Genomic DNA, 88,808 nt, shown 5'->3' on the forward strand with positions numbered 1-88,808 from the left:
GGCCGTCTGAAACCTTGTTTTCAGACGGCCTTGCGTTATCCTTTCTTTTTATTCCCCAGCATATCCAGCAAGCCTGCTAAGTTACTTTTTCCTTCTTCCTTGCTCACAATCGGATCGCCGCCTTTGCGGCCTAAAATCTTGATGTCCTCCTGCGGCATTTCGTCTATGAAGCGGCTTGGCTCGGGGAACTGCCATGTACCTTGCTTTTTGCGTTTGAGGCAGTGGGTCAGTGTAAGCTGGCGTTTGGCGCGGGTGATGCCGACATACATCAGGCGGCGCTCTTCTTCGACATTGTCTTCTTCGATGCTGTCGTTGTGCGGCAAGATACCTTCTTCGCAACCGACAAGGAAAACGTAGGGGTATTCCAAGCCTTTGGAGGCGTGCAGGGTGGAGAGTTTGACGGCATCGACTTCTTCTTCGCCTTTACCTTCCAAAAGCGTCATCAGAGCGATGGTTTGGGCAAGCTCGATGATGTTTTTGCCGTCTTGCTCACCTTTGCGTTCCAGCCAGCCGGTCAGGTCGGTAACGTTGTGCCATTTGATTTCGCCTGCTTTGCCTTCTTCGTTAGCCAACAGGTGGTTTTCGTAGTCGATTTCTTTCAGCAGGTTATGAATAAGCTCGCCTGCTTCGCTGGTTTCAGCTTTGGCGCGGTAGCTTTCCATCATGTCCATGAAAGCTTGCAGGTGTTGGCGGTTAGTATGGTTCAACAGGGCAAGCGCTTCTTCAGTTTGCGCGGCTTCATACAGGCTGCATTCGTGTTCGTGCGCGTAGGTGTTGAGCTTGCCCAGCGTTACATCGCCGATGCCGCGTTTGGGTGTAGTTACGGCGCGCAGGAAGGCGGGATCGTCATTGGGATTGGCAAGCAGGCGCAAGTAGGACAAAACGTCTTTGATTTCGGCTTTGTCGAAAAAACTCTGTCCGCCGGAGAGTTGGTAGGGAACACGCGCGCTGCGCAAGGCTTCTTCAAAAATCCGCGCCTGATGGTTGCCGCGGTATAACACGGCGAAATCGGCGTATTGGGTTTTGTCACCGCCGACCAGTTTCTGCTTGACGATTTGGCTGACGACCCAGTCGGCTTCGTGCTGCTCGCTTTGGCAGGCGACGACTTTGACGATTTCACCTTCGCCAAACTGCGACCAAAGTTTTTTCGTGAACAGCTTGGGGTTGTTTTCAATCACTTTGTTGGCGATTTTGAGAATCCGCGCGGTGGAGCGGTAATTCTGCTCCAGCTTGATGACTTTCATCTGCGGATAGTCTTCCTGCATTTTGCGCAGGTTTTCCATGTTTGCACCGCGCCATGCGTAGATGGACTGGTCGTCGTCGCCGACGGCGGTAAACATGCCTTCCGCGCCGGTCAGAAGCTTCATCAGCGTAAATTGGCAGGTATTGGTGTCCTGACATTCGTCAACCAACAGATAACGCAGCCGCCGCTGCCATTTGTTGCGCACTTCGCTGTTTTGCTGCAACAGCACGGCGGGCAGACGGATTAAGTCGTCGAAATCCACCGCCTGATAGCTTTGCAGGGTTTCCTGATAACTCGCATAGATGCGCGCTGTTTGCTGTTCCCACACATTGGAGGCCGTCTGAACAAACTCTTCGGGCGTTTTTAAATCGTTTTTCCAAAGGGAAATTTGGTGTTGCGCTTTGAATATGGCTTCTTTGCCCGTACCGCCCAAGAGTTCGCCGATGATTTTCGCGCTGTCGGTAGAGTCGAGGATGGAAAAGTTTTTTTTGTAACCGATTTGGTTCGCCTCTTCGCGCAGAATCTTCATGCCCAAAGAGTGGAACGTGCAAATCGTCAGCCCGCGCATTTGCGATTTGGGCAGCATTTTGGCAACGCGTTCCTGCATTTCCGTAGCGGCTTTGTTGGTAAAGGTAATCGCGGCGACGGTATGCGGCAGATAGCCGACATTGACAATCAAATGCTTGATTTTTTGCGTAATCACGCCGGTTTTTCCGCTGCCTGCACCGGCAAGGACGAGCAGGGGGCCGCCAAGATATTGGACTGCGGCTTGCTGTTGGGGGTTGAGTTTCATTGAAGGGGGAAGACGGGTAATGTGGGGAATAATTATACAACAAGGCCGTCTGAAATTTTCAGACGGCCTTGGGCGTTTTTAGCGTAAACCTTATGCCAAATATTTCAATTTACCTTTGAAGTCTTCCAGTTTTTCGTAGCCTTTTTGCGCCATGATGGCTTTTAATTCAAGGGAAATCCGTTCGAAAATGCCTACGCCTTGCTGGTGTAGCGCCGTGCCGATCTGCACCATGCTTGCGCCGCACAAGATGTGTTCAAACGCATCCCGGCCGCTGTAAACGCCGCCTGTTCCAATGACTTGGATAGACGGATCCAGTCTTTGATAGAACGCGTGGACATTGGCAAGAGCGGTCGGTTTGATGTATTGGCCGCCTATGCCGCCGAAGCCGTTTTTCGGGCGGATGACGACGGATTCGTCTTCGATATACATGCCGTTGCCGATGGAGTTGACACAGTTGACGAATTTTAGGGGATGACGGTTGAACACTTCCGCCGCTTGATCGAAATGGACGATATCGAAATATGGCGGCAATTTTATGCCCAAAGGCTTGTCGAAGTAGCTGAAGGCTTCGCTCAAAATCCGCTCGGTGGTTTCAAAATCATAGGCGATTTGCGGCTTGCCGGGGACGTTTGGGCAGGAAAGATTGAGTTCGTTAATACCGTTGAACCCGCTGTTTTGCACTTTTTTTAACAATATATGCGTTTCATCGGGCGACATACCGACCAGCGAGAGGAAAAAAGCCCTTTTGGGATGAGATTCTTGAAGGGTAAGCAGGTAATCCAGATAGTAATCAATGCCTTGGTTTGGCAAGCCCATCGAATTGATGCTGCCGAGAGGAACATCATGATAGCGCGGTTCGGGATTGCCTTGGCGGGGGGAAAGCGTTGCGGTTTTGGTAACGAAAGTGCCTGCTGAAGACTGTCTGACGGCTTCCAATTCCTCAACAGTCATGCATGACACCCCAGCGGCATTCATCAGGCAGTTGTCAAAGGAAAAACCGGCGATTTGGGTTTTCAACGATACCATCTCCTGCTCCTTTTCTTCGTAAAATCAAATTGTTTGCCAAGCGTAACATGAAGAGGCGGTATGATTTTTAACAAACATCAAATGACAGGGAATGTAGGCGGATATTGTTTTTAATATTGAGAAAAGGCCGTCTGAAAAACTCAAACGGTCTTTCAGACGGCCTTCACTAAGCTGTCGGCGGATTTGGCTATTGGGTTTTGAAAATCAGGCCAACCATTCGTTCAAAGCCGCTTCAAAACGTTTCAAGCCTTCGGTCATGTCTTTATCGTTCAGCAGCAGGCTGGGAGCGAAGCGCACCACATTGGCTCCGGCAACCAGTACCATCAGGCCGTGTTTCAAAGCGGCGGCGGTGATTTCCGATGCCTTGCCTGCGTATTTGTCTGCCAATACGCAGCCGAGCAGCAAACCCATGCCGCGGACTTCTTTAAATACGCCGGTTTTTACGCCCAATTCACGCAAGGCCGTCTGAAGTTTTTGGCCTTGTTGTTCAACGTGTGCCAATGTTTCGGGCGCATTGATGATGTCAAATGCACGGCTGCCGACCGCACACGCCATCGGATTGCCGCCGAAGGTTGAACCATGTGTTCCGGGGCCGAAGGTTGGGGCGATTTTATCGGTGGTCAGTATCGCGCCAATCGGGAAACCGCAACCCAAGGCTTTGGCGGAGCTGAGAATATCGGGTGTTACGCCGTAATGCTCGTAGGCAAACAGTTTGCCTGTATGGCCCATGCCGGTTTGCACTTCGTCCAAAATCAGCAAGGCGCCGTGTTTGTCGCACAAACGGCGTGCGGCTTGCAGATATTCTTGAGTGGCAGGCAGGATGCCGCTTTCACCTTGAATCGGCTCGATAATCACGGCGCAGGTTTTATCGCCGACGGCGGCTTCCAATGCGGCAATATCATTAAATGGAACATGGGTAATATCTGACGGCAGCGGCGCGTAATCTTTGCTGTATTTGGGCTGGCCGCCGACGGAAACGGTAAACAGGGTGCGGCCGTGGAAGCTGTTGAGGCAGGAGATGATTTCGGTTTTGTGTTCGCCAAAATGATCGCGGCCGTATTTGCGCGCCAGTTTTAACGCGGCTTCATTGGCTTCTGCGCCGGAATTGCAGAAAAACACTTTGTCGGCAAAGGTGTTTTCGACCAGTTTTTTGGCCAATTCTTGTGCCGGTTGGGTGGTATAGATATTAGAAATATGCCAAAGTTTTTGTGCCTGTTCGGCCAAGGCCGCGACCAAATCGGGATGGCAATGCCCCAGCGCGTTCACTGCAATACCGCCTGACAGGTCAATGTATTCTCGTCCTTCAGTATCCCAAACACGGCTGCCGAGCGCGCGTTCCGGAATCATGGGGGCGAATGAGAAATTGGGCGTCAGGTAGTTTTGCATGTTATTTTCCTTTTAATATTGTCAACAATTTTTTCAATTATGCGCTTATTGATTGAGAGATTCAATATGGTAATCAGGCCGTCTGAAAACTGGCTTTCAGACGGCCTGATGCTTATTTATGCTTGATTTCCCAGCATTGATGGATTTTTTTGTTGCGGAAATCGTCGGGAACGGACTGCTTGGAAATGTCTTTGACGGCGTATTGTTCCGCGACCGAATCGTCCAACACAAAACTGCGCAGGTTGTTGGAGAAATACAGAATGCCGTCTGAAGCGAGCAGGCTCATTGCACCGTCAATCAGCTTTTTATGGTCGCGCTGGATGTCGAGGATGTCGAGCATCTTTTTGCTGTTGGAAAAGCTGGGCGGATCCATGACAATCAGGTCGAACTTTTTGCCTTCGTCTGCGGCATTTTGCAGATATTGGAACACGTCGGCGCGGACGATTTTGTGTTGTTCGGTGTCGATGCCGTTGAGTTCGAAATTGCGTTTCGCCCAATCGAGATAAGTGTTGGACAAATCGACGGTTTCGCTGGATACCGCGCCGCCGGTTGCGGCATAGACGGTAAAGCTGCCGGTGTAGGAAAACAGGTTGAGGAAGCGTTTGCCCGCTGCGGTTTCGCCGACTTTTTTGCGTGTGTTGCGGTGGTCGAGGAAAAGGCCGGTGTCGAGGTATTTGTCGAGGTTGACCCAAAACTTGCGGCTGTTTTCCGTGATGACGAAATCGTCGCCGGTTTTGCCGGTTTTCTCGTATTGCTGCAAGCCTTTTTGACGTTCGCGGCGTTTGAGGTGGATTTGTTCGGGTGCAAAACCGGTCACAAAACCGATGGCTTCCAATACATCGGCAAGCCATGCTTCGTATTCTTCGGGCTGCATCAGCCAGCCGGTATCGTATTCCTGAAGGTGGATTTGGTCGCCGTAAACATCGACGGCGAAGGGGAATTGGGGTATATCGCGGTCGTAAATGCGCCAGGCTTCGATATTGTTGCGTTTGGCCCATTTCATAAGATGTTTGATGTTTTTGCCCAAGCGGTTGGCAAAGGGGGTAATGTCGGTCATGGTTTCAGACGGCCTGAATAAGTATTGGGAAGGGGTTGGATTTTAACGCACTTGATGCCTTTTTGCTTGACTGTTATCCATAAAATCTATATTATCCGCCGTTCGCCTTTTGATACGAAGCCATCGTCATCCAACCTAAACCGCCGTTTCGGGCGCGTTTCTTTTATTGCTTGCTTATTGGCAAAGCCTTTTCTGTGCAGGTTGTCGTCGATGTTAACCACAAGCAAGATGCTTGCGACAACCCTGTAACTTCACATTTCCCGTATCGTTACTTTCCTTTGCTTCAGGTCGTCTGAAATTGTTCAGGCGTGCGCGTTGTTGTCTCTTTAGGATAGCCATGTCTATTAAATTTGCCGATTTGAACCTTGATAAAAACATTTTGTCAGCCGTACGCAGCGAGGGTTATGAAAGCCCGACTCCGATTCAGGCGCAAGCGATTCCGTTTGCTTTGGACGGCCGCGACATTATGGCTTCGGCACAAACCGGTTCAGGCAAAACCGCCGCCTTCCTGCTGCCGACGTTGCAGCGGCTGACCAAGCGCAGCGAAAAACCGGGCAAAGGCCCGCGCGCGTTGGTGTTGACGCCGACCCGCGAATTGGCGGCCCAGGTGGAAAAAAATGCGCTGGCGTATGCTAAAAATATGCGTTGGTTCCGCACCGTCAGTATTGTCGGCGGCGCATCTTTCGGCTACCAAACCCGCGCCCTGAGCAAACCGGTTGACCTGATTGTCGCCACGCCGGGCCGTCTGATGGACTTGATGCAAAGCGGCAAAGTCGATTTCGCCCGCTTAGAAGTGCTGATTTTGGACGAAGCCGACCGTATGTTGGACATGGGCTTTATCGACGATATCGAAACCATCGTCGAAGCCACCCCGACTGACCGTCAGACTTTGTTATTCTCCGCCACTTGGGACGGCGCAGTCGGCAAACTCGCGCGCAAACTGACCAAAGACCCTGAAATCATCGAAGTTGAGCGCGTGGACGACCAAGGCAAAATCGAAGAGCAGCTGCTGTACTGCGACGACATGCGCCACAAAAACCGCCTGCTCGACCACATTCTGCGCGACGCCAACATCGACCAATGCGTGATTTTCACGTCCACCAAAGCCATGACCGAAGTCATCGCGGATGAATTGTACGAAAAAGGTTTCGCCGCCAACTGTCTGCACGGCGATATGCCGCAAGGCTGGCGCAACCGCACGCTGATGGACTTGCGCAAAGGCCGCTGCAAAATTTTGGTTGCCACCGACGTCGCCGCACGCGGTATCGACGTACCGACCATTACCCACGTTATCAACTACGATCTGCCGAAACAGGCGGAAGACTACGTCCACCGCATCGGCCGTACCGGTCGCGCAGGCCGTACCGGTATTGCGATTACTTTTGCCGAAGTGAACGAATACGTCAAAGTACACAAAATCGAAAAATACATCGGCCGTAAATTGCCTGAACTGACCATCGAAGGTATGGAGCCGACACGCAAACGTAAATCCGCAGGCGGCAAGCCGAAAGGCAAAGGCGGCTGGGGCGATCGTAAATCCGGCGGCTGGCGCGGTGATAAGAAACCGGGCAAAGAAGGCTTTGGCGGCAAATCACGCGGCGAAGGTCATAAAAAAGACGGCTTCAAAAAAGATGGCTTTAAGAAAGACGGTTTCAAGAAGTCTGAAGGTTTCAAAAAAGGCGGCGAAGGCTTTAAAGGCAAGCGCAAGTCTAACGACAGCTTTGGCGGCAAACACAAAAGAGGTTGATTGCTTCAGTCTTAAGGCCGTCTGAAAAGACATAAGGGCGTGTGAAGACACGCCCTTTTTTATGGTTTCAAGTTTTTGTATATAAAAAAGCGTGGGATTGGTCCCACGCTTTTTTTCAGACGGCCTCTTACAAAGCGGCCAATACGGCATCGCCCATTTCGGAGCAGGAAACCAGTTTGGTGCCTTCTTCGTAAATGTCGCCGGTACGCAAGCCTTGTTGCAGTACTTTTTGTACGGCGTTTTCAACTTGTTGCGCGCGTGTTTCGTCGTTCAGGCTGTAACGCAGCAGCATGGCAAGAGACAATACGGTCGCCAGTGGATTGGCTTTGTTTTGACCGGCAATGTCAGGAGCGGAGCCGTGAGACGGTTCGTACAGGCCTTTGCCGTTTTCGTCCAAAGAAGCAGAAGGCAGCATACCGATGGAGCCGGTCAGCATGGAGGCTTCGTCAGAGAGGATGTCGCCGAAGATGTTGCCGGTGGCAATCACGTCAAATTGTTTGGGCGCGCGTACCAACTGCATGGCGGCATTGTCGACGTACATATGGGAAAGCTCAACATCAGGATATTGTTTGCCGATTTCTTCAAAGATTTCGCGCCACAGTTCGGTGGTTTCCAAAACGTTGGCTTTGCCTACGGAGCAGACTTTTTTGCTGCGTTTTTGGGCGGATTGGAAGGCAACGTGGGCAATACGGCGGATTTCGCTTTCGCTGTATTTCATGGTGTTGTAGCCTTCGCGTTCGCCGTTTTCCAAAACACGGATGCCGCGCGGCTCGCCAAAGTAAATATCGCCGGTCAGTTCGCGTACGATAAGGATGTCGAGGCCGGCTACGATTTCAGGTTTCAAAGTAGAAGCATTGGCCAGCTCTTTATACAAAATGGCAGGGCGCAAATTGGCAAACAGATTCAAGTCTTTACGAATAGCCAATAAGCCGCGTTCAGGGCGCAGCGGACGATCGAGATTGTCGTATTGAGGAGAACCGACTGCACCAAGCAGGACCGCATCGGCTTTGCGGCAAAGGTTTTGTGTGAATTCTGGATAAGGATGGCCGTATTCGTCATAGGCTTCGCCGCCCAAAGGTGCGTATTCGTAGCTGACATCCAAACCTTGTTCGATAAGTTTGTCGAGTACACGGACGGTTTCTGCAACGATTTCAGGGCCGATGCCGTCGCCGCGCAAGATAGCGATATGTTTGGTCATTTCGGGTTTCCTTATGGGAAGGTTTTAGGTAAAGGGCAGGTCGCCTGTTTTTCAGACGGCCTTAAATCAATTTGCTCTGAAAACGCTGATTGTACCATTATGGTACTGGTAAAGCTGGGTAGAAATCGCGTAGGCAGAGTCTTCAAATGCCTGCAGGGCAATATTTGCCATCGCCTGCAAAGCCTCTTCATCGGATGGGCTGCAAACGAGCAGGGCGTTGCGTGCCGGGACTGCAAAAACAGGGTTGACCGGCAGCATAGGATCGTCTTTAAGCACTTCGTCCAAAAGCAAAATCAGGGAAGCATCATAGTCGTTGTCCAAATGGATTTGAGCCAATGACCAACCTTCGGCATGATGAATTTGAACACCTCCATTCATCCGTTGGCGCAAATTATCCATGGCGGTACGATACAAGGCGTCCTCATCTTCAATACCGGCTTCTTTCATATGCTCACGATTGAGCGTATGCATGGATTCTTCCGTATCCACCATGTAAAGCAACATGATATCGCCCGCAATCGGTTTGTATACCAGATAATCGGCAGGTTCGTCTTTGTCCGTATTTGTAATCAGTCTGACGTTTTCCAGATAAATCGTATTTTTAATTGTCGGAAGAATTTGTTGTGCTGAAACACTGGCATCAGCATCTTGAATCTTATCGATAACCGCTAAATTGGCAGCAACAATAGCCTCCAAGGCCTCGGGATTTTGCAGATAACTTGTGTAATGGTTGCTCAAATATGTGCTGAACGATGCTTCATCATCTTCGGAAAACTGGATGATGATAGGCGAAGAAGCAATGTTTTCGCCCCAGTCGATTTTTGCCTCAAGATCCAATTCTTCTTGGATGCGACGGGCAAAGTATTCGACAAATTCCTGCCAAGTCATTAATTTAGGTTTAGAGCGGAACAACCTGCTGAAAAAAGACATATTGTGTCCTGAATAAGGAAGTAAGGCCGTCTGAAAAATTATAGACGTTCGGTTTCAACACGGATTTTAAAAACAACTTTGCGTATGTTTGCCCTGTCGCCGACCAATGGGGCATGCGCATCATTCGAGAAAAATAGCGCAAATTCGCCGGGCTCCAAGGTCAACCAGGTTTCCGGCTCGCAGTCGAAAAACTCGATATCGCGTTTTTCGTTGTAGCCTAAACCGTTTTTCAGACGGCCTCTGTCTATCCAGCCATACGTTTCGCTGCCATCAATCGGCGTTTGAATATCAATGTGTTTTAAGTGCGCTTCAGGCTTAGCTTCGCCTTGAGTCCTCATCGGCTCGCTGCCGATAAAAATACGGATATTGGGATTTTCGCACGGCACTTGACCGTCCGGCAGATTGGCAAAATCTAGGGTCTGCAACAGATGGAAGGCCTCGGCAAAGTCAGGATGCAGGACAGCGTAGCGGGTAGCATTGCTTATGGTGTCGGTAATCATGGTATGGTTAGGTAGAAATTAAACTTCAGACCAATACGTTTTTAAGGATGCTTTATTTGAATTGTAACAACAAGGCCGTCTGAAAATGCTTTTTATGGAGTTGTATTTTGCAAATCCAAAGTGGAAGCATAATGTTCTGCTATGGGAACACGCTTGCGGCTGACTTGGTTTATATCGCTGCCTTCTTCAGTCCATAAAAACGGAAAGAACGTGTAAACGCTGTCACCATTCAAATCACGGATTTCTTCGCGCCAATTTTCCCAACGCAGGTTTTCGTAAAACAACTGCAAATCGCCGTTCAATGCCCAATTTAAGAAGTCGCCGTAACCTTTACCGCAATCTTCCCATTCCAAGGTATCCGGTGGCAGGTAGAAAACATTACCTACTTTGCCATTCAATCCTCCACCATTAATCGCAAAATAGCCTCCAGCAACATCATCGGCAAACAGATAATAGGGAGCAGGGCCTGCTGGCTCGGATTGTGTGCGGCTCAGATTCCAACTTCCCAGACCACGGGGTAGCTTCGTACTGCCGGAACCCAGTATCCGCAACCAGCCATCATCAATCAGGATGCCGCCGGTTTCATAAACGACAGCGCCCATAAACGAACGTATCGTTACTTGGGTTTTGAAAAGTTCTTCCTGTACCTTTTCAAGTGTACGAGGCAGGACTTCAACGCTGTTTGTCGCTTCCTCAAGCCACTCTTGAATCAATGGCCATGCAGGGTCTTGGGTTTGGATTAATTCGTCGAATGATCTCATGGACTATCCCAAAACATTCAGTAAAGGCCGTCTGAAACGCTTAAATTTTTCAGACGGCCTTTGGTATATCAACCGTTAAACAGCCAAGGTTGGCTTTGGCGGCGTTTTTCTTCGAAATCGCGGATTTCGTCGGCGTGTTGCAGAGTCAGGCCGATTTCGTCCAAGCCGTTTAAGAGGCAGTGTTTGCGGTGTTCGGTAATGTCGAATGTGAATGTCTCGCCGCTAGGAGTGGTCAGGGTTTGCTCGGCAAGGTTGATGGAGAGTTGATAGCCTTCGTTGGCTTCAACTTCTTTGAAAAGCTGGTCAACCTGTTCTTCGGTCAAAACGATGGGTAAAAGGCCGTTTTTGTAGCAGTTGTTGAAGAAGATGTCGGCAAAGCTGGGGGCAATGATGGCGCGGAAGCCGTAGTCGTCCAATGCCCAAGGGGCGTGTTCGCGTGAAGAGCCACAACCAAAGTTTTTACGCGTCAATAGGATTTGCGCGCCTTGATAGCGTGGTTGGTTCAGGGAGAAATCCGGATTCAACGGGCGTTTGCTGTTGTCCATGCCAGGTTCGCCGTGGTCGAGGTAACGCCATTCGTCAAAGGCATTAGGGCCGAAGCCGCTGCGTTTGATGGATTTTAAAAATTGTTTGGGGATGATGGCGTCGGTATCGACATTGCTGCGGTTGAGCGGGGCGACGATGGCGGTAATTTTGGTAAAGGCTTTCATGTCAGGTTCTTATAGTAATAATGGGAAATTTTATGGCTATTCGGCTTAGCGTATGCTGTGCAAACCGATTCGGTTGCCTTCTGTATCTTCGATAAATGCGGCAAAGCCGTTGGCAATGCGGAATTTCTCTTGTAACAGTTTGCCGCCTGCTGCAACGGCTTTTTCTGCGGTTTCGGCACAATCCGGGCAATTGAAGAAAATAGTCGTTCCACCGTGGCCGGGCTGAGCATTACTGTCGTGCCAAATCATGCCGGCCGTACCGTGTTGGGTGTAATCGGCTGGAAAAATGATGAAACGGAATCCGTTGCCGCCAACGTCTTGCAGGGGCTTGTCGAATACGGATTCGTAAAAGGCTTTGGCGCGATCCAAATCATGAGCGTGAATACCAAACCAGCTTGACGGATTACTCATTGTTTCTTCCTTTGCTTGGAATCGTGAAAATGTCTGGAAAATTAATAATGTATCAGGCCGTCTGAAACGGAGTCAGGAGCTTCAGACGGCCTGATTTACCGAATTATTCGGTAGCGGCTTCGATTTTTTCTCCAACATGGCTCATGCCGCGGCCTACTGCATTGCCGCCTTTTTTAACGGCTTCGCCGGTTTTGTCGGCAACGTGTTCTGCGGTTTCTTTGGTTTTATCGGCTACGCGCTCGGCAGTCTCTTTGGTTTTGTCCCAATTGCGGTTGGCATCGTTTTTTGCGCCGGACCAAGTGCTGGAACAAGCTGACAGGATAAGGGCTGCGGCAGCCAATGCAAACAGTTTTTTCATAGTAGATTCCTTTCAAGGTATCGATTGATTGAGAAGGTTTTCAAACGTTTTGCGCAATGGGAAAACTTAATTGGGCAATGTATTGTTTCAGACGGCCTGATGAATAAAGGCTGTCTGAACATGTTTTAAGCCATAGTGCGGATGTCGGTAAAACGGCCGGTTACCGCGGCTGCGGCTGCCATAGCCGGGCTGACGAGATGGGTGCGTCCGCCGTTGCCTTGACGGCCTTCAAAGTTACGGTTGGAAGTGGAGGCGCAACGCTGTCCCGGGGTCAGGCGGTCGGCATTCATGGCGAGGCACATCGAGCAGCCCGGTTCGCGCCATTCGAAGCCGGCATCGATGAAAATTTTGTCCAAGCCTTCTTTTTCAGCTTGTTCTTTAACCAAGCCGGAGCCGGGAACGATTAACACGCGTTGTACATTGTCCGCTTTTTTGCGGCCTTTGGCGATAGCAGCGGCTTCGCGCAAATCTTCGATACGGCTGTTGGTACAAGATCCGATAAAGACGATATCGACAGGGATTTCGTTCAATGGCGTACCCGCTTCCAAGCCCATGTATTCAAGGGCGCGTTCCATGCCGCTGCGTTTGACCGGATCGGTTTCTTCGGCAGGATTCGGTACTTTGCCGCTGATGTCCAAAACCATTTCAGGAGATGTACCCCAGGTTACTTGAGGCTCGATGTCTTCGGCTTTGAAGTGGTATTCTTTATCAAAAACTGCGCCTTCGTCAGACACCAGCGTGCGCCAGTATTCGACGGCTTTGTCCCATGCTTCGCCTTTAGGTGCGAAAGGTTTGCCTTTTACATAGTCGATGGTGGTTTGGTCGACGGCAACCATGCCTGAGCGCGCACCGGCTTCAATCGCCATATTGCACAAGGTCATGCGGCCTTCCATAGAAAGGCTGCGGATGGCTTCGCCGCCAAACTCGATGGCGTAACCTGTACCACCGGCCGTACCGATTTGGCCGATGATATAAAGCGCTACGTCTTTAGCGGTAACACCGGGTTTCAGACGGCCTTCAACGGAAATCAGCATGGATTTGGATTTTTTCGCGGTAATACACTGGGTTGCCATGGTATGTTCGACTTCGGAAGTACCGATACCGTGAGCCAATGCGCCGAATGCGCCGTGGGTAGAGGTGTGCGAGTCGCCGCAGACCACGGTCATGCCGGGCAGGGTGGCGCCTTGTTCCGGGCCCATGACGTGCACAATACCTTGGCCTTTATCCATGAACGGGAAGTAGGCGAGTGCGCCAAACTCTTTGATGTTTTTGTCCAAAGTATCGACTTGCAGTTTGGAAATCGGGTCTTGGATACCTTTGTCCCAGTCGCCTGTCGGGGTATTGTGGTCGGCGGTGGAAACCACGCTGTCGATACGCCAGAGTTTGCGGCCGGCCATTTTCAAGCCTTCAAATGCCTGCGGGCTGGTAACTTCGTGAACCAAATGACGGTCGATGTAAAGCAGGACAGTGCCGTCTTCTTCTTCGCGGACGACGTGGCTGTTCCAAAGTTTATCGTAAAGGGTTTGTGCGCTCATGATGAGTTTCTTTGCTAATTGGTAAGTATGAATGATGGTTTGTGTTTATGGGCGGATTTTAGGCTTTTTATAGGGGCTGTGCAATAGAAATTTGTCCAATTTTTAAAATTTGTTGTAAAGTTTCAAAATCTCTTATTAAAAATTAGACAAATTGTAGAATTGTTGACAAAAAGATGCATTTTATCTGAAAGAATGCTTGTCGAAATGCACTAAAAAGTTCTATCATTCTCACTTAATATCCACATTTACCAAGAGGTATAGAGAATGAAATTACCGGTTCTGGCTCCTGAGTACCTGACTCAATTTCAGGAATTCGAGAGAAAAATTCTTGCCAATCATGCCAAAATCGAAGCATGGTTTCGTTCGCACTGGAACGAACACCGTCCGCCGTTTTATGGTTCGGTTGACATCCGCAATGCCGGTTACAAAATTTCATCTATCGATATGAATTTGTTTCCGGGCGGCTTCAATAATTTGAATCCAAACTTTATCCCGCTGGCGGCGGTTGCCGCGCAAGATGCGGTACAGCGCGCCTGTGAAACGGCAAAATCCGTATTGATTATTCCTGAAAACCATACACGCAACACATTCTATCTGCAAAACGTTTACGCACTCAGCGAGATTTTGCGTTCGGCAGGGTATGAAGTCCGTTTGGGCAGCCTGAATCCTGAGGTAACCGAGCCGACTGAGTTTGAAACCGCGCTGGGCGATAAAATCCTGCTGGAACCTTTATTGCGTACCCGCGAGCGCGTCCACCTTGCCGACGGTTTTTCGCCTTGCGTTGTTTTGTTGAATAACGACTTGTCCGCCGGCGTTCCCGACATTCTCAAAGGCATCAGCCAAACCATATTGCCTCCATTGCACGGCGGTTGGACGACGCGCCGCAAAACAGAACATTTCAGTGCGTACAACCAAGTTGCCGCCGAATTTGCCAAGCTGATTGATATCGACGAATGGCAAATTAATCCTTATTTTGAAAAAATCGGCGGTTTGGATTTCCAAGAGCGCGAAGGCGAAGATGCGTTGGCAGGCGCGGTAGAACGCGTATTGGCGAAAATTCAAGCCAAATACGATGAATTGGGTATTGCCGACCAGCCTTTCGTTATTGTGAAAGCCGACGCAGGCACTTACGGCATGGGCGTGATGAGCGTTAAATCCGCCGATGAAGTGCGCGGATTGAACCGTAAAAACCGCAATAAAATGGCAAAAGTCAAAGAAGGTTTGGAAGTCAGTGAAGTCATTGTCCAAGAAGGTATTTATACCTATGAAACCATGAACGGCGCCGTCAGCGAACCTGTCGTTTATATGATGGACCGTTTCGTCATCGGCGGTTTCTTCCGTGTACACGAAGGACGCGGAGCGGACGAAAACCTCAACGCCGGCGGCATGGTGTTTGTGCCACTGTCCAACAGCATTCCCACCGGCAGCGGCGACAATTCCCAAGAAGCGCCCGAAGCCTGCAAACGCGTATTCGAACAATGGGATTCGCTCGGTATGCCACGCTCCGAAAAAGACTGCGACGTGGACAACGAACACAACCGCCTTTACGTTTACGGCGTAATGGCACGCTTGTCCTTACTCGCCGCCGCATTAGAGTTGGAACAAACAGCGCCTCAAGCCTAATAAAACATTAATCAATGTCATCAGGCCGTCTGAAAATCAGTTTTCAGACGGCCTTTTATGTCTGTACAATCTATTCAAACCAATAAACATGATTTCTTTTTATGAATAAACCAGCCAATCCTGTTGAGACAAACGACAATCTGCAAGAGCAGGCCATGCAGCGCAGCAACACGGACAATGCGCCGCGTTCCGCCATTCATCAAACCTTATATTCCGCCGATACCTTTGTTCAGCATGATTATCTTGCCGGAAAGGCTTTGCCCGATATTGCACGCCCGCAAGAAGGCCAAATCAACTGGCTGCATTTTGTCGGCATCAATGATGCTGCTTTGCTCAAACACGCGCTTGAGCCTTACGGCATCCATGAGCTGGTTATTGAAGACATTCTCAGCCGCAAGCAGCGCCCGAAAATCGAAGACTACGGCAACTATGTGTTTACTGCCGCACAGGTTTACCATTACACCACCACAGGCAAGCTCCATTCCGACCAAGTATATGTGATTATCGGCAAAGATTTTGTATTGTCTTTCCAACAAAAACCGCTGGGCTTGTTCAGTCATCTGCGCCGGCAGATGCACGAAAATCCGCACAATATTTTGAACAAAAACACGGCGTTTCTGGCGTATTGCCTGCTTGACCGCATTGTGGACGACTATTTTATCGTTTTGGAATCATACAACAACCGTTTTGAAACCATAGACAAGTCCCTGTTTAAAAATGAAAACAGCGATATTCTCAGTAAGATTCACCGCCTCAAGCGCGATGCCGTCCGCCTGCGCCGAACGCTTTTGCCCTTGCGTGATGTGTTTTACCAACTGGCCGTACGCGGCGATTTTGCTATTTTCAAAGGCGAATCGACCGTTTATCTGCGCGATGTGTACGACCACAATATGCAGCTTATCGAATCGCTTGATGCCTCGCGTGATATGGTGTTGAGCATGATGGACATTTACCTTTCCTTCCAATCCAACCGCATGAACCAGCAAATGCGCGTGTTGACGGTTATTACCATCATCTTCATGCCGCTGACCGTCATCACCGGCATCTACGGCATGAACTTCGACAATATGCCCGAGCTGCATTGGCATTACGGCTATTTCATGGTTTTGGGTGTGATGCTGTGCATTATCATCGGACTGCTGATTTTCTTCTCACGTAGAAAATGGCTATGATTAGGTGCGCCAGATTGAATTTTTCCACTCAAAAACGGTAGAATCAAAATTCCTACAAAACATGCCGTCTGAAATAACAGGCGGCCTTAAAAACGAACCACTTCAAGAGGCCAAACCATGGAACAAGCACGCCAACTTCCTTCTCACGAACTCATCATGTCTGAGCTGATGATGCCGGATACGGCAAACTTCAGCGGCAACGTCCACGGCGGCGAATTATTGCGCCTGCTCGACCAAGTCGCTTATTCCTGCGCCAGCCGATACAGCGGCAACTACTGCGTTACCTTGTCTGTCGATAAAGTTTTGTTTAAAGAGCCTATCCATGTCGGCGAACTGGTAACCTTTTACGCCAGCATCAACTACACTGGCCGCACTTCTATGGAAGTCGGCATCCGCGTTGAAGCGCAAAACATCCGCACTGGCGAAGTGCGCCATACCAACAGCTGCTACTTCACCATGGTTGCCGTAGAAGACGGCAAGCCGGTTGCCGTGCCGCCATTGGAAATCAATACACCGCGCCAACGCTGCCGTTATGAAAAGGCCAAAAAACGCAAAGCGTTGAGCCTTCAGGCGTCCAATGAAGTTTCTTGCAGCCTTTAAATGATTGCTTAGAAAGAATAAAGGCCGTCTGAAACCCTGTTTCAGACGGCCTTCACGCAAAAGCCATAAACCGCTTGTTTTGTGGTAGAATTAACAAGATTTTTGCCATAAGAAATTACAGATAATCATGACCGACGCAACCATCCGCAACGACCATAAATTTGCACTCGAAACCCTGCCTGTCAGCCTTGAAGACGAAATGCGCAAGAGCTACCTCGATTACGCCATGAGCGTGATTGTGGGTCGAGCCCTGCCGGATGTCCGCGACGGTCTCAAGCCGGTACACCGCCGCGTGTTGTACGCGATGCACGAGTTGAAAAACAACTGGAATTCCGCCTATAAAAAATCGGCGCGTATCGTCGGCGACGTTATCGGTAAATACCATCCCCACGGCGATACGGCCGTTTACGATACCATCGTCCGCATGGCGCAAGATTTTTCCATGCGTTATGTGCTGATCGACGGTCAGGGCAACTTTGGTTCCGTTGACGGATTGGCCGCGGCAGCCATGCGTTATACCGAAATCCGCATGGAAAAGATTTCCCATGAAATGCTGGCGGATATTGAAGAAGAAACCGTCAATTTCGGCCCCAACTATGACGGCAGCGAACATGAGCCGCTGGTATTGCCGACCCGTTTCCCCGCGCTGTTGGTAAACGGTTCGTCCGGTATTGCCGTCGGTATGGCAACCAATATCCCGCCGCACAATTTGGGCGATACCATCAATGCCTGCCTGCGCTTGTTGGATGAGCCTGAAACTGAAATTGACGAGCTGATCAACATTATCCAAGCGCCCGATTTCCCGACCGGCGCAACTATTTACGGCTTGAGCGGCGTTCGCGAAGGCTATAAAACTGGCCGCGGCCGCGTGGTCATGCGCGGTAAAACCCATATCGAGCCTATCGGCAAAAACGGCGAGCGCGAAGCCATTGTAATCGATGAAATCCCATATCAAGTAAACAAAGCCAAGCTGGTTGAGAAAATCGGCGAATTGGTACGCGAAAAAACGTTGGAAGGCGTATCCGACCTGCGCGACGAGTCCGACAAATCTGGTATGCGTGTCGTAATCGAATTGAAACGCAATGAAAATGCCGAAGTCGTTTTGAATCAACTCTACAAACTGACCCAGCTGCAAGACAGCTTCGGTATCAACATGGTGGCCTTGGTTGACGGCCAGCCGCGTTTGCTGAACCTGAAACAAATCCTGTCCGAATTCCTGCGCCACCGTCGCGAAGTCGTTACCCGCCGTACCCTGTTCCGCCTGAAAAAAGCGCGTCATGAAGGCCATATTGCCGAAGGTAAAGCGGTGGCCTTGTCCAATATCGACGAAATCATCCGTCTGATCAAAGAATCTGCCAATGCGCCGGAAGCCAAAGAAAAACTGCTGTCCCGCCCATGGCGCAGCAGCTTGGTTGAAGATATGCTCAGCCGTACGGATTTGGACCTGCAAATGATGCGCCCTGAAGGCTTGCCTGAAAATTTGGGTCTGCACAGTCAAGGCTATTACCTGAGCGAATTGCAAGCCGATGCCATCCTGCGCATGAGCCTGCGCAACCTGACCGGCCTCGATCAGGAAGAAATTGTCGGCGAATATAAAAACCTGATGAGTAAAATCATTGATTTCGTGGATATTCTTTCCAAACCTGAACGCGTTACCCAAATCATCCGCGAAGAATTGGCAGATATTAAAGCCAACTTTGGTGATGAGCGTCGCAGCGAAATCAATCCGTTTGGTGGCGACATTGCCGATGAAGACCTGATTCCGCAACGCGAAATGGTCGTTACCCTGACTCATGGCGGCTACATCAAAACCCAGCCGACTACCGATTATCAGGCGCAGCGTCGCGGCGGTCGCGGTAAACAGGCAGCGGCCACCAAAGACGAAGATTTTATCGAAACCCTGTTTGTTGCCAATACGCATGATTATTTGATGTGCTTCACCAATTTGGGCAAGTGCCATTGGATTAAAGTGTACAAACTGCCGGAAGGCGGCCGCAACAGCCGCGGCCGTCCGATTAACAACGTCATCCAATTGGAAGAAGGTGAAAAAGTCAGCGCCATCTTGGCCGTCCGCGAGTTCCCGGAAGACCAATACGTCTTCTTCGCCACTGCACAAGGCATGGTGAAAAAAGTCCAGCTGTCTGCGTTTAAAAACGTCCGCAGCCAAGGCATCAAAGCCATCGCGCTTAAAGAAGGCGATTACTTGGTCGGCGCAGCGCAAACCGGCGGTGCGGACGATATTATGTTGTTCTCCAACTTGGGCAAAGCCATCCGCTTTAACGAATATTGGGAAAAATCCGGCAACGATGAGGCAGAAGATGCCGATATCGAAACCGAAAACGAAGATTCAGACGGCCTGGATGATGAAAATGCCGAAAACGCATTGCCAAGCGGCAAACACGGTGTCCGTCCGTCCGGTCGCGGCAGCGGCGGTTTGCGCGGTATGCGCCTGCCGGCCGATGGCAAGATTGTCAGCCTGATTACCTTCGCCCCTGAGGCCGAGCAAAGTGATTTGCAAGTATTGACCGCTACGGCCAACGGCTATGGCAAACGTACCCCGATTGCCGATTACAGCCGTAAAAACAAAGGCGGCCAAGGCAATATCGCCATCAATACCGGCGAACGCAACGGCGATTTGGTTGCCGCGACTTTGGTCAGCGAAACCGACGACCTGATGCTGATTACCAGCGGCGGCGTCCTGATTCGTACCAAAGTTGAGCAAATCCGTGAGACCGGCCGCGCTGCCGCAGGTGTCCGCCTGATTAATCTGGATGAAGGCGAAACCTTGGTCAGCTTGGAGCGCGTGGCTGAAGAGGCTGAAGATGAAGCCGCTTTAGAAAGCGATGCAGCTGAAAACCAAGTGGTAGAAACTGAAGATACTCCGTCTCAAGAATCTTAAACGTCAATGAAAAAGGCCGTCTGAAACATTTTCAGACGGCCTGCTTATTCCAAAAGAAAATCCCGTGAGCGCAACCGAACCGTTCGATTTACCTCTTTTTCTGAAAAATCTACCTAACCTGCCTGGCGTGTACCGTTTTTTTGACGAAGACAACAATGTTTTGTATGTCGGTAAAGCGGTCAATCTCAAGCGGCGCGTTTCCAGCTATTTCCAAAAAAGCGACCATTCGCCGCGCATCGCATTGATGGTAAAACAGGTTCACCATATCGAAACCACCATCACGCGTTCCGAAGCCGAAGCACTGATTCTCGAAAACAACTTCATCAAAGCCTTGTCGCCGAAATACAATATTCTTTTCCGCGATGACAAAAGCTATCCTTATTTGATGCTCAGCGGCCATCAATATCCGCAAATGGCGTATTACCGCGGCACGCTGAAGAAGCCTAATCAATATTTCGGCCCGTATCCCAACAGCAACGCCGTGCGCGACAGCATTCAATTGTTGCAAAAAGTTTTTATGTTGCGTACCTGTGAAGACAGCGTGTTTGAACACCGCGACCGTCCTTGCCTGCTTTACCAAATCAAACGTTGCACCGCGCCTTGTGTCGGCTACATCAGCGAAGAAGATTATCGCGACAGCGTGCGTGAAGCCGCGACTTTCCTTAATGGCAAAACCGACGAACTGACGCACACCTTGCAACACAAAATGCAAACCGCCGCCGCCAATCTGCAATTTGAAGAAGCCGCGCGTTACCGCGATCAAATCCAAGCGCTCGGTATCATGCAGAGTAATCAGTTTATCGACAGCAAAAATCCGAACAATCCCAACGATATCGATTTGCTCGCGCTGGCGGTTTCAGACGGCCTGGTCTGCGTACACTGGGTCAGCATACGCGGCGGGCGGCACGTCGGCGATAAAAGCTTCTTCCCCGACACCAAAAACGATCCCGAACCAAACGGACAAGATTACGCCGAAGCCTTTGTCGCCCAACATTATCTGGGCAAAAGTAAACCCGACATCATCATCAGCAACTTTCCCGTTCCCGATGCGCTGAAAGAGGCTTTGGAAGGCGAACACGGCAAACAGATGCAATTTGTCACCAAAACCATAGGCGAACGCAAAGTCTGGTTGAAAATGGCGGAGCAAAACGCACAAATGGCGATTGCCCAACGCCGCCTGCAACAAAGCAGCCAGCAACACCGCATCGACGAACTGGCCAAAATCCTCGGCATGGATTCAGACGGCCTTAACCGCCTTGAATGCTTCGACATCAGCCACACGCAAGGCGAAGCCACGATTGCGTCCTGCGTTGTGTACGATGAGCAAAACATCCAGCCTTCTCAATACCGCCGCTACAACATCACTACCGCCAAACCCGGCGACGACTACGCCGCCATGCGCGAAGTGTTGACGCGCCGTTACGGCAAAATGCAGGAAGCCGAAGCCAACGGAGAGGCCGTCAAATGGCCCGATGTCGTATTGATTGACGGCGGCAAAGGGCAAATCGGCGTTGCCGTATCGGTATGGGAAGAACTCGGGCTGCACATTCCTTTGGTCGGTATCGCCAAAGGCCCCGAGCGCAAAGCCGGCATGGAAGAACTCATACTGCCTTTTACCGGAGAAGTTTTCCGCCTGCCGCCCAACAGCCCGGCTTTACATTTATTGCAAACCGTACGCGATGAATCGCACCGCTTTGCCATTACAGGCCACCGCAAAAAACGCGACAAAACACGCGTTACTTCCTCACTCAGCGAAATCCCCGGTATCGGCAGCAAACGCCGCCAAGCATTGCTCACCCGATTCGGCGGCCTGCGCGGTGTGATTGCAGCCAGCCGCGAGGATTTGGAAAAAGTGGAAGGCATCAGCAAAGCATTGGCGGAAACCATCTACGAGCATCTGCACTGATTGGCTTGAACAAGCAAAAAGGAACAATATGAAACCTGTCATCATCAAAAATATCGAGATCGGCAAAGGCCTGCCTAAAATTGCCGTGCCGCTGGTGGCTGCTAATACACAGGAATTGGCGCAGGCTTTGTACATATTGAAAGAGACGGCTTTTGACATCATCGAATTTCGTGCGGATTTTTTTCAAGAGGCGCTTGATGCCGAATTTATTGCCGAGCAATTAGGCATTGTCCGACAGGCTTTTCCTGCCAAGCCTTTGCTGTTTACGTTTAGAAGGGCGCAAGAGGGCGGCAATACGCCTTGTTCGGATGACTATTATTTTGAATTATTGGAAAAAATCATCTGTTCCAAACAAGCCGATATTATCGACATTGAGCTTTTTGCCGAGGAGGGCGGCGTCAAACAAATCATTGCTTTGGCGCATGAGTATCAAACTGCCGCCTTGCTTTGCAATCACGATTTCCAAGCCACGCCGTCTTTGGCAGACATTACAGGCCGTCTGAAAACAATGGCCGAGTGGGGCGCGGATATCTGCAAAATTGCCGTGATGCCGCAATCGCCGCAAGATGTATTGACCTTATTACAGGCAACATATGATGTTTCACAAATTATCGACCGCCCGATTATTACCATGTCCATGGGTAAAACCGGAGCCGTCAGCCGCTTGGCCGGCTCGACTTTCGGCTCAGCCGTTACCTTTGGTGCAGCACAAAAAACGTCGGCCCCCGGCCAAATTGATGCCAACGAATTAAGGAAAATCTTGGCAATTTTGGGATAGTTTAATTATTAATATTCAAGGCTGTTTGAAAAATATTTTTCAGACGGCCTGATTTTTTTTAAATTTATTTCTTTTAATTTTAAATAAAACCTGTAACAATGGGTTTCCTATTTTAATAACCAGAGGAGAAATAAAATGACTACTACTAAAGAAAACCTGGCGAACCCAGGTCCAGTAGGCCTGTGTGGCTTTGCATTGACAACTTGGTTGCTCAGTCTGATTAACGGCGGCTTTTTTACTGCTCAAGAGGGTGTCGGCTTAGTTTTGAGCATGGCTCTCGCCTTTGGTGGTATCGCCCAAGTTATTGCCGGTATGTTTGAGTTCAAGAAAGGCAATACGTTCGGCTTTACCGCTTTTATCAGCTATGGCGCCTTCTGGTGGACATGGGCTTTGTTTACCATCTTTTTTAAAGGTGAAACAGCCCCGGCATTTATCGGTTGGTATCTTTGCGCATGGGGTATGTTTTCGCTGATGATGTTTGTGGCCACCTTGACCAAGCCTAAAGTATTGAGCGGTATTTTCTTTTTCTTGACACTGACTTTCTTTGCCCTGGGCATTGGCGATGGCATGGAAAATCATAGCATCGTCCATATCGGCGGTTGCTTAGGCTTGGTAACTGCACTTGGTGCGTTCTACTTGGCCGCTGCGGAAGTCATTAATGAATCTTTCGGCAAAACAGTTTTGCCGGTTGGCGAGCGTAAATAAGCTTAACCATACAAAATGCCGTCTGAACAGTGGACATGAAATCAAAGATTTCAACCACAATGTTCAGACGGCATTTTTATTTGTCTTCAAATAAATCAACATCAAACAGATCAGGTTCTTTGATGCGCTCCCGACAATCAAGCTTGATGTCTTCAGTAACCCGGCAGCAGCACGGCAAAATTTCTCCGGGCGCGACAAAAGCGAGCGGAAAATTATCATAAGAGACTTTCCCATCCAAGATTTTGACCCGGCATGAACCGCAATAACCGCTGCGACATTGGTATTCAACCTCGTGTCCGGTGCGCTCCAAGCCCTCCAATAAGGTTTCGCCTTGTTGGAGTTGGAAGGTTTTGTCGTGTGTGCTGATGAGTGCCATGTGTGTTTTAGGGCATAGAGGCCGTCTGAACAATGTTTCAGACGGCCTTAAATATATAAATTCAAATAATCAAGCCTTTTTCCCACAAGGCCAAAACGACATGAAGCTGGCTGTTATATTTTTTTTCATTACCCACAATTTCGCGCCAGAAAACGGATTTTTTCTGATTTGCCCATTCGGGATCATTTTTTAAAAGGCTGACCGCTGCAACGGCATATTCTCCGTTTTTGGAATGTTTGGTTTTGACTTTTTCCGGGTTGATTCCTTTAACCAACCCCGCACTACACAATCCCAAAAATGCATTCTTTGGGCATCCTTTTTTTCTAATTGACTCCTTGATGGGAAATGATGCCGCAATCTCTGTCCAAGCTTGTTCCATATCTTCATATTTAGAATATGATTCAGCTGCTTTTACCGCAATGTCGCCATAAATCTTCATTTTTGGTTATACCTTGAGGATTGAAAAGAGATTTTCAGACGGCCGGTTACGCCCAAAGGCCGTCTGAAACGCGGTTTACAGCTCGAAATCGCCCAAATCGTCGGCATTGACTTCCGAATCAATCTGACCAATCAGGTAAGAGGAAATTTCCACTTCTTGCGGCGCAACCTGTACATTGTCAGAAGACAGCCACGCGTTAATCCAAGGAATCGGGTTTTGGGTCGCACCTTCAAACCCGGCAGGGAGGCCAACCGCCTGCATACGCAGATTGGTAATGTATTCAACGTATTGAGCCAGAATTTCCTTGTTCAGGCCAATCATTGAGCCGTCTTTAAACAGATAGGCCGCCCATTCTTTTTCCTGCTCGGCTGCTTTTTTAAAGAGGTTGAAGCATTCGTCCTGCAATTCATTGGCAATTTCAGCCATTTCAGGATCATCGGCACCGGCACGCATCAGGTTGAGCATATGCTGGGTGCTGGTCAGGTGCAGGGCTTCGTCACGGGCAATCAGTTTGATGATTTTGGCGTTGCCTTCCATCAATTCGCGCTCGGCAAAGGCGAAAGAGCAGGCGAATGAAACGTAGAAGCGGATGGCTTCCAATACGTTGACGCACATCAGGCAGAGATAGAGTTTTTTCTTCAACTCGCGCAAAGATACGGTAACAAGCTTGCCGCCGACATTGTGCGTACCTTCACCCAACAGATTGTAATACTGAGTGTATTCAATCAAATCATCGTAATAGCAGGCAATGTCTTCAGCTCGGGCGATAATGTATTTGTTTTGCACAATATCATCAAACACGACTGAAGGATCATTCACGATATTACGGATGATATGAGTGTAGCTGCGCGAGTGGATGGTTTCGCTGAAGCTCCACGTTTCAATCCACGTTTCCAGCTCGGGAATAGACACCAAAGGTAAGAACGCAACATTCGGGCTGCGGCCTTGGATCGAATCGAGCAGGGTTTGGTATTTCAGGTTGCTGATGAAAATATGTTTTTCGTGTTCGGGCAGATTGGCGTAGTCAATACGGTCGCGCGACACGTCGATTTCTTCCGGCCGCCAGAAAAACGACAATTGTTTTTCAATCAGTTTTTCAAATACTTCGTATTTCTGCTGGTCATAACGGGCAACATTTACCGGCTGACCAAAAAACATCGGCTCTTTAAGTGCGTCGTTTTTGGTTTTGGAAAAGGTGCTGTATGACATGGTTAGGTGTTCGCAGGACATGGTAGGATTCTCTTTAAAACAAAGTAACATTATCTAAAAAATAAATTGAACTTACATTTATTTTAAAGATAACTTCCAATATTTATGCCTCTTCTTTTTTCCATCTAGCATCAATTTCTTCACAAGCAGCTTCGACATCATTCATCTTTTTCTTATGAGCTTTGGAAGCAGTTGTAGCTTTAGCAGTAGGAATATCAATTAAATAGCATTTTTTGGGATCAATAGTTGATTCCTTATTTCCATTTTCTAAATATACTTTCAGCGTAGTTGCAACATAGCCTGCTGACTTTTCATTCAAGGGATGTGTTTTAGAAAAATGAAGTTTAATCGCTCCCTTTATTTGACCTGTTTCTTCATCTTTTAAGATAGCATCAGGACGAATAGAAACATCTACTCCTGCCACTTCCATAATAGATGATTGTGTTTTGTCTATTCTCTCAACTCTTAATCCATCTATATCAATATTATCTGCAATATCTAAGAATTGCTCCATTGCTTCTGCCGAGGCTCTCTTATCTTGCTGAACAAAAGGAGTGGAGTAGTGATTTTCTCTTAACTCCTGTGCAGATTCTAATAATTTTGCGTCATCAATCATTCCCCCAGCAATAAAATTAATGATGCACTCTCTTGCATCTTGATAACGAGTGGTAATAAATGGCTCTGGATTTTGTTGGTCTTGAATTATTCTTCTACGGCGAGATGGCGTAGCATCTAAATACTCACCTAGTTTATTTAAACTAATCTTTGGCTTCGACATTTTTCTCTCTTTTTAAATTATTAAAATAATTACATTTTCATTTTAAGTGACTTCTCAATTTCAAAGGCCGTCTGAAATCTTTCCCTTTGCTTAAATCTTACAAGCCCCGCCAGCGCAGCCGTCATCTTGAATATCGGCCTGCGTATCGTCCGCACCGTCTCTGGTGTTGTGGTAGTACAGGGTTTTGACGCCGTATTTGTAGGCGGTCAGCAGGTCTTTGAGCATTTGTTTCATGGAAACTTTGCTGCCTTCAAATTTGTTCGGGTCGTAGGCGGTATTGGCAGAAATCGATTGATCGACGAATTTTTGCATTATGCCAACGAGTTTTAGGTAGCCTTCGTTGCCGGGAAGCTGCCACAGGGTTTCGTAGGCATCTTTCAGGGTTTCAAATTCCGGTACGACTTGTTTCAAAATACCGTCTTTTGATGCTTTAACGCTGACCAGGCCACGTGGAGGCTCGATGCCGTTAGTGGCGTTGGCAATTTGCGAGCTGGTTTCAGACGGCATGAGTGCGGTCAGGGTAGAGTTGCGCAGGCCGTATTTGACGATGTCGGCGCGAAGGCTTTCCCAGTCGTAGTGCAAAGGCTCGCTGCACACGGCATCCAAGTCTTTTTTGTAGGTGTCGATAGGCAGTTTGCCTTGCGAGTAAACGGTTTGGTTGAAGAGCGGGCATGCGCCGTATTCTTTGGCAAGGTTTACCGAGGCTTTGAGCAGGTAATACTGCATGGCTTCAAAGGTACGGTGGGTCAGGCCGAGGGCGGAATCGTCGCTGTAACGTACGCCGTTTTTCGCCAGATAGTAGGCGTAGTTAATGACGCCGATGCCGAGTGTGCGGCGGTTCATGGTTGCGGTGCGTGCGGCTGCAACCGGATAGTCTTGATAATCCAACAGGGCATCAAGTGCGCGTACGGTCAAGTCGGCGAGTTCTTCCAGTTCGTCCAAGTTGTTCAATGCGCCCAAGTTAAAAGCAGACAGAGTACACAAGGCAATTTCGCCGTTAGGATCGTTGATGTTGTCCAAAGGTTTAGTCGGCAGGGCGATTTCCATGCACAAGTTGGACTGGTGCACGGGCGCGACGCGCGGATCAAACGGGCTGTGCGTGTTGCAGTGGTCAACGTTTTGGATATAGATACGACCGGTACCGGCGCGCTCCTGCATCAGAGTAGAGAACAATTCTGTTGCCGGCAAAGTGCGTTTGCGGATGTTTGGGTCTTGCTCGTATTGGGTGTAGAGACGCTCGAATTCGTCTTGATCGGCGAAGAAGGCATCATACAAACCCGGAACTTCATTCGGCGAGAACAGGGTAATATTGCCGCCTTTAATCAAGCGGGTGTATAGCAGGCGGTTGATTTGTACGCCGTAGTCCAGCTGACGGATACGGTTGTCTTCTACGCCGCGGTTGTTCTTCAATACCAACAGGCTTTCGGCTTCGATGTGCCACAATGGGTAGAACAAGGTTGCCGCCCCGCCGCGTACGCCGCCTTGCGAGCAGGACTTAACCGCCGCCTGGAACATTTTGAAGAATGGGATACAGCCGGTGTGTTGTGCTTCGCCGCCGCGGATTTCGCTACCCAAGCCGCGGATACGGCCGGCGTTGATGCCGATGCCCGCGCGTTGGGAAACGTATTTCACAATCGCGCTGGTGGTGGCGTTGATGGAATCGAGACTGTCGTCGCATTCAATCAATACGCAGCTTGAGAACTGGCGCGTAGGCGTGCGCACGCCGCTCATGATAGGCGTAGGCAGCGATACTTTGAATGTGGAAACGGCGTCGTAAAAGCGTTTGACGTAATCCAAACGGGTCTCTTTCGGATATTTGCTGAAGAGACACATGGCCACCAAAATGTATAAGAACTGCGGCGTTTCATAAATTTGGCGGGTAACACGGTTTTGAACCAGATATTTGCCTTCCAGCTGTTTTACGGCAGCATAAGAGAAGGTCATGTCGCGGCTGTGGTCGATATAGGCATTCAGCTCGTCAAACTCTTCGCGGCTGTAATCTTCGATGATGTGGCGGTCGTATTTGCCCGCATCGGTCAGTTTTTTAACGTGGTCGTAGAGGTGGGGCGGTTCGAATTCGCCGTAAGCGATTTTACGCAGGTGGAAAATGGCGAGGCGGGCGGCCAGATATTGATAATCTGGCGTGTCTTGTGAGATCAGGTCGGCCGCGGCCTTGATGATGGTCTCATGGATGTCGTCGGTACGGATACCGTTGTAAAACTGAATATGTGATTTGAGCTCGACTTGCGATACGGAGACGTTTTGTAAGCCTTCCGCCGCCCAAGTAACAACACGGTGGATTTTGTCTAAATCGATATCTTCCAAGCGTCCGTCGCGTTTGGTTACTTTAATATTCGTTGCTGCATTCATTATTCAGTCTTCCCATTAAAAAACACAAGATACGGTATTTGATTGCTTTGAACGGCACAATATAATGTATTTTTCTTTGTTTAACTAGACTTGACAATGCGCTTTTTTCGGGGGTTGATTAAAGAGGGGAATGGCTCAGGCTAGATTTTATGTGGGTTTGTGGCGGTCAGGCATTATTTTGTGTTTGCATCACATTCGTTTAAAATTTTTCTAGAGGCTTATGAAATAAAGAGATTTATATTCAGGTTTCGTCTAAATGGAAGGCGTGTTAAATTTTGCAAAGGAAGTAGTATGATGTAGTAATTAACCACATTTTTTGTCATGTAAAAAATGGGCGTTTTGCCGGTGCCCAGGCGAAACATATAATGGAAAAACTATTTAGGAGAAGAATCATGTTGATGCTGAAAAATTTAGGTTCCGCACTGGCGGCGATTGCCATATTGAGTTTGGGTGCTTATTCTGCCGAGGTGGCGGCCAAGCCGCATGGCCCTCATGTGAGCAAACACCAGCCAGCGAAGAAAAACAAATTGCATCCTGCCTGCAAGCAATACCTTGAGCGCCGTGCCGCTTGGTATCGCTATAAAGGCAACAAGGCCGAGTTGAGGGAAAACCGTAAAGCGGCAAAAGCGTTCCGCGGCTTGCCTTATGCCGAGCAAAAAATTCAATGCCAAGCCGCTTATCGGGCATTTGATGATTTTGATCACGGCAAATTCCGACGCCGTTAATCGGCTGATTTGAATAAAGGCCGTCTGAAGGTTTCAGACGGCCTTTGATATTTATTTCTCAACGATAATTTTGTTTTCGGCTTGAGGCTCGTATTGGGTGGATTCGTCGCCGTAATATAACACGCCCAGCTTGATGGGGATGCGGCCTTGTGATTTGCGGTGGGCGTTGGAGTCGCGCAGGGAGTAGGCGCATCCGCAGTATTCTTGTTGGTAGAAATGTTCGCGCTTGCTGATTTCAATCATGCGTGCGCTGCCGCCACCTTTGCGCCAGTTGAAATCCCAATAAACCAGGTCATCGTAGGGCTCGGCAGCGCGATGGCCGCAGCCGTTGATCTGTTTCATGTCTTTCCAGCGTGAAATGCCCAGTGAGCTGGTGAATACATGGAAGCCGTTTTCATGGGCGTATTGGGCTGCTTTTTCAAAACGCATGTCGAAACACATGGTGCAACGGATGCCGCGTTCGGGTTCGAATTCCATGCCTTTAGCTTTGGCGAACCATTCTTTGCGGTCGTTTTCGTAGTCGTCGTCTTTATCGATGAAGGGAATGCCGAATTTATCCGCAAAGCGCATGTTTTCTTCTTTGCGCAGCATATATTCTTTGTGCGGATGGATATTGGGGTTGTAAAAATAAATGGTGTAGTCGATGCCGCTGGCAAGCAGGGCTTCCATTACTTCGCCGCTGCACGGGGCGCAGCAGGAATGCAGCAGGACTTTTTTATGGCCGCCGGGCGGAACGAGGATGGGGCGGTCAATATCGGTAACGATGGGAGTGTTTAATTCGGTCATGGTTGGATTCTATTTATTGTTAAGTGTTTCAGACGGCCTTAGGGATCGGGGCCGTCTGAAATATAAGATGAAGCATATATTTTAACAGAGCTGCACTTTATGGAACAGTTTGCTACTGCTTTTTCTTTTCGTTCAATGGCTTGAACTCTTGTGCATCCGGAGGCGGAGCTGCGAAGATGGTGTCTGGATTGGGGTGCGCTCCGAATTCTGTCAGCAGGTTGCGGTAGTCCAGCGATTGCTTCATCAGTTCGGCTGCGGCGGTACGCAGATTGTCCACGTCTTCCGGCGGCAGATAAAAACTGGTCGGAATGTTCAATACTTTTTCCCTCAACTCGGAAGGAGGGAGGTCTTTGAGGTTAAGGCTGACGAAGGAGAAGCTGATGCCGTCGGTCTGTTTGTCTTTATTCCACTGATCGACGAAGGCGCGGAAACGGCGCAGGGATTCTTGCGAGTTTTGGTCGATGGGGATATTGACGATGGAGGAGACGACGTCGCGGAAACCGGGAACGGCCGCGGTTTTGTCCAAATTGCTGCTGACTTGGTTTTGCGCATTGACGTTGATGACGACGATATGGCGGATGTTGTTTTGCAGGATTTTGTTTGTCAGGATTTTTTCCGGATACATTTCCGTCATATCCAAAAGGCTGCGCATGCCTAGATTGTCGGTCAGGCCGCCGTCTATCAGGTGGATGTAGGGGCGGTTTTTCCCGTCTGCGTATTTTTGGAAGCGCTCGTAAAATTCTTTTATGGTGCGGCTTTGTTGTCTGCCTGTTTCACTGTCGTCTGCGTCTTCGATTTTAATCGGCGGCGTGTAGTTGCAGCGTCCGCCGTTGTTGTTTAGGGTAATCGGCGCAAAGACCATGGGGACGGAACTGGATGCGGCGACGGCGCGGGCGATGCGGAGGTTGCCCAGGTCGATACACATCGAATCAAAGTATTCCTGCGTGAAGTTGAAGCGTTCGCCTATGCCCATATCGGTGGCGGAAATGATGGCAAACGGGCCTTTTCCGTGTTTTTCCAAATCGCGGAAAGTGGCTTTGCCGAAAAGATAGTTTTCAAACTGCTCCTGCAACAAATCTCCGCGCCCGTACTCGGGGGAGGCAAGGCGGGGTAGGTTGGACATGGAAAAGGCTTGTTTGATGACTTGGCGTTGGAAGTTTTGATGCAGGAAGCGTTTGTAAAACAATGGGATGGTGTCTTCGCCTTTTAATGCGAAATAGGCGGCCAAAACCGATCCGCCGGATACGCCGACGACGACATCGACGTTGGCCAGCAAGGATTTTCTCTTACCGCCGATGGTTACCTGCTGCTGGTTAAGCTGTTCCAAAACGCCGTAACCCAAGGCCGCCGCACGCGTTCCTCCGCCTGAAAACATGACGACAATTAAGGTATCGTCATCGTCTTCACGCTGGAGTTTGCTGGTTTCAAAGCGGTAGCCTTGCTTCAAATCGACTGCATCAATACCGGCAATGGGTTGGTATTTCACCAAGGAGCAGGCGGATAACAGGGCGAGAGAAAGTATGGAAAGCGTGGATTTGAGCTGGAATTTCGGCATAAAGTCAACAAAATCGGAAAATTATTGAAAACGGATTATAAAGGTTTTCAGGCGTTGTTCACAGAAGCAGGCCTTTCAGACGGCCTTTTGTGTCGATTTTCCGTTATAATCAACACAATCTTTATCTTTCCAAACCCTTATGGCGCAACCGAACCGCATCAACCACGAACCTGTCTTTCTGCTTGCTTCCGCCCCTTGGCGCGAGAGTAGCTTGTGGGTAGAGGCCTTCAGCCGCCGTTATGGACGTGTGGCTTTGTTGGCCAGAAGTGCGCGCAAACGACAGAGCGAGTTGCGCGGCGTGTTGGTGCCGTTTGTGCCGGTGAGCGCGTCTTGGTATGGTTCGCAAGAGTTGAAGACCTTACATCGCGCCGAATGGATAGGCGGTTGGCCGCAGCCGCAGGGCAGGGCTTTGTTCAGCGGATTGTATGTGAACGAGTTGATGCTGAAGTTGACCGTCCGCGAAGACCCGTTGCCCGAGCTTTACGATGTTTTGGCGGAAACCATGAAAACCATTTGTTGCGAGGCCAACCACATTGCCGCTTTGCGTCGTTTTGAATGGACGCTGCTGACACGCTTGGGCTTTGCCCCCGATTTGTTCCATGACGGCAACGGCAATGAAATCAACGGCGAAGAAACGTATTGGCTCACGCCGGAAGAGGCTGTGGTGCCCTTGGCAGAGGCCGACCGCTTTCACGCGCTCAATAAAGGCGTTGCCGTATCGGGTGCGACGTTAATCGATTTGAGGGAAGGCAGTTTCGTTCATCAGGAAAGTCTGGGGCAGGCTTTGAAAGTAACGCGGCTTTTGATTGACAACCTTCTGCCCGAGGGCATCAAGTCTCGGCAGGTTTTGCAACAGTTGCAGCAGTTTGGTTTGGGCAGTTGAATTTTTTTCAGACGGCCTTTGATATGAGAAGGCTCAGGCCGTCTGAAACCTTAAAGAAAGGACATTATTATGTTGTTAGGCGTAAACATCGACCATATTGCCACCGTCCGCAATGCGCGCGGTACGATTTATCCCAGCCCTGTCGAGGCGGCGCTGATTGCGGAAACCCACGGCGCAGATTTGATTACCATGCACTTGCGTGAAGACCGCCGCCATATTAAAGATGCGGACGTGTTTGCCGTTAAAAACGCCATCCGCACGCGCCTGAATTTGGAAATGGCGTTGACGGAAGAAATGCTGGAAAACGCGCTCAACGTCATGCCGGAAGATGTGTGCATCGTGCCTGAAAAACGCCAAGAAGTAACCACCGAAGGCGGTTTGGACGTATTGGCGCAACAGGATAAAGTGGCCGAGTTCACCAAAATCCTGACCGACGCTGGCATCCGCGTGTCCTTGTTTATCGATGCCGACAACGCGCAAATCCAAGCCGCTTATGATGTCGGCGCGCCCGTTATCGAATTGCACACCGGTGCGTATGCCGATGCGCACGGCCACGCCGAGCAGATGAAACAATTCGAGCGCATTCAAAACGGTGCGCATTACGCCAGCGATTTGGGCTTGATCGTCAACGCCGGACACGGCCTGACCATTCACAACGTAACGCCGATTGCCCAAATTCTCGCCATCCGCGAGCTGAACATCGGCCATTCGCTGATTTCCCAAGCACTCTTCCTCGGCCTGCCTGAAGCGGTCCGCCAAATGAAGGAAGTCATGTTCAGGGCCAGAATGTTGCCTTAAGGGCATCAGCCATACCGGCTAAAGCGGTTTGCTTTGGCCGGTAGCCGCATTTTCAGACGGCCTGACTATTTAAACAAGGAGCAGACCCATGATTTACGGAATAGGCACGGATATTGTTTCCCTCAAACGCATTATCCGCCTGAACAAAAAATTCGGACTGGCATTTGCGCAACGCATTCTCAGCCCGGAAGAGCTGTTGGAATTTCCGCAGGCAGGCAAGCCGGTCAACTATCTTGCCAAACGCTTTGCCGCCAAGGAGGCCTTTGCCAAAGCTGTCGGGACGGGCATACGCGGCGTGGTGTCCTTCCGTAATATCGGTGTCGGGCATGACGCATTGGGCAAGCCTGAATTGTTTTTTGCACCGGCTTTGAGCAAATGGCTGGAAGAGCAGGGCATCCGCGGCTGTCATCTGAGCATGAGCGATGAAGAAGATACCGTCATGGCTTTTGTCATTGCGGAAAAATAAAGCCGGCCAATTTAAGTATTCTGGAATAGAACATCCTTTTCAGACGGCCTGAAGGATTGGATATTTGTTAAAAGTCGGGCGCATAGGCCCGACATCGTTTTTTTACGCATAAATCGGCAGGTGTCGCTGCCTGCTACGTATAAGAATAATCTCATGATGACTGAAGACACACGTCCCTTGGTGCAAGTGGTTGCCGGGATTTTGCTTGATCCAAACGGCCGCTACCTGCTCAGTTCCCGCCCGGAGGGCAAGCCCTATGCCGGATATTGGGAATTTGCCGGCGGCAAGGTGGAAGCCGGTGAAAGCGATTTTCAAGCCTTGCAACGCGAGTTTGAAGAAGAACTCGGTATCCGTATCCTTGCCGCTACGCCGTGGCTGACCAAAGTCCATTCCTACGAACATGCACATGTACGCCTGCATTTTTTATGGGTGGAAGCCGACCAATGGACGGGCGAAATCCAATCGAGGGAAGGGCAGAAATGGGCATGGCAAAAGGCCGGGGATTTTACCGTTACGCCGATGCTGCCAGCCAATAGCGCATTGTTACGCTCCCTATCCATTCCGCGCCGGCTTCAAGGCCGTCTGAAAAGCGGCTTGAGCGGTCAAAACAGCATGGGCGAATATCATGTTGTGCCATATATGTTGACTCAGCATCAAAGCGCATCTGCCGTATTGTTGGAATTTGCCGATTGGCAGCAAGGCAAACCTATAGAAGCGCTCAGTGTGTGGCCAATCATTGAAAATGCCGAACAATGGCGGCAGGTGCAAAATGCGGATGCCGTTGTTTGGAAAGTGGCTGACGAAGCGGCTGCCGGGCAAGTTGCCGATATTTTGGCGCAAGGCGTGGCGATGCCGCTGATTGTGGCAGCTCCGGAAAGTCTGGTTTCCATTTATCGTGAACAGTGGCAGAGCATGGGTGTGCATGCCGTTTTGACCGATAATGACATTGAGGCCGTCTGAAATGAGTAAAAATCAAAAGCTTTTGATTGCCGCTGTTTTACTGATTGTGTTCGCGGTGGCCAAACTGCTGCTCTTGGATTGGTGGCAGCAACAGCAATCAAAAACGAAAGTAGTCGAATGTAATTTGACACAAGGCTGCGTCCTGCCTGACGGTTCAAAAGTGCGTGCGACATCCATCAATACGCACGAACCATTTGATATTGTGATAGAGAATGTTCCGCAAAATACGGGCGTGGTCAGTATCAGTTTCAGCATGAAAAACATGGACATGGGCTTCAACCGCTATAACCTGACTAAACAATCTCCGCGAAGCTGGCAGGCTTTGCAAATCCGCTTGCCGTTTTGTGTCGAGGGCCGCCATGATTACACTGCCGATATTACCGTCGGCAAACAGACTTTTCAGACGGCATTTAGCGCGAAGTAGCCATCCGATAGAGGCCGTCTGAACAGCATAGGCTAAAAAAATCTAATTTTTTAGATGATGTATTTAAAAAATTCCTTATAAATGAATCAATTATAAATTATTTTTTGATGGATTGTTTACAATCATTCTGAATGCAAACCCAAAATACAAAACGGACAGAAGCCAGGCTACATCAGGGTTTGATGTGACAGAGACTGTCCGTTTTTTATGTTTGTTGCGAAAGAATCGTTTATTAATAACTGAATTTTTTATAATTTTTTTGAAAAAAGTGTTTGACAAGACCGGTTTTATTTTTTAAATTTGTTTCCATAAATAAAAACTACATCGCACTACAAAGGAACATCATCATGAATCTGTATCAAACCACTCTCTCTTGTTATAGATTTTCTCCCATCTCTGCCGCTCCCGTCGCTGCCAGCTTATTGGCAGTCGCGACGGTCTGAAGGCTCTCAATCCGAATCCAGTTTCCGCATTTCCACAAACACTTCGGGTTTTTAAATATCTGTATCCCCCAGCAGCCATTCATATACTGATTAATAAAAATTTAAAAACGTACGCCTCCGCTTCAGCCTTATTGTATTTATTGGTTTTGATAACTATTTGTATTTATTGATTTTAAATTTTCAGATGGTTGATGATTGAAATTTTACAGGCCGTCTGAAAACAGTTTTCAGAATAATTGTTTATTTTTAAACGGTTCGTTTCAGGTTGTGAAAAAACCGAGCCGTCCGATTAATACTGATGAAAAAAGTCTATAAAGGAGAAATATGATGAGTCAACACTCTGCCGGAGCACGTTTCCGCCAAGCCGTGAAAGAATCAAACCCTCTTGCCGTAGTCGGTTGCGTCAATGCTTACTTTGCACGATTGGCCACCCAAAGCGGTTTCAAGGCGATTTATCTGTCCGGCGGCGGCGTGGCAGCCTGCTCTTGCGGTATCCCTGATTTGGGCATTACCACAATGGAAGATGTGCTGATCGACGCACGACGCATTACGGACAACGTGGATACGCCTCTGCTGGTGGACATTGATGTGGGTTGGGGCGGTGCATTCAATATTGCCCGTACCATTCGCAACTTTGAACGCGCCGGTGTTGCAGCAGTTCACATCGAAGATCAGGTAGCGCAAAAACGCTGCGGCCACCGTCCGAACAAAGCCATTGTTTCTAAAGATGAAATGGTCGACCGTATCAAAGCTGCCGTCGATGCCCGCGTTGATGAGAACTTTGTGATTATGGCGCGTACCGATGCGCTGGCGGTAGAAGGTTTGGATGCTGCTATCGAACGAGCCCAAGCGTGTGTCGAAGCTGGTGCAGACATGATTTTCCCTGAAGCCATGACCGATTTGAAAATGTACCGCCAATTTGCAGATGCAGTGAAAGTACCTGTATTGGCCAACATTACCGAGTTTGGTGCTACACCGCTTTATACGCAAAGCGAGCTGGCTGAAAACGGCGTATCGCTGGTGCTGTATCCGCTGTCATCGTTCCGCGCCGCAAGCAAAGCCGCATTGAATGTTTATGAGGCGATTATGCGCGACGGCACGCAGGCGGCGGTGGTAGATACCATGCAAACCCGTGCCGAGCTGTACGAGCATCTGAACTATCATGCCTTCGAGCAAAAACTGGATAAATTGTTTCAAAAATGATTTACCGCTTTCAGACGGCCTTTCAACAAATCCGCATCGGCCGTCTGAAAAATAAAACCCATAAAAATACAAAGGAGAAATACCATGACTGCAACTACTCAAACCCCGACTTTCAAACCTAAAAAATCCGTTGCGCTTTCTGGCGTTGCGGCCGGTAATACCGAATTGTGTACCGTTGGCCGTACCGGTAACGATTTGAGCTATCGCGGTTATGACATCTTGGATTTGGCACAAAAATGCGAGTTTGAAGAAGTCGCCCACCTGCTGATTCACGGTCATCTGCCCAATAAATTCGAGCTGGCCGCTTATAAAGCCAAACTCAAATCCATGCGCGGCCTGCCTATCCGTGTGATCAAAGTTTTGGAAAGCCTGCCTGCACATACCCATCCGATGGACGTAATGCGTACCGGCGTATCCATGCTGGGCTGCGTTCATCCTGAACGTGAAAGCCATCCGGAAAGTGAAGCGCGCGACATCGCCGACAAACTGATCGCCAGCCTCGGCAGCATCCTGCTGTACTGGTATCAATATTCTCACAACGGCAAACGCATTGAAGTTGAAAGCGACGAAGAGACCATCGGCGGTCATTTCTTGCACCTGTTGCACGGCAAACGCCCAAGCGAATCACATATCAAAGCCATGCATGTTTCACTGATTCTGTATGCGGAGCATGAGTTCAACGCTTCTACCTTTACCGCCCGCGTGATTGCCGGTACAGGCTCTGATATGTACTCCAGCATTACCGGTGCAATCGGCGCGCTGAAAGGTCCGAAACACGGCGGCGCAAACGAAGTGGCTTACGATATTCAAAAACGCTACCGCAATGCCGACGAAGCCGAAGCCGACATCCGCGAACGCATCGGCCGCAAAGAAATCGTGATCGGTTTCGGTCATCCGGTGTACACCATCTCCGACCCTCGCAACGTTGTCATTAAAGAAGTGGCACGCGGTTTGAGCAAAGAAACCGGCGATATGCGCCTCTTTGACATTGCCGAACGCTTGGAAAGCGTGATGTGGGAAGAGAAAAAAATGTTCCCGAATCTGGACTGGTTCTCTGCCGTTTCCTACCAAAAATTGGGCGTACCGACCGCTATGTTCACACCGTTGTTCGTAATTTCCCGTACAACCGGTTGGAGCGCACACGTTCTCGAGCAACGCAAAGACGGCAAAATCATCCGTCCGAGCGCGAACTACACAGGCCCTGAAGATTTGGCATTCGTGGAGATTGAAAACCGCTGATACGCGTAACAGCAGGGTGGGCCGCCAGCCCGCCCCATCTCGAAATGCCGTTTGAAAACAATGAATAAATGATGTTTTCGTTTTTCGACGGCCTAGTGCAGTATGCGAGAGAGAGAGCCGGCCGTTTGGAAAACATGCTGCTCTGCTGTCGTCATTCCCATACAGGCAGAAATTCAAAAGTTGAAATGTCCTGCTGTAAAGAGTGCCGAAAGATTTAAGTTTGGATTTCCGTCTATACGGGAATGATGGTAGCAGAGCGGCAATTTTTTTTCATACCGCGAATAGATTTCAAATCACAAGCAATAAAACCGAATTTATGGTTTCAGACGGCCTGAAGGTCCGAATCAACAGGCCGTCTGAAACCCAAAACCAAAAAAATAATAGATTTAGGAGAACCAACATGACTGCCAACCAACGCTACCGCAAAGCTTTGCCCGGTACGGATTTGGAATATTACGACGCGCGTCAGGCGTGTGAAGACATCAAACCAGGCTCTTACGACAAGCTGCCTTACACAAGCCGCATCTTGGCTGAGAACTTGGTCAACCGCGCAGACAAAGTCGACCTGCCTACGCTGCAAAGCTGGCTGGGTCAGCTGATTGAGGGAAAACAGGAAATCGACTTCCCTTGGTATCCGGCGCGCGTGGTGTGTCACGATATTCTGGGGCAGACAGCGTTGGTGGATTTGGCAGGTCTGCGCGATGCAATTGCCGAAAAAGGCGGCGATCCTGCCAAAGTGAATCCGGTGGTGCAAACCCAGCTTATCGTCGACCACTCTTTGGCCGTTGAATGCGGCGGCTACGATCCTGATGCTTTCCGCAAAAACCGCGAAATCGAAGACAGACGTAACGAAGACCGTTTCCACTTCATCAACTGGACGAAAACCGCATTTGAAAATGTGGACGTGATTCCGGCGGGCAACGGCATTATGCACCAAATCAACTTGGAAAAAATGTCGCCCGTCGTCCAAGTCAAAAACGGCGTGGCATTCCCTGATACCTGCGTCGGTACAGACTCACATACGCCGCACGTCGATTCATTGGGCGTGATTTCCGTAGGCGTGGGCGGTTTGGAAGCCGAAACCGTGATGTTGGGCCGTGCATCCATGATGCGTCTGCCTGATATTGTCGGCGTTGAGCTGACCGGCAAACGCCAGCCGGGCATTACTGCCACCGACATCGTGTTGGCACTGACCGAATTCTTGCGTAAAGAGCGCGTGGTTGGCGCATTTGTCGAGTTTTTCGGTGAAGGCGCAAGAAGTCTGTCCATCGGCGACCGTGCCACCATTTCCAACATGACCCCTGAGTTCGGCGCAACTGCCGCAATGTTCGCCATCGACGAGCAAACCATTGATTATTTGAAACTGACCGGTCGCGACGATGCGCAAGTGAAATTGGTAGAAACCTACGCCAAAACCGCAGGCTTGTGGGCAGATGCCTTGAAAACCGCCGTTTATCCTCGCGTATTGAAATTTGATTTGAGCAACGTAACGCGCAACATGGCAGGCCCAAGTAATCCGCATGCCCGTTTTGCGACCGCCGATTTGGCCAGCAAAGGCTTGGCTAAACCTTACGAAGAGCCTTCAGACGGCCAAATGCCTGACGGTGCTGTGATTATTGCCGCGATTACTTCCTGTACCAATACTTCCAATCCGCGCAACGTTGTCGCCGCCGCGCTGTTGGCACGCAATGCCAACCGTCTTGGCTTAAAACGCAAACCTTGGGTGAAATCTTCATTTGCCCCTGGTTCAAAAGTAGCCGAAATCTATTTGAAAGAAGCAGGCCTGCTGCCTGAAATGGAAAAACTCGGCTTCGGTATTGTTGCCTTCGCATGTACCACCTGTAACGGCATGAGCGGCGCACTGGATCCGAAAATCCAAAAAGAAATCATCGACCGCGATTTGTACGCTACCGCCGTATTGTCAGGCAACCGCAACTTCGACGGCCGTATCCATCCGTATGCGAAACAGGCTTTCCTCGCTTCGCCTCCGTTGGTCGTTGCCTACGCGCTGGCAGGCAGCATTCGTTTCGATATTGAAAACGACGTTCTCGGCGTTTCAGACGGCCGCGAAATCCGCCTGAAAGATATCTGGCCGACCGACGAAGAAATCGATGCCATTGTTGCCGAATATGTGAAACCGCAGCAGTTCCGCGATGTGTATGTACCGATGTTCGACACCGGCAAGGCGCAAAAAGCCCCGAGCCCGCTGTACGACTGGCGCCCGATGTCCACCTATATCCGCCGTCCGCCCTATTGGGAAGGCGCGCTGGCGGGTGAACGCACATTAAGAGGTATGCGACCGCTGGCGATTCTGCCCGACAACATCACCACCGACCACATTTCGCCGTCCAACGCGATTCTGGCGGCGAGTGCGGCGGGCGAATATCTGGCGAAAATGGGTTTGCCCGAAGAAGACTTCAATTCATACGCTACCCACCGCGGCGACCACCTCACCGCCCAACGCGCCACATTCGCCAATCCGAAACTGTTTAACGAAATGGTAAAAAACGAAGACGGCAGCGTACGCCAAGGTTCGCTGGCACGCGTTGAACCCGAAGGCAAAACCATGCGCATGTGGGAAGCCATCGAAACCTATATGAACCGCAAACAGCCGCTCATCATCATCGCCGGCGCGGACTACGGTCAAGGCTCAAGCCGCGACTGGGCTGCAAAAGGCGTACGCCTCGCCGGTGTGGAAGCGATTGTTGCCGAAGGCTTCGAGCGTATCCACCGCACTAACTTAATCGGTATGGGCGTATTGCCGCTGCAGTTCAAACCGGGTACCAACCGCCATACCCTGCAACTGGACGGTACGGAAACCTACGACGTTGTCGGCGAACGCACACCGCGCTGCGACCTGACCCTCGTGATTCACCGTAAAAACGGCGAAACCGTCGAAGTGCCGGTTACCTGCCGCCTCGATACCGCAGAAGAAGTGTTGGTATATGAAGCCGGTGGCGTGTTGCAACGTTTCGCACAAGACTTCTTAGAAGGAAATGCAGCGTAAGGTAAATCGGGTATCGTCAAAATGCCCGGGCTACGCTAAAAAAGGTTTTCAGACGGCCTCGAATGTTTGAGAGGCCGTCTGAAAAAAAACCATACGAGAAATACAAAGGAGAACTCGAAATGCCGCAAATTAAAATCCCCGCCGTTTACTACCGCGGCGGTACATCTAAAGGCATTTTCTTCAAACGCACCGATCTGCCGGCTGCTGCGCAGGAAGCAGGCGAGGCGCGCGACAAAATCCTCTTGCGCGTACTCGGCAGCCCCGACCCTTACGGCAAACAGATTGACGGTTTGGGCAACGCCAGTTCGTCCACCAGTAAAGCCGTGATTTTGGACAAATCTGAACACGCCGATCACGATGTTGATTACTTGTTCGGACAAGTTTCCATCGACAAACCTTTTGTCGATTGGAGCGGCAACTGCGGCAATCTGACCGCCGCCGTGGGCGCATTTGCCATCGAACAAGGCTTGGTTGATAAATCCAAAATCCCTTCAGACGGCCTGTGTACCGTCAAAATCTGGCAGAAAAACATCGGCAAAACCATTATTGCCCATGTACCGATGCAAAACGGCGCAGTTTTAGAAACAGGTGATTTTGAGCTAGACGGCGTAACGTTCCCGGCAGCCGAAGTACAAATTGAATTTTTAGATCCAGCCGACGGCGAAGGCAGTATGTTCCCAACCGGCAATTTGGTCGATGAAATTGATGTGCCGAATATAGGCCGTCTGAAAGCCACGCTTATCAATGCCGGTATTCCAACCATTTTCCTGAATGCCGCAGATTTGGGCTACACAGGTAAAGAGTTGCAAGACGACATCAACAACGATGCCACGGCACTGGAAAAATTTGAAACCATCCGCGCATATGGCGCGCTGAAAATAGGCTTGATCAGCGACGTATCCGAAGCCGCCACCCGCGCCCATACTCCGAAAGTCGCTTTTGTCGCCCCTGCGGCCGATTACACCGCTTCAAGCGGCAAAACCGTCCAAGCTGCCGACATCGACTTGTTGGTACGCGCGCTGAGCATGGGCAAATTGCACCACGCCATGATGGGTACCGCTTCAGTTGCCATCGCTACCGCCGCCGCCGTGCCCGGTACGCTGGTCAACCTTGCAGCCGGAGGCGGAGCGCGTAAAGAAGTCCGTTTCGGTCATCCGTCAGGCACACTGCGTGTCGGTGCCGCCGCCGAATGTCAGGACGGACAATGGACGGCTACCAAAGCAGTCATGAGCCGTAGCGCACGCGTGATTATGGAAGGACAAGTCCGAGTGCCGGAAGATTGCTTTTAAGTTTTCAGACGGCCGCAGCCTTAAATAAGGCCGTCTGAAAACCAAATAAGCAAATTTTAGTCAGGTAGCGATACCTGCAATGGAGATTAGGGTTGGGCATAAAGCCTGACTAAACACCAAATCAAAGGCAATCTGAAAAGCTCTCAAATATTCTTGCTCTTTTCAGACGGCCTGAAGCCAAAAATAATCAAAAATTCAAAGGAGAAACACCATGTCCAACCAACTCATTCTTGTTCTGAACTGCGGCAGCTCTTCGCTCAAAGGCGCCGTTATCGACCGTAAAAGCGGTAATGTCCTCCTAAGCTGTCTCGGCGAACGTTTGGGTACGCCCGAAGCAGTCATTACGTTCAGCAAAGACGGTAAAAAATGCCAAACAGCCTTGACCGGCCGTAACGACCATGCCGGTGCCGTAGGTATGCTGTTGAAAGAGCTTGAAAAACACGGCCTGCACGACCGCATTAAAGCCATTGGCCACCGCATCGCACACGGCGGCGAAAAATACAGCGAATCTGTTTTGATCGACCAAGCGGTAATGGACGAACTCAATGCCTGCATTCCGCTCGCTCCGCTGCACAACCCTGCCAATATTAACGGTATTTTGGCTGCGCAAGAGCATTTCCCAGGCCTGCCCAATGTCGGCGTGATGGATACTTCGTTCCACCAAACCATGCCGGAGCGTGCCTACACTTATGCCGTTCCGCGTGAATTGCGTAAAAAATACGCTTTCCGCCGCTACGGTTTCCACGGTACCAGCATGCGTTACGTTGCCCCTGAGGCCGCACGGATTTTGGGCAAACCTCTGGAAGACATCCGCATGATTATTGCCCACTTAGGCAACGGCGCATCCATTACCGCCATCAAAAACGGCAAATCCGTTGACACCAGTATGGGCTTCACGCCGATCGAAGGTTTGGTAATGGGCACCCGTTGCGGCGACATCGATCCGGGTGTATACAGCTATCTGACTTCCCAAGCCGGATTGGATGTTGCCCAAGTTGATGAAATGCTGAACAAAAAATCAGGCTTGCTCGGTATTTCCGAACTCTCCAACGACTGCCGTTCTTTGGAAATCGCGGCGGATGAAGGCCATGAAGGCGCTCGTTTGGCCCTGGAAGTCATGACCTACCGCCTTGCCAAATACATTGCTTCGATGGCAGTGGCTTGTGGCGGCGTTGACGCACTCGTGTTTACCGGCGGTATCGGCGAAAACTCGCGCAACATCCGTGCCAAAACCGTTTCCTATCTTGATTTCTTGGGTCTGCACATCGACACCAAAGCCAACATGGACAAACGCTACGGCAACTCCGGTATCATCAGTCCGACAGGTTCTATGCCGGCTGTTTTGGTTGTGCCAACCAATGAAGAGCTGATGATTGCCCACGATACGGCGCAGTTGGCCGGCTTTTTGGAAGAAGTAGGCTAGGGCAGTGTAAACAAAAAAGTGCGGATTCATCATCCGCACTTTTTCATTGCATCTCAAATCAAGCCACTTGGGTTTGATGTTCGTCACCGTTACGTTCACGAATAACGCCCAAACGGTAAACGGTTTCGCCTTGTTCGCTCAAGAAAGCTTGTACTGCATCAGCATCTTCTTTAGCAATAATAACGACCATGCCGATACCGCAGTTGAACGTACGGTACATTTCTTGGGTTTCCACATTGCCTGCTTTTTGCAGCCATTGGAACAGTTTAGGCAATTCCCACGCTTTGGCATCGATTTGTGCAACGGTATTTTCAGGCAAAACGCGAGGTACGTTTTCGGTAATGCCACCGCCGGTAATGTGGGCCATGCCTTTAATGGTGAATTTTTCCAAAGCGGCAAGGATAGGTTTCACATATAGACGGGTAGGGGCGATGATGGCTTCGCGCAAAGTTTTGCCGTGGTCGAATTCCGCGTCCAAATCGGGATTGTCGCGCTCGATGATTTTGCGTACCAAAGAGTAGCCGTTGGAGTGTGCGCCGTTGGAGGCCAAGCCCAAAACAACGTCCCCGGCCTGAATGCTGCGGCCGTTAATCACGCGTTCTTTTTCAACCACGCCGACGGCAAAACCTGCCAAGTCGTATTCGCCTTCGGGATACATGCCCGGCATTTCGGCAGTTTCACCGCCAATCAAAGCGCAACCGGATTCTTCGCAGCCTTGGGCAATGCCTTTAATCACATCAGTCGCGCGGGCAACATCCAGCTTGCCGCAAGCGAAATAGTCCAAGAAGAACAAAGGTTCTGCGCCTTGAACCAAAATGTCGTTGACACTCATGGCAACCAAATCGATGCCGACGGTATCGTGTTTGTCCCAGTCGAATGCCAGTTTCAGCTTGGTGCCGACGCCGTCCGTACCGGAAACCAATACCGGATTTTTGTATTTTTTGCCGATTTCGACCAAAGCGCCGAAACCGCCCAAATCACCCAACACTTCAGGGCGCATAGTACGTTTGGCAAAAGGTTTGATGTTTTCGACCAGTTGATCGCCTGCGTCGATATCCACGCCTGCGTCACGATAGCTCAAAGAAGTGCTCATTGGATTTCCTTATTCGGGTATGGGTAGATTGTCGGAGCGTATTTTATCTTAAATTGGAGGATTCAGGCTGAATTTTTTGGCGTTATTGTTAACAATTTTATTTTGCCTTGATTGGTGCCGCACTTTCAGACGGCCTTTGTGAATCTGTTATACTGCTTATTTATTTTGAAAACCTTAAACATCAATTGGGAAATACCTTTTTATGTATCAAAAGAAAGCGCGCGGGGCAAAACCGTGGATTATTATGGCTTGCGTCATCGCAGCCTTTATTTGGCTTTTATATGCTTTGGGCGATGTTTTGACGCCGTTTATTGTGGCTGCCGTTTTGGCCTATGTTTTGAATCCCTTGGTCGAATGGCTGCAACTGAGGCGTATCCGCCGCGCACCGGCATCTATGATTATTATGGCGTTTGCCTTACTGGTATTGCTGTCGTTGGTGCTGATTATCGTGCCTATGTTGTTGAACCAGTTTAACAATCTGGCTGAACGTCTACCACAGATTGTAGGTTTTGTTCAAAACAAACTGCTGCCGTGGCTCAACAGCGTCAGCGGGGATTATATTCAAATCGATCAAGAATCAATTATTGCATGGTTGCAGTCGCATACAGATGAGTTGAGCAATACGCTCAAAGCATGGATTCCTACCCTGATGCGCCAGAGTGGCAACGTGATCAGCGGCGTCAGCAATTTGGTATTGTTGCCTTTGCTGTTGTATTACTTCTTGTTGGACTGGAAACGCTGGTCTTCCGGAATCAGCAAATTGGTTCCGCGCCGCTTTATCGAGACCTACACGCGTATTAGCAGCAATATGGACGAAGTCTTGGGCGAGTTTCTGCGCGGCCAGCTGATGGTCATGATGATTATGGGCTTGGTCTATGGCTTGGGCTTGATGCTGGTCGGTTTGGATTCCGGTTTTGCTATCGGTATGATTGCCGGTATTTTGGTATTTATTCCGTATTTGGGTGCATTTACCGGCCTTTTGCTGGCAACAGTTGCCGCGCTTTTACAATATGGCTCATGGCAGGGTTTGTTGATGGTCTGGGCTGTATTCGGTGTTGGACAATTCCTGGAAAGCTTTTTCATTACGCCTAAAATCGTCGGCGACCGCATCGGCCTGTCGCCTTTCTGGGTGATTTTCTCGTTGATGGCTTTCGGGCAACTGATGGGCTTCGTTGGTATGCTTGCCGGCCTGCCGCTTGCCGCTGTGACGCTGGTTCTGTTGCGTGAAGGCGCATCTGCTTATTTCGGCAGCCATTTCTACAAACATAAATAAATCGATCATATTAAGGCCGTCTGAAATCCAAGTTTCAGACGGCCATTGATAATAAAGGAAGTCTATATGTTAGCCATCATCGGCGGCAGCGGTTTGACCAAACTGCCGGAACTCGAAATTACTGAACGAAAAATCGTCCGTACCCCTTACGGCTTAACCAGCAGCCCTATTTTATTCGGCAGGTTGGGGCGTTTGGACATTGTTTTCCTTGCCCGACACGGCTTCAGCCATACCATCGCGCCGCATGAAATCAACTACCGCGCCAATATTTGGGCGTTACATTCTTTAGGCGTTGAAAACATTATTGCCATTTCTTCAGTCGTCGGTATCAATCCTGATTTTGAAAACGGCAGCCTGGTGCTGCCGGACGATTTAATCGACTATACCTATGGCCGCAAAGATACCTTTTTTGAAGGCCAAGAATGCCCGGTTGTCCATACTGATTTTTTCAACCCTTATAGCAATGAGTTGCGGCAAGAATTATTGAACATCACAAAAGCACACAATGTGCCGATTTACGACGCCGCCGTTTATGGCTGCCTGCAAGGCCCGCGCCGCCCAACCCATGCCGAAATCGCCCGTTATCGCCGCGACGGCGTAGATGTACTCGGGATGACCGGTATGCCAGAAGCCGTTTTGGCAAGGGAACTGAAAATGGCCTATGCCCACTTTTGCAGCGTCAGCAGTATTGATTGTTTTGATAATGGGAAAGGGAATGAAGGCTGTAACGAACAGGTTTCTATGACAATGACCAAAATCCGACAATTATTGAATGGCTTGTAACTGATAATGCCGTCTGAAATGAGGTTTTCAGACGGCATTGTTTATTTAAGAAGCCGTTTCTCGCGCCCAGTAGGGCAGAGAGGCTTTTTGTTTGCGGAACGAGGCAAGTTGCATGCCCCGACATTTTTCAAAAATCAATTCGACCCCGCTTTGCAAGTGCAAAATTAAATTGGTATGTGTTTCCGTTTTAATAAAATCGATATTGCGTTGTACCAAACGTTGAATGACGGCATACACATCAAGGCAGCCATTTGCGAAAAACCACGGATTCAACTTTACCCAACGACCGCCGCTTAAGGCCGCATCAGGCTGAAAATCAGCACGAATCTGAGTCAGCCGATTGTCGGAGAAATGCAGCTCGATATCGCCATAAAGCCAAATATTCCAGCCTTTTTGTACCAACAAGCCTTTAGGGACGCAATCTGGTGCAGGGAACATCTGCAAAATAGACTCCGCAGATTGTCCGATTTCCAAATAATCAAACCGGCCGGTATACAAAAAATCATAAATATCAATGGCAATAGGGAAATGGTAACGCATGGCAACAACCATAGAAAAGCAATTAACCAAGCTATCTTAAACTTAAAATATAATGAAATCAATTCCTATTATTATTTAATTAATATAAGAAAGGCCGTCTGGAATTCCAGACGGCCTTGCTTTGGTTTAAACCGATATTGGTTTACTCAGCCTTTAAATCAGCCACACATTGCTTATTGCGTGCCTCAAAGGCTTCCGCGCCACCCAAAAGTTTGAGTTGCTCCTCAGGGCTGATTTTACCGAAGGTTCGGATTTGCTCGTCAGAGAGTTTGCTTAAAGGCTGGTCCCACATGCAGACACAATAGTCCTGAGCCAATTTCTCGTTTTGCGCATCCAAACCTTTTGCCTTCAAATCAGCTTGCCATTTTTCAGCGAAAGGAATGTTTTTCACGCAAGACTCCACCACATTTTGTTTCATCTGCGGCTTGTTCATGGCGCATTGCGAGAGCAGGGCGGTCAGCGCCAGCAAAGACAAAATTACCCATGCCCAAATGCGGATGGTACGGATTTTTGCCTTGGCTTTCTTTCTGGCCGCCAGTTGTTCTTCAGACGGCCTGTCTGTTTGTTGCTCAGTCATGCAGGCTTTCCATGCGGATCATGGTGATCGGAGCATCTACGCAGCTCAGTGCCTCAATCGCTGCGATAGCGCGTTTGACATTACGTTCCACAGTTGTGTGAGTCAAAATCACGATTTCGGCAGTACTTTGATCAATCACACCTTTTTGAATCAAAGCCTCGATAGAAACATTTTCTTTGGCCAAGAGGGCGGCAATTTGACCCAAAGTACCCGGCTCGTCAGTTGCTTGAACGCGCAGATAGTAGCCGCTGGTAATTTCATCCATAGGCAGAATATTTTGCGCTCGAACTTGTGAAGGTTGGAATGCCAAGTGAGGAACACGGTGGTCAGTTTCAGCTTCAATCAGACGGGCAATATCAATAATATCGGCAACCACGGCAGAAGCAGTCGGCAATGCACCGGCGCCTGCACCGTAATACAAAGTCTCACCAACCATATCGGCATTGACACGGACAGCATTCATCACGCCGTTCACATTAGCCAACAGACGGCTTTCAGGAATCAGAGTAGGGTGTACGCGCAACTCAATGCCTTTGTCGGTTTTACGGGTAATGCCCAACAATTTGATACGGTAGCCGAGTTCTTCAGCATATTTGATGTCACGGCTGTCGAGTTTGCTGATGCCCTCCAGATAGCAGGCAGAAAAGTTCATCGGCGTACCGAATGCCAATGCGCTCATAATCGTAATTTTATGGCCGGCATCATGACCTTCGATGTCAAAAGTAGGGTCAGCTTCAGCATAGCCCAAAGCCTGAGCTTCTTTCAGTACGTCTGCAAACGCGCTGCCTTTTTCGCGCATTTCAGTCAGAATGAAGTTGCTGGTGCCATTAATGATACCGGCGATACTGCGGATTTGGTTCGCAGCCAAGCCTTCACGCAAAGCCTTGATAATGGGGATACCGCCGGCAACAGCAGCTTCAAACTGCACCATGACATTTTTTTCTTCCGCCAAAGGGAAAATTTCATTGCCGTATTCAGCCAGTAGTTTTTTATTGGCAGTAACAATATGTTTACCGTTTTCAATCGCTTTCAATACCGCATCTTTGGCAATACCGGTACCGCCAAACAACTCAACAACAACATCAACATCTTGATGTTGAACCAGCTCAAACGGATCTTTGATAAAAGCAGCATTCGGGCAAATTTGTTTGGCTTTTTCTTCGCTCAAATCGCAAACAGCAGAAATACGGACTTCACGTCCCAAACGGCGGCTGATTTCCGCAGCATTGTCCTGCAATACAGTAGCCGTACCGCCACCGACTGTACCCAAACCTAAAAGACCGATATTTACTGGCTTCATTGTGTCTCCTTTTGAGCCGATACTTTAAAATAATCACGAAAAACCAAGGCTTGTTATAATCGCTTGCAATCGTAAATTCAGAGCAAAGCATCAATGCACAAGGTCAAACGTTGAATCCTACCTGATATTGCTTGATTTTGCACCTTTTTTTGCAAGTTTCCCAAGGCCGTCTGAAAAATTGTTCCGCCATAAAAACAGGAATTACCATGAAAATTACAGAAAACCATATCGCCGAAGCCACATCATTTTTTTCATCCTCTCAAGGCATATTGCAAATTGGTGAACAAACATACTCAAAACCCATTTGCTGGCAAGATGGCAAAATTAGCATCATTCCTCAAGCGACCATCGGAGAATTAAACGAACAAATTTTTATATCAGCAATTGAAGCAGCAGAAAACCGTCCTGAAGTCATCATTATCGGTACCGGAGCGAAACAACAATTCATGCATCCCAAAATTGCCGCAGCCTTATCAGCCTACGGAATCGGCTTCGAATGCATGAACACATCCTCAGCTTGCCGAACTTTAGTTTTACTGCAAGGCGAAGGCCGAAGCACATGGGCGTGGTTGTGGCCATAATTTGTGGAAAAGGCTTTTACATCATCACAGTATGAGTTCGCATAATTTATATTATGTTAAATTTATGATTCCAGCATTTTAGTCTGCTAACTCCTGTTTTGCTCAGTAGTACAATCACTTACAGAATTCAAGAATAAAAAAGGCCGTCTGAAAGGTTTTTCAGACGGCCTTTTATTTATATCCCCCAGTATTTTCTCAGCAAATCCTTTATTGTTTGATCGGCTGCTAATCAATTACCTACTCCAACTTTAACAATGGAAAGTGGGCAATCTATTCAATCCGTTTATGCCGCACCAATGCTATACGTTTTGTCCTTGCTATCTGCTTGGTCGACAATGGCAGCAACGGCAGCGGCCAAGCCGTTGCGCGTCATGTATTTTTGCGGAATTTCTTGGACATTTTGTGTCAAGGTATAGGCATTACTTTCGCCATCGGCAAGGCCGCAGGGGCGCAAGATGGTCCAATTCAAACCGCTTTGTTTGAGATAGATTTCGGCTTCCGTTTTGGCACGGACGGCTTCGCCGAGTGCCTGTTTGAACGGCTCGCTCATCATGTCCCATTGTTCGCCGCAGCCCATGCTGGTAATCAGTACAAAGCGGGCTTGCGGATTGGCGGCTTTCGTAGCGGCAATGATGTTGATATTGCCCAGCGCATCGCTGCGGATACCCTCTTCGTTTTTGCCGCCGACAAAACTGATCACGGTATCGGGACGGTATTGTGCCAACGCTTTATCGAGCGCGTCGGCATCAAGCGCATCAGCGACGACGGTTTGAATATTGTGTTTGGCAAAAAAGCTGTCTTCAGACGGCTTTCTCAATACGGCGACGACATCGGCTGAGTCAGTCAATGTGCGGATATAGGCGCGGCCGGATGGGCCGTTGGCTCCGAAGATGAGTTGCATAGTAGTCTCCTTATATTTTTATATAGATTATATAAACCAAAAATTCTTAAATATTGTTAAAAATAATGACAATACTAATATAGAAGGCCATAATATTTTTTTAATTAATCTATTATTAAAATAACTACTAATCCTTGATGAAATATATTCTGAAAAATCATCATGCAAAATAACTAAAAATATTAAAAAATAAATAATAAATTTTATAACTGCACATAATAACGTAACACTGCCAGAATCAGTAGAAAGAAAAAAATCATGGCATAAACTAAAAATTGTTACTCCTAGAAGATATACAATTGCTATTAATACTAAATCAAATAATTCACTTTTAGTAATAGCAATATATTTTTTTATAACATTAACATTTGTTATTACTTCTAGCATCTTAAGTAATGATAAGTAAAAAGCCAAAACTAATATACCATTCATACTTACAAAAGTTTCAATTAAATTTTTTATTATTATAGAAGTATCTTTTGAATAAATTATTAGAATCCCAGTTATAAAACCCAAAGGGAAGAAAACAATTATTTTAGAAATAATTCTAATTATTACAGTATGATAAATATCATACAATATAGTTGTTAATATACTATTATTTGTATTCATGGCAATATAAAAACTATTTAAACCTTAGGTAACCATCAGTATCCAAATCTAATTCTAGAAATTAAATCTTTACGAGATTAACTGAAGGTTACCTACCATACTTTAGTTATACTACATCAAACAGTTTGCGCATGGCTTCGATTTGGTGTTGTTTCAACTCGCCTGCTTCGTCGCGGCCGACGAAAATTTTAAACATGGCGCCGCCGTTGCGGTTGATAAAGTTGAGCGAGCAAGTGGCTTTGCCCATGAACGGGCGTTCCAAAAGGTAGATGGAGGCGCAGTTTTCGTAATAGATATGACCGTGTACGCCGCCGTCGGTTTCGGGATGGTCAAAGTTGTAGAAACCGCGGCCGACTTTGCCGTTAGGCAGTTTGCCGCTGACTTCGACGATGGCATCGGGGGTATGGGCGATGAAGGTAACGGATTCATCCCATGCGGCGATGGCTTGGAGGATTTCGACAATGCGGCTGCCTTCGGTTTGGCGCACGTTCTCTTCAGGCAGGCAGCGGATAACGTCTTCAAAACTGCATTGGTTTTGCGTGGCCAGCATTTCCAGCACTTGGCCGGGATTTTTTTCCAATGATTGGCGCAACATAGTTTGTTGTTCGGCTGAAAGTTTTTGCATGGTTTGATCCTTTTCTTGAGTCGGAAGAGTGAGCATGAGTTTGCGGATAAGGGTGGGCGACCAATAACGGCCGCTGGTATTCAAACGAATCAGGCCGTCTGAATCGGGTTCTTTAAAAAGCTGCATTTCCTGCCATTGGGCAATCAGCTTTTGGGCTGCTTTGTTGCCGTCAAACAATGATGGATTCAGACGGCCTGTTTCAATATCGTGCTGGACTTTGCTGAGTAGTGCTTTATTTGGGCTGTGGCCGCTCATAAATGCGATGTTTTTCTCACCTTTCGGCGTGGCAAGATAGCTCTCCAAATCGCCCTGCACCTGATAGCTGAAACCGCCGAAGTTACCGCCTGCTCCGGAGCCGAACGCCAAACAGGAAATATCAGATTTGATCAGGGTATTGTAGCGGTTGCGCTCGCCGCGGCCGGGATAGGCGAAGTGGCTGTTACTGACCTGTTCCCAGCCTTTTTCCAGCAGCGTTTCAACCGTGTAGGCATATTGGTCTGCCTGAATATCGAAACCCGGCGGTGTCGGAAATGCACCTTTTTCAATCATGCGGTTGATGGGCAGCATGGGATAAAGGTTGAACGCGTATGTATCCAAACCGGACAGGGGCAGCTCGGCGGCGCGGGCAATATCGTTTTGCCAAACTTCATCGGTTTGATTGGGCAGGCCAAATATCAAATCAGCCACAATCACGGCATCGAGTTCGCACAATTTTTCCAAATATTCAAACGCCTCGTCGCCGCTGTGTTTACGGCCGAGACGGCGGCGGATGGCGGTATTGAAGGTTTGCACGCCGATGGAAATGCGGTTGGCCCCTGCTTCGAGACAAGCCTGTGCTTTTTCCAAATCGAAATGGCTCATGCGCCCTTCGATGGTGAACTCGCAGTCTTCGGCAAGCGGCAGATATTGGTAGCAGGCACGAATCAGGCGGACGAGGTCTTCCGTAAGCAACGCGGTCGGCGTACCGCCCCCGAAATAAACAGCTCGGATTTTTCCTTTGCCTGTACGGACTTCAGCTTCAGCGGCCATTTCTTCGATAATTTTGTCGGTGTACACGCTGCTTTGGCTGTCCTTCCACGCATTACGGTAGAAGCCGCAAAAAACGCAATGGTTGGCGCAAAATGGAATATGCAGATAAGCAAGCGCGTCCATATCGGCGGCATGGGGAAGCTTTTTCTTCCAAATGTTCTGCCACTGAGGACGCGGCATTGGAACGCCGCCCCAAACGGGCATTAATGCCTGACGTTCGGGAAATGCCTTGGGTGCGGATTGTTTCGGAGTCCAAACAAGCTGCTGTACCATGATAATGATTAATAAAAGTTATCAATAAGATTGTTATATTAAATAACTATCATCGTTTTCTTGTCAATATTTTTGTGTAATTAAAAATCAGTATTATTTTAAAATATTGTATTCTATAAATAATTAAATGTATTTCTATTTGATGGAAATCGGCATGTTACTTGTGAAATGCGCAAAATCTGGTTCTTCAAGTCGGGAACATCCTCCCATCTCGTTTTATTTTTGAACGATAAAATAAATTTTCTTTATCGTTTTTCAGACGGCCTGTTGGCGCTCAGCTTCGGAAATAAAACCCTGCTTCATCTTCGCAACGGCGTATCTGCCAACCGTAAACCGATTCAAGCAAGTCGGGGCGCATCACTTCTCCCACCTTGCCTGATGCAACGACTTTTCCCTTATTCATCAAGATAATATGTTCAGCATAACGCGCGGCGAGGTTTAAATCGTGCAATACCATCATTGATGAGGCACGGTTTGAATGCCCGACCAAATACTGCATCAGGCGGTGTTGGTGGCGGATATCGAGATGGTTGCACGGTTCGTCCAAAAGCAAGACCGGCGCGTTTTGCAACAGGGCGCGGATGATGTTGGTGCGTTGCTGTTCGCCGCCTGAGAGTTTGCCGATACGCTTATCCGCCAATGCCGTCAAATCAAAATAATCGAGCAATTCGTCCGCCCATTCATGGTTCAGACGGCCTTTTTGTACGAATGACGCCAACGCAATGTATTCGCGTACGGTCATCGGCATGTTGTAACGGCCATGCTGCCCGACCCACGCCACCCTGCCCGCTCGGATTTGCGGCGCAACGGCCTCACCGAAAAGCGTGATTTTCCCCTGCCCTGTTTGCCCGATTAAGGCCCGCAGCAAAGTAGATTTACCCGCACCATTCGGGCCGATAATAACGGTTATGCCGTGAGGTATATCCAGTTGATCGATTTCTAGCAGGGTTTTGTCTTGGACGCGGACGGAGAGATTACGGATTTGAAATAAAGAGTGCATGGCAAAAAATATGGGGAAATGAAGTTTCAGACGGCCTGTTCAGGCATCAACGGCTTTTCAAAGGCTTAATAAACAAATACATAAAAAACGGTCCGCCCAATAAGGCAATCACGATACCAACCGGCAGATCGACAGGGTATGTCAGCCAGCGTGCCGCGCCGTCCACCACCATCAAAAATACTGCGCCCAACCAAGCCGACAACGCAATCAGTTTGCGGCGGCTGCCGCCGACGGTTTGTGCCAGCACATTGGGGATCATCATACCTAGAAAACCGATGATGCCTGAAAGCGATACCGCTGCCCCCGTCATCAATGCCGCGCCGATTACGGTTTGTACTCGCAATGCCTCGACCGACACCCCCATACTGGCTGCTGTGTCTTCCCCCGTCATCAAAACGTCCAGCCGCCTGCCTGCCGACAGCAAAATCAGAAAACCGGGCAACATGACCGCGATTGCCGCGACAGGCGATGAGAAACCGGCTTCGGCAAGGCTGCCCGACAGCCATGTGGTCGCGCTGCGCAACACCAAATCGTCAGATAAAAACAAAATCATGCTGACCACCGCGCCCGAAAACGCGCTCAACACAAACCCCAACACCAGCAATCCCAAAGTACCGCCGCCGAGCAGTTTGTGCACCGCCAAAATCAGCAGGCATACACCCAATGCACCAAGAAAAGCCGCCGCCGGCACACCCATCGCGCCGCCGCCCAAAGCCAATAACACAATCACGCCCAAGGCCGCCCCGCCCGACGTCCCGATCAAACTCGGATCGGCCAGCGGATTCTCAAATAAAGCCTGCAATGCCGCACCCGAAGCGGACAAACCGGCTCCGACCAAAAGTGCGGTATAAATGCGCGGTAAACGAATTTGGCGGACGGTTTCATCCATCGCCAGCGGCGACTCCCACGCGCCAAAACCGATGCCACAGCACAAATAAACGGCGGCAGCAGTAAGCAGCAGGCAAAGGGTAAGGATATGCGGTTTCATGACATCATGCGGTTTAAGCGGATTGTGGGACGGTTTCAGACGGCATTTTTAAGACAACCGTTTTGCTCCCTCCTCAATAAGAAGGAACACATCAAGGCCGTCTGAAAACAAAAATCGGGCAGAGTTTTCAAAACAGGTGCGTTTATTTCGCCAACCCATGCAAACGCTGAATCACTTGTGGCGTATCCAGCCCGTAACGGAACATATCGTTGGCCTTCCACAAATAAATCTTGCCGTTTTTCGCGGCAGGCGAGCCGGCGATTTCGGGGCGTGCGGCAAAGGTTTTGACGTTGCCTATCATGGCGGTGTTGTGGTCGGCAATAATGATGATGTCGGGTTTGGCCGCAATCCATGCCTCACGCGTCATCGGTTTGAGGCCGTCAATGGCGGCTGCGGCATTGATACCGCCGGCACGGCGGATGATTTCGTCAGCGGCGGTATTCTTGCCCGATACGATGCGTCCGTCGTAGCTGAAGAGGTAGCGTTTGCCGTTGGAAGGCTGCTGTTTCATATCCGCCTGCCACTTGCTTGCCAACTTGTCCGCCTGCGCGCTTTTGCCGATAAGCTGACCAATGTTGCGGATACTTTGCGGATAGGCGGCGATACTGTCGTCGGGCGCAACATTGACGGCTTTAATGCCCGCTTTCTGCAGGTGGGCAAAAATATCGGCAGGCTGCGCCATCCATGAACCGATGGCAATGTCGGGTTTGGCGGCCACAATCGGCTCAACCGTCAGACGGCGATGGATGCCGATACTGGGCTTGTTTTTCAACGCCGGGTTTTGAACGGTCTGATCGCGGCCGACGACTTCGTCCAATGCGCCAAGAGCGGCAACGATGTCTGCCGTATCGGGGGTCAACACGACGATGCGTTGCGCGTGTGCAGTGCCGGCCAACGAAATAAGCGCGGAAAGCAGGAGGAGTTTGAGTTTCATTGTTTTTCCTTGTCGAATACTTTCAGACGGCCTGCTCGCTTTCTCAGGCCGTCTGAAAACGGTTGAATCACATTAGAACTTCAGTTGTACGGTTGCGGCGAAATTGCGGCCGCTTTCAGTGTACAAGTCCATCACACTGGTACGGCTCATGCCGGAAACGTCTGCGTGCTGCCAGTATTTTTTGTTGCCGACGTTGTAAATATTTGCGCCGATTTCAAGGTTTTTAAACGGCTTGTACCACGCGCCGACATCCCATACGCCGTAGCCCGGCGCTTGGAAAACAGTGTCGCTGCTGACGCGGCTATGTTTTTTCGACCAGCGCAGCTTGGTGCCGACACCCCATTTTTCCTGCGTGTAATCCAAACCCAAAACGCCGTTGAGCGGATAAGCGGAATCCAACGGTTTGCCGTCCTGCTGCTCACCGCGCATCCAGGCGATGCTGCCGGAGACTTGCCAGCCTGGCAGGAATTTGTAGGCGGCAGAAGCTTCAGCACCGTAGGTTTTGACGTGATCGAGGTTTTGATATTGGTACTGGATAATCGGGCGTCTTCCAACGGTGGAGGTACCGATTTCAGTGCGGTTGATGAAGTTGCGGTAACGGTTGTAGAACGCGGTAACTTGCGCACGGGTGCGTTCGTTTTTAAATTTCATCCCCAATTCAAAGCTGTTGGAGCGTTCAGATTTGAGATTCGCATTCGGGATGACGGCATAGCCGTAGGTCGTATTGGCAAACGCCATGGTCGCGCTGTCAAACGGCGGCGTACGGAAGCCTTGGGAATAAGTAGCAAAGCCGGTGAACTGCTCACCCATCGGTACGCTCAGACGCAGACTGGGCGTGAGTGCGGAATCGCTGAAACGTGTCGCTGTTCCGCTGGGGTTGGCATTGAGATAGGCTTGGTCGGTCGAAGTGTTCAGCTTGTCTTTTTCGTAACGCAGGGCCGGGGTCAGGACGATGCCGTTACCGAAAGTCAGGCTGTCTTGTGCGTAAACGCTAAACGTTTTGCGCTTACTATCGGGGAAAGTTTTATTCGGATAGGTGCTGCCTGCATAGATTTTGCTGACGGCGCCGGTCAGGTTGTCCACTGTCAGGCTGTCGCGCGGACGGGCGGTCTCGGCGTGTTTATATTCTGCGCCGGCAACGACGGTTTGTTTGACCGCGCCATCAAATTCCCACACGCCTCGCCCGTTCAGTCCGCGTATGGTCTGATTGAAACCGTAGTCGGAATAACGGGTCGAGTTACCTAATAGACGCGCGCCCATGCGCGTCATGCTGACATCGACGGCATCGTCTTCTGTACGCAGTTTTTGCTGATAGGCAGTCAGGTTGGCTTCTTTCAGACGGCCTTCGCCAGTGTAGCGGTAGCCTGCTTCGATACGTTGACGGCGGATGCGGTCTCGGGCGTTGCTCTCAGATGTTGCGATGGATACCGGCCCGCGTGATTGCGAACCCAAGCCGTTTGCCAATACTGTATCGTTGGCGTGGTAATACTGTTCGTACAAAGTTTCAAAGCGGTGGTGTTCGTTGCCGATATTGCCTTTCGCCAAGATATTGTAGGCATTGTTTTTCTGCGGGTTGGTAGCAGTACGTGCAGTCGAGTAGCTGGTATCGCTGCCCATGTTTTCGGTTTCATGACCTTGACGGCGCGTCAGCATCAGCAGACCTTCGGCGTTTTCATGGAAACCGGCCACAGTCGCAGTAACTCCATGGCTGCGGTCGCGGCTGCGGTAACCGTGTTTCAAACCGAAATGACCGCGTTTGCCTTCATCGACGAAATCACTCGGAGAAAGCGTCACCATGTTCACCACGCCGCCGAGCGCGTCGCTGCCGTACAGCGCGGAATAAGGGCCTTTGACAATATCGACCTGCTTGAGCGTGTCGCTTTCGACCATATCACGCCCCGAAATCGCACCGTTGGAGCCGCCGCCTGCATAAGATTCGGGAATGCGCACGCCGTCCACCATCATCAGAATGCGGTTGCCGTCTATGCCCCGGATATTAATGCCCGCATGGCCACGGCGGTTGTTGTCAGACGGCACGCTAACGCCGGATTCATACATCACAATATCGTCCAAATTCTGCGCCGAGGCTTGATTCAAGGTTTTGCGTCCGATAACCGACACATTCGGCGCAGCTTTATCCAAGGTTTGCGCATTTCGGTCGGCCGTGACCACCACAGGCTCTATTTCGGCCTGCTCTACCGGCATCTGAGCCGCATATAAATGTCCGGAAAAAACCGCCCCTACTACACAGGCAATCGCTTTCTTTTTCATTACATAACCTTATTATTTGAATAAAAATGGTTTTCATTTATAAAACAAATAGGCGGTTTTTGCAAGTTTAGAAACAGTAAGACAGCACTAACAAGGGCGCGGAGCATATGTATTCGTCTGACTACGCCTGCCTGCTCTAACCTGCCCGTGATTGACTGATACGGCAGCGACGCAGCCGTTAAGCCATAAACGCAGTTTTCAGGCTATCTGAAACCCTGTGCAGACTGCTTTTAAAGGCCGTCTGAAATCCAAAAAGCAGCCTGCACTTTGAAAAGCAAGGTGCAGGCTGCTTTAGGGTAATGAGCCGTTTATCAATCCAGTTTCAGGATTTCTCCGTCTTCCGGAACGTTCACACGGCTTTCAATGCCTTGACCGCGTATAAATTTACGCATATCGGCGCGGCTGACGGCGGTATGATTCACGGTATCCATGTGTACGGTGATGATTTTGGCTTTAGGCATGACTTGGCTGGCTTTTAATACATCAGCCGTCCCCATAATAATGCCGTCTGAAATGCCTGAAATCAGCGCGTAGCCCGTGTTCATAATCAGATAATCGGGTTTGTAGCGGTTCAATGCTTTGTTTACATCTGCCGTCCACACAGTATCACCCATAACATAAGCGGTTTTGTGTCCGCTGCTTTGGAATACCACACCCATTGCATCGCCTAAGATTTCGGCTAGCTGCGGGTTGGCATACATGGCTTCTGTACCATGTACGCCGCCGGTTTTGCTGATGGTTACGCCGTTGAAGACAGCGTTGCCGTTCAACACGCGTACATCAGTAAAGCCTTGACTGCGGATTTTTACTGCGTCGGCGTGGTGCTGCACATATATGGGCAGGTTTTTCAGAATGGAACGTGCGGCGGTTTCGTCCCAATGGTCTTCGTGGGTATGGGTAACGATCACTGCATCCACACCGTCCAAAATTTTATTCACGCTCATCGGCAGCCCGACCAGCGGCATTTTGGCTTGGCTGTTGAACGTGCCGGCAAAGCCGTTCATGGAGTGCTTGGGTGCGAAAAACGGGTCAATCAAAAACGTCTGCCCCGCATATTCGACCTTGGCGGTAGCGTTACGGATATGTTGGTATGAATCGTCTGCCCAAGCGGAAAAGGCTGTCGCGCCCCAAACAGTGGCAAGAATAAATTGATTGAATTTCATGATGTTGCTCCTTAAAAAATCATGGAGCGTATTTTAAGCAGCAGGTGCATCGGCTAAAATAGGCAATATTGCCAATAAACGCAAGGATAGTGCCAAAATGTCGTCTGAAAACGAGCGTAACGAGTTTCGCCAAAATCAAACTGTCCCCAAAATCGTGCTATATGCTCAATCGGGCATGAATGATTTTGTCTTCAACATTCCCTTTTCTGTTTTTCAGACGACCTATCGGAACAATCCGCTCTTTGACCTGAAAATCTGTTCCGATGATAGCAAAGACGTCATCACGGCACTGGGCGCAAGTATTCCCGTACACGGCGGCTTGGATTTGACGGAAGAAGCCGACATCATCGTCATCGCAAGCTGGCGCAATATTGAAGAAGCCCCGACACCCGAGTTGAGTACACATTTACAGAAAGCAGTACAACGTGGTGCACATATCACCGCCCTATGTTACGGCACTTACGCCCTTGCCTACACAGGACTTTTAGACGGCAGAACCGCCGCCACCCACTGGCTTGCCGAAGACGACTTTGTCCGCCGTTTCCCTAAAATTAATCTGGATACCAACCGCCTATATGCGGAAGACGGCAACTTTTTAACATCGGCAGGTGCGGCGGGCGGGCTGGATTGCTGCCTGTACCTCATCCGCAAAATCCACGGTGCAACCATTGCCAACGACCTTGCCCGTACCTTGGTTGCGGCACCACACCGCGAAGGCGGGCAGGCACAGTTTATCCACCGACCTGTCGAACGTCGTACCGCCGATGACAAAATAAATCACTTATTGGACGAACTGCGCCAAAACCTTGCCACCCCATACCGCTTGGACGATTTGGCAAAAAAATTAGCTGTTTCCCGCCGAACCTTTATCCGCCATTTTTCTCAAGCCACAGGCATGAATTTCGGTGAATGGCTGACAACAGAGAGGCTATGGCAGGTACAGGATTTATTGGAAAATACGGATTTGCCGATAGAACGCATCGCCGAACAAAGCGGCTTCGGCAGCGCGGCAAACCTACGTTTACAGTTTAAAGCCAAGTTTAAAATCAATCCGAATGCCTGGCGGAAAGTATTTGGCAGATAGCTCGCGTTAGTCAATCCAAAATACCTGAGTGCAGGCTGCTTCGGAGGTCTCCACTGAAACCGAGTTTCCCGCCAAACTGCCGCAGGCGGAATAAAACGCGAAAGTCAGACAAATACTTGCCCAAGGCAGGCGCATCAACTTCATCTAATTCACGCCGCATACGGTGATTTCCGTTCTCTCTACAAAGGAACAGAGCATATGTATTCGTTGCGCCTACCTGTACAAACACCACCAGATGACATTCCATCACGGCACCGTTTACCGCCACCTTCGTTAAGATAATCGACAAAGATCGAAAGGCTCATCGCCAAAAAAACATTTAGCTTACGAAACGCCAAGTGTTTTATTTTTAAATCTGTTCCAACCACTGGTGCCCGAGTGTTACATTTGAAATTCGAATCAAAAGCTATCTGAAATTTTCAAACAAGTTTTTATTTGTTCCTCTTGTCCCTCACCCTTCTATCTACTTCAAATTCTAAAAACATTTCCATATTATTAAAAATTAGTTAGAATTTCACAAAATTATAAATAATAATCAAACTTATTTTTATCATTTTAGTCAGAGTGTAATCGCATCTATTCGGTCTGTCTTGTTCAGACGGCCTTACCAATCAAGCCATATGGATACATTCTATGCAACCGATCAAAGTCACCACCCTCTCCGCCTGTATCGCCGCCATTGGTTTTGCACCTACTGTTTATGCTGCAGATAATTTGACAGTTATTCTCGATACCATTACTGTCAAAGGAACTCGAAATAAGGATGAAATCGGTAAAAACCGAGTTTATACCCGCGAAATCGTCAATCTTTACAAAGGCAAAAACGAAGTCGAAACCTTCAAAGGCAACACTGTATCGGACCTTTTGAGCGGTATGTCCGGCGTGTACAGCGGCGACGCGCGCAACAGCGGCGCGCTGGATCCCAATATACGCGGCGTGCAGGGACAGGGACGGATTCCCGTTACCATCGACGGCACGGAGCAGGCGATTACCGTTTGGCGCGGCTATGCAGGCGCAAACAACCGCAACTACGTCGATCCCAACATCATCAGCAGCGTTTCCATCGAAAAAGGCCCTTCGTTCAGCCGTGATATGAAAAGCGGCATAGGCGGCTCCGTCGCCCTGAAAACCACCGATGCCGACGATATTGTCCCCGAAGGGCAGAAATACGGATTTGAAGTGAAGGCGGAGGCTGCCAACAATTCCATCAAGCGGCGTGAGAATGCTTATGAACATTCAGTCGATTATCGAACCTTGCCTGTTCCCGCAGTAGCAACAGGCGGTATTTGGCGTTCATTTTTTGACGATACCGACCGAATCGACCAGCGTTTCAACGGACGCAATAAATTTGGGGAGGATAAAGCCTACCGCATCGCCGCTGCCACCAAGCAGGACAATTTCGATGCCATGCTCGCCTATGCCTACCGCAGTAAAGGCAATTATTTTTCCGGCAAAAAAGGGGCGGAACGCTACGGCTATATCGGTCCTTGGACACAAGAAACTTTAGACGAATTAAAATGTCGTCAAGAAGAAGCCGCTGCCAAGGGCGAGAAATTTTACGGCAGTGAAAACATGCTGGGCACACCCGATATTTCAAAAATCGGACTTTTCTACCATCCGGGTGGAGAAGTCAGCAATACCTCGCTCGAAACCAAATCATGGGTAGGTAAAACCACCTTCCGTCTGCCGAACCGCCAAACGCTCAAATTCGGCCTGCGCCATACCGATTCCACGTTCGGCGAAATCATGCCTTCGCGTATTATCGGCCCCATCAGTTGGGATGCTTCCGTCCTCAACAAAATTGCCGAATGGCCGCAGGCATGGGTCAAACAGCGTTCCTACAATATCGACTATTCGTGGAAGCCCGAGGGCAGCCGTTGGATAGATTTCGATGCCACGCTTTGGACAACGCGCACCAAATCCAAAACCAATACCGCAGGCGGCTCGCCCGGCGATACCGTTTATGAAGACAACAAATTTCAAATAGCATGGGACGAATACGACAGATGGCAGAAATACACCCCCGCAGAGCGGCAGGAATTGCTGGATGCAGGAATAGAAGCCCCCAAACCGCCCAAACCTGAAACGCCCAATACCAACGGCAGGTTCAACACCATCGAAGGCAACGCCTATTACACCCGTAACAACCGTACAGGTTTTCAATTCTCCAACCGTATGAAATTGAGCAACAAACTGTCGTTGACCTTGATGGGCGATTTTCAAAACGAAAAACTGGCATCGCGCGATAATTTTTCAGACGAGCTGGAGCGGGGAGGATATGACAAATATCAGGAAGAACTCGAAAACAGCACCATCAGGGCAAACTACGGATTAAACCAATTCGGCGTACCGCGCAACGGCAAACGGCGAGAATACAATCTGGGCTTCAATTTCCGCTACGAACCGTTCCGCTGGCTGACTTTGACGGCAGGCGGGCGATATACCAATTTCCAACTTCAGGATAAAAGCAAACGTTTGGAAAGCGGTACATATAAAACCGGCTATCCATTAGAGATGAACAGGGGGATGAAATATTCGGTCGTGAGGGTGATTACTCCACAGGAATATGCGGATTACAAGGCGATCAATGATGCTTTGGCAGATGGCAGTTTGGATTGGGGAGACTTATATACCAAAGAGGAATATGCAGAACAATTAAAGAAATATCAGCAAATTGACTGGAATTCGACTATACCGACCTTGAGTAGTGATCGAAGTACATGGGTCAATCCCAATGAACAGACAGATTTTTACTGGCTGAAAGACAATGAAGGTCGTTTGAATATGAAGGATCACCCCCTTACCAACGGCAGCATTCCCGATTTGCACGCCCAAGTCCCCAATCCCGTTTACGACCCGTCCAATCCCGACAGCCCGAAATTTGTGCCCAAATATTATAACGTTGACTCAAGTGTATATACGACTCCGATGACCGAAGCAGAAAGGCAGCGGGCGATGAAGCAGAAAGGCAGCGGCTGGGTGCCCGCATTTTCTGCCACTGTCAATTTTACTGATTACAGCCGCGCCTATCTGCGCTATACCGAAACCCTGCGCTACCCCAGCATTTTTGAAGGGACTTACGGCTTTTCTACTGCCGCTGGCTCATTCAACCGCATGGGCTATGGCTGGCGGCCCGAACACGCCAAAAACTGGGAAGTCGGCTATATTCATGATTTGACGGGGCTGTTACCGAAAATGAAAAAAGCGGATTTCCGCATTAACTACTTCCATAACAAGACCAAAAACGTTATCGACAGGGACGACAATCTCGAATTCGAACAATTCGACAGACAAATCCGCAGTGGTGCCGAGCTGTCCACCCGCTTCGATACCGGACACGTCTTCGGCAGCCTGAACGTATTCCGCAGTCTGAAAAACAAAATGTGCGACGAAACCTTCCAATGGTCGTCTGTAACAGCAGGAGATGTCGATGCAGCATATTTTGCCGAAACCGGCAAAACCATGAGTCGCCCCGTCTGCAATCACGGAGGTTTGAGCGATTCGGGCTATCTGGCAAGCGCGCTTCAACCACGCTGGTCAATTGATGCCGAATTGGGCAGCCGCTTTCTTGCCAATAGACTGGAAACAGGCGTGCGCCTTCATTACCACAGCCGCGTCTATGAAAACCGCAATGATGCATGGCAGCCTCACTACAACATATTCAATCAATATAGGGGAACTAATCATAAACCCCAATATAACGATATGCGCTGGCAGCCTGTTGCGGTATGGGATGCTTACCTGCGCTACAAAATTGGCAAAAACCTGACTGCCGAGCTTGTGGGCAGCAATCTGACCAACCGCTACTACCTCGACCCGATGAGCCGTTCTTACCTGCCTGCACCGGGCAGAACCATCAGGATAGGGATTAAGGGCAAGTTCTAAAATAGTTTCTAAATACAATTATCAAAACTCTGATATTGGTGAAGTATAAATTTTCAGAAATGATAATAATTTATTTTTGAAATAGGAATATACTTACCTTGCTTTTCCAAGGGAAGGAAAATGTAAGTTTGAGTCTGCCTTCTCTTGGAGAAGATTCGTTATTCTGTAAACTTTTATTTTGGAGTGAATTATGAAACTCATTAAAACCGTTGTGGTATTGAGTGTTGCATTTGCCGCTTCTTCTGTGTTTGCACTGCCTAAAGGTTTTCAAGCCAACCCGACGGGAGCGTCGACCAATTCAATTCAGGCTGAAGGGGTAAAACATATCGGCATTACTCTTGAAACGAAGGCGATCATAAAGGTAAAGCTGCAATTTTTGTCAGTGATACCAAGGCTGTTCCATCAAATCCCAAGAAAGGACTTGCCAATAACAAGCCCGTCTCTTTTGCCAAAATCGATGAAACGGCAAATAAATTCTTTGTCAAAACTTTTGCCCACAGCATTTTGGGTAAAGACAAAAACGGCGTTACGGTCGCGAATCTGTACCGTATGAAAGGTATTGTTTGAGACAATATTCCAAGAATGCCCGACCATTCCCATTTAGGCCGTTTATCTTATTCCAAAGTCGGTAATATGGATGTTTACTTCGGCGACTGGTCTGCCGTTCCTTCCGGTGCGGCTGTCGGTACAAAAGGTACGAATTACACCGCCTTCTACAGCGGCACGGGTCGAACCCACCAATCTGCCGACTACGGGTACTGCCACTTATACGGTCAAAGGTATCAACCAATACCACGCGCAAAATTCTACCGTCTTGAACGGTACGCTGACAGCCGACTTTAGCAGCAATAAACTAAGCGGCAGTTTGAAAAACTCCGGTTTGACTATTGCCATTAACAATGCCGCTATCAAAACGGCTGAGGCTTCATTCTCAGGCAATGCTACGGCAAACGGAACAGCAGGTGCAACGCACGGCCACTTCTTCGGCAACCAAGGCGCAGTAATTGCGGGTGTGGCTGAGTTTGGTCGAAACCATGCCTATAACACTGCCTTTGGCGGTACGAAAACCGGCAAATAATGAATCATAATGCGATAAGGCGGACGGTTTTTGTCGTTTCCCATTCCGTCCGTCTATAAAACACAAATCATCCGACACAAAAACACAAATCATCCGACACACAATGCACATCGTACAGGGCCGTTCGGAAATATCGGGCTTCGCAATGCGTTTAAGCCGGTATTTTCCGAACGGCCCGTGAGTTTGAAGGCGTGCTGTTTCGATGGGCTTGAGAAGCTCATTTTCAGACGACCCGGCAGGTGCTTTCATTCAAATAAACAATGCTCTTGCCCGGTAAAGATGAAATGTCAGCTTTTCTTTGAAAAGGTCGTCTGAAAAACAAAGCCGTCCGACACACAGGAAAGAATTTTATGAAACGCCTTTTGCTCCTTCCTTTTTTTATCAGCCTGCTGCCCTACGCGTTTGCCGACGACAGGGAAGACCGCTTCATGCAGCTCAAACTACGCCGCGCGCAGCAGGAAAGGAACGAAGCGGACAATACGGCGATTGAGTTCGGCGCGGGAGAAATGCAGGACGGCGAAGATTTGGCGTTGTCGCTGATGAAGGTGGTCAACGCGCAAAACGAAGAGGGAACGGCTCGGCTGTTGGACATTTACCGCCGTCAGGATGTTTACGATCCCGATATAGTGCTGTTTGCCGAGGCCAATCAGGCGGTGTTCCGCGACGATTTGAAGGCCGCGCTGGCGAAATACCGTGAGCTTTACCGCCAAAATCCCGAATTTCTGCGCGGCCGCCTGGATTTGGCGCGGCTGCTGTTTATAGACAAACAAAACAAAGAATCGGCGGCATTGTTCGACGGCATCGATATTCCCGAAGTGCTCGCCGTCAATGAGAAAATCAAAGTGTTTGCCGACGCTTTGAAGAAACGCGATGCGTGGAGCGGCTCGGTTTCGTTCGGCGCGGGTTACGACACCAACTTAAACCAGTCGTCGGGCACGACGGTTGTCCGCAATCAGACAAGCTGCGGTTTCGATTCGAACGGGCAGCCGATTCTGGACGATGCCGAAATGCTGTCCTGCCGCAACGAACAGCTTGACGCCTACGCGCCAAGCCTCACTGGGCGTGCAGCTCGACCACAAATACGACCGCTACCGCGGCGAATTAAAACATTTCAACGGCCCGCAGACGCTTCTGTTCACCACCGCCATCTACGCCCTGCCGAAAGACTGGCTGATATTCGGCGGCTACGACTATCTACGCAAAAACAGCCGCGAAAAAGTGGATTCCTACCGTCGACACGGCCTGCGCGCGGGTGTCAACAAACGTTTTGAATACGGTATCGACGCCACCTTTCAGGCAATCTGGCGCAAAACAGCCTATCAGGACTACCATGCCTGGCTGGGGAAACCCGCCGCCGTGATTTCGAACGCACCTACCAGTTAGACATCAAATTCGACCGCCCTTTTCTCCGCGGCTTCGTACCCATCCTTACCGTAAAACACACTGACAACAAAAGCTCGTCCTGGCTAAATCGTTATAAACGGAATGAATTTCTAATTAAAATAGAACATAGGTTTTGAAATTAAAGGTCAGCCAGATTATATCTTGTAAGATTATTATTTTATATTCATAATGTGATTAACTCGCAAATTTCTTATAGTTTAACTTATCAACTTGCCAAAAAATTTGCAAAATAGGCCGTCTGGACTTAATGTTTCAGACGGCCTTTGCAGTATAGATTAGCTATCCCCTACGCTTTCTTGTTTCACAAGAGTTTGATGGTACTTGGTATTCTTATACCTCCCCCTATTCCACTACTCAATAAGTTAGGTAGTAGAGGTAAGGTAAAATTAAGTGGCCAAATTTCTCTTAAAACATATTGATTTGATACTAAAAATTGGAGTACTATGAGCACACTCTCTAGAGTATCATTAATTCTTATTTGACATATAGGAACAAAACAGCGGAATTTGTAGAAGAATAGGGAAAAGGAAATTAATTTATATTATGTTAAATTAATAATAGTGATATTTAATCCTAACTTGCAACTCTAATTTGTATTTTTTAATTTTTTATTTCTAGTCTCTACCAAAGAATATATTTGCCGCTTTCTTATAATTCAAAAAAGCCGATTGAACTTCATCCTTCAAACGGCTTTTAATCTATACGTTAGACTATTTTCGCTTTTCCATTGCCAACGGGTACGCGCCTCTTGGAGCAAGGAGAAAGAAGATGTGTGTTCCATCGCCTGCTGGTAAAATGCGCCGACTATCCCGAACTTTATATCGATTGGCGCAGCAACGACGCCAAACTTAACGCGGTGAAAAACCAACTCGACATCGGCATCCGCATCGGCATACAGGCGGAAGATTTGATGATTGTCCGCAAAATCTGCGACACCACCGACAAAATCGTCGCCTCCCCCGCCTATCTCGCCTGCCACGGCACGCCGCAAAGCCTAGACGAATTAACCGGTCGTTTCCCCGCATCGTCGCTCATTGACGCCAACACCAACCGCCCGTGGGGCTGGCCGCTCAACGCAGAAATGCACGTTTTTCCAAAAAACATCCGTTTCATCACAGACGACCCTGCCAACGAACTCGCCGCTGCGCTGGCAGGCTGCGTTGCCGCCTATATCCCGGAACATCTGTGCCGAACCCACCTGCAAAACGGCAAACTGGTGGAACTCTTCCCCGAAATCCCGCGCCGCCCGTGGCAACTCTATATCTACTGCCCGCAACGCACAGTAACTTCCAGGCGCGTGTTAAAGGTGTTCGACTGGCTGACGGAGGTGTTGCTGGAAATGTATGATAAAGAGGCTACCTAAAAATCAAGAAGGCTCAAGCGACATTCATCGTCTGTTTCCGCTTGCCTTCAGGTCGTCTGAAAACTACATTTGGAAATTCAAACCGATGAAGATAAACCCTGAAAACGGCAGCATCATCCTGCCGGACTGCAATATTATTAGTGCACGAACCACGCTTGATGACTGGATTGCATGTTTCCCAAAATCAAGCCCGAATCATCTGCAAACGGGAATAACATTTTTCGGTTTGTCATTTACCAAGCAATCCGAACAATACACCCTTACCGCCCGGTTCGAGCAGCAGCGGCTGGAGCGCTTATCCATATTCTTCTACCCGATAGGCGAGGACAATAGCTGGGCAGCATGGTCGGAGGAGCGCGAATTGCAACGCAGAAAACAATTTGATCGATGGCTGGATAAGCAGCTGGGCGATGCCCCTTGCTCCATTGAAACATCGGCAGCAGGCAAATGCCGCCGATTTACATGGGGCAATGCGGGCGCGTATTACTACAATAAAGACGGCAGTACGATGATCGTCATCAGTTATCGCTGAACGCCTTTCAAAGGATACCCCATGCACTACCGATCGCTCAACGCCGTTCTGGAACAATACAGCAGCAGCCTGCCCCACCATCCCTCCTCCCCAAACAGCCTCGCCCTGCATATCGACCGTCAAACGCAAGGCTACCTGAAACTCCATACACCCGACGGCATCAGCCTGACTTATCAGGACGAACCCGTGTTCTGGTCGTTCTTCAGCCACGATTTATACGACGCTTACCTCATCCGCAGCTACGCCGAAAGCTGGCAGGCATACCAGCCCGTCGCAGATGGACAAGCATTCCAAGCCGTACCGTCCCAAAGGCTGTCTGAACGCCCCTACTCCGAAGCGGGTATCTTTTCAGACGACCTTCAAAACACATTCAGCCGCCCCGCCCTGCAAGCGTTCAACCAACACCATCTAGGCATTCTCCGCAACGATACCGACCTGCGCCGCGCTATCGCCCAACTGAGGCTTTGGAAACAAAACCAAGCCGAGCCGCACACCGTGTCCGAATACGAAAACCGAAACTTGCTCGAATGCAGCCTCACCGTCGCCCAAGCTGCATACAGGCGGAGACAGACTATCGGAGCACATTTTAATAGTGATTGTTAAGGCTGATAGTGAAAACTTTTCTCCAATAAATAAAACGTCATTGACTGAAAAAGAAAAGGTTCACACATGATTAAGGAAAGATTGAAAGAAAGTAGGAGAAACGGTGTAAACTAAAATGCAGGGATTGACAGTAGTTATAAGTGATAATAACTAATCAACAATGATCTTTGCATTTTGTGGAGAGAAAAAAGCTAGGATTAATGAAATAAGACCATCTGAACAGTTTTGAATAAGTTCAAACAAAGTTGGCACAATTCACTATCTTTACCCTACTCTATTTCGCCAGGCTACAATTAATGGTAAGGTTACAGTAAAATTAACCAGCCGAATTTCTATTAAAACCTATTGATTTTATACTAAAAATTGGAGTACTATGAGCACTCTTTCTAGAGTATTATTAATTCTCATTTGACATATAGGAACAAAAAGCGAAATTTGTAGAAGAATAGGGAAAAGGAAAATAATTTATATTATGTTAAATTCATAATGCTAGTATTTTAGCCTGCTGAATTCTGTTTCGCTCAGTAGTACAATCACTTATAGAATCCAAGAATAAAAAAGCCATCTGAAATTTATCAGATGACTTTTTCTCTATTGATGCACACTAAATTCTCATTATAACGACTAGTTTTACGACGGTTGTATTCCTTTTTTCATGCTACCGATGTCCCCTAACCAATTTTGAACAAATTTTTGACTGACATCTTCTATTCCACCCAAGGCATTTGCCAATTTTAAAATAGTGGCATCATAGTCCAAGTTCGTTACCGAACCGCGCCTTGGCGTCCATTTCTTTTACGACAAGCTCATACCTCGTGTCTGGGTTTGCGCTATCTGTCTTTGTTGTTCATCATATTCAAATTGCCGTGTAGCTTGTTGAATTTGATTCAAACTTTCTACTGCTGGTATAGAGGCAGATTCATTCATATGCATTCCAACACGATTCAGATGGGGATTGAGTTCACCAATTAGATATTGATCTCCTTTCACACTGAACAGAGTGGCAGTAGTCATTCCTTGTGATCTCCCTAAAGCAGTAAGAGCCATTACGGAATTTTGGAATTTTTCTTCATCAATAGGCAAACCGTTTTTCTCATGGTAAGCGGTCATATGCCCTTTGACAGAATCAAAAAGTTTTTGTGCCTCAGGTGGAAGAGATTGTGGGTTAAATGAAGCAACTGTCTGCATAAAATTGTACTGCTCTTCCTTATCATTCCAAGACATTAGGTTCGGATCTCTGTCAATTTTTTCCCGGATTTTCCGGTATATTTCTCGGGTTTCGCTTACACCTTTGCCTATTTTATGTAACGTGTTGCGGTAGTCATTAACATCATCTCTGTAATCATTTATCATTTTTTTATTACGTTCTGCCAATTCCAAAGCTGACTGATAATTGCGTTCTGAGAGTATTGAATTAATGCCTGTAAAATTACCAATGCCGTGTGCCCACCACACAGTTCCAATGGCTGCTGAAACAGTGTTCTTGGTATCTAGATGAGGTATGCCGGTACTTTCATTACTGTATCCATTCACTCGCAGCATAATTAATTCTGGTTGTTTAGCTAGAATGACCATTTTGCCGTAATGAGGAGCTGCTGCAGATACCACGTCTGAGGCCAAGGCATGATTGATCACTTTATCTCCACCTTTGGGAATTCCATTTAACGCTGCTGCACCATAGGCATTAAAGGTGACGCCCTCTTGCTTGAAGTGATAAGATTGAATTTGAGCCAATGCCCCCCCGAGGGAATGACCAACTTGTGTAATGCTGGGTTGACTTTGTTCAGGATGTTTATTGTGAAATTTATCTGCTTCTTTTAGTGCTATCATAGTTAGTTTTGCTGCATCTTCTGCCTGGATATTGACCTTATGGATAATCATTTTCAGATCAACTTTGGCATCCATCGCGGATGATGTCCCCCTATGGGCGACAACAATCTCATTGGTACGGACATCTTGATAAACTGCACCTTGGTAGTCTGTTGTCGGATTTTTGTGGACAGCTAGAACTCTATAATGATTTCCGCCAATAAGTAAGGTTTTATTAGGGGGGGTAACCACACGATCTTCATAGGAATCTTGAGCAAGGTCTGCATACTGTTGTTTACTTAGTCGAGTCATGGTTTAACTTCCTCTAGAGTAACGGTGATACTAAAAAAATCATTGTCATTATGAGGTCCCGCCCCATAGGCAGACAGGCTTTTTTCACCAAAATCCACATCAGGAGAATCTTCGCTTCCATATGGTAAACCATCTTTATTTTTATAATACGGATACCCTCGCTTCCAATAATATTTGGTCAGTGTTTTTTCTTTTTCAAGATTTTCCATTACATCGCTGATATTGAATTCAGTTTCTTCCTTATTACCTGTCGCCTTAAATGAAGCTCCAAAATTTTCAGGCTTCCATTGGCAGATACCTTCTCCGAAATAATCTTCATCCAGTACAGCATCAGCATAGAAGAGTACTTCGTATTCATCATGTCCGACCAAATTCATTTTGATTGGAATATTTTTTTCAGGAGATGCCGTCGCACCTGCCAACCGACTAATGGTATAAGAACAATTTCTTGCTACATAACCAATATACATATCGTTTATAGGTTTCATCGGCCCCGGTGCATTATTAATCTTAACCTTGACCCTGTATGGTTGTTTCGGCTCGGGGTTCAATTTGAAACGTGCTTCTGTTTGTTGTTGGACACTCATATTACTCCTCTCCGTACAGGCATTTAGGCTTAAAGTTGACAATAAAGCTGCAGATAGCAGCAGGATAAAAGGTTTCATCAGTAAAATCCTTATTCAATATCATGAGCAAATTAAATATTAATTTAAGATAACTTGATCAGGATACATTCTGTTTGATGCTTCAACGCATTTACCACATTACTCTAAATAGTGGTTATTGAATTATATTATAACAGCATCCAGACATCTTAACTAAGATAATGCTGAAAGGTAGATAAATAGTGATTAATGGAAAGAATACTAAATAAATATTAGGATTTAGGCAACTCAAAACTTTACTACGCCCCGTTCTATTAAGTCCCAATCAGTGATAGAGCGAGATAAAGGTACTTGGTCATACTAAGCTTCCTGCTCTTTACTCTATTCTACTCCTTAACAATTAAGAAGTAGAATTACAGTAAAATTAAACAGCCTAATTTCTCTTAAAAACTATTGATTATATAATAAAATTTAAAGTACTATGCACATACTCTCAGTATTATTAATTCTCATTTGAAAGATAGAAACAAAAAGCGGAATTAGTAGAAAAATAGGAAAAAGGAAAATAATTTATATTATGTTGAATTTATAATTTATTTAGATGGCCTCATCAATCAAGCGATCCTACTGATCGACTCGACTGCTCATGAAATATCTGCGCTATCTTCAATGAAATGAAATGAAATGAAATTAGCAAACATAGCTCAAATGGCTTAATTGGGGAAGCTGCTTATAAAAAATCCCCTAAATATTCTCAGTGATAATTTAGAGGATTCTTATAAAGGTTTTAGGTCAGAAAATATATCTTTTTAAACCCTTTATCAAGTTTTGATAGGGTTAAAATCAATACCTGTAATATAACGTTGTCCAGAATGAGCCTTAATATGTACTACAATATCAATGGTTTGCCTGAGTAGATTTTTTATAACTTCAAACTCTAAACCACTTCCTTCCGGTGATGCCTTTACCATTAGTGCCAGCTGATCCCAAGTCTGTTCAGTACTACCAGCATGACAACTTGTAATAGATCCTGGGTGTCCAGATGCACAATTTCGAATAAAATAAAACGATTCGTCTCCTCGTAACTCGGCCAGAATAATTCTATCTGGTTTCATACGTAAACAGGACTCCATGCAACTTTTTGCTGTGATATTTGAACTACCTTGTCCACCTTTTGAGTAAAGTAAATGAACTACATTCTCATGTGGAATAAATAGTTCTCTAGCATCTTCAATACTGATTAGTCTCTCGCTTAAAGGAATATGATTAACTAACGCTTTCATGAAAGTAGTCTTACCGCTACCAGTTGCACCTGAAACAACAATATTTTTTTTATACTCAACGGCTTTTTTAAAAAATTCCTCGTAATTCCGATTATTTTTCAGTTCAACTAATTCCTTATCTTGAGGAGACAATTCTCCATTTAATTCAATAATCTGACTAAAGAAACCATCTTTGCTATACTGGCTTAAGCTCTTAGTATGTTTTGATGGTAGACGGATTGTAATTGAAGCTTTTCCTGCATCACAGGCAGGAGGAATTACAAATTGTGCCCGTTGGCCTGTTGGAAATGTTAATGACACCATTGGCTCTGCTTCTGTAATTCGTTGACCAGTATTACTTTCATTAACAACAGCTGTACAGAACTGACGTGCCCTATCAAAGTTTAGCGTATCTACTTCTACCTTTTTCCAACCTCGAGAAGTCTCAAGAAATACCTCTCCCGGCCTATTAATACAAATTTCTGTAACATCAGGATCTTTCAGGAAAGAGGTAATTCCCAATACTTCGTATTGATAATCTAAGAAATCTGCTGAAATTGTTGAGTTTAATTCATCCATGTTTAAAATAAGTTTATTCAAAAATTTAATTACAATATATTTGAACCTTAGGTGTGTTTTTCATTTTAGCCTAAGAAATACTCAGCCCTCTGGCTTGTGTTAACTGCTTTTGTTGTGTTTCTAATTCAAATTGCTGAGTTGTTGCTTGTACTTTAATAATACTCTCCTCTATCGGAGTAACCGCAGCTTTCTGCATATCCACCGAAGCAGTTCTTAATTCAGGAGCCTTATCACCAATAAGAATATGCCCATTTTCTTTAATATTAATGAGAGATGCACCTCTCATCTTGTTTGCGTACCCTTCAGCAGCCAGTGCCATAGCAATATTATCTAAGCTTCTTTCATCGTAGATAATATCTTTTTTATTACAGAATTCAGTAAAAATTTTTTTACTCTGCTGATAGATATTTTGGGCATGTTGTGGGATTGCTTCCAAATTCAAAGGCTGATTAGTGTACATATCATCCCCATTGCTAGGAGCTGGAGCATGAGCCATGTTGGTATTCCGAGGTTGACGCAAAATCTTAATACCATCTATTCCCGTAGCAGAATGTACTCTAATAACATCATTATATTGGCCTGTTTTTTGTTCTTTAAATGAATTCCTAAATCACCATTTTTGAAATTTTCAATTTTGAGACCATTTACATCTAATGTCCCTGTATTTCTATCCCATTCATATACCATTCTAGAACTGCGGTAAACAAAACGGTCTGGCTTAGATAAATCGCGTACACCACCCTGTAATATATAACCATTTAATGACACTTCACCCTTGCCGTCTGAATCTCGGATAATATCTGAATTGTCAGCACGATATTTATCATATCCTTTACCACCAAATAATTTATCTCTTCCAGAATTACCAACTAAAATATCATTGCCATTACCACCAATCAACACATCATTACCACTGCCGCCTAATAAAATATCATTTTGATTAGTACCTTTTAAGACATCATCTCCGGCATCTCCATACATATATGCCCCACTTTTTAAATAAGTCTTAGATCTGCCTATCAATAAACTATCACGACTATATGATCCATCAGCAACAATTTTATTATTACCCTTATTGCCAAACGTATCATAATTCGCCATATGCTTAACAAATAATTGTTTGAAATTGGGACTTAAGAATGCTTCTTCAAAGTCTTTGGAAAAATTGGTACGAGTATTCAGGAAATATTCAATATCAGTTTCATAATAAGTCATTCTGATCGATCCAGTTCCATTACTTGGGTACATGCCATACATATTCTGACGAGCAATTAGATCTTTAACCTCTCCAAAACTCTTACCTTTAATGTATGGGTAAAGATTACCACTAATTCCTGTGCTATATGCTCTACCATTATATCTTTCTTCGTAAGCAACCATACGCGCTTCGTTAAAGATTGCCTCAGCTTCTCCATAGCCTCGTGCTTGAGCATAAGCCTTAGCAGTATTGTAGTAACTAGCTGCTTTAGCTTGATGTTTACCTAATGCATGGCCCACTTCATGAGATATTGTCCTAGCGGTAATATGTCTGGAACCTTGTTCTAAATAGATATTCCCATCTTTCGAATTATAAAAGGCCCCCTTACTTCCATCTACAATCCTAAAAAATCCATGACCTTGACTGCCAAATTGATTAATTTGCCTTACTAACTCATCATTAGCCTTTATTCTATCCAATTCAGACATAGTAGAATTAAAACGTTGATTATGGAAACCTAATATTTTTAATTGAGCTTCTGCTTTTTCATTTAATTTAGTCATGATTTATTAGCCTTTTTATCAAAAACCCATAGGGCTCATTTCTGTATTACTGTAAAAAGTAAATGCATGAATAGCACCGGACCCATTGTTTGCCGCAACCATTTCTCGACCATTTTCACGCCAATAATAATTAACTAATTCTTTAATTGGGTCATTTTCCTGACGTGGGTAATAGTCCCCATATCTAGGAGGCATTTTTCTTTCATTAGGTTTAGGTAAAAAATCAGGAAATTTATTTTCAGGGAAAATACTTATTTTTTCTTTGTAGTATTGTTTAGTTGGTAAAATAACGAAACTTGTTTGAAAAGAATCATGTCTTATTGCTACATACAAACCAATGGATGATGAGAGATTTCTATGTAATTGATTACTATCATAACCTTCAACAACCGGAATTTTCCAAATATTTTCTAATTCTAGCGCATACATTGTATACAGGCAGTCATCCTTAAATGCTGTATCATACATCTGCTTAATTAGATCATCCCGATTTTCCACTTTGTGCAACATACTTCGGCAACGATTGCGCACCTGTTCCATAGTTGTTTCCTTTTGTATATTTGGTATTTTAGAAGAATCCTTAATATTTTTATTGCTAATCTGAGGAGTACAGGAAGTCATCAAACATACAGTTAATATGGCTGTAATTGCCAATAGCTTCATATAAATTCCTTTTTAGTCATTTTGCAAATTTCATTTTCAGACGGCCTCGAACTTTCATTACTATTACCGTTTTCCTTTTAACGAGGCAACCTTTACTGACCCCATCAATCGTTTGGTAAATGTCCCATCTTGGTAATAACGGATTTTCCCCACTTGCGCCGGATGTGACATACCTTCATAAAGGATAATCTCCTTATCTTGGCTCATTGCCTTCAACTCTTGCGGCAACATCAGTGCGCGACGTTCTTCGCTTTCCGATACACTACGTTCGCGTCCACGGCTGACATTTTTTCTTTTCACTGTGGTATAACCCAGCATTTCGGAGTATTCGTTTGCATCCTGCTGTTCTCTAGGGGTATAGATGATTTGTAAAGCATGGTTAGTGATAATAGTACGCGCATATTCTTTGCCATAAACAGCATCCAGCTGGGCGACTGATTGGATAATTGGAAATAGGCGAATGTTGTAACCTGCCATATAGCTGACGGAATGGGCAATAATTTCAACTTTACCAATACTTGTGAATTCATCCATCAGCAGCATACATTGATGTTTCAAATCTGGGTTGTCCTGAGGCAGCTCTTTCGTATTCTGGTTGATAAGTTGAGAGAAAAATAGGTTGACAATGACCCTTGATTCAGCAAGTTTATTGGGAAGAATGCCGATATAGATGGTCATTTTCTTTTTACGTACGTCAGTTAACAGAAAATCATCAGCTGAAGTAGCGGAATCAATGACGGGATTAATCCATGGATTTAAAGGTTCTTTAAATGTCCCCATGATAGAACCGAAAGTTTCTTTTTCTTGAGAAATTAAGCCAGAAAAAGCTGTTTTTGTAGCCTCGCTGAGATATGGTTGTTGCGATAAAGATGTAAAATACTCCTTGAGCTCTGTTCCATTACCTGATGAAAGGCGGTATATTTTTCCCAATGTACAGGCTGGCTCATTTTCTTTGCCCTCCACAGGAAAATCAGCCATTGCTTCATGCTCATCAAAACAATAAAGTGAAAATGCTAAAATTGCATTTCTTGCCTGCGCCACCCAGAACTTATCACGACTATCTCCATCCGGATACAACATTGCAGCTATCGACATCAAGTCTGACACTCGTTGGTCCGGATCGGAAGAAACGTAGGTAAACGGATTCCAACGATGCGTCCTACCATCTTCAGCAAATGGATTAAATAGATATACTTCCTGGCCTAGCACCTCTTTACGGTAGCCACTAGTCAAGTTGAAGTTTTCCTGTTTAATATCCAATACTACTACCGATCCTTTATAGCTTAACAGGTTCGGTATTACGATGCCGACACCTTTACCAGATCGAGTTGGAGCCGCTAATAAGGCGAATTGCTGGCCATTGTAATGTAATAATTTACCGTTGTATTTACCAACAACAATTGAAGTATCTGTCTGTTTAAAAAATCCAGCTTTTGACAAATCAGCCATTCCGGCAAATCGTGCCTCTCCATGAAGACTTTGTGAGGCAGTACGCCAAATGGGAATTAAACCAATCAGACCAATCAAAAAGGTTAAACCAAATCCAATAATTCCTGAAGTTTTAATCTGTAACGAGTATTTGGCAACTTGAGGAATATCTAATGTATTATAGTATTTAAACCATGTTGTGAGCAGCAAAGGGGTTTTATCTAAGCCTAACCATTGCAGTAGGATAAAACCTGATAGATAACAACCCAGTAACAAAGAGATTAATAATAGAAATACCGTGATAATAGATTTGTTTTTTAGAGTCATTATAATACCTACAAGTTAAATAATTGAATTATTTTGAATTTTTATTTGAGATGTAAATTTTCAGATAGTTTTTAGTATCTTGCATTTAAGAAAGACTATTCTTAAGAACACCGAGCGAATTCTTATGCTATCTTCTCTATACAAACTCTTAGATTCTCATTTAATCATAGAGAGTTATCGACAGCTTTTATCCATAATTCCTCCTTATTATAAGGCCTAAAAATTAGGCCGTCTGAAAAAATAGACGGCCTTTTATGGTTACTGCATTACCGAACTGAAATCAATATCCTGGGCAGTATAAATATTAATCAAAGTACCTTGATTTATTGTTACTGTATTAGGACGAGCATTATTTCGTTCAAGCTGATTGATAGCCTGTTGTTTCAATGTATTGGCTGTCTCACTTTCATAAGGGTTAGTAGTAGTTGATGTCATGGTTGAAACCGTTTGTCCTTGTGGACCATATTCAGTAGCAGCATATTTAAAAGCATCTGAAATCATACTAATCAATAAAGCCGATGCCAAACGTGATCCCCAGTGAGACTTAAATTTACCGACATGACCTGCTGCACCAAGATTATCTACTCCAGGAGATTCCAGTGTTACATCGATACCATCGGGTGTTATAACTCGATTCCAAATGACCTCCATCCGTGGGCCAGTAGGGTTACTGGAGCCATATTGCCCCATTACTTTTGAACCTTTCGGCAATAAGAGATATTTTCCACTTGCAGAATATACAGGTTCAGTAATGATACAAGATGTAAATCCTTTTACCTCAGAAATAATTTTAGTTTCTAATACACAACGCAAATAAGTCCCTTGTTGAAGCAACTTATCCCTATTATGCATATAACGGACAGCATTAGCCTGAGCTGTACTTACTCCCGACTCTTTTTGAGCAGCCTCCCCGTCCTGAACAAATGCAGAATTCATATTAGCATACATATCTCCTGCTGGAATAATCGGCTGTATAGGAACATTAGGAGTTGTTGGAGTTGTTGGAGTTGTTGGAGTTGATGGAGTTGATGGAGTTATAGGTGGCAAGGTCTCCACTACTGGTGGAGTAGTTACTTCTATTGTTTTTGTATTCGATGTATTATCCGTTTCTAATTCGGGCTTTTTGTCTTCTGCTAAATCAATTGAAGGGGGTTCCGTAACTTGAGGATCTGGAGCAGGTAAATCTGGTACAGTAACTACCTGAGGACGTTCTGGAGGGGGAGCTTCATCAGAACCACTAAATTGATGATAGGCAAATGCCCCTAGTCCAGCTAACCCAAAACCTGCAGCTACAATAAACGCAATAGCTTTTTTGTTGACTGTACGGTCAACAGGAGCATTTAGTTGAGGAGCATTCTCCTCAAGTCCCGCCAATTGTTCTTGTTCGTATTGGCTTGAATATAAATTTTGTGATGATTCACTATCTTTGTGATGTTCATTATTTAGCTTATCAGACATTCTTAATTCCTTTTTAATCCAACTACATCATTTCCATGTCTCAAAACTAAGAATGGATAAGTCCCATGGACAATAACTACATTACCTTCAACATTACTGTTTAAAACAAACTCAGCTCCTTTCTCTGATTTTCTGCCATAAACAGCAGGAAAATCACCTGTGAACTTGCCCTTATTCAAGTAGATATAGGTAAATCTGCCATCATCATAGACTTTTAAAGGAACTAGCCAACGAGATTTTTCATTTGCAGCCACATCATAATTAGTATTATAGATTTTAGAAGAATCATATTTCAGGCTATAACCAGCCAAAGTACTAGCACGAAGACTGAAATCCGTAGAATCGGGATATCTGAATTTAACTTGATAATTTACCCCTTTGTCTGAAGCTTCTGACAAATTGCCAACAACATTCTTCAAAACCTTAAGCTCAAAAATATATTGGTGAGCCTGAGTACGAACAATAAGATTAGTATCAACTGCATCAGCCTTTGGACGCAGATAAAATACATTTTCTCTACGTACCAAATCCCATCCACCACTTAGGCCTGCACCAAAATCTTTAACCTTTTCACGAGAATCAAGTTCAATTTGTGTGACTACGCCTTGTGCCGTATGAACGGGATAAGTTGTATTTTCTTGAAACGTATACTCTTGAATAGCTGCAGCATAGACGCTTCCTTGCAACAAACATGATGCTGCTGTTGCTAAAAACATTTTTCTTAACATTATTGATTTCCACTTTCAACAGATATAGGAGAAGCATTAGGAACATCATTATCTACAGATGTAGGAGCTTCTAACTGGGGCTGGGGTACACTTTGTATTTGTTGCTGAGTCTGGTTTTCAGATGGTGTTCCTGCAGAAAGATAATCCGAAGATAAATCTTGAATAGGCGATTCACTAGCATCAGGATCAACACGATAAGATAATACCTGGAATCCTAGAGGATTTTTTAACCTATACTTTTCATCCATCTTCAAATTGCTATTATAAGTATAAGTCAGAGTAGCAACATTGCTATCTATAAATCTTGATATGCCAGTACTCTTATTTAACAAAAATCTTTGGAATCTTACTGTTGCACTGGCATCGCGACCATCAGCCTTTCCACTATTATTAAGGACGATACTCAAAATCTTAACGCGAATTGACTGAGCAGATCCATAAAGATTAAATGGGCTATTCGGATTACTTTTATTCATCAGATTGCGGTAGCTGTCAGATACCCCAGCAACCGACATAGAATAAACTGTAGCCCAGTCATTATCATAAATAATCTGACTATCAAAAGATTCTCTAGCAATAATAAAGTGAGAAATATTACTCTTATTTACTGCTTCATTTTTAGTAATATCTAAATTATTCCAATCACCGGCTAGCTTAGCAACAGTAGCTTGTCCCGTATAGACATCAGCCATAACAAGATAAGGTTCTTTTTCTTTCAGCGGCAAAATATAAAATAATCCGCCAAGCAGACACAAAGAAGAGAAGGTAGAAATACCGGCAACAATCCATGCCCTTTTCTCACTTTTTTTGCGGATATCGACCAAGGTCGTTTCAAAATCCAAAGATCTTTTTACAGCCTTTTGGATATTGCCATCAGTAGTATTTTTACTTGATTTGAACATATATTTCCATTTTAATCTTGAGTTTTTACATCAGCTTTTGCTGATCTCTCATGTTTTTTCTTTCCACTGTTTTTCACAGCAACATCCATTTTCTTATGCGCCATAATGACACCATTTTGAACATAGAAAACCATCCCTTTATCTTCATAAAGTTTAGATAATTCACTCAAGGCATTATCAAGTTCGGTATTTCGTATTGTTGATACTTTCTTATACAAAGTAAAATCAAGCGTATGGTCATAAACAACAGGCATCTTTGCCTCTTCTCCCCAACGCTCCAACAAACCTTTTACAGTTGTATCAAGTTGTGTTACTTGATAAACATGAGGTTTGACAAGAGGAATCTCAGTTACCTGATCAGGTAGTTCATTTAATGGCTTCCATGAACTTGGGAAATCTGGAGCAGACTGATTTGCACAACCTGCCATTAGCGCGCCCACACTAGCAGACAGCAACAGCGTTCTTAAAAGAAACATACATAGCACCTTATAAAACAACTTAAGTTACAACCAAAGCGTCTTAATTAAAAATGAAGAAAAGACAATTCATGTTTGGTTATTTTTATTGGTTAAAATCTTGTTAATTATTTTAATCTGTGCTAAATTTCACGTCAATACAAATTCATATTTTCATCTCAACATCATGTTTTTTTCCTGCGCCGACTTAGCTGTTCCGCATGATATTATGCATCATGTCGTGAGAGTTGAATCCTCAGGCAACCCATATGCTATAGGTGTTGTAGGCGGACGCTTACAAAGACAGCCTAAAAATTTGGCTGAAGCAGTCGCCACTGCTAAAATGTTGGAACAAAAGGGATTTAACTTCTCCTTAGGATTAGCTCAAGTTAACCGATACAATTTAAAAAAATATGGATTGCATTCCTACGAGCATGCATTCCAAGTGTGCCCAAACGTCAAGGCAGGCTCGCACATATTGCGAGAATGCTACAATCGTGCAAAAGACTGGGGTAAATCTTTCAGCTGTTATTATTCCGGTAACTTTGTAACCGGTTATAAGCATGGCTATGTGCAAAAAATTTTTTCATCCATGAGGAAAGGGAGAGCAATCCCACAAAATGCCATTCCAGTCATCAGCAATACTGTGAATACCCCTCGCCCTATGGGCCAAATGCCAGCACAACAAGCTAACCGCCCAAATTTGACAGTTACCGCCAATCCACAACCATACTCGGCCGCTGTCTCTAAAAACCAACATTCCTTGCAAGATAATAATACTGCACAAGCGAAAAGCAATACTTATAAAGATAGCGCAGCAGTCTTTTAGATAGTTTTTTTCCACATCAACCTGTAATAAACATAGGAAATTTCAAATGAAAAACACTCAGATTCAAAAAAAATCCCGCTTTACCGCTGAAAACGTTGCCACAGCAGCATTTGTTGCTGCAGCATTTTTAGCACCGACTGTAGGTATGGCAGCCGATGATTTTACTTCAGCTTCTGGTGGTGCCTGTAAATTCATTAAAAACATCCATACCGTATTGAACTTAATGTCCGTTGCAGTTGTAACCATCGCCATTATCTTTGCCGGTTACCAAATTGCTTTTGCACACAAACGCATTTCTGACGTCGCTCCTATTTTAATTGGTGGCGTACTGATTGGTGCGGCCGGCCAAATCGCAAAAATGCTGGTTGGCAATGCAGACTCTTGCTCTGCCGGTACAACATCAGCAATGTTCCAAGTATTGCAATTTTTTGCCTAATTAACACCATGCAGAAAAACATCGTTTTTCGAGGATGTACGCGTCCGGCAACCTTTCTTGGTGTACCCTATATACCTTTCTTTATAGGAGCCGGCTCAGGATTGTTGATGGGAATGTACTTCAATATGTTTTTTTTATTGACTATTCCCTTCATCATCCTGATTATGAGGCAGATGGCCAAGCGGGATGATATGATTTTTCGTTTTCTCGGTTTACGTCTGAAATTTAGACTTAAAGCCAGAAACCGAGAGGAGTTTCCTGATACATGGTGCTTCTCGCCTAATGAATACCGTAACAATCCTCCCAAACAATGACAACAAAACATCCGACAGACATCTTTGTCTGTCGGACGATTTCAACACAAAAAAACAAATAAAATGTTTACTCCTGACGCATCAATCAGTCAATTCGTATCCCTCTCTACCCATGTTTCCCCAACCATTGTCAAAACCACTGGTGGGGACTATCTGACAACATGGCATCTATCCGGCCTTCCTTTTGTGGGTCGAGAAGAATGGGAGCTCGAACACAAACACAACACATTTAATCGTTTACTCCAATCCTTACGCGCTCCGGACTATGTCAATGTTGCCTTCTGGGTACATGACATTCGCCGCCACCGCGGCATCGATTTGCGCCCAAAATTCCAAGAGTCTTTCAATCAAAGCCTCTCCGACCGCTATTTTTCCCGACTTTCTAAAGAAAAGCTCATGAATAACGAGCTTTACTTGACCATGATTTACCGTCCCGTTGTTGACGGCAAAAAGTTTGTTGATAAATCAGGCAATATCGATCGTCTGAAGGCCGAACAGGAGCAAGCTATCGGTACGCTAAATGAATTAGCAACCAACCTTGAAGCCGTCCTCAAAGACTACCATCCCTACCGACTCGGTATGTACGAAGGCAAAAACGGTACTGTATTCTCAGAAACACTCGAACTTTTCGGTTACATCCTTAACCGTGTTAACGAGCCGGTTCCCGTACTGCCTGCTCCTGTTTACAACTACTTACCTCTTAGCAGACATCTTTTCTCTGCCAAAACCGGCGACTATATCGTCCGTACCCCTGAAGGTAAAAATCACTACGGTGCCATACTCAACCTTAAAGAATACCCTGACGGTACCTATCCCGGCGTGCTTAACGGGCTCAAATATTTGGATGTCGAATACGTTATCACTCATAGTTTCAGCCCCATGAGCCGATACGACGCCATGAAAACCCTTGAGCGTACCCGTGGCATGATGATCTCTTCCGGCGATAAATCCTTTACCCAAATTGCAGAACTTGATCATGCAATGGACCAACTCGCATCCGGCAATTTCGTTCTTGGCGGCTACCACTTCAGTCTTGCTATCTATGCCGACAGCCAAGAGCAGCTTTCCCAAAACATTGCCGCCGCCCGAGCAGAGCTTTCCAATGCAGGTTTTGTAACAACAAAAGAGGACTTGGCCGTCTGCGCCGCATATTATGCCCAGCTTCCGGGTAACTGGAACTACCGCACCCGCATCGCCAATCTCTCATCGTTAAATTTCTTGGGTCTCTGCCCACTACACAATTTTGCCACCGGTAAACGTGAGGGCAACCCATGGGGGCAATGCGTTACCGTTCTTCAGACGACCAATGGCCAGCCCTACTACTTCAACTTCCATGCAACCCTCGAAGGCGAAGATTCTGAAGGAGAAAAAGCCATTGCCAATACTATGGTTATTGGTAAGTCCGGTACAGGTAAAACAGCCCTTATCAACTTCCTCCTCAGTCAGGTACAAAAATACGATCCCAAACCCACAATCTTTTTCTTCGACAAAGACCGTGGTGCTGAAATTTTTGTTAGAGCCTGCGGCGGTGCCTATATGGCACTGGAAAGCGGCCAACCTACCGGCTTTAACCCTTTCCAATGCGAAAATACAGAGGCAAATGTCCAATTCCTCTGTGGCCTTATGAAGCAACTGGGTGGCAAAGCACACTATTCAGCAGCAGAAGACGACGACATCCTGCGCGCCGTGCGAGCCATGCTTGATACCCCACCAGCGCTGCGCAGTATTTCCAACTTCCAAAAATCGCTACCCAATACTGGTGATGATTCCCTCTATGCCAATATTCGCAAATGGACTCGTGGAAACAGCCTTGGCTGGGTGTTTGATAACCCTCAGGATAAAATCGACTTCAGCGGAGCCAATATTATCGGCTTCGACTACACCGATGTGATTGAAAACCCTCAGGTACGCGATCCAGTCATCGGCTACCTTATCCATCGAATGGAAGAGCTTATCGATGGCCGTCGCTTCATCTACATCATGGACGAATTCTGGAAAATCCTTGATGGCGAAGGCGGTTTGAAAGAGTTTGCCAAAAACAAACAAAAAACCATCCGTAAGCAAAACGGTATGGGTATCTTCGCTACCCAGTCACCGGAAGACGCCCTCAAAAGCGATATTTCCGCCGCACTGATTGAGCAGACAGCTACTATGATACTGCTGCCAAATCCGAATGCAGATAAAAAAGACTACATCGATGGACTGAAGCTGACCGACTCAGAGTTCCAAGTGATTAAAAGCCTGGACGAGCGCAGCCGCTGCTTCTTGGTCAAACAGGGTCATGCTTCCGCAGTATGCCAGCTCAACCTACGCGGATTTGACGATGAATTGGCAGTTATCTCCGCCAGTACCGACAACATCGACATCATGGACGGCATCATCAAGAAAACGGCCGAACGTCTTGGTGTCGGCATCGATGCGGTAAGACCGGAGGATTGGTTACAGACCTTCTACGATGAGCGTAAAGGTTCCGGCAAGAAGTCGGCTACTAATATGATGCGTAATGCAGATTAAACCGATTTGACTAAAAATGAGATAGGGTTATCTAAAGACAGTATGTCTTCAGGCAACCCTAAGACTGAAAATTTAAATATTTTAAAATTAACCAATTTGAAGAAAGATTGAATAGTAATGAAAACTAAAATAAAACGGATAATCGCCTCAGTTTTGGTGGGGGCGACAATGCTTACTTCCATGCCGATAGCTAATTCATATGTATTGCCTGTTGTTGATGGGGCCAAAATGATGCAAGATGCTATCAACTGGGCGATGGATGCGGCAGACCGCGCCATGACACTATCTCACTGGGCAGAGCAGCTGCAAAACTGGCGTACCCAGTTGCAACATTGGGTACGCGGTCAAATGGAACAGATTCCAGAATTGAAAGCTCTACTCGATAAAAAAGAAGAAAACGCAATCAAAAAAATGTTCCAAAACCGTAAGGATCGCTGTAATAGAATTGCTAATCAAACATCAAGAAATTTATGTAGTGGCACAGTAACTCTTGAAGAGCAAAAATTTACGCTTCTACGAAAAATGGAAACAGAAATTAACCAAACTTTTTCGGAGATAAATGCCACTTCGATTAAAAAACAAAATTCCAATGCCCAAGGAAAAAGTAATTCAGCAGCCTCTGCAGAAGCCGAAGTCATCGCAAAATTGCAGCAGTTGGAAATCAAACTGACAAATTACCAATCGGCAATAAAATCTATCGACCAAATGCTTGATCAATACAAATGGGCAAGGGTAAATCTGACCAAAGACCAGCTCTCAGGCTCGAACAACAGCAGCCTGACAAAAGCGGCAGCTTCGATCCTTTTAGAAAAAAAGGTAAAACAAATCCGCGAAGAGGCGAAAGAAAAAAGAGCCATCAGCACTGGCTATAAACTCCGCTAATTTTAATGTTATTTTTACCCAAACTATTTAACAGGAAAACATCATCATGATGGATCTTCTCCTTTATTCCAGTATTCGTGACTATATCTATGCACGAATAAGCTTTTTTACTGAACATGTATTGTCTAAAAACCTAACGCTTGCTTTTACCATTATCGTCGCCTTATTGACTTTATGGATAATGATCCAAGGTTATCTGATTGCAACCGGCAGAAGTCAGGAAGGCCTGAAAGGCTTTGTGTACGGTCTCGGCAAGACCTACCTCATTGTAGCCGTTGCACTGGGTGTGGCGGCCGGCGGCGATTTCAGCGTACGGGTTCTGACCGATACCCTTTCAGACGGCATTTCCCAAATCATGACCGGCGACAGTGATGTCGGCAGTAAGTGTCTGACACAAGACAGCAAATCCATCATTGGCTGCCGAATCGACCAAAACCTGACGGCAACCCAAAGTATGATGGGCATACTTGACGGTATCGATACCGCCGACAGCGAATATCTCGAAGGGAAAGTGACACAGGCAAGATGGTTTGTCGGCGTCGGTACCGCAGGGCCTGCCATCGTAGCAGGCACCATGCTGATCATGTTCCGCATCGCCATGGCTCTCTTTATCGGCTTTGCGCCCATCTTTATTTTATGCCTTCTGTTCAAAAAAACAGCACCCCTGTTTCAAAAATGGCTATACTATGGACTGGCAACCATCTTTTCCAGCGTGATGCTTGGCGTCATGGCGGAAATCTCTATGGATCTGGTAGGCAATATCGCCATTACCGATGCCGTATCCAATATTGCCGCGGCACTGACCGGCGGAAATGTCGGCGGTATTATGCAGACCGTGACCCAGCAGCTGGGCCTGGGTTTGATGCTCTCTACCCTGCTGATTACCGTACCGCCTATGGCAGGTGCCTGGTTTAATGGCATGATGGCTGGTTTCAGCGCCTATTCTGTTATTGGTAACGGAAATCGCCAAGAAGTTCCGCCGCATTTGGATGGTGGTGCAAGTCAACGGGTAAATTATAATATACCAAATAATTCCGGAAATTCTACCAATCTGTATTCAAACGCTCACTATGATCCTTCTATATGGACAACAGGTGGTACAAAATCTGGAGGGACAGCGACTGATGCCATGAAATCCCCAAGTCAACCTGGCAAAGGAAATACATCAATCTAGTATTTCTATATTTAAAGGCAAAAACTTGAACAAATAAGATTGGATGCTTAAATGAAACAGCTACTTTTTATATCATTAGGATTAACCTGCCTGAATATTTGTGTTGCAAATCCCACTTATGATGCTACTAGAGGAGCATTGCAAAATGATCCTAGTTTATGCCAATACGGATACAATCCAAACTGTGGCTCATCTGGCCGACACCAACAAAGACGACCTACGGAAATTATTAATATTGATGTTCCTTCAAGATACGGGGCATGGGCTGCTAATGCAAAAACTGGTGTTTCAGGTGGTGCAATTGATATGGAATCACTTGAAGCGGCTAAAGCACAGGCTATTAAGACGTGTGAACGAGGCGGACGTAACGCGCCATGCAAAGTAGTGGCATGGGCAAAAAATAGTTGTATTGCTGTTGCCCAAGGTAAGTCTGGTAAAAAATGGATTGCTTTTCCCAGTATAAAAGGTCCTGGTCTTGCAGAGGCTGATGCCTTAAGGAAATGTCAAACTTCTGGTAGCTCTCAATGTTCTATCATTGCCAACGAAGGTTGTTCATTACCTAGATTTTAATAGGCAAAGGCCGTCTAAAATTTCAACCACTTCCCTTTCAAATTTCATTAAATAACAGAGTAAATTATGAAATTCATTTCAACAATTACTGCCTTAATAATGGGCTTCTCCTCAATTGCCGCTATGGCTGCCAATCCCCTCAATCCTCCGCAAATGGGCGGAGATGAGCGTTTGGCTTGCGAGGCGCTTATGTGCTT

At 47.2% G+C, this 88,808-nt stretch carries 79 protein-coding genes and 2 pseudogenes; 37 read left to right on the forward strand and 44 right to left on the reverse strand.

Annotated elements, in window-relative coordinates; genetic code table 11:
• Positions 1 to 35: 35 nt before the first annotated feature.
• The 4 genes from rep to HMPREF2711_RS07320 all read right to left on the reverse strand — a co-directional run bounded on the left by rep (position 36) and on the right by HMPREF2711_RS07320 (position 5,505).
• Positions 36 to 2,036 (reverse strand): DNA helicase Rep, encoded by a 2,001-nt coding sequence (gene rep / locus HMPREF2711_RS07305; protein ID WP_070615913.1) that lies wholly within the window; start codon positions 2,034 to 2,036, stop codon positions 36 to 38.
• Positions 2,037 to 2,126: 90 nt separating this feature from the next.
• Positions 2,127 to 3,062 carry a dihydroorotate oxidase gene (locus HMPREF2711_RS07310; RefSeq protein WP_070615915.1) on the reverse strand — a complete coding sequence of 312 codons (936 nt, stop codon included), beginning with the start codon at positions 3,060 to 3,062 and terminating at the stop codon, positions 2,127 to 2,129.
• Positions 3,063 to 3,266: 204 nt separating this feature from the next.
• The gene (locus HMPREF2711_RS07315) at positions 3,267 to 4,448 is read right to left on the reverse strand and encodes an aspartate aminotransferase family protein (RefSeq protein WP_070615917.1); all 1,182 of its coding nucleotides are present in this window, start codon (positions 4,446 to 4,448) and stop codon (positions 3,267 to 3,269) included.
• A gap of 112 nt (positions 4,449 to 4,560) precedes the next feature.
• On the reverse strand, positions 4,561 to 5,505 hold the full coding sequence (locus HMPREF2711_RS07320; RefSeq protein WP_070615919.1) for a class I SAM-dependent methyltransferase: 945 nt from the start codon (positions 5,503 to 5,505) through the stop codon (positions 4,561 to 4,563).
• A 337-nt stretch (positions 5,506 to 5,842) separates the two neighbouring features.
• On the opposite strand from HMPREF2711_RS07320, the gene HMPREF2711_RS07325 reads away from it, so the two are divergent.
• The gene (locus tag HMPREF2711_RS07325) at positions 5,843 to 7,252 is read left to right on the forward strand and encodes a DEAD/DEAH box helicase (RefSeq protein ID WP_003746595.1); all 1,410 of its coding nucleotides are present in this window, start codon (positions 5,843 to 5,845) and stop codon (positions 7,250 to 7,252) included.
• Positions 7,253 to 7,379: 127 nt separating this feature from the next.
• On the opposite strand, the gene leuB is transcribed toward HMPREF2711_RS07325, so the two are convergent.
• The 8 genes from leuB to leuC all read right to left on the reverse strand — a co-directional run bounded on the left by leuB (position 7,380) and on the right by leuC (position 13,655).
• Positions 7,380 to 8,450 (reverse strand): 3-isopropylmalate dehydrogenase, encoded by a 1,071-nt coding sequence (gene leuB / locus HMPREF2711_RS07330; RefSeq protein WP_003746596.1) that lies wholly within the window; start codon positions 8,448 to 8,450, stop codon positions 7,380 to 7,382.
• A 66-nt stretch (positions 8,451 to 8,516) separates the two neighbouring features.
• Entirely contained in the window at positions 8,517 to 9,380 is an 864-nt protein-coding gene (locus HMPREF2711_RS07335) for a DUF1444 family protein (protein WP_003746598.1), read from the reverse strand.
• A gap of 38 nt (positions 9,381 to 9,418) precedes the next feature.
• The gene (locus HMPREF2711_RS07340; RefSeq protein WP_003746600.1) at positions 9,419 to 9,880 is read right to left on the reverse strand and encodes a NanQ anomerase/TabA/YiaL family protein; all 462 of its coding nucleotides are present in this window, start codon (positions 9,878 to 9,880) and stop codon (positions 9,419 to 9,421) included.
• A 92-nt stretch (positions 9,881 to 9,972) separates the two neighbouring features.
• Positions 9,973 to 10,641 carry a DUF2625 domain-containing protein gene (locus HMPREF2711_RS07345; RefSeq protein ID WP_003746602.1) on the reverse strand — a complete coding sequence of 223 codons (669 nt, stop codon included), beginning with the start codon at positions 10,639 to 10,641 and terminating at the stop codon, positions 9,973 to 9,975.
• A 68-nt stretch (positions 10,642 to 10,709) separates the two neighbouring features.
• A complete protein-coding gene (gene leuD, locus HMPREF2711_RS07350; protein ID WP_003746604.1) occupies positions 10,710 to 11,351 on the reverse strand; it encodes a 3-isopropylmalate dehydratase small subunit in 642 nt (213 codons plus the stop codon).
• Between the two features lie 45 nt (positions 11,352 to 11,396).
• Complete coding sequence (locus HMPREF2711_RS07355) at positions 11,397 to 11,762, reverse strand: VOC family protein (protein WP_003746606.1); 366 nt, start codon at positions 11,760 to 11,762, stop codon at positions 11,397 to 11,399.
• 103 nt (positions 11,763 to 11,865) lie between these two features.
• Complete coding sequence (locus HMPREF2711_RS07360; RefSeq protein ID WP_003746608.1) at positions 11,866 to 12,120, reverse strand: hypothetical protein; 255 nt, start codon at positions 12,118 to 12,120, stop codon at positions 11,866 to 11,868.
• 125 nt (positions 12,121 to 12,245) lie between these two features.
• Entirely contained in the window at positions 12,246 to 13,655 is a 1,410-nt protein-coding gene (gene leuC / locus HMPREF2711_RS07365) for a 3-isopropylmalate dehydratase large subunit (protein WP_003746610.1), read from the reverse strand.
• Between the two features lie 264 nt (positions 13,656 to 13,919).
• Here leuC and gshA point away from each other — a divergent pair, with 264 nt between their 5' ends.
• The 7 genes from gshA (at position 13,920) to HMPREF2711_RS07400 (ending at position 23,338) form a co-directional block, all read left to right on the forward strand.
• The gene (gshA, locus tag HMPREF2711_RS07370) at positions 13,920 to 15,278 is read left to right on the forward strand and encodes a glutamate--cysteine ligase (RefSeq protein ID WP_070615921.1); all 1,359 of its coding nucleotides are present in this window, start codon (positions 13,920 to 13,922) and stop codon (positions 15,276 to 15,278) included.
• A gap of 101 nt (positions 15,279 to 15,379) precedes the next feature.
• A complete protein-coding gene (corA, locus tag HMPREF2711_RS07375) occupies positions 15,380 to 16,450 on the forward strand; it encodes a magnesium/cobalt transporter CorA (protein WP_049322415.1) in 1,071 nt (356 codons plus the stop codon).
• A 117-nt stretch (positions 16,451 to 16,567) separates the two neighbouring features.
• Positions 16,568 to 17,050, forward strand: a complete 483-nt coding sequence (locus HMPREF2711_RS07380; RefSeq protein WP_003746615.1) for an acyl-CoA thioesterase — start codon at positions 16,568 to 16,570, stop codon at positions 17,048 to 17,050.
• Positions 17,051 to 17,177: 127 nt separating this feature from the next.
• On the forward strand, positions 17,178 to 19,949 hold the full coding sequence (gene gyrA, locus HMPREF2711_RS07385) for a DNA gyrase subunit A (protein WP_049349455.1): 2,772 nt from the start codon (positions 17,178 to 17,180) through the stop codon (positions 19,947 to 19,949).
• A 64-nt stretch (positions 19,950 to 20,013) separates the two neighbouring features.
• The gene (uvrC, locus tag HMPREF2711_RS07390; protein WP_070615923.1) at positions 20,014 to 21,855 is read left to right on the forward strand and encodes an excinuclease ABC subunit UvrC; all 1,842 of its coding nucleotides are present in this window, start codon (positions 20,014 to 20,016) and stop codon (positions 21,853 to 21,855) included.
• 28 nt (positions 21,856 to 21,883) lie between these two features.
• Positions 21,884 to 22,633, forward strand: a complete 750-nt coding sequence (aroD, locus tag HMPREF2711_RS07395) for a type I 3-dehydroquinate dehydratase (protein WP_070615925.1) — start codon at positions 21,884 to 21,886, stop codon at positions 22,631 to 22,633.
• Between the two features lie 135 nt (positions 22,634 to 22,768).
• Entirely contained in the window at positions 22,769 to 23,338 is a 570-nt protein-coding gene (locus HMPREF2711_RS07400) for an acetate uptake transporter (protein WP_070615927.1), read from the forward strand.
• Between the two features lie 76 nt (positions 23,339 to 23,414).
• Here HMPREF2711_RS07400 and yfaE read toward each other — a convergent pair whose 3' ends face one another.
• The 5 genes from yfaE to nrdA all read right to left on the reverse strand — a co-directional run bounded on the left by yfaE (position 23,415) and on the right by nrdA (position 28,510).
• Positions 23,415 to 23,714, reverse strand: a complete 300-nt coding sequence (yfaE, locus tag HMPREF2711_RS07405; RefSeq protein WP_003686421.1) for a class I ribonucleotide reductase maintenance protein YfaE — start codon at positions 23,712 to 23,714, stop codon at positions 23,415 to 23,417.
• Between the two features lie 61 nt (positions 23,715 to 23,775).
• A complete protein-coding gene (locus tag HMPREF2711_RS07410) occupies positions 23,776 to 24,153 on the reverse strand; it encodes a DUF6979 family protein (RefSeq protein ID WP_070615928.1) in 378 nt (125 codons plus the stop codon).
• 75 nt (positions 24,154 to 24,228) lie between these two features.
• A complete protein-coding gene (gene nrdB / locus HMPREF2711_RS07415) occupies positions 24,229 to 25,362 on the reverse strand; it encodes a class Ia ribonucleoside-diphosphate reductase subunit beta (protein ID WP_107831932.1) in 1,134 nt (377 codons plus the stop codon).
• 103 nt (positions 25,363 to 25,465) lie between these two features.
• A complete protein-coding gene (locus tag HMPREF2711_RS07420) occupies positions 25,466 to 26,140 on the reverse strand; it encodes a hypothetical protein (RefSeq protein WP_070615930.1) in 675 nt (224 codons plus the stop codon).
• A 90-nt stretch (positions 26,141 to 26,230) separates the two neighbouring features.
• A complete protein-coding gene (nrdA, locus tag HMPREF2711_RS07425) occupies positions 26,231 to 28,510 on the reverse strand; it encodes a class 1a ribonucleoside-diphosphate reductase subunit alpha (RefSeq protein WP_070615932.1) in 2,280 nt (759 codons plus the stop codon).
• Positions 28,511 to 28,902: 392 nt separating this feature from the next.
• Between nrdA and HMPREF2711_RS07430 the strand changes: the two genes are divergently transcribed.
• A complete protein-coding gene (locus HMPREF2711_RS07430; RefSeq protein WP_049349442.1) occupies positions 28,903 to 29,235 on the forward strand; it encodes a hypothetical protein in 333 nt (110 codons plus the stop codon).
• Positions 29,236 to 29,286: 51 nt separating this feature from the next.
• On the opposite strand, the gene HMPREF2711_RS07435 is transcribed toward HMPREF2711_RS07430, so the two are convergent.
• A complete protein-coding gene (locus HMPREF2711_RS07435; protein ID WP_036490921.1) occupies positions 29,287 to 30,021 on the reverse strand; it encodes an epoxyqueuosine reductase QueH in 735 nt (244 codons plus the stop codon).
• A 112-nt stretch (positions 30,022 to 30,133) separates the two neighbouring features.
• Positions 30,134 to 31,576 (reverse strand): patatin-like phospholipase family protein, encoded by a 1,443-nt coding sequence (locus HMPREF2711_RS07440; RefSeq protein WP_070615933.1) that lies wholly within the window; start codon positions 31,574 to 31,576, stop codon positions 30,134 to 30,136.
• A 139-nt stretch (positions 31,577 to 31,715) separates the two neighbouring features.
• On the opposite strand from HMPREF2711_RS07440, the gene recO reads away from it, so the two are divergent.
• The 10 genes from recO (at position 31,716) to HMPREF2711_RS07490 (ending at position 43,711) form a co-directional block, all read left to right on the forward strand.
• Entirely contained in the window at positions 31,716 to 32,459 is a 744-nt protein-coding gene (gene recO / locus HMPREF2711_RS07445) for a DNA repair protein RecO (protein ID WP_003746635.1), read from the forward strand.
• A gap of 69 nt (positions 32,460 to 32,528) precedes the next feature.
• Positions 32,529 to 33,257, forward strand: a complete 729-nt coding sequence (pdxJ, locus tag HMPREF2711_RS07450) for a pyridoxine 5'-phosphate synthase (RefSeq protein ID WP_003746637.1) — start codon at positions 32,529 to 32,531, stop codon at positions 33,255 to 33,257.
• A gap of 88 nt (positions 33,258 to 33,345) precedes the next feature.
• A complete protein-coding gene (acpS, locus tag HMPREF2711_RS07455) occupies positions 33,346 to 33,723 on the forward strand; it encodes a holo-ACP synthase (RefSeq protein ID WP_003746639.1) in 378 nt (125 codons plus the stop codon).
• A gap of 156 nt (positions 33,724 to 33,879) precedes the next feature.
• On the forward strand, positions 33,880 to 34,683 hold the full coding sequence (locus HMPREF2711_RS07460) for an NUDIX domain-containing protein (protein WP_172884832.1): 804 nt from the start codon (positions 33,880 to 33,882) through the stop codon (positions 34,681 to 34,683).
• Between the two features lies 1 nt (position 34,684).
• Positions 34,685 to 35,107 carry a hypothetical protein gene (locus HMPREF2711_RS07465; protein WP_003746644.1) on the forward strand — a complete coding sequence of 141 codons (423 nt, stop codon included), beginning with the start codon at positions 34,685 to 34,687 and terminating at the stop codon, positions 35,105 to 35,107.
• A gap of 770 nt (positions 35,108 to 35,877) precedes the next feature.
• Positions 35,878 to 36,753, forward strand: coding sequence for a methylisocitrate lyase (gene prpB / locus HMPREF2711_RS07470; RefSeq protein ID WP_036493638.1), 876 nt, complete (start codon positions 35,878 to 35,880; stop codon positions 36,751 to 36,753).
• Between the two features lie 84 nt (positions 36,754 to 36,837).
• On the forward strand, positions 36,838 to 37,992 hold the full coding sequence (prpC, locus tag HMPREF2711_RS07475; RefSeq protein ID WP_003746647.1) for a bifunctional 2-methylcitrate synthase/citrate synthase: 1,155 nt from the start codon (positions 36,838 to 36,840) through the stop codon (positions 37,990 to 37,992).
• Between the two features lie 400 nt (positions 37,993 to 38,392).
• Positions 38,393 to 40,999: a Fe/S-dependent 2-methylisocitrate dehydratase AcnD gene (gene acnD / locus HMPREF2711_RS07480; protein WP_003746649.1), complete on the forward strand. Its 2,607-nt coding sequence runs from the start codon at positions 38,393 to 38,395 to the stop codon at positions 40,997 to 40,999.
• 119 nt (positions 41,000 to 41,118) lie between these two features.
• A complete protein-coding gene (gene prpF / locus HMPREF2711_RS07485; protein ID WP_070615934.1) occupies positions 41,119 to 42,288 on the forward strand; it encodes a 2-methylaconitate cis-trans isomerase PrpF in 1,170 nt (389 codons plus the stop codon).
• A gap of 211 nt (positions 42,289 to 42,499) precedes the next feature.
• Entirely contained in the window at positions 42,500 to 43,711 is a 1,212-nt protein-coding gene (locus HMPREF2711_RS07490) for an acetate kinase (RefSeq protein ID WP_003746653.1), read from the forward strand.
• Positions 43,712 to 43,769: 58 nt separating this feature from the next.
• Here the strand turns inward: HMPREF2711_RS07490 and purM are convergent, their stop codons facing one another.
• Positions 43,770 to 44,804 (reverse strand): phosphoribosylformylglycinamidine cyclo-ligase, encoded by a 1,035-nt coding sequence (purM, locus tag HMPREF2711_RS07495; RefSeq protein WP_003746654.1) that lies wholly within the window; start codon positions 44,802 to 44,804, stop codon positions 43,770 to 43,772.
• Between the two features lie 202 nt (positions 44,805 to 45,006).
• On the opposite strand from purM, the gene HMPREF2711_RS07500 reads away from it, so the two are divergent.
• Entirely contained in the window at positions 45,007 to 46,077 is a 1,071-nt protein-coding gene (locus tag HMPREF2711_RS07500; protein WP_070615935.1) for an AI-2E family transporter, read from the forward strand.
• A gap of 66 nt (positions 46,078 to 46,143) precedes the next feature.
• Positions 46,144 to 46,860: an S-methyl-5'-thioinosine phosphorylase gene (locus tag HMPREF2711_RS07505; RefSeq protein WP_003746659.1), complete on the forward strand. Its 717-nt coding sequence runs from the start codon at positions 46,144 to 46,146 to the stop codon at positions 46,858 to 46,860.
• 45 nt (positions 46,861 to 46,905) lie between these two features.
• On the opposite strand, the gene HMPREF2711_RS07510 is transcribed toward HMPREF2711_RS07505, so the two are convergent.
• The 3 genes from HMPREF2711_RS07510 to HMPREF2711_RS07520 form a co-directional block, all read right to left on the reverse strand.
• Positions 46,906 to 47,400 (reverse strand): hypothetical protein, encoded by a 495-nt coding sequence (locus tag HMPREF2711_RS07510; RefSeq protein ID WP_036493819.1) that lies wholly within the window; start codon positions 47,398 to 47,400, stop codon positions 46,906 to 46,908.
• A 142-nt stretch (positions 47,401 to 47,542) separates the two neighbouring features.
• The gene (locus HMPREF2711_RS07515; RefSeq protein ID WP_003746662.1) at positions 47,543 to 47,977 is read right to left on the reverse strand and encodes a hypothetical protein; all 435 of its coding nucleotides are present in this window, start codon (positions 47,975 to 47,977) and stop codon (positions 47,543 to 47,545) included.
• A complete protein-coding gene (locus HMPREF2711_RS07520; RefSeq protein WP_003746666.1) occupies positions 47,970 to 49,277 on the reverse strand; it encodes a homoserine dehydrogenase in 1,308 nt (435 codons plus the stop codon). Before HMPREF2711_RS07520 ends, HMPREF2711_RS07515 begins: the two co-directional genes overlap by 8 nt.
• Positions 49,278 to 49,483: 206 nt before the next feature.
• Between HMPREF2711_RS07520 and HMPREF2711_RS07525 the strand changes: the two genes are divergently transcribed.
• The gene (locus tag HMPREF2711_RS07525; protein WP_003746670.1) at positions 49,484 to 49,858 is read left to right on the forward strand and encodes an Mth938-like domain-containing protein; all 375 of its coding nucleotides are present in this window, start codon (positions 49,484 to 49,486) and stop codon (positions 49,856 to 49,858) included.
• 283 nt (positions 49,859 to 50,141) lie between these two features.
• Here the strand turns inward: HMPREF2711_RS07525 and HMPREF2711_RS07530 are convergent, their stop codons facing one another.
• From HMPREF2711_RS07530 to HMPREF2711_RS07565, 8 genes are all read right to left on the reverse strand, one after another.
• The gene (locus tag HMPREF2711_RS07530) at positions 50,142 to 50,759 is read right to left on the reverse strand and encodes an NAD(P)H-binding protein (RefSeq protein WP_003746696.1); all 618 of its coding nucleotides are present in this window, start codon (positions 50,757 to 50,759) and stop codon (positions 50,142 to 50,144) included.
• 27 nt (positions 50,760 to 50,786) lie between these two features.
• A complete protein-coding gene (locus HMPREF2711_RS07535; RefSeq protein ID WP_036493653.1) occupies positions 50,787 to 51,371 on the reverse strand; it encodes a hypothetical protein in 585 nt (194 codons plus the stop codon).
• A gap of 106 nt (positions 51,372 to 51,477) precedes the next feature.
• Positions 51,478 to 53,298 (reverse strand): heme anaerobic degradation radical SAM methyltransferase ChuW/HutW, encoded by a 1,821-nt coding sequence (gene hutW, locus HMPREF2711_RS07540; RefSeq protein WP_003746699.1) that lies wholly within the window; start codon positions 53,296 to 53,298, stop codon positions 51,478 to 51,480.
• 274 nt (positions 53,299 to 53,572) lie between these two features.
• A complete protein-coding gene (locus HMPREF2711_RS07545; RefSeq protein WP_003746701.1) occupies positions 53,573 to 54,298 on the reverse strand; it encodes an ABC transporter ATP-binding protein in 726 nt (241 codons plus the stop codon).
• Positions 54,299 to 54,344: 46 nt separating this feature from the next.
• Positions 54,345 to 55,286 carry a FecCD family ABC transporter permease gene (locus HMPREF2711_RS07550; protein ID WP_003746703.1) on the reverse strand — a complete coding sequence of 314 codons (942 nt, stop codon included), beginning with the start codon at positions 55,284 to 55,286 and terminating at the stop codon, positions 54,345 to 54,347.
• A 142-nt stretch (positions 55,287 to 55,428) separates the two neighbouring features.
• On the reverse strand, positions 55,429 to 56,220 hold the full coding sequence (locus tag HMPREF2711_RS07555) for a heme/hemin ABC transporter substrate-binding protein (RefSeq protein WP_003746704.1): 792 nt from the start codon (positions 56,218 to 56,220) through the stop codon (positions 55,429 to 55,431).
• 72 nt (positions 56,221 to 56,292) lie between these two features.
• Positions 56,293 to 58,491: a TonB-dependent hemoglobin/transferrin/lactoferrin family receptor gene (locus HMPREF2711_RS07560; RefSeq protein WP_070615936.1), complete on the reverse strand. Its 2,199-nt coding sequence runs from the start codon at positions 58,489 to 58,491 to the stop codon at positions 56,293 to 56,295.
• A 311-nt stretch (positions 58,492 to 58,802) separates the two neighbouring features.
• Positions 58,803 to 59,654: an MBL fold metallo-hydrolase gene (locus tag HMPREF2711_RS07565; protein ID WP_003746709.1), complete on the reverse strand. Its 852-nt coding sequence runs from the start codon at positions 59,652 to 59,654 to the stop codon at positions 58,803 to 58,805.
• Positions 59,655 to 59,751: 97 nt separating this feature from the next.
• On the opposite strand from HMPREF2711_RS07565, the gene HMPREF2711_RS07570 reads away from it, so the two are divergent.
• Complete coding sequence (locus tag HMPREF2711_RS07570) at positions 59,752 to 60,738, forward strand: GlxA family transcriptional regulator (protein ID WP_003746712.1); 987 nt, start codon at positions 59,752 to 59,754, stop codon at positions 60,736 to 60,738.
• A gap of 10 nt (positions 60,739 to 60,748) precedes the next feature.
• Here the strand turns inward: HMPREF2711_RS07570 and HMPREF2711_RS11130 are convergent, their stop codons facing one another.
• Positions 60,749 to 60,898, reverse strand: coding sequence for a hypothetical protein (locus HMPREF2711_RS11130; protein WP_155811699.1), 150 nt, complete (start codon positions 60,896 to 60,898; stop codon positions 60,749 to 60,751).
• A 473-nt stretch (positions 60,899 to 61,371) separates the two neighbouring features.
• Between HMPREF2711_RS11130 and HMPREF2711_RS07575 the strand changes: the two genes are divergently transcribed.
• The 3 genes from HMPREF2711_RS07575 to HMPREF2711_RS11310 all read left to right on the forward strand — a co-directional run bounded on the left by HMPREF2711_RS07575 (position 61,372) and on the right by HMPREF2711_RS11310 (position 65,701).
• Positions 61,372 to 64,623: a TonB-dependent receptor domain-containing protein gene (locus HMPREF2711_RS07575; protein ID WP_070615937.1), complete on the forward strand. Its 3,252-nt coding sequence runs from the start codon at positions 61,372 to 61,374 to the stop codon at positions 64,621 to 64,623.
• A 190-nt stretch (positions 64,624 to 64,813) separates the two neighbouring features.
• Positions 64,814 to 65,176, forward strand: coding sequence for a hypothetical protein (locus tag HMPREF2711_RS11305; RefSeq protein WP_231288071.1), 363 nt, complete (start codon positions 64,814 to 64,816; stop codon positions 65,174 to 65,176).
• A gap of 84 nt (positions 65,177 to 65,260) precedes the next feature.
• Positions 65,261 to 65,701, forward strand: a complete 441-nt coding sequence (locus HMPREF2711_RS11310; protein ID WP_003746718.1) for a Slam-dependent surface lipoprotein — start codon at positions 65,261 to 65,263, stop codon at positions 65,699 to 65,701.
• A gap of 440 nt (positions 65,702 to 66,141) precedes the next feature.
• Here the strand turns inward: HMPREF2711_RS11310 and HMPREF2711_RS11315 are convergent, their stop codons facing one another.
• Positions 66,142 to 66,471 carry a hypothetical protein gene (locus tag HMPREF2711_RS11315; RefSeq protein WP_231288072.1) on the reverse strand — a complete coding sequence of 110 codons (330 nt, stop codon included), beginning with the start codon at positions 66,469 to 66,471 and terminating at the stop codon, positions 66,142 to 66,144.
• A gap of 229 nt (positions 66,472 to 66,700) precedes the next feature.
• On the opposite strand from HMPREF2711_RS11315, the pseudogene HMPREF2711_RS11320 reads away from it, so the two are divergent.
• The 4 genes and pseudogenes from HMPREF2711_RS11320 to HMPREF2711_RS11200 form a co-directional block, all read left to right on the forward strand.
• A pseudogene (locus HMPREF2711_RS11320) lies at positions 66,701 to 67,221 on the forward strand (surface lipoprotein assembly modifier).
• A gap of 656 nt (positions 67,222 to 67,877) precedes the next feature.
• Positions 67,878 to 68,468: a LysR substrate-binding domain-containing protein gene (locus tag HMPREF2711_RS07590; protein ID WP_003746724.1), complete on the forward strand. Its 591-nt coding sequence runs from the start codon at positions 67,878 to 67,880 to the stop codon at positions 68,466 to 68,468.
• Positions 68,469 to 68,553: 85 nt separating this feature from the next.
• A complete protein-coding gene (locus HMPREF2711_RS07595; RefSeq protein WP_003746726.1) occupies positions 68,554 to 69,000 on the forward strand; it encodes a hypothetical protein in 447 nt (148 codons plus the stop codon).
• A 258-nt stretch (positions 69,001 to 69,258) separates the two neighbouring features.
• Positions 69,259 to 69,603: pseudogene (locus tag HMPREF2711_RS11200) on the forward strand (L-aspartate oxidase); the annotation flags it as partial.
• A 795-nt stretch (positions 69,604 to 70,398) separates the two neighbouring features.
• Here HMPREF2711_RS11200 and HMPREF2711_RS07605 read toward each other — a convergent pair.
• The 11 genes from HMPREF2711_RS07605 to HMPREF2711_RS07655 form a co-directional block, all read right to left on the reverse strand.
• Positions 70,399 to 71,724 carry a Tle-like phospholipase domain-containing protein gene (locus HMPREF2711_RS07605; RefSeq protein ID WP_003746729.1) on the reverse strand — a complete coding sequence of 442 codons (1,326 nt, stop codon included), beginning with the start codon at positions 71,722 to 71,724 and terminating at the stop codon, positions 70,399 to 70,401.
• Positions 71,721 to 72,389, reverse strand: coding sequence for a hypothetical protein (locus HMPREF2711_RS07610; protein ID WP_036493655.1), 669 nt, complete (start codon positions 72,387 to 72,389; stop codon positions 71,721 to 71,723). Before HMPREF2711_RS07610 ends, HMPREF2711_RS07605 begins: the two co-directional genes overlap by 4 nt.
• A gap of 761 nt (positions 72,390 to 73,150) precedes the next feature.
• The gene (virB11, locus tag HMPREF2711_RS07615) at positions 73,151 to 74,170 is read right to left on the reverse strand and encodes a P-type DNA transfer ATPase VirB11 (protein WP_003746733.1); all 1,020 of its coding nucleotides are present in this window, start codon (positions 74,168 to 74,170) and stop codon (positions 73,151 to 73,153) included.
• Positions 74,171 to 74,240: 70 nt separating this feature from the next.
• A complete protein-coding gene (locus HMPREF2711_RS07620; RefSeq protein ID WP_050787144.1) occupies positions 74,241 to 74,666 on the reverse strand; it encodes a hypothetical protein in 426 nt (141 codons plus the stop codon).
• A gap of 38 nt (positions 74,667 to 74,704) precedes the next feature.
• Complete coding sequence (locus tag HMPREF2711_RS07625) at positions 74,705 to 75,931, reverse strand: calcium-binding protein (RefSeq protein WP_003746735.1); 1,227 nt, start codon at positions 75,929 to 75,931, stop codon at positions 74,705 to 74,707.
• A gap of 18 nt (positions 75,932 to 75,949) precedes the next feature.
• Positions 75,950 to 76,594 carry a hypothetical protein gene (locus HMPREF2711_RS07630; protein ID WP_283118244.1) on the reverse strand — a complete coding sequence of 215 codons (645 nt, stop codon included), beginning with the start codon at positions 76,592 to 76,594 and terminating at the stop codon, positions 75,950 to 75,952.
• 63 nt (positions 76,595 to 76,657) lie between these two features.
• On the reverse strand, positions 76,658 to 78,349 hold the full coding sequence (locus HMPREF2711_RS07635; RefSeq protein WP_070615938.1) for a type IV secretory system conjugative DNA transfer family protein: 1,692 nt from the start codon (positions 78,347 to 78,349) through the stop codon (positions 76,658 to 76,660).
• A gap of 258 nt (positions 78,350 to 78,607) precedes the next feature.
• A complete protein-coding gene (locus HMPREF2711_RS07640) occupies positions 78,608 to 79,807 on the reverse strand; it encodes a TrbI/VirB10 family protein (RefSeq protein ID WP_070615939.1) in 1,200 nt (399 codons plus the stop codon).
• 2 nt (positions 79,808 to 79,809) lie between these two features.
• On the reverse strand, positions 79,810 to 80,535 hold the full coding sequence (locus HMPREF2711_RS07645; RefSeq protein ID WP_003746743.1) for a TrbG/VirB9 family P-type conjugative transfer protein: 726 nt from the start codon (positions 80,533 to 80,535) through the stop codon (positions 79,810 to 79,812).
• Positions 80,535 to 81,437, reverse strand: a complete 903-nt coding sequence (locus HMPREF2711_RS07650; protein WP_003746745.1) for a VirB8 family type IV secretion system protein — start codon at positions 81,435 to 81,437, stop codon at positions 80,535 to 80,537. Before HMPREF2711_RS07650 ends, HMPREF2711_RS07645 begins: the two co-directional genes overlap by 1 nt.
• Positions 81,438 to 81,448: 11 nt before the next feature.
• Entirely contained in the window at positions 81,449 to 81,913 is a 465-nt protein-coding gene (locus HMPREF2711_RS07655; RefSeq protein WP_003746748.1) for a hypothetical protein, read from the reverse strand.
• A gap of 100 nt (positions 81,914 to 82,013) precedes the next feature.
• On the opposite strand from HMPREF2711_RS07655, the gene HMPREF2711_RS10875 reads away from it, so the two are divergent.
• The 7 genes from HMPREF2711_RS10875 to HMPREF2711_RS10880 all read left to right on the forward strand — a co-directional run bounded on the left by HMPREF2711_RS10875 (position 82,014) and on the right by HMPREF2711_RS10880 (position 88,611).
• On the forward strand, positions 82,014 to 82,721 hold the full coding sequence (locus HMPREF2711_RS10875; RefSeq protein WP_254351940.1) for a lytic transglycosylase domain-containing protein: 708 nt from the start codon (positions 82,014 to 82,016) through the stop codon (positions 82,719 to 82,721).
• Between the two features lie 46 nt (positions 82,722 to 82,767).
• Positions 82,768 to 83,157, forward strand: a complete 390-nt coding sequence (locus tag HMPREF2711_RS07665; RefSeq protein ID WP_003746751.1) for a TrbC/VirB2 family protein — start codon at positions 82,768 to 82,770, stop codon at positions 83,155 to 83,157.
• Positions 83,158 to 83,165: 8 nt separating this feature from the next.
• Positions 83,166 to 83,471 (forward strand): VirB3 family type IV secretion system protein, encoded by a 306-nt coding sequence (locus HMPREF2711_RS07670; protein ID WP_036490852.1) that lies wholly within the window; start codon positions 83,166 to 83,168, stop codon positions 83,469 to 83,471.
• Positions 83,472 to 83,534: 63 nt separating this feature from the next.
• Positions 83,535 to 85,985: a VirB4 family type IV secretion/conjugal transfer ATPase gene (locus HMPREF2711_RS07675; RefSeq protein ID WP_003746753.1), complete on the forward strand. Its 2,451-nt coding sequence runs from the start codon at positions 83,535 to 83,537 to the stop codon at positions 85,983 to 85,985.
• A gap of 117 nt (positions 85,986 to 86,102) precedes the next feature.
• Entirely contained in the window at positions 86,103 to 86,867 is a 765-nt protein-coding gene (locus HMPREF2711_RS07685; RefSeq protein ID WP_231288076.1) for a hypothetical protein, read from the forward strand.
• Positions 86,868 to 86,913: 46 nt separating this feature from the next.
• Positions 86,914 to 88,041: a TrbL/VirB6 family protein gene (locus tag HMPREF2711_RS07690; protein ID WP_003746760.1), complete on the forward strand. Its 1,128-nt coding sequence runs from the start codon at positions 86,914 to 86,916 to the stop codon at positions 88,039 to 88,041.
• Between the two features lie 51 nt (positions 88,042 to 88,092).
• The gene (locus tag HMPREF2711_RS10880) at positions 88,093 to 88,611 is read left to right on the forward strand and encodes a DUF4189 domain-containing protein (RefSeq protein WP_081456500.1); all 519 of its coding nucleotides are present in this window, start codon (positions 88,093 to 88,095) and stop codon (positions 88,609 to 88,611) included.
• The last annotated feature ends 197 nt before the right edge of the window (positions 88,612 to 88,808 follow it).

This window comes from Neisseria sp. HMSC070A01 (genome assembly GCF_001810165.1).
Lineage (GTDB): Bacteria > Pseudomonadota > Gammaproteobacteria > Burkholderiales > Neisseriaceae > Neisseria.

What these genes read in the sequence shown, in the direction of transcription:
- rep (WP_070615913.1), bottom strand. Translation starts at nt 2,036, where the DNA reads ATGAAACTCAACCCCCAACAGCAAGCCGCAGTCCAATATCTTGGCGGC.
- HMPREF2711_RS07310 (WP_070615915.1), bottom strand. Translation starts at nt 3,062, where the DNA reads ATGGTATCGTTGAAAACCCAAATCGCCGGTTTTTCCTTTGACAACTGC.
- HMPREF2711_RS07315 (WP_070615917.1), bottom strand. Translation starts at nt 4,448, where the DNA reads ATGCAAAACTACCTGACGCCCAATTTCTCATTCGCCCCCATGATTCCG.
- HMPREF2711_RS07320 (WP_070615919.1), bottom strand. Translation starts at nt 5,505, where the DNA reads ATGACCGACATTACCCCCTTTGCCAACCGCTTGGGCAAAAACATCAAA.
- HMPREF2711_RS07325 (WP_003746595.1), top strand. Translation starts at nt 5,843, where the DNA reads ATGTCTATTAAATTTGCCGATTTGAACCTTGATAAAAACATTTTGTCA.
- leuB (WP_003746596.1), bottom strand. Translation starts at nt 8,450, where the DNA reads ATGACCAAACATATCGCTATCTTGCGCGGCGACGGCATCGGCCCTGAA.
- HMPREF2711_RS07335 (WP_003746598.1), bottom strand. Translation starts at nt 9,380, where the DNA reads ATGTCTTTTTTCAGCAGGTTGTTCCGCTCTAAACCTAAATTAATGACT.
- HMPREF2711_RS07340 (WP_003746600.1), bottom strand. Translation starts at nt 9,880, where the DNA reads ATGATTACCGACACCATAAGCAATGCTACCCGCTACGCTGTCCTGCAT.
- HMPREF2711_RS07345 (WP_003746602.1), bottom strand. Translation starts at nt 10,641, where the DNA reads ATGAGATCATTCGACGAATTAATCCAAACCCAAGACCCTGCATGGCCA.
- leuD (WP_003746604.1), bottom strand. Translation starts at nt 11,351, where the DNA reads ATGAAAGCCTTTACCAAAATTACCGCCATCGTCGCCCCGCTCAACCGC.
- HMPREF2711_RS07355 (WP_003746606.1), bottom strand. Translation starts at nt 11,762, where the DNA reads ATGAGTAATCCGTCAAGCTGGTTTGGTATTCACGCTCATGATTTGGAT.
- HMPREF2711_RS07360 (WP_003746608.1), bottom strand. Translation starts at nt 12,120, where the DNA reads ATGAAAAAACTGTTTGCATTGGCTGCCGCAGCCCTTATCCTGTCAGCT.
- leuC (WP_003746610.1), bottom strand. Translation starts at nt 13,655, where the DNA reads ATGAGCGCACAAACCCTTTACGATAAACTTTGGAACAGCCACGTCGTC.
- gshA (WP_070615921.1), top strand. Translation starts at nt 13,920, where the DNA reads ATGAAATTACCGGTTCTGGCTCCTGAGTACCTGACTCAATTTCAGGAA.
- corA (WP_049322415.1), top strand. Translation starts at nt 15,380, where the DNA reads ATGAATAAACCAGCCAATCCTGTTGAGACAAACGACAATCTGCAAGAG.
- HMPREF2711_RS07380 (WP_003746615.1), top strand. Translation starts at nt 16,568, where the DNA reads ATGGAACAAGCACGCCAACTTCCTTCTCACGAACTCATCATGTCTGAG.
- gyrA (WP_049349455.1), top strand. Translation starts at nt 17,178, where the DNA reads ATGACCGACGCAACCATCCGCAACGACCATAAATTTGCACTCGAAACC.
- aroD (WP_070615925.1), top strand. Translation starts at nt 21,884, where the DNA reads ATGAAACCTGTCATCATCAAAAATATCGAGATCGGCAAAGGCCTGCCT.
- HMPREF2711_RS07400 (WP_070615927.1), top strand. Translation starts at nt 22,769, where the DNA reads ATGACTACTACTAAAGAAAACCTGGCGAACCCAGGTCCAGTAGGCCTG.
- yfaE (WP_003686421.1), bottom strand. Translation starts at nt 23,714, where the DNA reads ATGGCACTCATCAGCACACACGACAAAACCTTCCAACTCCAACAAGGC.
- HMPREF2711_RS07410 (WP_070615928.1), bottom strand. Translation starts at nt 24,153, where the DNA reads ATGAAGATTTATGGCGACATTGCGGTAAAAGCAGCTGAATCATATTCT.
- nrdB (WP_107831932.1), bottom strand. Translation starts at nt 25,362, where the DNA reads ATGTCATACAGCACCTTTTCCAAAACCAAAAACGACGCACTTAAAGAG.
- HMPREF2711_RS07420 (WP_070615930.1), bottom strand. Translation starts at nt 26,140, where the DNA reads ATGTCGAAGCCAAAGATTAGTTTAAATAAACTAGGTGAGTATTTAGAT.
- nrdA (WP_070615932.1), bottom strand. Translation starts at nt 28,510, where the DNA reads ATGAATGCAGCAACGAATATTAAAGTAACCAAACGCGACGGACGCTTG.
- HMPREF2711_RS07430 (WP_049349442.1), top strand. Translation starts at nt 28,903, where the DNA reads ATGTTGATGCTGAAAAATTTAGGTTCCGCACTGGCGGCGATTGCCATA.
- HMPREF2711_RS07435 (WP_036490921.1), bottom strand. Translation starts at nt 30,021, where the DNA reads ATGACCGAATTAAACACTCCCATCGTTACCGATATTGACCGCCCCATC.
- HMPREF2711_RS07440 (WP_070615933.1), bottom strand. Translation starts at nt 31,576, where the DNA reads ATGCCGAAATTCCAGCTCAAATCCACGCTTTCCATACTTTCTCTCGCC.
- recO (WP_003746635.1), top strand. Translation starts at nt 31,716, where the DNA reads ATGGCGCAACCGAACCGCATCAACCACGAACCTGTCTTTCTGCTTGCT.
- pdxJ (WP_003746637.1), top strand. Translation starts at nt 32,529, where the DNA reads ATGTTGTTAGGCGTAAACATCGACCATATTGCCACCGTCCGCAATGCG.
- acpS (WP_003746639.1), top strand. Translation starts at nt 33,346, where the DNA reads ATGATTTACGGAATAGGCACGGATATTGTTTCCCTCAAACGCATTATC.
- HMPREF2711_RS07460 (WP_172884832.1), top strand. Translation starts at nt 33,880, where the DNA reads ATGACTGAAGACACACGTCCCTTGGTGCAAGTGGTTGCCGGGATTTTG.
- HMPREF2711_RS07465 (WP_003746644.1), top strand. Translation starts at nt 34,685, where the DNA reads ATGAGTAAAAATCAAAAGCTTTTGATTGCCGCTGTTTTACTGATTGTG.
- prpB (WP_036493638.1), top strand. Translation starts at nt 35,878, where the DNA reads ATGAGTCAACACTCTGCCGGAGCACGTTTCCGCCAAGCCGTGAAAGAA.
- prpC (WP_003746647.1), top strand. Translation starts at nt 36,838, where the DNA reads ATGACTGCAACTACTCAAACCCCGACTTTCAAACCTAAAAAATCCGTT.
- acnD (WP_003746649.1), top strand. Translation starts at nt 38,393, where the DNA reads ATGACTGCCAACCAACGCTACCGCAAAGCTTTGCCCGGTACGGATTTG.
- prpF (WP_070615934.1), top strand. Translation starts at nt 41,119, where the DNA reads ATGCCGCAAATTAAAATCCCCGCCGTTTACTACCGCGGCGGTACATCT.
- HMPREF2711_RS07490 (WP_003746653.1), top strand. Translation starts at nt 42,500, where the DNA reads ATGTCCAACCAACTCATTCTTGTTCTGAACTGCGGCAGCTCTTCGCTC.
- purM (WP_003746654.1), bottom strand. Translation starts at nt 44,804, where the DNA reads ATGAGCACTTCTTTGAGCTATCGTGACGCAGGCGTGGATATCGACGCA.
- HMPREF2711_RS07500 (WP_070615935.1), top strand. Translation starts at nt 45,007, where the DNA reads ATGTATCAAAAGAAAGCGCGCGGGGCAAAACCGTGGATTATTATGGCT.
- HMPREF2711_RS07505 (WP_003746659.1), top strand. Translation starts at nt 46,144, where the DNA reads ATGTTAGCCATCATCGGCGGCAGCGGTTTGACCAAACTGCCGGAACTC.
- HMPREF2711_RS07510 (WP_036493819.1), bottom strand. Translation starts at nt 47,400, where the DNA reads ATGCGTTACCATTTCCCTATTGCCATTGATATTTATGATTTTTTGTAT.
- HMPREF2711_RS07515 (WP_003746662.1), bottom strand. Translation starts at nt 47,977, where the DNA reads ATGACTGAGCAACAAACAGACAGGCCGTCTGAAGAACAACTGGCGGCC.
- HMPREF2711_RS07520 (WP_003746666.1), bottom strand. Translation starts at nt 49,277, where the DNA reads ATGAAGCCAGTAAATATCGGTCTTTTAGGTTTGGGTACAGTCGGTGGC.
- HMPREF2711_RS07525 (WP_003746670.1), top strand. Translation starts at nt 49,484, where the DNA reads ATGAAAATTACAGAAAACCATATCGCCGAAGCCACATCATTTTTTTCA.
- HMPREF2711_RS07530 (WP_003746696.1), bottom strand. Translation starts at nt 50,759, where the DNA reads ATGCAACTCATCTTCGGAGCCAACGGCCCATCCGGCCGCGCCTATATC.
- HMPREF2711_RS07535 (WP_036493653.1), bottom strand. Translation starts at nt 51,371, where the DNA reads ATGAATACAAATAATAGTATATTAACAACTATATTGTATGATATTTAT.
- hutW (WP_003746699.1), bottom strand. Translation starts at nt 53,298, where the DNA reads ATGGTACAGCAGCTTGTTTGGACTCCGAAACAATCCGCACCCAAGGCA.
- HMPREF2711_RS07545 (WP_003746701.1), bottom strand. Translation starts at nt 54,298, where the DNA reads ATGCACTCTTTATTTCAAATCCGTAATCTCTCCGTCCGCGTCCAAGAC.
- HMPREF2711_RS07550 (WP_003746703.1), bottom strand. Translation starts at nt 55,286, where the DNA reads ATGAAACCGCATATCCTTACCCTTTGCCTGCTGCTTACTGCTGCCGCC.
- HMPREF2711_RS07555 (WP_003746704.1), bottom strand. Translation starts at nt 56,220, where the DNA reads ATGAAACTCAAACTCCTCCTGCTTTCCGCGCTTATTTCGTTGGCCGGC.
- HMPREF2711_RS07560 (WP_070615936.1), bottom strand. Translation starts at nt 58,491, where the DNA reads ATGAAAAAGAAAGCGATTGCCTGTGTAGTAGGGGCGGTTTTTTCCGGA.
- HMPREF2711_RS07565 (WP_003746709.1), bottom strand. Translation starts at nt 59,654, where the DNA reads ATGAAATTCAATCAATTTATTCTTGCCACTGTTTGGGGCGCGACAGCC.
- HMPREF2711_RS07570 (WP_003746712.1), top strand. Translation starts at nt 59,752, where the DNA reads ATGTCGTCTGAAAACGAGCGTAACGAGTTTCGCCAAAATCAAACTGTC.
- HMPREF2711_RS11130 (WP_155811699.1), bottom strand. Translation starts at nt 60,898, where the DNA reads ATGCGGCGTGAATTAGATGAAGTTGATGCGCCTGCCTTGGGCAAGTAT.
- HMPREF2711_RS07575 (WP_070615937.1), top strand. Translation starts at nt 61,372, where the DNA reads ATGCAACCGATCAAAGTCACCACCCTCTCCGCCTGTATCGCCGCCATT.
- HMPREF2711_RS11305 (WP_231288071.1), top strand. Translation starts at nt 64,814, where the DNA reads ATGAAACTCATTAAAACCGTTGTGGTATTGAGTGTTGCATTTGCCGCT.
- HMPREF2711_RS11310 (WP_003746718.1), top strand. Translation starts at nt 65,261, where the DNA reads ATGTTTACTTCGGCGACTGGTCTGCCGTTCCTTCCGGTGCGGCTGTCG.
- HMPREF2711_RS07595 (WP_003746726.1), top strand. Translation starts at nt 68,554, where the DNA reads ATGAAGATAAACCCTGAAAACGGCAGCATCATCCTGCCGGACTGCAAT.
- HMPREF2711_RS07605 (WP_003746729.1), bottom strand. Translation starts at nt 71,724, where the DNA reads ATGACTCGACTAAGTAAACAACAGTATGCAGACCTTGCTCAAGATTCC.
- HMPREF2711_RS07610 (WP_036493655.1), bottom strand. Translation starts at nt 72,389, where the DNA reads ATGAAACCTTTTATCCTGCTGCTATCTGCAGCTTTATTGTCAACTTTA.
- virB11 (WP_003746733.1), bottom strand. Translation starts at nt 74,170, where the DNA reads ATGGATGAATTAAACTCAACAATTTCAGCAGATTTCTTAGATTATCAA.
- HMPREF2711_RS07620 (WP_050787144.1), bottom strand. Translation starts at nt 74,666, where the DNA reads ATGGCTCATGCTCCAGCTCCTAGCAATGGGGATGATATGTACACTAAT.
- HMPREF2711_RS07625 (WP_003746735.1), bottom strand. Translation starts at nt 75,931, where the DNA reads ATGACTAAATTAAATGAAAAAGCAGAAGCTCAATTAAAAATATTAGGT.
- HMPREF2711_RS07630 (WP_283118244.1), bottom strand. Translation starts at nt 76,594, where the DNA reads ATGAAGCTATTGGCAATTACAGCCATATTAACTGTATGTTTGATGACT.
- HMPREF2711_RS07635 (WP_070615938.1), bottom strand. Translation starts at nt 78,349, where the DNA reads ATGACTCTAAAAAACAAATCTATTATCACGGTATTTCTATTATTAATC.
- HMPREF2711_RS07640 (WP_070615939.1), bottom strand. Translation starts at nt 79,807, where the DNA reads ATGTCTGATAAGCTAAATAATGAACATCACAAAGATAGTGAATCATCA.
- HMPREF2711_RS07645 (WP_003746743.1), bottom strand. Translation starts at nt 80,535, where the DNA reads ATGTTAAGAAAAATGTTTTTAGCAACAGCAGCATCATGTTTGTTGCAA.
- HMPREF2711_RS07650 (WP_003746745.1), bottom strand. Translation starts at nt 81,437, where the DNA reads ATGTTCAAATCAAGTAAAAATACTACTGATGGCAATATCCAAAAGGCT.
- HMPREF2711_RS07655 (WP_003746748.1), bottom strand. Translation starts at nt 81,913, where the DNA reads ATGTTTCTTTTAAGAACGCTGTTGCTGTCTGCTAGTGTGGGCGCGCTA.
- HMPREF2711_RS07665 (WP_003746751.1), top strand. Translation starts at nt 82,768, where the DNA reads ATGAAAAACACTCAGATTCAAAAAAAATCCCGCTTTACCGCTGAAAAC.
- HMPREF2711_RS07670 (WP_036490852.1), top strand. Translation starts at nt 83,166, where the DNA reads ATGCAGAAAAACATCGTTTTTCGAGGATGTACGCGTCCGGCAACCTTT.
- HMPREF2711_RS07675 (WP_003746753.1), top strand. Translation starts at nt 83,535, where the DNA reads ATGTTTACTCCTGACGCATCAATCAGTCAATTCGTATCCCTCTCTACC.
- HMPREF2711_RS07685 (WP_231288076.1), top strand. Translation starts at nt 86,103, where the DNA reads ATGAAAACTAAAATAAAACGGATAATCGCCTCAGTTTTGGTGGGGGCG.
- HMPREF2711_RS07690 (WP_003746760.1), top strand. Translation starts at nt 86,914, where the DNA reads ATGATGGATCTTCTCCTTTATTCCAGTATTCGTGACTATATCTATGCA.
- HMPREF2711_RS10880 (WP_081456500.1), top strand. Translation starts at nt 88,093, where the DNA reads ATGAAACAGCTACTTTTTATATCATTAGGATTAACCTGCCTGAATATT.